Genomic DNA, 84741 nt, shown 5'->3' on the forward strand with positions numbered 1-84741 from the left:
ATGGTGTAGACGACACTACGAATTCCGACGGCCTATGTCGCCGGTCCCGATCAACGTGAATTCAATTGCATGACAGTCGTTTTCCGGAATTCCGGTGGAAACGGGGAAATCAGCCCGCGGCCTCGTCGCGCTCGGGGGCCCGGTCGTAGAGGGCGCGGAAACCGCTGCGGTGGAAGACCAGCGGCTCGGAATCGGGGTGCGTGCCGAGCCGGTGCACCCGCAGCAGCACCACCGCGTGATCACCGGCCGGAACCTGTTCGTGCACCGAGGTTTCCAGCCATGCCGTGGCCCCGGCGACGAACGCCGCGTTCCCGTTCCCGAGGTGCAGGTCAATATTGCGGAAGCGGTCTCCCCGCTGCGAGCTCAGCCCGCGCGCCGCCGGCTCCTGCTCGCTGCTGAGCAGGCTCAGGCCCAAACGGCTCGCCTGCTCCAGCCGCGGCCAGGTCTCCGACGAATACTGAATGCAGATCGACACCAGCGGCGGGTCCAGAGAGACCGGCACGAAGGTGCTCGCCACCAAGCCGTACGGTGTCCCGCCGAGGCGTGCGCACACGGCCACCACCCCGCTGGGAAAGTGCGAAAAGGTCCGCCGCAGATCGGTCCCGTCGACCGGAGTGAGCGCGGCAGCCGCGCCGTGAATCGAGGTCAGCTCGCCCATTGCCCCACTTCAGCACCGCCGTACGCGCCAGGACAGGATTGCATTCACCTCGATTGCAAGTCGGCGGCCGCGATCCCGTTGCGGGACAATGCGAAACCCCCGCCTGGCAGGCGCCGGACGGGGGTCGGAGATCCTCGCGATGATTACTTCGGCGCCTCGATGTGCGGCTGGTTGATGGTGACGAAGTAGTTGTAGGCGGCAGCGATGGCGATCGGCGCGGTCGCGAACAGCTGACCGGCGATGGTGCCCAGGAAGCCGACGGTGGCGGCGCCCAGGATGCAGCCGCCGAGCGGGCCGAGGCCGAACAGGGTGGCGAGGGCGCCGGTGGCAACCAGACCCACGCCGATGCCGGCGATGCAGCCGATGGCCGCGCCACCCAGCGCGCCGACCGTGGTGCCGATGGTGGCGCCGGTGGAGATGGTGTCCTTCAGGCGGTTCCAGGCGGCCTGTTCACGGTCGTAGTCCGACTTCCACGGAGCCTGGTCCTCGTAGGGCAGGTTGATCGGCTTGTAGACCGCGTGATCCGTGTCGTACTGCGGGGTCAGGGTCGCGGTGTGGTCGGCGATCTCCGCGGCGATCGGGAACTCGAAGTCGTCGACCCGGAAGTTCAGCGGCAGGCCGGCCAGCACGGTGCCATTGGCGGCCTTGATCTTGAAGGTGCCGTCCTCGACCACCATCGAGCCACCATCGGTGTGGATGATGGTGTTGGTGTCGGAAGTCGTTGCCGCGTAATCGATCACGCCATTGTCGGCGGCCGGGGCCGCATTGACGGTGCCGGCGGTGACACCCATGGCGGCGATGACCAGCGCCGCGGTCGCGGCGAAATTCTTGAAGCGCATTTCCCTTTGTTTCCTCATCAGACAGTCCGCAGGTGTGGACCGAATGATCGAAACGGGCCGACCCGAACGAGATATGGATCCGGGGTGCTGGCGCGGTGAACAGTTGAAATGGGAAACCCGCCCGGCCATACGGCCGAGCGGGCTGTCCCGATGAGGTATTTGCTGATGCCTATAGAGCCCCTCGCTCTTATAGAACCACGCTCTTACTTGGCCGGAGCCGGAGCGGAGATGTGCGGCCCGTTGATGGTGGAGAAGTACTGGATCGCGGCGGCGATGGCGACCGGCGCGGTCACGAACAGCTGACCCGCGAGGGTGCCCAGGAAGCCGACGGTCGAAGCGCCGACGAGGCAGCCGATGATCGGGCCCGCGCCGAACAGGGTGGCCAGCGGAATCGAGGTCAGACCGGCGACACCGAAGCCCAGGGCGCAGCCGACGGCCGCGCCGCCGAGGCCACCGACCAGGGTGCCGATGGTGGCACCGGTGGAGATGGTGTCCTTCATGCGGTTCCAGGCGGCCTGCTCACGGTCGTAGTCCGACTTCCACGGAGCCTGGTCCTCGTACGGCAGCGCGACGTCCTTGACGTTGCCCGGCGTGTAGACCGCGTGGTCCATGTCGTACTGCGGGGTCAGGGTCGCGGTGTGGTCCGAGATGTCCGCGGCGATCGGGAAGGTGAAGTCGTCCACCTGCACCTTCAGCGGCATGCCGGCGACGACGTTGCCGTTGGCGGCCTTGATCTCGAAGTTGCCGTTCTCGACGACCATGGAACCGGCATCCGTGTGGATGACGGTGTTGGTCTCGGAGTTGGTGGCCGTGTAGTTGATCGGCGCGTTGTCGTCGGCGGCCGGCGCGGCGTTCACGGTACCGGCGGTGACACCCAGTGCAGCGACCACGAGCGCAGACGCTGCGGTGAAATTCTTGAGACGCATGTGTATTCGGGATTCCTCTTGTGATGAGCGGATGCGTCCCAGGGCAACAAGGTCAGGTGTAGCCCTGGGACGCTGTGATGGAAACTCGGCTTTTCAAACACAACGTGGCACGTTGGTTCCTTGCCGGTGAACCTTTGCCCATCGGTTGCCGAAATTGCCTACTTAGCGGGCGTGAACGGCTGATTGATAGTCGTGAAGTATTGCAACGCAGCGGCAATCGCGACCGGAGCCGTGACGAACAATTGACCGCCGATGGTACCCAGGAAGCCGACGGTGGCCGCACCCACCACGCAGCCCGCGAGCGGACCCGCGCCGAAGAGGGTGGCCAGCGCACCGGTGGCTACCAGGCCGACGCCGATGCCCGCGATGCAGCCCAGCGCCGCGCCGCCGAGGCCGCCGACCAGCGTGCCCACGGTCGCGCCCAGGCTGATGGTGTCGCGCAGGCGGTTCCAGGCGGCCTGCTCACGGTCGTACTGGGTCTTCCAGGGGGCCTGGTCCTCGTAGGGCAGCGCGACCGGCTTGTAGATCGCGTGGTCCACGTCGAGCTGCGGTGTCAGGGTGGCCGTGCGGTCGCTGACCTGCGCCGCGATCGGGAACTCGAATTCGTCGACGCGGAACTTCAATTCCGTGCCCGCGACGGTGGTGCCATTGGCGGCCTTGATCTTCAGCGCGCCGTCCTCGACCACGATCGAACCGGCGTCGGTCCGGATGACCGTGCCGGCATCGGTGGTCTGGGCCGTGTAGTTGATCGCGCCATCGTCGGCCTTGGCCGGACCGGCATAGGCGGTTCCGGCGGTCACGCCGGTCGCCGCGATCGTCAATGCCGCGATTCCGGCGAATTTCCTCATCTTCATGCTGGTACTGCTTCCCACTGCCGCGAACTGAACTGTCGGCGGCAAGCATTAAGCAACCTCCCAGGTTTCTGGAGGTTAAAAACCAGCTTGATTCGATCCGGGCGAACCGGACACCGGTTACTTTGCCTTGGCGGCGGCCTTCGCTTGCTTCTTGAATTCCCGCACCTGAGTGAGGGATTCGGCATCGGTGACGTCGGCGACCGAGCGGCGGGAACCGTCCTCGCCGTACGCGCCCGCGGCCTCGCGCCAGCCGTTGGCGGTCAGCCCGCGCTGTTTACCCAGGAGCGCCAGGAAGATCCGCGCCTTCTGATCGCCGAAACCCGGCAGCTTCTTCAGCCGCTTCAGGATTTCCTTGCCGTCCGGATCACCCTCGGTCCAGAGCGCCGCGGTCGTGCCGTCGTAGTTCTCCACGATGAATCGAGCCAGCTCCTGGACGCGCCGGCCCATGGAACGCCCGTAGCGGTGGATGGCCGGCGGAGTCGCGGCCAGCTCCTCGAATTCCTCGGGATCGACAGCGGCGATCTTGTGGATATCGAACCCGCCCATGCGTTCGGCCAGTTTCCACGGGCCGCGGAACGCGTGCTCCATCGGAAACTGCTGATCCAGCATCATTCCGACCAACAGGGCGAAATCATCGGTCGAAAGCAGCTCGTCGGCATCGGATTCCTGCGCAATACACAGCGTGCGGCTCACCATGCATCGATCATCCCATTCATCCCCGGTCGCGGTGACGCGGGTCACGCCGTGCCCGCAGAAGGACTAGGCTGCGGCCATGCCCGACACCATGGCAAATTCTTCAGTGCGAGCCGCGGCGCACCCTGCCGCTGAGTCCGGACTGCGACCGGACCGTTTCGACCGCGATGGACAAGACCAGCTCGTCGACGTTCACGATCTCCAGGCAGCGCTGCCGGGCATCCGGAGCCTGCGCGCCTGGGCCCACGAGGCCCTGGCCACCCGGCCCGGCGAGAGCGCCGTCGACATCGGGTCCGGCTCCGGGTCGGAGGTGCTGACCTTCGCCGACCTGGTCGGCCCCACCGGCACCGCGCTCGGCGTCGAACCCGACCCGCACCTGCTGAGCGCCGCCGAACGCCGCGCCGCCCAGGCCGGATCCGCCGCCAAATTCGTCAGCGGTGACGCCTACGGTCTGCCCGTCGGCAGCGAGAGCTTCGACGTGGCGCTGTGCGAGCGCGTCTTCCAGCACCTCACCGCACCCGCCCGGGCCGCCGGGGAGATCGCCCGGGTGCTGCGCCCCGGCGGGCGCGTGGTGGTCATGGACAGCGACTGGGGCACGGCCATCGTGCATCCGGGCGACCGGCACGTGGTGCACGAGGTCATCGAGACCATGATCGCGGGCACCACCAATCCCTACGCGGGCCGCCGGCTGGCGGGTCAGCTCACCAAGGCCGGGCTGGTCGTCGACGACATCGGCTCGCACGCGCTGGTGCAGGACGGCCGCGTCGGTGCGGGCCCGCTCCTCGCCCGGGTAGCGGATCGGGCCGTCGCGCGCAGCGCCATAACCGAGCGCCAGCGCGACCAGCTGCTCGCCGACCTGGAGGCCGGCGCCGCCAGCGGCGACATCCACCTGTCGGTGACCATCTTCGCGGTGCTGGCCCACAAGCCGCACTGAGAAACAGCCCGGGCGCGCACCGGTTTCGGTGCGCGCCCGACGCGCGAAAAATGTTTCGCAACAACTGATTTCGGAGCTCGAGGGTAACTCATCGGGGACCCCGAAATGCTAGCGGCACCCAACCGCCGGCACGGGTTGCCGACCGGTCACAGCACCCGAGCCGCCCGCTAAAGGCTCGGGGAGGCGGAGGAGTTCATGAGCTTCTCGGACGCGGCCAGCAGCACGCAGGTGGCCAGGCCGTCCATCGCCTGCTCCAGCTCACCCTCGGACGGGAAGCTGGGCGCGATGCGAATGTTCTTGTCCTCCGGGTCCTTTCCGTACGGGTAGGACGATCCGGCAGGGGTCAGCGCGATGCCCGCGTCCTTGGCCAGCGCCACCACCTTGCTCGCGGTGCCCTCCAGCACGTCCAGGCTGATGAAGTAGCCGCCCTTGGGCTCGGTCCAGGACGCCACCTTCGAGGCGCCCAGCCGATCCTCCAGAATCCGCAGCACCAGTTTGAATTTCGGCTCCAGGATGGCGCGGTGCTTCTGCATGTGCTCCCGCACGCCCTCGGCGTCCCCGAAGAAGCGCAGGTGCCGCAGCTGGTTCACCTTGTCCGGGCCGATGGTCTTCTTGCCCAGGTGCTTCAGGTACCACTCCAGGTTGGCGGTCGACGAGCCGAAGAAGCTCACGCCCGCACCCGCGAAGGTGATCTTCGAGGTGGAGGCCAGCACGAACGGGCGGTTCGGGTGCCCCGCCGCCGCGGCCAGGCCCAGCACGTCCAGCACCGGCTCCGCGGTGTCGGTGAGCGGGTGCACCGCGTAGGCGTTGTCCCAGAACAGGCGGAAGTCCGGCGCGGCCGTCGGCATCGAAACCAGTTCGCGGGTAACGGCTTCGGAGAAGGTGACGCCGGTCGGGTTGGAGTAGTTCGGCACCGCCCACAGACCCTTGATGCTGGGGTCGGACGCCACCAGCTCCGCGATCAGGTGGGTGTCCGGGCCGTCACCCTTCATCGGGATCGGGATCATCTCGAAGCCCAGCGACTCGGTGATGGCGAAGTGCCGGTCGTACCCCGGCACCGGGCACAGGAACTTGAGCACCGGCTCGTCGGCCCAGCGGCGCACCGAATCGGCGGTGCCGTGCAGCATCGAGAACACCAGCAGGTCGTGCATGATCTCCAGGCTGGCGTTGTTGCCGGCGAGCAGATTCGACACCGGAATGCCGAGCAGCTCACCGAAGATCGCGCGCAGCTCCGGCAGGCCGTGCAGACCACCGTAGTTGCGCACATCGGTGCCGTTGGCGTCGCGGTAGTCGGCGGTGCCCGGCAGCTCGAGGAGTTCCTGCGAGAGGTCCAGCTGCTCGGGCGAGGGCTTTCCCCTCGTAATGTCCAGCGTCAGCTTCTCGGTCTTGAGCTTCGCGTAGTTCGCGGTCTGCGTCTCGTGTTCCGTCACGAGTTCCGCATGGCTCATCAAACCGAATTGCGTCTGCCGAGGCATCTGACAGCCTTTCCAATGGCGTGGGATGTTTGTCCAGGGTTGCGCGCACCGCGAACCCAACCGACCACGTTACTAGGCGGCCGCGCCGATTCGGCAGGGATATATACAGTTCCGCCGCCACCCGATCGGGCCCCGAAAATGAAAGGGGACCCAGCGCACCCGGCAGAGCCCGTTGACCCTTGCTGCCTTCCGGCCCTGGGGGAGTTCACAGGATGCGCGCCGCGCTGGATCCGTCGGCCAGTGTAGCGGCTCACCGCACCCCGTGCGCCATCGGGTCGATACGATGCCTGCGATAAGCGGGGTCACCCGCGAAATTCCGGAGGGGAAAGACGAGATGACGAGTTCCGATCCAGGATCGGGTGGGCCGCACGACCCGGCGAAAGCCCAGGAAACCGCGCAGTGGTGGGCCACACCGCCCAGCGGAACCGACGCCGGCCAACCGGTCCAGGGCGCGGACCCGACCATGCTGAACTACAACGCCGGCGGCATCCCGCCATACACGCCGCCCGCCCAGCCGCTTTCGACCGGTCAGCCCTCCGGCGGCTACCCGGCGGTGTCGGGTGGATTCCCGCAGCAGGCGATGTCGGCGGGATTCCCGCAGCAGGCGATGCCGGGCGGTTACCCGCAGCAACCGGCCTCCGGGGGCTATGCGCAGCAACCGATGTCCGGCGGCTTCCCCCAGCAGCAGTACGCCCCGCCGCCTCCGACCCCGCCGATCGCGCCCGCCTACGGCTACCCGGCGCAGCCGCCCCGCTCGGGCGGCAGCAAGACCGGCTGGATTGTCGGCGGTGTCATCGGCCTGGTGGTGATCGTCGGCGTCATCATCGGCGCGGTCGCCCTCTCCGGCGGCGACGGCCCCTCGCCGCTGAGCGACGACAAGAAGAAGAACGCCGGCAAGTACACGATGGACGGTGTCACCAACGGCTGCAGCGTGATCGACACCTCGGTACTCAGCAAGTGGGTGTCCACCTCCAAGGGCACCCCCGAGCACTCCGAGACCAAGCCCACCGACTACTCGGGCGGGCGCTTCGACTGCCGCGCCGGCAACGAAGAGGCCAGCAAGACCGACAAGTACACCACCAACACCGCCGACCTCACCCTCGACGTGTCCTTCCTGAGCGGCGCGTCGACGGCCTACAACAAGCCCGAATACGACACCTGGAAGACGTCCGACACCGGCACCACCGGCAGCGGCCGCACCGCCGGCGACGTGAACGGCATCGGCGAGGCGGGCTACTGGTCGGCCAAGGTCGACGACTGGACCTACTGGACCACCACCGACTACACGGTCGCGGTCAAGGACGACAACGCCTCCGTCAAGGTCAACATCCGCCTGCGCATGGCCAAGGGCCAGGACGTCAGCAAGGACGAGATCGCCCAGGTCTGCAAGGACCAGGCCCAGAAAGCCCTCACCAATCTGAAGAAGAAGTAGCCCCCGACCACGGCATTTGCTTCCACCAGGGGGGCACCCGGTATATTGCTCGACGGAGGATTCGCCTAGTGGCCTATGGCGCTCGCCTGGAACGCGGGTTGGGTTAACAGCCCTCAGGGGTTCAAATCCCCTATCCTCCGCCAGGGAAACGCCCTGGTCAGGACCGGTTTTTATGGTCCTGACCAGGGGCCCACGGCAACAGCTACGGCAACAGCCGCCTGTGAACGTGGTACCAGCGGGAAGTCGGACGCTCCGTGCAACGACGACCGAAGGACCACACTGATGGCGAGCATCCGCACACGGACAGATAGCCGTGGCAACACCACTCACCAGCTGCAATATCGCCACAACGGCAAGCAGCCCAGCATCGAATTCACCGATTACTCCGACGCCGTGAGATGGCGCACAATATTCAACGAGCGCGGCCCGGCGATGGCGTTGGAAATGCTGCGCGCCGAGGACCGCGACAGCACGTGCCCCGCGCTGGAACAGGCCGGCGCCGACTACATCACCAGCCGCACGAAAATCGGTGTCGGTTCCCGCCAGCGCTACGAGCGGTTCATGCGCAACGACATCGAAACTTTCTTCACCCCGGACCTTCCGGTGGATGCGATCACCGCCGAGATGGTGAGCAAGTGGATCAACCACCTCGCCGCCAAGGGCAACAGCGCGAAAACCATTGCGAACAAGCATGGCTTCTTGTGCGGGCTGATGAAGTGGCTGTGCAAGAAGGGCCTGATCGCGACGAACCCATGCGGCGAATCCGAGCTGCCCGAGATCGACCAGGCCGAGATGTGCTTCCTCGAAGCAGACGAGTTCGCCGCGCTGCACAACGCAATCCCGCGGGAATGGCAGCTGCTGGTGCGGTTCCTGGTGGCCTCAGGTATGCGGTGGGGTGAGGCGACCGCGCTGCGGGTCGGTGACGTGAGTCGCGCCAAGGGGACCGTGCGGATCCGGCAGGCATGGAAGTACACCGGAGGCAAACGGGTACTCGGGCCGCCGAAGACGAAAAAATCGAAGCGCACGATCAACGTCGACCGCGGCCTGCTCGATGCGCTGCCGCTGACCGGACGCGCCTACAGCGATTGGCTTTTCACCAACTCCCAGGGCGGCCCGGTCCAGATCAGCAGTTTCTACAAGTCGGTGTGGGTGCCCACCCTCGAGCTGCTCGCGAACGACCCCGCCGATCCGCTGCGCGGGAAATCGCCACGGATACATGACCTTCGGCACACCTGCGCGTCGTGGATGATCGTCGCGCGGATCCCGCTGCCGGTGATCCAGGCGCACCTCGGCCACGAATCCATCACCACGACCGTCGACCGGTACGGCCACCTCGACCGCGACGCCGGCCAGGCTGCAGCCGAGGCGATCGGTGCTCTGCTGAATGCGCATGTGCCCGCGATCCCTACGGCGCCGGCACGCGTGGTCGCGCTGCGTCCTGGGGTAGCGGCATGACCCGGCGGTAGCGGCGGGCGTGCTGCTGCCGATGGTGGCGAAACAGTTGGGCTGGACTGCGCCCGCCGCGCGCTGCATAAGACGGTATGTGCCATAGGGATGACGTCTTATGCCTACTCGGCGGCGACTACTCAGTTACCGCTAACGCACCGAAAGTGCCCCAGGATCTATCAGTGTCGCCCTGACAGGGAACCGGGGCGACACTACTTCCGGGGTGCGCGGACCCCGCTGACTTACAAGGAAAACGATGACCACACCTCCGAATCAGTCTTGGCCCAGCCAGCATCAGCAGCCCTACGGTCAGCCGCAGTACGCGCCGCCGCCGAAGAAGCGCAAGGTCTGGCCGTGGGTCGTGCTGGGCTTGGTTGTGCTGCTGTTCGGCGGATGCTTCGCCGCGGTCGGCACTGCCAGTAAGAAAGTAAGCCAAGCTGTCGACGCAGCCACCACCTCGATCCAGTCTGCAGCCAACGCCCCGGCCCCGCTAGGAGGCAAGGGCAAGACGAAAACTGTTCTGTATGAGGTGACTTCGCCGTCGGGTTCGGCTAACTCGATCACCTACTTCGGTAGCGACAACGGCCAGCAGCAGGAAACCCAGGCCGATCTTCCCTGGTCCAAACAGGTGGTCAACGACTCGACATTCGCGATCGTGGGCGTCACCGCGCAGAACGGTGGCACCGGGGACATCACGTGCCGAATCACGGTGGACGGCACGGTGAAGACCGAGCAGACCTCTAAGGGGAAGTACGCGGTGGTGAGCTGCACTGCAACCGGGTAGCTCCCGATTTGATCTGACCTGGACGGCCCCGACGAATGTTGGGGCCGTCCGCATTAGCGCGACCGCTTCATAGGTTCGAAGGTCCGCCAATGGATTTCGAGGCGATCCGCGCCGCGCACCTGCCGCCCCTCCGACGACCTCACCACCACGTGGTCGAGCAGCAGCGCCACGATCGCGTGACGGCGCTCGATACTCGCGTCTTCCCACCAAGCCAGCACGTCATCGACCGACGGGCCCGGCAGATCCCCAGCGGTCGACAGCGCGGTGATCAGCCGCTCTGCCGCCGCGGTGGTGGCGCGGGCGCGGTCGGTACCGGCCAGCAGAGTGGCCCGGTCGATCAGCCCCTCGGCGTAGTCCTGGCCGAGCTGCGCCAGGCGCTCGCCGACCTCGGCGATGACGCGCTGCTGATCCTCGACCGTGCCCGCAGCAGCCAGGGCGCGGCCGAGCTGGCGGCGATAGGTCGCATCGGTGAGCCGCGCCAGCACGCGTTCGGTGATGTCGGCCTCGATCAGCCCCGCTTTGATCGCGACGGTGTTGCAGCTGCTGCAGGTGTAGCCCGGATCGCGGTCACCGTTCGGGGCGTAGGTCAGGTGATAGCCGCAGACATCGCAGCGTGCGAGCTTGTCCTGCAGCAGGTAGGGCGTGCTCCGGTAGGCCGCGAACTTCCGGCGGGCCGGATCCAACAGCAGCGCGCGCAGCCGATCCCACGTATCGCGGTCCAGGATCGGTTCCATCCCGGCGTCGACCAGCTGCCCGTCGCCATCGAAGCGGCAGCCGATCATGCGGGGCGCGACCAGGGCGCGGCGCAGCACCGTCGGCGACCACGGCCCACCCGCGACCGTCGACACCCCGCGGGTTTGCAGGTCGGCCGCTAGCCCGCGCAGACTCGGCTGCGGATCGGCATCCTGGTCGAGCAGATACGTGGCCCACCGCTCGCGGACCTCGGCCGCCTCGGCGGGCTCGATGGTCTTGCCGTCGGCCTGCCAGCCATACGCACGCGACACTGTCACCCTTCCCGACCGCCAACTGTCACCCGTAGTAGGCACATTACTAGTGGCCGGCGCCGGCCCCGCTTGCCTGCTTCGCAGACTTGGGTGGACGGACAATTCGCGCGACGAACACACCGCCGTTTTCGGTTCTCCGTTCCAAAGGATCACCCAGTACTGTTCCTGCCATGCGCGATGTCGATGTCCGTACGGCGGTACGGGAACAGCTGGAGGTCGAGCACTCTGCACATATCGATGACACTCTGATCCTTGACGAACTCGGACTGTGCGGAGAAGTACGCGTAGATATAGCGGTGGTCAACGGTTCGCTGTCTGGGTTCGAGCTCAAGAGTGCCCGCGACAACCTGCGCCGTCTCCCACGACAGGTCGAGGTGTACTCGAAGGTCTTGGACTTCGCAGTGTTGGTTGTCGCTGGGAATCACGCCCACGCGTCGGCGTCGATCATCAAGCCGTGGTGGGGATTGACTATAGCCACGATGGCAGGGGATTCGGTGAGGCTAGAGGTTGACCGTGAGCCCCGGCTTAACCGGGATGTTGAGCCGATGGCGCTGGCCCAGCTGCTGTGGCGCGAAGAGGCGCTCGAAGAGCTGGCAGCGCGTGATGCAGATCGTGGGGTTAGGTCGAAGCCTCGATGGGCGGTTTGGACCCGCCTCACCGAGGTTATCGATCGTGAAGAGTTGCGCGACCTAGTTCGGCAGCGGCTTAAGGAGCGCCAGTGTTGGCGAGATTCTCAATAACCACCGTGAGGTGATGCGAGGTCGCCCATGCCTTCCAGCTCGTCGCATTACCCGGACCTCCGATGGAGCCGGCGCTACGATGAATCTGGCTGTCACCCCAGCTGAACGTATCCGACCGGAGAACGACGGGCGTCTCGTCCCGCAGCTGCTGACAAATCCTGTAATAGGTCTGGTTGGCCAGCACTTTGTCCAAATCCGAACGCAGGCAATACCACTCGCTTCCTGTGGCGTACCGCAGGTTGGGCGCCGAGCGCCGGGCGACCGGTGCGCCAGAGATCGGGTGGGTCGTCGCATAATCACCGAACTGAGACACCCGGGAAGCCGCGGTAGCAGCAGCGACACGGCGCCACAATTCCGCGTCGTACCGTAGGAACCGTTGGGGGACATAGGCGCTCAGGTTGGACAGGCTGGCCGGGAATGCTCCTGACAGCAAGACCAGATTCCGCCACTGCGGCAAGTGCGGCAAGTGCGGGATGGTCGAGGAGATCAACGCCGAGCTGATCGCAATCGAGCTAGCGTCAACGTAACCGACGTCGATGACGAGATCGACCGCGCTGGGGGGCAAGTTCAATGCGCTCAGAACCCGGGTCAGCTCGATTGGTAGCTGCGCGATGTTCGCAATGTCCTCGGCGCTGAGACGAATACATGCCCCGTTGCCTTCGCTGTCGGCGATAGTGGAAACACTGGCAAGGAACTCCGGCGACGATGACGTCGTGACGACAGGAACAGCGGCGAGGTCGTCGGCCATGTGGCGGTGAAGATGTACCACCCGTTCCGTTCCATCCGCACCTGACCGATCTGTCATGGTCGCATCGATGATTACGTAGTTCGTCGCGTCGTAATGCTGGCCGAGCTTGCTCGCGAACTTGTCAACGGCCGCTGCGGCCTCCGAGCTATCAGCGGTGTCATCGATGGGAAGGTCCAAGATCGGGATCGTCGCCGCGCGCTGCACTGGTGTCAGGTTTTTTAGCGCCTGCATTTCGCCGAGCTTGCCCTTGAGCGCGGGGAAGTAGGTAGTGGTTGCCGTCGTCTTCAATTGGGGTATGTCCCTTGTTTGTTGCATGGCTCACCGGAGGCGATGCAACTCGCGGAACCCCAAAACCCCTACCTGCTGAGACAGCCAGGATCGATGGCGCTAGGATCGAGAAGTCTGGCAGGACAATCCCGAGTCCCTGCTGGAGTCCGCTCCGGCAGGGCCTCGGCGTTCCAAGCCGAGGCAAATCCTCGGCCGCCCTTAGTGTAGACGTCCCCACCGAGGTGTTGGTGTGCACGCGTGCCCCGCCCCATGCCGCGGTTCCACGACGTGATGCCGCAGGGCTTAGATATGTTCATCCAACTCAGTTGGAATCATGGTGCGCATAATTGGAGGCTCCGCGCCCGGTATGTGCAGGCTGATGAAGTTCAGCAGGGCATCGCGGTCAGCGAGCAAGGACCGAATCACCCTGCTCGCCGACCGAATCAGCTTGTGGTCTGTCTTGGCCTGAGCCTCGAGAACCTCGACACGACCGCGGAGTTTCTTCACCTCACGCGCCTGCCAGGCGGTGACCGCGCCGATGACCGAGCCGACGGCCAGCCCGGATGCCTGCACGAGTTCCGCGCTGGGCCACTCCATTACGTCTCCCGTGCCATGTGGCGCCCGACATATTCGGGGGTGGGACGCACCACGCGGCGAGTGAGGTAGGCGGCCATCATCGGCGCGACTACGAGCGAGTAGATCGTGGTGACGGTCTCGACCCACTGCGTGTTCACCTGGTGACCAAGAACATAGGCGGCGACAGCGGTGATCGTCATGAGCGTGGTGCGGACCAGCGCGGGTTCCGGTACGCGCGTAGGCAATCGCAGTTTCACGACTTACCGCCCGGGCGGGTGGTGAATCCTTCGATGCCGAGGTGCTCGCCGATCGCGGCCAGGGCGTCGGGCACCGAGCGGCCACCGAGCTGCTCGAACCCGGTCACCGAGCCGTCGCGGCGATCCTTGCTGCCGAGCCCGCCGAGCTGGTCGACCGCGCCACCAGAGTGCAGGTCTCCCCAGCTGAGCATGTTGCCGGCGGTCTCGTTGTCCACACCATCGACGTTCTGACCGTCTCGGGCACCGGGCTTGCGGATCCGTTGCGACCATACGGCTTTGGCGATGTCATCTGCACTGGGCATGTCGTCTCCTTCAGCGAAAGCGCGTGCGCGCCTGATCAATTCGTCCCACGGGAAGTTGGGCCCGGGGTCTGTGTGCCCGCCGCCCCACGCCCCGAAGTCGACGTGGCCGCATACGCCTCGGCGGGCGGGCGGGGTCTGGCCGGTGCCGCCGACGTACTCGATCGGGATGCCGCGCTCGAGGCAGCGCCACGCGACCAGAGCGGCTGTGCGGGTGAGCATTTCGTCCTCATTGACGCCGTCGGATGCGTCGGTTTCGAGCCACTTGCCGCGCGACCACGACACGAAACTGCCTGCCATCAGAATGTGATCGGCGCGCGGGTTGGCGTTCATCGCCGCCCACGGGTTCATGTCCCAGGGCACGACCAGCACCGATTCGTGGTCGTCGACCACCGCGTTGTAGGACACCGCGCGGTCGGGGTCGCCACCCGGTGCCGGGTTCTGCAGGTACGGGATGATGCTGCGGGCGTTGCCGCCGCCTTCCTGGGTGTGGATCGCGATCCACGACACCGACCTACCGCCGGAATGGCAGTTGTCGGACAGGTCTTCGCGAGTAATGGGGCTATCCATGGTGGGCCTTTCCGGCGCGGCGGTACGGGGATCGAGGGCGCCCGCGAACCACGGCGCGGGGTCGACGGTGGTGCCGCCGAGCCGGCCGGGCGGGGTCCAGATCTCGACGTGCGCGTGCGGGCCGGTGGATTCGCCGTGGGTGTTGACGTAGCCGAGCAGCTGGCCGGCGCGCACGCGGTCGCCGCCGCGCACAGCGGGATCCCCGTGGCCGATGATGATGTCGACACCGGCCGCGGTCTGGGCGTCGAGCCACACCCATTTCCCGAAGCCCTGCACGCCATCGCGTTCGGCGCCTTCGACGATCACCCCGGCGACCGGGGCATAGAACGGGGTGCCTATCGGGGCGGCGAAGTCGAGGCCGGCATGAAATGCGCCGTCGCGCGGCCCATATGGTGAGCTGATGGTGTAGCTGCCCGGCGCCAGCGGCAGATACCGGATCGGCATGCGGGCCCCCTCGGATCGAGAATGGGTGCCCGGCCCGCAGCCAGCAGCGTTCTACCGCAGAGGATACGGGCCACACCCTCATCCGTTCAGTAGCGCGCCCTCGAAATATGTTCTGTACCCGGTGCCGGCGGGCCCGTTGCCGGTCAGGTTGCCGCCCTGATTGGAGAACACCGCGGGCGAAACCTGGTCGCCTGCACGCAGGTACATCACATTCGATGTGGACGCGTTGAAAGTGCCGGTGTTGTCCCCGGACCCGCCGCCGTCGACGTAGTGGAAAGAGCGGGCCACGCTCTTGCTGCTGCTACCAGCAGGTTTGAAGTAGATGCCTAACTGCAGGGCGACCTGATACACGCTGACCTGCACCGAACCGGCGACGTGGTACCAGCCGGGTTTGCGGATCTGCACCACGCCGCGCCCGAAATCGATGATGTCGCAGTTGACCAACTGCCCGTCGCGTACCACGTCGAAGGTGCCCGCGCCTACGGTTGTCCAGCCACCACCCGAGGGCAGCGCCACACTCGAGGTCGATTGGTAAATCGACCAGCCGGTGCCGGTGACCGCGGGGCTGGACACGTCGGCGGCGCTGAAACTCTTGACGTTCCAGCCGGTGTAAGGGGTGCCGAAAATGTCGGTCCACTGGCTCGACATCATGCCGACAGATCGATAGGCCGCCCCGACCGCGGCCTGCCCGCTGGCATCGGTGTGCGCCAGCAGCGTCACGCCGTTGAGGGTGGCGGTGTAGGTGTTGCCCTCCGCCTTGAGGGTGAAGGTCTTCCCGGCCGCCACGGTGAAGTCGTCGGTGTCGGCCCAGTCGTGGTAGGCGTACGCGGTGCCGTTCCAGGTGGCCCACCCCAAATAGGCGCGGGCGTTGTAGACGTTGAGGTAGACGAACTTGCTCATGTCGGCGGCGGCGCGCACGATCAGCGAGGTCATCGACTGGGTCGTTCCGGCGTTGCCCGCGACCATGATCACGTGGTGGTCGTCGGTCTGCATCACCGTGTTGTGCAGCGCCCACCGGGTGCCGTTGGCGTAGCCGTTGTCCGGCTGCAGTCCGGCCACCCCGCCGCCGGTGGCCCACAGCGCGGTCGGCATCCCGCCGAGTGTCCAGCCCGGGCCGAGGTTGCCCAGGATCGTGTCAGGGAAGGTGACCGTATAAGACGCGCCGCCGGTGCTGCCGCCGGTCTGGTTGTTCTGCAGCTCGGCGATCGCCGCGGAGTTGGCGGCGAGGCTGTCCTGAATGCTGCCCACGGTGCTGGCCACCTGGCTGGGGTCGCTGCTGCCGCCGGTGATGCCCTGCACGGTGGTGGTCGCGGTGGCGTGCACGGTGTTCATGCCGTCGGCGATGCCGTCGATGATCGACGCCAGGTCGTCGCCGACGAACGGGATCCATTCGCACAGATCGGCCAGGGCGTGCAGGGCGGCGGCGATGAAGTTGTTGACGAAATTGCCCAGGTTGTGGATCCAGGTGCCGAGGTCGTTGAGGTCGCCGTCTTCGACGCCGGTGATGATCTCGATGATGTCGCCGATCAGCCCGCCGACGATCGGGATCTGCTGCACCTGCTGATAGATCACACTGAAGAACTGGCCGCGCACAGCTTCGGCGAGATCGTAGGTGCCCTGGTTGTCCTCGATCGCCAGCTGCTCGCGGTCAGCGTGCTGCAGCGAGGCCACCGTGCTGGCGGTGTAGGTCTTGGCCGGTGCCGGATCGGCCGGGAAATTCGGGGATGTCATGGGGCACCGTGGATGTCGGGCTGGTCGGCCTGAGCGATCAGCTTGCGGGTCAGCTCGACCTCACGGATCTGAGCCTTCAGGGCGGCGATCTGCGTGTCGTCGTAGCCGGAGATGTCGGCCACGACCGCCGGTACTTCGCTCGCGTCCTCGGTCTCGGCTTCCTCGGGGTCACCGATCGGCACCCACTTCACACCCTCCACCCCGATGTCGCGGCGCGCGTTCGGGTCTCGCCGCGGCCGGTACAGCGGCTGCGAGGGCGCCGGCAGGCGCAGGTTGTCGAATACGTGGATCGCGAACAGATGGCATGCCTCGGACGGGACCTGCATGCCCGGCAGCCCTTGACCCATCGGCACCGACTGGAACCACATGCTGAGCGGGTGCTGATGTTCGCGGGCGAAGACAATGCCGGTCTTGGGGTCGCGGCGGATGCCATCGAGACGGTCGGAGCGCTCCGACCAGCTAAGCCGCGTCTTCGGTTTGCCGCTCTGCTTGCCCATCTACCAATCTCCATTCATAGGTGACAGTGGCACTGTATCCACGCTCAGGCGGTCAGCTGGACACGCCGACCATCTGGATCAGCGACTTGATCTGCGCGACGTGCCGCGACAGCATCGCGCTCGGGTCGTCGCTGGCACGGTCGTCGCCGATGCTGATTTCCCACCGCGCTGCCTGCGAGCGTGTGATCACGTACTTCAGCGCGTACACGTGGTCGACGTACCAGCGGCCGTTGCGCCCGACCTCGGCGGCGACCCTATCCCCGACATCGAAATGCCTTCCCACCCAGAACGGTTGGCCATTGACGACGGAAATTTTGTACGACCGGAAAGCCTTTGTGCGGTCGAAGCCGACCCGGATCGCCTGCAGCGCAGAGAGACTGAATCCGGTGCCACCGGTCGATTCCCAATACTCGCCGAAAGGCGGCCCGTTCACGCCCATCTCGGCCATTCGGACCGGGTTGCCGACGCGGTGGAAGGCCAGCACCACGTCCTCGAGTTGGCTGTCGAAGATGCCCAGCGTCAGCCCGGGGTTGCCGAAGATCGCGCCGATGTACCCCAATAGCGAGTTGGCCAGGAGTTTCAGGCCGGTGTTCACCCAGTCGGGTGAGTGACCGCCTGTGACGATCGCGCCCGCCAACGCTTTGTGCACGGTGGCCTGCCACTCGCCGATGCCCGAGACCCCGGTGCGGCGCGCGTTGCGCCAGGCCACCCACGGGCGGGTCGTGCCCATGTAGCCGGGCTCGCCGTACTCCGGCGCGTCCGGGATGCCGACCACCTCGACGACCTGGTTGATCAGGTCGGTGGCCACCGAGGTGACGTAGTGGATCAGGCCGTCGAGGGCGGTGCCGGTGATGCCGGCGTAGCCGGATTTGTCGAGCACGTCGACCAGCAGCGTGGGCTTGGTCAGGTGCATGTGATCCGGTGCCGGCTGAGGGTCACCGGGCAGCCAGCGGCGCACGGTCAGGTGCAGCCCGGCATCGGACAGCGTGGGGCTGAGCACGTCGAACGCATTGCCGAACCTGGTGCTGATCACCGACCAGGTCGAGGTGTCGAACAGCAGACCCGCGCTCGGCATGACCACGATGGGCCAGTTGTTGGGGTCGAGATTCGCCAACCACGACCCCGGATTGAATATGTCCTCCGGCAGCGCCCACAATGGCGCAAATCGGCGCAAAAAATTCAAGAACAATAAAGTCTTTGCACCGAAAATACTCGGGCCCAGGAATGCGTACATTTTTGGGTACTGCAGTTCCGGGGGTAAGAGCGGGTTACTATAGCAGATTATTTTCTTAATATGCTCAAATTCGTGCAAAAATTTCAGCTCGATTTTGCCGATCTCGCCGAACTTTTCACCATCAGTAATCGCGGAACACTTCCCCGACCACCGCTTTCCGGACATGTCAGCGGTAATGTGCAGGTCTTCGTATTCGCCGAGATCTTCGATCACCAGGCGGTAGATTTTGTTCGATGCCTGGACGACCAGCGCGCCCTCGCCGGTCTCGTTGAATCGTTCCTCAAAGGACGCGGTGACGACACCGAACAGCGGCACGGGATTCTGCCAGTTCTTATCCCAGAGAGTAATGCGCGGAGGGCGGCGCATTTCCTCAATCCGCTGCGCGGATTGCTGCAGGATCGTCGACCGCACTTCGTCGGCACTGAGCAGCGGCGGCATCAGCGATCACCCCAGCGATCCATGGATACAGTCGTACTGTTTCCGAGATAGTGCACTCAGACCGCCTCCCCGCCCATGAATCGGGTGTAGCGCTGCGGGTACCAGACGCGGATCTCGGTGTCGGGGCTGCCGCCCTGGATCCGGATCGGCACCTGGACCGGTGACCCCGTTCCTTTCGGGATCGCGCTCTCGAATGCTTGCCCGTTCAGGTCGGCCCACGGCTGTGAGTCGTCGAGCGCCAGTAGGGTTTCGTCGAGGGGGAAGGTCCGGATCAGCCATTCCTTGCCGGGCCCGAGCGCCCCGACCGCCGGCACCTGCACCGTGTTGCCCGAGAGTCCATCCGGCAGCCACACCACGGTGTTCGCGGCCAGGGTGCTGGTCGCGAACTGCGGCCAGCACTCGACATCGGCGGGGTTGAGCATCGGCAGCGTCCCCTGCCACACCCCGGTGCCGGTCTGCGGTGCCCCGGTGGTGGGGTTGATCTCGGTCATCTGGCTGCGCTTGATCGAGTAGCTGAGTTCCGGTGCGTACCAGTAGGGATCGACACTGAGGGTGTAGACCTCCCACGCCAGCGCCTTGGTCCGGCCGGGGTCGCGCTGGGTCAACGGCTTGGGTTTCTTCTCCCACCGCAGCCGCAGCTCGCGCGGCGGCGAGATCTCCGAGAACACCCGCAGGTAGCAGTCCCAGGACGGGCCGAGCACCCGCCACAGCAGATCGTCGATCTGCTCCCACAGCAGCGTCGTACGCCCGATGGTGCCGATGCGCAGGGTGCACAGCCGCTCATTGACGCGCGGCACGTCGTCGAGCGTGCTGCCTTCCTGGTAGGCGTAGGACTCGCGCACTTGGGTGATCGGGGCGTGCCACAGGTCTTCCCACGACCCATCGAGCAGGTGGATCCCCTGCTCGCCGCCGTTCGGGCCGAGGATGTCCAGGGTGATCCTGTCCTGGCCGTAGGTCGGGCTCCCCGGTTTCATGTCGCGCAGGATCAGCTGCATGATCCTGCCGGGGTTGGTCAGACAGATAGCCACGGCTCACCCGTTCCTGTACGTGTCAGAGATCGCGGTGGTGCGGCCCAGCATCTTCTCGGTCTCATCGGCCACCTTCTGCGGATCCATGCCGTAGTAGTTGATGGTGTCGGCCAGCTTGAAGTTCTTGGCCGCGGTCACCGCCTGGTCGATTCCCTTGTCCGTCAGGCTCTTCAGGCCGAAGTTGTCCGAGAACTCCCCGACAATCGATTTCAGGGCGTCGATGCCGACGGTCTGGAACTTGCCCGCGAAATCCTGTTTCGATGCCCACTCGTTCGCGGCGGCAATGCCGGTGGCGGGCGGGCCGGTGTTCACGTTCAGATCCGGGGTGTCGGGTATGCCGGTCGCGCCCAGCACGGTCGGGCCGCCGCCGGTGGTCGTGCTGGTGTTCGGCCTCGACCCGCCACCGCCCCCGCCGGTGGTCGTGGTGGTGGTCGCCGGGGTGGTGGATCCGCCGGCGGTCTTCGGGTCTCCGCCCAGGAAGAACTCCGGGGGGAAGTGGGCGTGATCGGTGTAGAGCGCGGAGTTCGCGCCCTCGGCGGCGCCGCCGTATTGGCCGTCGCCGCGGGCCCCGCCCATCTCGACCTTCGTGCCGTTGGGCAGGGTCATGCTGGTGTGCCCGCCGTATGGGCCGCCGTTGTACCAGCCGAACGACAGCGACCCGGACGGGCCGATGCCGGGCTGCGCGCCCATCGCCGCGAGCGCCTGGCCCTCGGTGGCGGTGGTGAACCGTGACCCCCACGGCGACGCACCGGTGGCGTAGTTCGCCAGCGCGCTGGCGGCGCCCGAGCAGTCGCCCCAGTGCACCCCGCCCCAGTTGTAGGCCGCGCCCTCGATGCCCTTGGCGAAGTCGTCGAGCTGGTCGGCGGTGACCAGACCGCCGCCTGCGAACCCGGGCACCCCGCCGACCATCGTGCGCAGGAACTCCGGCGAGGGCACCCAGCCGGCATTGAGGGCGTGCAGCAGTGGCGCGCCCGCGCCGTATGCCGCTGCGGTGGACACGAATTCGCCATCGGACAGGCGCAGCGGTTTGACTCCGTCGAGCAGGGCTGGGATCGAATCACTGGTGGCGGTGCCGGGCCCGCGGACCAGCCGCCCGCCGGTGGCTTTGCCCTCGGAGCCAGCCCAGTCGATCATCGATTGGCCGACTCCGCGGAATCCGATCTTCTCGCCCCCGCCAGGGATTCCGGGAATATTGGGGATTTTCACTTCAGGCAGCCCGACCAGGAATTTTCCGATCTCGCGGGCCGCAGACTTGATGCCCTTCACGATCGTGTCCCACACGCTGGTCACCGTGTCGCCCAGCCCAGTGAAGAATCCGGCGATCCCGCGCAGCGTGACATCGGCGTGGTCACTGAATGCTTTGATCACCGTCGCCGCGTTGCCGAGCTGTTCACCGATCGTGGTGGCCATCTTCTCGAAGGTGGGGATCACGTACGGCTCGATCACGTTGAGCACCAACCACGTCCACAACTTGGCCTGGTCCTCGAGCAGCGGCAGGATCGCGATCAGCACATCGAGCAGCGGCGGCAGCATCTTCACGGCCAGGTCGACCAGCTGCGGCAGGATCGGCGCGACCGCCATGATCAGGTCTCCGAAAGCCTTCGCCAGCTCGGGCAGGTGCGGCGCGAGCTGGTTCATCGCATCAGCGAGGGAGCCGCCGATCTTCTGCGCCACGTCGGCGAGGATCGGCTGCAGCTGCTCGAAGATCGGCATCAGCAGGTCGGCGATCTGCTGGATCAGCGGACCGGCCGCGTTGAAGATCGTGGTCAGGGCGGGCGCGAGCGCGGTGATCAGCCCGGCCACCACATTGGCGATGACCGGGATGATCGGCGAGAGCGCGGTGATCAACGCCGCGAACGCGTCGCCCATCGGTTTCATGGCGGGGGCGAGCGCTGTAATCGCTTGCGACAGTGCGATTCCCACGACCTGCGCGATCTGGCTGAGTGGGCCGATCAGTGGGGTCAGGGCGGTCATCAGCGACTGCAGCAGGTCCCCGATCACCGGCAGCACCGGCTGCAGCCCGGTCGCCAGGGCGGAGATGAAATTCGCCAGGTCGGGCATGATCGCGGTCAGCGTGGTGGCGAAGGTCGCACCGATCTGGCCGAGTGCCGGCGCGATCGTCTGGACCGCTTGGCCGATCGAAGTGAACAGCGGGCCGAGGGTCGGGCCGACGATGTTGCCCATCTGGATCAGCCCGTCGATCAACGGATTCAGCCCAGCGCCGAGGCCCTGCAGCATGTCGCCAAAGGTGCTGATCAGCTGGGTCAGCGAACCGTTGTTGAACGCGTCGGTGAACGCTTGCCCGACCTGGCCGAGCATCCCGCCCAGCTGCTCACCGATCTTGCCCGCGACCGGTTCGAATGCTTGCCCGAGGGACAGGACTCCGGTGGTGGCCTGCTTCAGGCCCGGCCCCAGCCCGCCGATGAACGAGGCGGCACCGTTGAAGATCGACTCGAGCGCACCCATGTTCTCGGGTGCCTTCCAGAAGTTCGCGAAATCGGTGGTGAGCCCGTTGATTTGGGTTGCAACCGCGGTCATGCCGCGCCCGAGGACCGGGAAGGCGACCTCGGCGAGCTGCTTGATCCCGGTATCGGCACCGGCGAACAGCGCATCCTGCACCGGCAGCTTGACTAGGTCTTTCCAGCTGTCCTTCAGGCTGCGCGTCGCCAGCACGAACGACTGCGTGTTGGGCGATAGTTTCGCCATGGCCTGGGCTGCTTTGTCTTGCGCCCCAGAGGATTTCGTCTGGGCGTCGTTCAATGCTTCCTGTGCGTCGGCCAGGGCCTTGGTCGTGTCGTCGACCCGTTCGTTCGCTGCGGCAAGCTTGTCCTTGGCTGCCACGACGGTGTCGCTGCCCTCGGCTCCCTTGGCGAGGGCTTCCTGCTGTTTCTCCGCCAAATCCGAGTTGCGGGTGCGGGTTTCGAGTAGCGATTGCTCTGCCTTGGCGACGCGCAGTTGCGCGCGCTCGTAGTCGTCACCGGGCTTGATGTTGGCGAGGTCTTTGCGTGCGTCGGCGAGGTCGAGCTGTGCTTCCTTCTCCGAGAGCACCCCGCCGCGGACCTCCAGATTGAGGTCGCGCATCTGTTTCATGGCGTCTTTGCGGGCGGTGGTCAGGTCTTTTTCGGCCTGCTCGGAGTCCTTTTTCGCGTTGCGCACGGACTTCTCAGCCGAGGTCACCTGGTCGGTGGCCGTCTTGATCGCCGAGGCTTTGGCGGCGGCGTCGCTACCGGCGGAATCCTCGGCGCTCGACAGCGCAGAGAACGCATCCTTGACGCCACCCAACCCGACCGCGATCGTGGCAATCCCCGCCATCGCAACCGGCCCCAGCGAAGCCAGCCCGACACCGAGCACCGCGACCGCGCCGGCGGCCGCGCCGATCGCACCGGTCAGTCCGGTTACCGCCGCGGTGATCAGCCCGACTTTCCCGGCCCCGCCCACCAGACCCGACACGTCGGGCAACGACGATCTCGCCGTCTTCGCGCCGGCACCGCCACGGCGGTCGATGTCGACATTCACCGTCTGGTTACGGGTCAGCGCAGCGAGTTCCGCGCGGAAGGCTGCGCCGTTGGTGATGTTCAACCTGACGTTGACATGCGGCGCGAGCCGGTCGAGTCGGGCCTGCAGGGCCGCGGCGAAGGCCTGCAGCTCGGCGGTGGTCACCTGTAGGCGCACGTTCGCGCGGGCGTCGAGAGTCCGGGTGTTAAGTACGGTCTGCGCCTCGCGGCGGAAGGCTGCCACGTTGGCCGACAAGGAGACCTTGCTGCGCAAGACAATCGCATCGAGTGCGGTCTGGGTGTCGCGGCGGAACTGGGAAACGTTGGCCGACAGCGCGATGTTGATCGGGAACCGAGCGTTTTTCAGCTCGGCTTTGAGGACCTGTTCAGCCTTGCGCGCGGCAGCTTTGACTCGCGCTTCCAGCTCGGCGTCGAGGTTGTTCCAATCCAGCTGGGCGGAGACGTGCGCCTCGGCGAATGGCAATGTCACCGGCGGGCCTCCAGAGCAACGAATTCGTTGCCCGGCCCGCAGCCAGCAGCAGATGGATCGGTATCAGCGTATCGGGCTAGGTGAAGGTCAGCTCGCTGTCGACACCCTCGGGCAGCGCGATCATCGGCGGCGTGCCCCCGCCGAACATCGCTGCCGCCGCCAGCCAATCAGCTGCCGCCGCATCGTCATCGGCGCCGGTATCACGCGCGCGGTCGGGCACCTGGTCCAGATCCCCCAGCCAGCGGCTCAGGGCGTCGTCGTTGTGAGAGTGCCGGTGGCGCAGACAGCTGTAGGCCACGGCGGTGGCGCGGTCGGGGGCCAGGGCGAGCAGGTCGACCCCGCGCTGGCCCAGCTCGCCGTCGACCTCGCGCCAGATCTTGAGGGTCTGTTTCCAGATCTTCGTGACGGTCCATCGCGGCTGCCCGAAGATGTTCTCGACCACGGCGTCGGCGATGGCTTCGATCTGCCGGGTGGTGATAGCGCCGGTGAGGATGGATTCGATCAGCCAGGTTGCATCCCCGGTGTCGCGGGTGGTCGCGGTCAGGACCCGAAAGCTGTAGTCGGACAGGGTCACTGCGACCAGGTCGCGGGTGCCGGGCAGCGGGTCGGCCAGGTGCACGACCCGCTCGCCCCACCGCCACGCACCCGCGTGCGGCTTCCATACCGCGGACACTTACCGGTGCAGGTTCCGCGCCACGCGCCGGCGCTCGGTGCGATTGAGCTTGGGTGAGAAATGATCGATGATCGCGGTCAACACCTTGTGGTAGACCTCGGTGCCGAATTCGTCGGTGCGGTCGAGCAACCGACGCTGCACGTAGTGGAAGCTCTCCTCATCGAGGGTGTGTGAGGCGAATTGCTGCATGGCGAATACGCGCTCGGGCATGGTCGAGCTGCCCGAGATCATGCCCATCAGCACGCCCCATTGCTCTTCGGTGGGCTTGATCGCCACGCAGGTGTGACCGTCGATCGAGAACTCGAGGATGTCGTCATCGCTGATCTCGGGGTCGGCGCTGTCCTCGCCGCTGCCGGTGGTGAACTGCAGCGCGGCGGGGATCGGGCGCTCGGCGTCGTCGAGGACCGGCGGGATCACCAGCTCGGGTTCGTTGATTACGGTCAGTGCGTCCTCGACGCCCTCGGCGGGCAGCGGGTTCGCGGGCTTAACGGGCTTGCGGGTGCGAGGCGGCATGTGTGCTGTCCTGTCTAGGTGGTGGGGTTGCGGGAGATGCCGGGGCCGAACACTTCTTCGAGCGCTTGGGTCAGGTATGGCGAGCCGGGGGTGCCCTTCACCGACTTGGCGAACATCCACGCGCGCTGCGTCTTGGCGGGGCGGCGGACACCAGGCGGTAGCGGCCCGATCGTGCGGCCGGCCCGGAACTTCAAGGCGCGGGCGGTGACCGGCACGATGCGGGCATGGTGCGGGCCGAATAGGCCGGTGCCCTCGTGGCGCCAGCGGGCGTAGGCGAGCGGGGATCCCACACGCACGATCGCGCCGCTCGCGGTGGCGGTGACCAGATGGGTGATGCTCGACCGCAGCCTGCCCTCATCCACGGGGCAATTGGCTTTCGCGCGGTTGGCGATCTCGCGGCCGACACGGTCACCCCAGCGCACGGCGGCGCTCTGCATCGCAGCCTGGATGCGGTCGCGGTGGATCTGGCCCGAGGTCACTGCACTACGCCTTGTCGGCGCGCGGGCGGCGCGCCCGCGGCGCTGGCGACTCGGGCTCGGCGATCAGCGCGGCCACGTCGGCGCGGCTGCTGATCAGGTCGGCCTGCGCTTCGTTTGCTGCGTCGCTGGCCTGCTGCACCGCCTCGGCGCGGGCCTCGACCTGCGCCTCGGTCGAGTCCTCGGCGGGCGGGGTCGGGTCAGCGAGCACGGTCACGCGCCCATCGGCGATCAGCGTGCCGATCCGCGGGGTGTGGGCCACCGTGCGGACCTCGCCCGCCGCCCAGTCCTCGAAGGCTTGCTCGGCTCGCACAGTCACATCGGTCATGCGAGCGAGGATACAGTCACACTGTCTCTATGTATTCCAGCGTCGAAGGTGGTCAGCCGTGCCTTTCTTGACATTCCTGCTCTGCCTCGGCGCCGCCGCGCGCCTGACCCGGCTGGTGACAGACGACTACATCACCCGGCATCTGCGGACCGCGGTGATCACCCGCACCGGCCACGCCAGCGACCTGTCCTGGCTGGTCACCTGTGCGTGGTGCTTCGGAATGTGGTGCGCGGCAGCTGTTTTCACCGCCGGATATCTCTACGGTGACCAGCCGTGGTTCATCTGGCCGGCCGCCGCGCTGAGCGCATCGCACCTGATCGGGCTGGGCGCGACCCACCTCGACGGGGACCGCTCATGAAGCGCCGCCCGGAATCGACCGCGGCGCGCATCGCCGAGCAGCTGGCCGCCACGGCGGGCACGCGGCGCGGGGCGCGGGCCCGCGTGCCGAGGGCGGTGTTCACGCAGTTTCATCTCGACCAGGCCACCCGCACCAATCCGGGCCGGCCGCCGCGCACGATCACCGCTGCCGCGCAGATCCTCGCGGGCCCGACCGTGGCACGCACCACGGCCAAGAACACGAAACAGCGGTGGCAGGATGAGATCTGGGATCTGCGCGATGAGATCGGCGAGCTGCGGTTCAGCGGTGACCGCACCGCGCGCTCGGTGTCGCAGATGCGGCCGATGATCGCCAAGGTCGAGCGGCTCGGCGACGAACCGGTGGAAGTGACCGAGGGGCTGCCCGCTGAGCTGGGCGGTCGAATGTTTTCCAACCCGGCCGCCAACAGCCAGGCACTGTTTCGGGCGGGTCAGCATTTCGGGTTCAACGGCGAGTCACTGATGCTGCTCGGTGACGGGGAAGACGACACGTTCACCTGGCAGCCGTGCTCGGTGCAGGAACTCACTCCGGCCGGCAAGTCCTGGACCTACAACAACGGCCTGGATACTCGGCCGCTGACCCCTACAGAGCATGTGGTGCGCGGCTGGATTCCGCACCCGAGGCAGTCCGCGTGGGCCGACTGTGGGGCGCGCGCGATCATGCCGGTCGCCCGGGAGCTGCGCGGGCTGACTGAACATGTCAGCGCGCAGATCGATTCGCGGCTGGCCGGTGCGGGCCTGCTGCTGGTGCCCCAAGAGATCGAGGTGCTGAGCGGGCAGGGCAGCCCGAGCGGCGACGATGACGACGACATCGACCCCTTCGTGCGCGACCTGATGGAAATGATGCTGGCCCCGATCAAGGACCGGGGCAGCGCCGCGGCGCTGGTGCCGCTGGTCGCCAAGGCACCCGGCGAGCTGATCGACAAGGTCAAGCACATCAAGTTCGCCGAGCCGCTCGATCCCAAGGCGGTCGAGCTGCGCAACGAAGCGATCCGCCGGATCGCGCTCGGCATGGACTCCCCGCCCGAAGCGCTGCTCGGGCTCGGCTCGGGATCCAACCACTGGAGTGCGTGGGCGATCTCGGAAGAGGACGTGAAACTGGCGGTCACACCGCAGATGGTGTTCATCGCCCACACTCTCACCATCGGCTGGCTGCATCCGCTGCTGCGTGCCGAAGGCGTCCCGGACTGGAACAAATACCTGGTCTGGTACGACGCTTCGGCGCTGCGGCTGCGCCCGGATCGCAGTGCCGACAGCCGTGAGCTGTTCGATCGTGCTGCGCTGTCGCTGGACGCGACGCTGCGCGAGAACGGTTTCGGTGACGCCGACAAGCCCACCGACGACGAGAAGAAACGGATCCTGCTGACCAAGCTGCTGATCGGTGCTCCCTCGCTCGCACCACTGCTGCTGCCGCTGCTGGGCATCAACGTCGACACGAGCGTGCTCAATCAGACCTCCGACATCGCGGCGGCGACCGGCGGCAACACCCCGCCCGCCGACACCGCACCCGCGGACACCGCGGGCGACAGCGGCGCAGACAGCGAGCAGCGGTCCCTGCCTGAGCAGCCCGCCCCGTCCGGCACCCCGGATGGGAGCGCGCCGTGACCACGGCGGCCGAGGCACCCGAGTGCGTGGCGCTGGCGGTCGAGGTGGCGGTGCTGCGCGCGCTCGAGCTGGCCGGCAAACGCGCCCACCACAGCAGCGGGCGCAGCGGGCGCGGCCAGCTCTACAAGCTCCCGGCGTGGCAGGTCCACACCGCGCGCCGTCTGGCCGCCGCACCTGAGCAGTGCGATCGGCTGCTGGTGGGGGTGTGGGATCTGCTGGCCCAGGTGGTGCCCGATCAGCCGCGCATCATCACGGCCGCGGATTGGTATGTGCGGCAGCTGATCGTGTCCGGGCGCGCTCACCAGGCGTCCGAGCTGCGGCAGGTGCTGGCGGTGGCGTGTGAGCCCGCGTGATCCGTGGCTGGCGCAGCGGCTGCACGCGGTAGACCGGCAGCGCCGCGCCGAAGCGCGCGTGTTCGCCGGTGTCATCGAGGCGATGACGGTGTGGCTCGATACCGCGCGCGCCCTGGTGCTCGGGCAGCCGCTGCCGCCCGCCGCCCTGCGACTGCTCGACAGCCCGCCCGCGCTGACCGCCGCTGCCGAACCCGACATCGATGCCGTGCGCGGTGCGGCGCAGGTGTGGGCGCGCGGGGTCGCCGAGCACGTCGACCCGGCCCTGTCCGAAGCGTTCGGCGAAGGGTTCCTCGACGCCGCACGCCGCGCCGACATCTCCCCGCTTCCGTTCCAGCTCGACTACCTCGAGCAGGTGCACGATCGGCTGCGGATCTGGCCCGAGGGTGCCTTCGAGGAACTGCGGCCCGAGCTGCTCGAAATGCTCAGCGAGGGCATGGATTACGACCAGATGACCGAGCGCATCGGCCGCATCCTCAACATCGACGCACCGACCCGGCGGATCCGCGGCGAGATCTCCGAGATCGATCGCCAGCTGGCCGACCCCGAACTGTCGCGCGCGGACAAGGCAGCGTTGCGGGCCCGCAAGCGCGAGCTGTGGGGACAGCACGACGAATCGCTGCAGCAGTGGCAATGGTTGGCGCGGCGCATCGCTCGCACCGAGACTCACGGCGCGATCGAGGGCGGCGCGCTCGCTGCCGCCCAGGCGGTCGCCGCCGCCGGTGGCACGGCCACCTATAAGCGCTGGCTGGCTACCACCGACGAACGCACCCGCGGCACCCACGTCATCGCCGACGGGCAGATGGTCAAGCTGCACGAGGCTTTCCAGGTCGGGCGCGCGCACCTGCAGCATCCCGGCGAGGCCGGTGGGCCCCCGGGCGAGGTCATCCAATGCCGGTGCACCACTCTCTATTTGCGCGAGGACGAGGTGCAGGACGCGCTGCAGGGTGCGTGGGGTGGGCGCGGTGTCGGGCCCGGCCACGCACGCATCGGGCCCGATGACCCCGACGACGCTGATGCCGCGCTGCAGCGGTGGAAGCGTGAGCAGCGCGGCGAGAACCTCGACGACCAGCCCGGCGACGGTCAGGGCGAGGATCACCCCGACGAAACGACCCCGCCGGCACCGAGCCGGATCACGGCGGCGAGGACCAGGCCGAGCCCGAACCCGCGCCGATCCTGTCCGACCCGGTGCGCGAGCGGCTCGACCGCGCCCGCGAAGCGCTCCCGGCCGACGCCGACGCATGGGACCAGGCCGCCGAGGCGTACCGGCAGGACGCGGACGGCAATCTGATCCCCGGCAAAGACCTCGATCGCCACCTCGATCAGGTGCTCGACGCGGGGGCGGCGGTGTGGTCCGACATCGCGGCGGCGATGGACAGCGACGCCGAGCTGGTGCAGGCACGCCACGACCGCGACGCCGCCAACGCGTTCGACCGCCCCGACGCGCACCAGCAAGTCGCGCGCCGCGAGGCTGAGATCATCCGGAAGGCGATGGGCGAATACCGGGAATTCGGCGGGCACCAGCAGCGCGTCAGCACCGACCGTGGAACCGGCGCCTATCAGCGCCCTCAGGATCCGGTGCGGCAGGCCAGCAGCGAGATAGTCGACGACTTGCGTGACGCCGAGCAGGTGTTCCCCCGCGAATGGCTCGAAGCCGCCGACGATCGAGGCGAACTCGTCCTCGGTGCGGTGGACCGCGCGTTCCACATCGTGGGTGGCGGCGGTGGCGGGCGGGACATGATTGCGGGCCGTCGCACGCCGGTGCCCGGCTATGACGGTGCGTTCTCCTCCGAGTCCCGTGAGGTGATGGCCCACGAACTCGGCCACCGTATGGAGGCTGCGGTGCCGGGGTTGAAGGCGCTGGAATTCGCGCTGGTGCGCCGCCGCGCGATGGAGGGCAAGCGGCTGGAGAAGCGCACCGAGATCTATAAGGGCAGTGGCGAATACGCCCTCGCCGATTGGTGGCGTCACCCCTACACCGGCAAGGTCTACGCGTTCGGCAACCTGCACCCGGCCCGGATCGCTCACGAAGTGTTCCAAGTCGGAGTGCAGGATCTGCTCGGGCGGTCCACCACGGTCTACGGCGACACGGCCGGGGGCGAGTTGACCGCGTTCATGTTGGGGGTGATGCTGCTGCTATGGCCTTCCACGTCCGCAGCCGCGACAACCTCAGCGACGACGACAGCGGCGACGGCGACCGCTGGCTGAGCTGGGACGGCCGCGCATGGACCGCCGACCCCGACACCGATGCGGTGCTGCGCCGGCCGGGGTTCGCGTTCCCGCTGACCCCGACCGGCCCGGTGCAGGTCGGGTACGGGCCCGGTGAGTCCGAGCTGCTGGCCGCTGCCCTGCACGTCATCCCTGCCTCGGTCGCGTCCGGGCAGGTGCCGGACTACCCGCTGCTACCGGTGTTACCGCCGGGCGTGATCGCCTGACGCCGCGATAATCGTGGATACAGTGCATCTGTTCCCCACGATTGGAGACCCGCTATGACCGCGCCCGCGCTCGATTCCCCACCCGCCGATGACACCGGTGTGACCGAGGGCCCGCCGACCGGCTGGCGCGGCCCGATCCTGCCGATCAACGTGCCCTCCGGCGACGGCCGCGAGTTCACGCTGCTCGGCGAGGACGTGCCTGCCCGACCGCTGCCGCTGCCGCTCAATGCGCAGCGCGCCCTCGACGACGCGCACAAGGGATCCGAGGTGGTCGGGCTGATCACCCGCCTGTGGGTCCAAGACGGCGCGGTGTGGGCCGAGGGCACCTTCGATCTGGCCGACCCGACCGCCGCGGACTGGGCGGCGCGGCTCGCGCGCGGGGTCGCGGGCTGGGTGTCGGCGGATCTGTCCGATATCGCCTGGACCGAGGTCCCGATCGATGAGGCCGGTGCCGAGGTGCCCGACGACGTGATGGCCGCGTGGATGACCGAACAGCCCGAACCCGAACCTGGCCAGCCGCCCGCGCCCTGCCCCGTCGCGGGCTGGCTGTATCGGTTCGATCAGTGGAAGGTCATGGGTGCCACGCTCGTATCCAGCCCGGCGTTCGAAGGCGCGCAGATCTCCCCCGCCGACGACGTGGCGGCCCTGACCGCTGCCGCCGCGCCCGATGGCAGCGCACCGGCCGAGGGGGAAACGGCCGGCGCGGACACCGAACCGGATGACGGCGACGACGAGGAAGACGACACCGCGCCCGAGCACACCGGCGCGATGGTCGCGCTGATCCCCGCCGCTGAGGACGCCCAGCGCCTCGCGGTGGCCGGTGGTGACCCGGTCGAGGAACTGCACGTGACCCTCGCCTACCTGGGCCAGGCCGCGGACTGGTCGCCCGAGCAGGCCGACGCGGTGCGCACCGCGATCGCCGACATCGCGCCGACCGGCCCGATGACCGGCGAGGTCTGGGGGTGGGCCCAGTTCAACCCGGATGGAGATCAGCCGTGCGCGGTGTACCTGGTGGGTGCCGACGGGCTCGGCGACTTCCGGCAGGCGGTGCTCGGCGCGCTGCTCGACATCGACGGGCCGATGCCCGCCCAGCACGACCCGTTCGTGCCGCATCTCACGGCTGGTTATGGGCTGCCCGTCGACCAGCTCACCGAGACCGGCGCAGTGCGGTTCGATCGGATCCGGATCGCGTTCGCCGGGCAGAACACCGATATCGCGCTGGAACCGGTGACCGCGGCGCTGACCGCGGCGGCGGTCGTCTACGACCACCGCGACTTCGAGATGCCCGAACCCGATGAGCTGACCGCGCTGACCGTCACCACCGACGGGCGCGTGTTCGGCCACCTCGCCGACAGCGAGGTCTGCCACATCGGATTCACCGACATCTGCGTGACCCCACCGACCAGCGCCAGCGAATACGCCTACTTCCACCAGGGCGAGATCCGCACCGACACAGGCACTCTCGCGGTAGGAAAGATCACCCTCGGCACCGGTCACGCCTCGCTGCACGCGAGCGCGCGGGCCGCGGCCGAGCACTACGACCACACGGGCACCGCGGTCGCGGTGGTCCGCTGCCGCGACGGCGCGGGCGGGCCGTGGCTGTCGGGGCGGATCCTGCCCGGGGTGTCCGAGGATCGGGTCGATGAGCTGCGCCGCAGCGGTGTCTCGGGTGACTGGCGCGGGATCCGGCGTCGCTCCGGCCCGGAAGCCCTCGAGCTGGTCGCGGTGCTGGGTGTGAACGTGCCGGGCTTCCCGGTGCCCAGGACCAGGGCGCTGGCCGCGTCGGGGGTGCGGACCCTGGTCACTGCCGGTGTGCGCCGCCGCCCGCCGCGCGTGCACCGCCCCACCCTCGATGAGCTGCTGCGTGCGCGGCGAGCGGGCCGCGTCGAACGGTTCTTCCGGGCCGAGCGGGCCGCGCTGGCCGCGCGGCGGGTGCTGGTCGCGGCCGGCGCCGACCCGGTCGACGACCACAAGGCCAAGCCGCTGGAGAAGTACTGGACCGAGGGCAAGGGGTTGGCGCGCTGGTCGAGCGACGCCCACCCCTACACCAAGTTGGTCGAGGAACTGACCAAGGAAATCGGCGCTGACGAGATGACCCCCGAGCAGATCAAGGGACTCGCGGCGAACTACTACCACAAGGTCTTCGGCCGGTGGCCCGGCGGTGACCAGGGAAAGGACAACTGATCATGGGTTGCAACTGCGGACCTACCCGGCTGCTGCACCAGGTGGTGCACCCGAACGGGCAAACCATCACCTACGCCAGCGAGGGCGAAGCGCGCGCGGTCGCCGGGCAGGTAGGTGGGACGTACCAGGCGATACAGCGGTGAGCGGCTACTCTAGACGCAGCTAAGCCGCTGGCTCCGGGCCGGGCACCACTTTTGGTTGCCCGCACGGAGGCACGCAGTGAAGATCACTCTCCAGAAGCTCATCGACACCGCCACCGGTGCGGGCGAAGGCCAGACCGGCAAGGATGCCGTGGCCGCCCTGCTCGCCGAAGCCACGGGCGAGGTCGATGTACAGGCTCTGCTCGACGACACCATCAGCAAGTTCGGGGAGCTGCGCGGCGACGACGCCGGCCGCAACTACACCGAAGACGAAGTGGCCGCCCTCGAAGCTCTCACCGAGGTCGCCGAGGGCGTGCGGATCGAACTCGGGCGCCGCGACCAGGCGGTGGCCGACCAGCAGGCGCGCATCGCCGATCTGGCCGCCCGGGTCGCCCCTGCCACCGACACCGCCGACGCTGGTGAGGGCGAGGGCGAAGGCACCGACGACACCGACGCCGGTGAGGGCGAGAGCGAGGGCAGCGGCGGTGACGGCGCGGAAGGTAGCGCCGCCGAGACCACCGAGACCGACAGCGGCACCGGTGAATCCGCCGCGGGCGAGGCCGCGCCCGTGGCCACCGACGCGGCAGCAGCGTCCGCCGCGGAACCGGTGCTGGTCGCCGCCGCGGCACCGCGCCGCCGCCCGGTCCGGCTGGCCGACATTCCCGCGCGCGAGGTGCGCCGCCCGGATCCGACCCCGGCCGGTGTGGTGATCACCGCTGCGGCTGAGGTTCCCGGGTACGCGGCTGGTGCGCCGATGGCGGACCTGGCTGCGGTCGCGCGGGCAGGCACGGCGAAGTTCGACGCGTTCCCCCGCCATATCCAGGAAAACGTCCACATTTCGGCGAACATCGCGAACTTCGCGATCCCGTTCCCTGATGAGCTGAAGGTCACCGGCCGCGCCGATGACGACATGGATGTCATGGACCGCGCGGCGGATCAGTCGCGGCTGCCACAGAAGTCGCTGCTGGCATCGGGTGGCTGGTGCTCGCCGTCCGAACGCCTCTGGGAGCTGTCGCCGATCCTGGCCGACGCCAGCGCCGGCATGATCGACGTTCCGGATGTGCAGTCCGCGCGTGGCGGTCTGACCTGGACCGAGGGCCCGGATTACACCGCGATCTACAGCGGTACCGGGTTCATCCAGACCGAGGCGCAGGCGATCGCGGGCACCGGGTTCACCACCGCGATCGGCGGCACCGTCGCGGGCACCACCAAGCCGATTTTCCGGGTCCCCTGCCCGTCGGTCTGGCAGGAAGGCCGTGCCGAGGCGATCGGGTTCGGTATCAACGGCGGCATCCTGCAGCACAACGCCTACTCCGAGCTGACCGAGGACGTGATCGCGCACTCGCTGATCGCGCACGCCCACCGCGTCAACGCCCGCACGATCACCCGCATGGTGGCCGATGCGGGTGCGGCGGTCACGCTGAGCCTGGGCCCGTCTGCGACCCCGCAGCTGCTCAACAGCATCGGTATCCAGATCGCCGATATTCGATACGCGAATCGCCTCAGCGATAACACCATCCTCGAGGTGGCGCTGCCGCTGTGGGTCAGGGACGTTGTGCGCGCGGATCAGTCGATCCGCACGCACTCCTCGGTCACCGAGGCCTACGAGGTCGAGGACGCGAAGATCGATGCCTGGTTCGCCCGCCGCAACGCGCGCGTCCAGTGGGTCTACGACTGGCAGGACGCGTTCACCGGTGTCTCCGGTGGTTTCGGTGGTGCGTCGCCGATCACCGCCTGGCCCACCACCGTGGACGCGATGGTGTACATCGCGGGCACCTACCTGCGTTCGCGCGGTGAGGTGATCACCATGCAGGCGGTCTACGACACCCAGAACCTGGTGAACAACGATGTGCTGCACCTGTTCACCGAGGAAAAGCTGCTGGTGATCAAGCGCCGGTACAAGCCGCGGCTGGTGCGTATCGCCCTGTCCTCCAACGGGACCACCGCCGCCGGCCAGGTCCTCGACGCCAACGGCAAGATCGTCGTCACCCCGTAACCCGTTGGGCCCGGCCACCGTCCGCGGTGGCCGGGTTCCTGGTCCCCTACCTGATCCAGGAGGTACCCGGTGGCTGTCCCGCCGATCATCGTTGCCGCGCCCGCGGTCAGTCCCGCACGGTTCGGATTGCAGTCGGCGGCCGACCAGGTCGCCGAAAATGGCCGCATCGCATCCGGTATCGCGTGGGAGCCGCTGCCGTGCGGACCCGCGCACACCGACCCCGCCCAGTGCGGGGACACCCCCACCGACCGGGAACTGTCGGACGGGATCGGTCTCGACACCGCCGACCCGATCGTGGTCTACGGCGGATTCACCTGCCACGCAGTCGGAATCAGCGAGCAGCAGATGCGCGACCGCGCGGCCGCCGCCCTGGCGACCGAGTGGGTGGCCGTCGAGAAGACGGTGTGGAGCGAGACCGGGCTGCGGCTGATGAGCAACACCGTCGGCGAGGCAACCGCGGTGCTGTCGGCTACCCCGGTGTCCATCACTCGCGGTGTCGGGCTGCTCGAAGCGTTCCTCGGCGCGAGCTACGGCGGTGTCGGGGTGCTGCATGCCCCGCGCGCGGTGGCCGCGCACGCCGCGACCGCGCAGCTGCTCGGCAGCGAACCCGGCCGCCTCACAACACCTCTCGGGAACCGGTGGGCGTTCGGGTCCGGCTACCCCGGCACCGGCCCCGACGGCACCGGACCCGCCGCGGGCACCACGTGGCTGGTCGTCACCGGCGCGGTCACCTACCGGCGGACCGGGGTCACCTACCGGCCCGACACCATGGCGCAGGCATTCGACCGCGCCGACAACACGATTCGGTCCATGGCCGAACGCACTTATGTCATCGCCTGGGACGACTGCGTGCGCGCAGCCGTTCCGATCACCCTCACCTAGGAGAACCCCCCATGCCCACCATCCTCGCTGTCAACGACAACGCCCAGCAAATCGCGGCCCGACTGCTCGAAGCGGCCGGCGACCAGGGCGACCGCGTCAAGGTTGTCACCGGCGGCAAGTACCTCGGTTTCGAGGTCGACGACGACCTGGCGCGCGCGGCAGGTTTCGTCATCGACGACCAGGCCGACGGCGCCGAGTCGAGTTCTACCCCGGTAGTAAATGCGGGCAGCACCGAAATCCCTGACACGAACACGGATTCGCCCGAGACGACCCCCGCACCGGCGCAGAGCGACGCCAGCGACGGCGAGCTGGTCGTCGACGACGCAGCAGCCGATACCGCGCCGCCGCCGGTCGAGACCGTCGATGATGCCCCGGCCCAGGCGGCACCGGCCAAGCGCGCCACGCGATCGAAGTAGCGTTCGGTGACCGTCATCGCTGACACCATGGTCGACATCGGGCACGGCCCCGATGTCGGCGCGGTGTATTTCCGTGTCCCGGTGCTGCGTGATGCTGCCGCCCACACGCAGATCGTGACGCCGCAGTGGATTTCGGCACCGATCAGCAGTGACGGCACGTTCACCAGCCCGGACCTGGAGCCTGGCCCGGCGCAGGTGCGGATCGGCGGGATTGCCTACGAGATCGTTGTTCCTGTCTCGCCGACCCCGATTCGGTTGTGGCCGTTGATCGATGCGGGTGTCCCCGCTGTGGCCGATCGCGAATTCGTGCGTGACGGTGGTGGCGTGCGTCGGATCCAGGCGCTGCCGCAATCCCAATTCGATGCGATGCCCACCGGGCGCGATGTCGACACCATCTACATCACCTTCCCCGGTTAGGAGCCGATCATGGCGATGACACCGAATTTCTACGGCGGGTTCTTCATGTCCCTCGCCAACAAGGAAGTCGATTTCGACTCCGACGCGATCAAGGCGATGCTGGTCACCTCCGCCTACACCTTCGACAAGGCGCATCGCTACAAGTCGCAGTTGGGCGCGACCGAGATCACCGGCACCGGCTATACCGCCGGCGGGATCACCGTTCCCACACCGGCATTCGCTTTCGACGGCGCGAACTCCCGATTTCAGCTGACCGGCGGCAACCTGTCCTGGCCGGGCGCGACATGGACCAATGCCCGCCAGCTGATCCTCTACGATTCGAGCCCGGCCACCGATGCCACACGGCCCCTGATCGCCCGAATCGATTTCGGTGCGGACACCCCGGTCACCAGCTCAACGTTCCAGGTCACCTGGGACGCACTCGGTATCGCCTACATCACCCTGTAATGGGATTGTCCCGCAACGGTGTCGCACCGCTGAACGTGTTCCTCGGGGACCAGCCCGTCTCGCGGGTGTACCTCGGGGACATCTTGGTGTGGGAGAAGGGCATGCCGGTCCCTGTCTACCTGCCAGCGGCCCGGGCCGTCGCCACTGTTGTAGCGCCATCGCTCGCCGCCGGCCAAAACCTCACGGTCACACCGGCAGTCGCCACCGGCGCACTTCCCGTCCCGGGGTTGGTGGTCGCGGTGACGGTGCCTGCGGCAGTCGCGACAGCGACGGTTCCCGCGCCGGTAGCGAGCAGTAGCGCCACGGTGACCGTGCCCCCGGCAGTCGCGGCCGCCACGGTCCCACCGCCGACCATCGCAATCTTCACCGAGGTACGCGTCCCTGCAGCCGCCGCGGCGGCGGTCGTCGCGGCACCGATGACCGGTGTCGGTGTCACCGTCCCGGCTGCGGTCGCGGTCGCGGTGGCCGCGGCTCCGACGACGGCGGTTCGTGTGCAAGCCGCCGCGGCCACAGCCTCAGCGGTAGTGCCGGCCCCGGTCGTGCTGGCAGACAGGACGATTGCCGCCGTTCCAGCTGTGGCGACAGCGACCGTGCCAGCCCCGACGATCAAGATCTTCCCGCGCGACGACTTCAACCGAGCCGACGCGGCCACGCTGGGGTCTGACTGGCGCGTCGACATCAATGCTCAGCCCCGCATCGCGACGAACCGGGCAGAGATGAAAGCGATGGGGTTCAACGACGCCGAGGCCGGTAACTGGGTGTCCTACCAGGCCGGGGCGAATTCCGGTCGGTTCGCGGGCGACAACTACAGCGTGCGTGCACAACTCATCGCCCCGACCACCACGCTGGCCACCGACAACGTCATGGGCGTGATCCTGGCGGTCGCCGACACATTCGGGTCCGGGGTCATGTGCATGTTCGTGGGCAGCACCGGCAACGGGTGCGCGATCGTCACCCAGTCCGGCAGTCCCCCCACCTCCGGTATCGCCAACGGCGGGCAGACAGGTCAAACCCTGCGTGTCACCACGGGAACGGGTCTGGCCGCCACCGACCTGATCGAGTTCCAGCGCGTCGGCAACGTCTTCACCGCCTACCGAAACGGCACGTCATTCCTGACATGGACCGACACCGGCGCGGTCGTATCCAGCGGCGCTACGAATCGACGGTGGGGCTTCGTTGTCGAGGGCAACAACAAGTTCGCCGGTGACTACCGGTCCATCGCGATCGACTGGATCGAAGCCCGTGATCTGTGACCGGCGACCGACCCGACACCCGACCGCGGTTCGACGCCGCGAGGGTCACGGCTGTCGGGACTATCCTGCTAACAGACGTGCTGCTGGCTGCGGGCCGGGCCACCGATTCACTATCGGCTGGAGAACCCGATGACCACCACTTGCTGGAACCCGGTCCGCGCCAGGACAAGCCGTCTCACCAAGGTGTCCCCGTGCGGCGAAGCCGTCGCGGGCGCCAAGAACTCGCTGGCCTTCGACGGTTTCGTGACCGTCGAGTTCGGTCCCGAATACGAGGACGGCCAGGAGTCGAGCCAGAAGAAAGCCAACGGCGAGCTGGCCTGGATCACCAAGGATGACGACCAGCTCAAGTGGGTCACGGTCGCCATTGAGTTCACGGGCGTGAACCCGGATGCGGTCAACCTGATCCTGGGACAGCCGACCGTGCTCGACCACCTCGGCAACGCCGTGGGTTTCCGGCTCGGCCAGGTGGTGCCGACCGATTGGGCGATCGAGACCTGGACCGATATCCCCGGCGTGGCCTGCGCCGCGGGCAAGCCGTATGGGTACTTCCTCGCGCCGTGGCTGCACGGCGGCAAGCTCACCTCGTGGACGCTGGAGAACGGCGGCGCGAAATTCAAGATTGAAGGCGCACGCACGCAGGCCGGGTCGCTGTGGGGCAAAGGCCCCTACGACGTCGACCTGAATGCCGGTGCGACCGAGGCGGATCCGCCGGTGGCAGGCAAGCTGCTCACCCCGATCGGTGCCACCCAACATGTCGACATGCACATCACCTTTGTGGCACCGCCGCAGGCTGCGTGCGCGGCGACGGCGCTGATTCTCGCCTGATGCCTGCATGCGGATGGCAGATCACGCAGTGGCCGGCCGCCTACGACTCGGCTGATGCCGGGGCGAAGGCGGCGGCCGAAGCCCTGGCAGCGTCCACCCTGTGGGCGCTGTCGGGGCGCGTGTTCGGGGTGTGCGAGGACACCATCAGCCCAGTAGTGGAGCCCGACCGGCCCTCGACCTACGACGGTCCGGGCGGGCCCCTGTCGCGGGTCACCGGGGTGCGGGCGGGCATGGCGTGCGGGTGCGGGACCGGCTGCCGCTGCAAGGGATCCCGGGAGCGGGTCGCGCTGCCGGGCCCGGTGCAGTCGATCACCGAGGTCCGCGTCGACGGCCAGCTGGTCGACGCCGATACCTACGTGGTGCACAACCGGCGCTGGCTGGTCCGCATCGACGGCGAGTTGTGGCCGCTGCACGCACGGCCCGACCAGTTCACGGTGAAATACATGCGGGGGCTGGCGATCCCGGACACGGCGCTGATCGTGCTCGTCGATCTGGCGGTCGAGTTCCTGAAAGCGCGCACCGGCAACGGGAAGTGCTCGATCCCCGCGCGCGCCCAGCAGATCACCCGCCAGGGCGTCGACATCCAATTGATCGACCCCGCAACACTGTTCGACAACGGGCTGACCGGGGTCGAGACAGTGGATCGGTGGCTGGCCGCAGTGAACCCGGGCGGGCGGCGCGCACCGTCGCGGGTCTACTCCCCCGACCGCCGCGATCCGATCCGGGTGCGCTGATGGACACCGGCGTGTACCAGGTGGCGCACACCCTGATCGGCGCGCTCACCGCGGCGCTGGCCTCGACACGTGCAGGGGCACCGTGCATTTCGGTGGTGCACCCGGGCACGATGACCCCCGATTACGGGTGGTGCAAGAGCGATGACGGGGAGGGAATGGCCTGGACGCGGGTCGTGTCCATCACCCCGGTGCTGCACTTCCCCACCCCGGTCGCGCACCCGGTGCCGGCGGGCAACGTCGCCCAGCTGGCCGCGGTGATCGAGCTCGGCGTGGACCGCTGCTATTGGACGACCGAGGACAATTCGATGCCCGAGATAGCGATCCTCGACAGCATGGCGCGCGACGTCCTCGACGACGCCGCGGCCATGCTGCGCGCGGTGCAATGCTGCGGCCTCGGCGCGGATACGGTGCTCGGGCCGTGGGTGCCGCGCGGTCCGCAGGGCGGAATCCACGGCGGCACAATGACGGTCACCGTTCGGGTCGACACCTGTGACTGCACGGGCACGATGCCACCGCTCGACCAGCTGGTGCCGAAACTGCCCGGCGACCCGCGCAGCTAGGTAGCCGTGCCAGATCACGGCCGGCGATCCGCCGCTCTGTCTGCGGCGGATTACCCCCGCCCTCTTCCATCACGTCCTCGATCGTCGCGGTTGCGGGCCTGAGCATCTCGATCCCGGACCTGCTGGTGCGTGCGTTCGTGTGCCTCCCGCTCGGTGCGGCCGCGCTCCTGCGCTGCCCGAGCCTCACGGGCCTGACGAGCTGCCACCTCCGAAGGCGTTTCCCCTGAGCGCGCTAGGGTCTGGATGATGTCGTCGGGCGCGCCAGGCATCATCTTCCGTAGCTCACGCTCTCGATCCTTGAACTCGTGTTGCCGAGCATCGCGAACACGTTCGCGTTCGCGTTCGGCCTCGCGTCGTGCCAGTGATGCCGCGACGGCCTCCTGAGTCTTCAACTTCTCCCGCACCCGATCAGCACGCTCTTTTTCGCGCTGTTGCTTCCGCAGTTGCTCGACATTGTGCAGTTCGAGTTGATCGCCTTTGAGGTGACCTTTGTTGTAGTCGCGGCCGATTCTGTCCGCTTGCCTGGCGCGTTCCCGGCTGACGCGTTCGAGATTGAACCTGGGGCCGTAGACCTCCCGCATCCGCTCGAGCTGCCGTTCGACTATCGGATCGATGCGAGTGTGCTCGCGAATGACATAGTTCTGCTTGAACTCCCGATCCCGGTCCAGACATTCCCGTATCTTCGCCAGTTGCATCAGTTCGTCGGCACGGATTCTCTCCCTGTTCTTGTACTCGGTAGCCTCGCGAACTCGCCCCCTTTCGTCACTCAGGGAGGTGTCGTGCCGCCGCCCGCCAAGAGAGGTTTCCGTGGTCTTCTCGTGCTCCCAGCCGTTCTCGGGTGTCTCGCCCCTGAGTTGGGCCATGCCCTCGTGGAAGTTCCGGCCCTTTTCATTGCTCTTGCGAGCTCGTTCGGTTCGGCGCTCGGCTTCCCTCCTGTCCCGGCGCGCCGCTTCGGCTGCGAGGTGCTCCCGCTGCCGACGTTCCCGCTCTTTGCGGTCGTTCTCGTCGGCGCTCACGACGCACCGGCTTACTGCGCGTCGTGTTGCCGATTCGCTTGGTCGAACTCGTCTGGTATCCCCATCGCTCGCTTGTGATCGACATCGCGGCGATAGATCAGGTCGGCGATCAACTGTGAGTCCGTGTCATCGGACTCCACGGCCTGATAGATCAAGTCGGTGAGATCGTCCCCGGCAGAGTAGGCCCACTCGAGGGTGTTGCCCCATCGGTACCCCACGGTCGGGGTGAACTTCATTTCGAACAGCGTGGAGTAATTGCCTGCGGCGCTGTACCCCGCGAACCACTCACCACCGGCCAAGCAGCACAACGCCTCACCGAAGTAGGTCACGAACTGGCCGGCCGCCTGGGCGTTGTCCGGCGCTTCGAGCGCATCGACATCGCGGAAAATCTCCTCGAAGACTTCCGCGCACAACCAATCGATCATGTCGTGGCTGTACCGCTCCACGTCGGGCGGCTTCTCGTCCGTCCAGGTGGGCACGGTCTCGGCGAACAGCGCTTCGACGCGGGCAGCGATCTGGTCCGGTTGCTTCCAGTCGATCCACGCTGGGTTCTGTTGGGCGGCTTCGTCGAAACTGCCGGGGCTCAGTTCGTGGTCGTCACTCATCTTGGGGGTCCCTCGATAGGGTCGGCGCGGCGATACTACCGCGATTGAGATGTGCTCCGCCGGATCTGGCGGTCTGCTGGCCCGCAGGGCGAGCCGGGTGGTCCGGCCTCCTTTCGAATCGCCGTGCTCGACATCGACGACCGCGAGCGGCTCAACGTCGATGACCTCACCTATGAATCCGGCCGCCTCGAGCGCAGCCAGGTCATGGCTCGCGACCTCGAGCAGGTCGGCGGCGGTGATCGGCGGCCCGATCCACCCGTCGTGCCCGACCGGGGCCCACGACCCGTCGAGGTACTGCAGCCACCCGGCCGGCCGATCCCCATTCAGCAGTGCGAGAACGCCTTCGACAGACATCGCATGGCCTAGCTCGTCGCGCTCCGGATTCGATGCCGGGTGTTCCCCGGCGATACCGTGATCACGGTCGCCACCGCGAGCACCTCGGCGGGAATCTCATGGTCATCGAAGTGGGCGGCGCTCGGCACGATGACGGCGTCCACTCCGAGACGCGTGATCGCCACGCGCAGGCGGTGCGCTCGGTCCTTGGTGCGCTCGCTGAACACGATGGTCCGGCTCAGGTCATAGCCGGTTCGCTTTGCGGCCCGGCGGATCTTCAACTCGTCCTGAGGCTGGCTCAGCCCCGATACGTCGCTCCGCAGGAAACCTACAGCCGAAGGCAGCAGACCCATGATCACCACCCCCGGCTGACTGGAACGTAGGTGCGTGCCCCCTCGGCCGCCAGGCGCGCCCGGATCTTGTCGACGGTCAGCTGCGACGTATCTCGTTGCGAGCCTTGAACAATTCGGCCGACGATTGCGCCGACGAACAGCGCCAGCGAGGTCAGAGTGAGAGCGAGAATGAATGCCATGTCCGGTGCCTCCGGCTGATGGGTTGCCCTGTTGCCCCTGCTATTCGGTGAACAGGCCGCGCCGCCGGGGAGCTTGGGCGATGGCTTCCAGCCCGGCGGCGTAGCCCTGAAATTCAAAGTAGATCTGCGGGGACGCGGTGACCCCAGTTACGGTGTTCACAAAGCGTTCACAGTCCTCGGGCGAGGGATTCGATGGAACTTGGTGCATTGCTGCGTGGGGCCCGCGAAGCTGCAGGTTTCAGCCTTCGCGAAATGGCGCTGCGCACCAATTACACGGTCGCCTACCTGAGCATGATCGAGAACGGGAAGCGCGCCGCGCTACCCGACATCGTGTCGGCCTACGAGCGCGAAATCGGTGCTGCCGTCACGGATTCCGACAGCGCTGACGGGCAGCTCGCGGCGTTGGAATGGGCCAACCGCGTCTCCACCTCCGACATCAGCGGCGACGCCCTCGACCGCCTCGAGCTGGCAGTCGACGACCTCGCGGCGGGGTACACCACCTCGAAGCCCGACCACCTGCTCGCCGAAGTACAGCGCCACCTGACCTATGCCCGCCTCATGCTGGACGGCAAGACCACACTCACCGAGCATCGGCGCCTACTCGTCGCCGTGGGCTGGCTGTCATTGCTCGCCGGAACATGTCACGTCGACCTGGGCGAATTGAAGGCCGCGCATGCCCGGATTTCGGTGGCGGACAGCATCTCCGAGGAGTCCGAGCATCCTGTCATTTCGGCATGGTGCCTCGAAACCCGAGCATGGCAGCGGTTGATCGACGGCGACTTCGCCCGGGCTGTTGAACTGTCGCGCGCCGCGCAGGATCGCGCGCCCCGCCACTCGTCGGTATACATCCAGGCCACCGCCCAGGAGGGCCGCGCGCTCGCCCGCCTCGGCGATACCGCCGGCACTCACAGCACACTACGGCGAGTCGCTCGCCTGGTCTCGACAATGGAAGCGCCCGAACGGCCAGAACACCACTTTCAATACGACCCGGCCAAGTCCGATGCCTATGTCGCCACCACGCTGGCGTGGCTCGGCGACCCCGCCGCCGAGTCCTACGCCCGCCATGTCCTCGCCGACCAACTTGCGGCTGAGAATCCGCGGCCGCGCCGGATCGCAACCGCTCGGATCGATCTCGGGCTGGCCCTCGTCGCGGCGGACAAACCGGATGAGGCCGCGAGCGTCGCCATCGAGGCAGTCACCTCAGGGCGGCTCGTCCCATCGAACATCTGGCGCGTCACCGAGGTCGTCAAGGAAATCGAGCAGAGCGACGCCCCCGATGCTGCCATCGTGCGCGAAGCAATCCGTGACATGTACCCGAAGGAATTCGTCCGGGCCGCGGATCAGTAATGATCGCCTAGATCGAGCACACCTGCGTGCGGGGGTCAGCGGCGCCGCCCGGCCACGCCACCGGTCGGGTTGACCCCGTCGCGGCGGCGGCCTGCCACGCTGTGGGTCTTGGCGCCCGCGGCGACATCGGGCAGCAGATCCGACGCCAAATGCACTGCGGCGTCGAGCGCGCCGGGCGACCACGTGGATCCGGGTTCCCAGTCGACCCACTCGCTGATCAGTCCCTGCAGCGAGGGGTGTGTGCCGAATCCGATGCGGCCGGTGATGACTGCCTGGGCGACCGGTTCGGCGCGCAGCATCTTGTTACGGCGCGAGTGCACGCTGCGCACGTACGGGCACAGCGCACCGCGAGGAATATCGCCGTCGCGCTGCAGCGCATCCCACGCTTGGGTGATCAACGTGCGCGCCATATCGCCGCCGTAGTTGGATTCGAACACGATCCGGTCCGCGCCGATCTCATGGGCGAGCAAGCATGTCTGCACCGGCCACTCGGCCGAGGACATGCGGGCAGTCCTGTTGTGGGTCCACCAGAATCGGCCGCTGTCGTCGAGGTGCCCGCCGATGATGCCGGCGGTGTCGCGGCCACCACCGGACGGGTCGACCCCGACCCCGACGCGGGCAGGCGGGCCGGGCTGGGCGCGGCGGTCATCGATCAGCTGCTCGGTCAGCAGCGCGCCCTCGGCGGTGATCGGCAGCCCGAGCGACAGCGATGCCCAGTCGCGGGCGGTCATCGATTTACGCAGCCGCGCCCAGTGTTTGGCTTGTGCCTCGACATCGTCGGCGGGGATCTTCGGATGCTGCAGCGGCGCACCGGGTTCGCGGCCGAGCGGGTCGGGGTAGATACCGCGGGCGGGGTCGGGGGCCAGGGCGATGGCGGGCAGGTGTAGCACCCGCCACTCGCCGCCTTCCTCTTGACGCCCTTCGCGTTTGAGCAGGCGCCCGGCCAGGTCGTCGGGGTGCCAGCGGTGCATGACCAGCACCTCACGGCATTCCGGGGCGCGACGCGACGCGAATGCCGATGAGTACCAGTTCCATACGACTTCGCGAATGGTGGGGCTGTCGGCGGCGGCGCGGTCGGCGAACGGGTCATCAATGATGCCCAAGTCCATCGGTTGGCCGACCAGACCGGAGCGGACACCGCGCCCGCGGTAGCCGCCGCCGGTGGTCAGGGTCCAGTCCGATCGGGTGGCTTCGTCACCGCGTAGCCGCAGCCCGTACTCGCGCCCGAACTCCAGGATCAGATCCCGGCAGGCCGCGGAGTGGCCTGCGGCCAGGTGCTTGGCGTAGCTGCCGAGAATGATGCGGTCCGAAGGCTTTTGGGTGAGCCACCAGAACGGGAACCAGCGGCTGACCCGGGTGGACTTGCCCACCTGGCTGGGCGTGAAAATCATCAGCTTCGCGTTGGGTGTGTCACGCATCCACACCAGTTCGCGGTCGATGCGGTCGAGGTAGTCACGCCGGGCGGTGCCGGGCTGATGTTTGGCGGCGAGCATGCCGGGGGTGTCGCTGGTGTCGAGGGGCATGCCCATCCGTGCGCACGCCTCGCGCAGCCGGTCACGCAAATGCTGCTTGTCGCGGGCGGGCAGGGACCGCCAGCCGTCATCCTCGAGAACGCTGGTCACCTCGCCTATTCTCCCGCCCATGTATGTCGCGTCATGCTTGCCGCTCCAACCCACCTTTGCTGTCGTAAATTACTCACACCATGCAGCAACCCAGACACCCGCTCGCGGCACTGATCGATCGGGCAGAAGACTCCAATGGATGGTCAGATGCTGATGTCACCCGGCGAGCAACCGCCGCGGGCCATCGGCTGAGCAAGTCCAACCTGTCGAGAATCCGCAACACCGAGGTTGTTTCGATCACCGGGTCAACCATCCGTGCTTTGGCTGCTGGCCTCGAGGTTCCGGAGTCCGAGGTCGTGCGCGCGGCGTTAGCGAGCATGCAGATCGATATCCCCGAATTGGGCGAGGTGGACCTGGAGGCCGCAATCAAGCGCGAGTCCGCGATCTCTGCGCGAGACAAGGGCATGCTGCTCGACTTAACCCGGGCTATGCGGACGCTGGACACGTTCTAGCCGATCGACCCCGCACCAGCGGCAACTGCTCACGCTGGCGAACGAAAGAGGCCGGTCACGCGTCCAGCGTGACCGGCCTTCTCAGGGGGCAGATCCCAGTTGCGACACCAGACCCATCCCACAACGCCCATTGGCGACCCCCAGCGTCGTCGAGCCTGGCGGAGAAGTCAATTTGCGCAAGGGCACGTCGATCGTGCCTCACCCTTCACCCGAGGCTGCGGCCGTGGGCCTGTGCATCAGGGCCGACCCGTGGCCTCTTGTCTGCCCCTGACGATGCGGGGAGGTCGGTCTGCATGCGGCAGGTTGGCCGTCCAGTGCGTGGCCTGCGCCGCCTCGATGGCGTTACGGAGCTGCTCATCAGTGTGTTCCTCGGGCTTATCGACACATCCCAGCTCGAGTGCTCGGAGGATCAGTTCATCGCGTCTGTTCACGGGTTTGATCCTGCCCCATCGGCAGCCGACACGGGGCGGTAGCGGACTCGCCAGCGGGTGATCGACCCCTGATACGGCGCAAGCCCCGGGCCCTGTCATCCGGCAGGAACTCCCGAGGCTTACTTCCGGACCTCACCGCGATGGATCCAGCTACGCCAATCAATGCACCCCAGCTGGGACGTGACACATGGTCAGCTCCTCGGTGGCCAGTTCCAGCGGCCCGGCCCATCGCCTTCGGATCGCGAGGTCGCCCAGTACTCGTCGGTGCCGTCGAGCTGCACCTTGAGATTCACCAAGTCGCCCCGGGCGCGCACGATGAGGGCCGGGTAGACCTCGCCCGCGCGGGTCGGGTTGCCGTAGTGGGCGACGTATCCGGTGTCGGCGTAGCCCTCGGTTCGGCGGTGCCTGACGAAGTCGCCGCGGCGCTTGTTGATGGCCTCCGCGTCGGACTCATTGAGGGTGTAGTGGACGATGCGCCCAATGGTCGGCTGCATCAGAACAGTTCCTTGATCACTGCGATGATGACGTCTTTCCAGTCCACAGCGTGCAGCGCAGCGGAACCGGCGTTCAGAAGGATGGTGCCCATGATTGTCTCCTCTGGTAGGGGTGAACCTTCCGGCACGCGCCCATCGCGTGCACAGAGTCGGTGGCTGTAGGCGAGATGGTGGCGGTCGTGCAGTCCGACCAAGGCAGCTCAGACTCACCATGACCGCTCACCTGCCGGGCTGGCGGGGTCGCCGTTGGGTGGCCATGCCACATCCAGCTCCCACTCGCTGGCGCCGACGGGCCTGTGGTCTTTGACGATGCCGATGTGCACTTCGCCGGTGCCGTCGACCACGCCCACCCGGTCGCCGGGTTCTAGGAATGGCCAGTTGCGATAGGCATAGGGGGCATCGCCTATCACCTGCTCCCAGTCCGGCGCAGGGGTGCGCGACCAGGCGAGGGCACGGAACGTAACCTGTTCAGCGCGGCGCGGGCCTTCGCTCGACGGGGTCAGGCCGTTCGATGGCGGACCGTAGCACCAGCCGGGCCCGGTGGGGTCGGGATCGCCGGGCAGCCACCGGGCGATGGTCTGGCTGGTGTAGGCGCTATCACCCCACGGCAGGGCGAGCCGGCGCGACGATTCGCCGGCGGGCAGCTGCGGGCGCGACGCGACGTAGTGCGATGGCCGCTCACTCTCCCAGCCCGCCATCATGTACGGGTTCGACCACGCAGGTCTCACTTGCAAGTCGGTCGCGTGGAACCCTGCCTCATCCCGTAGCAGATAGCGCGTCTCGACATCACCGCGCACGACGATGAGATACCGCCCCTCCCGGGTCCACTCCGCACGCACGCCATCGCCTGCTTCTACCCGAGCTTCGGGTGCGCTGTACTTGCGTCCGTCGGGTTCGACGATCACGCACGATCCCGCGGTGAGCATCATCGTGACGAACCCGCGCGGTTCGCTGCTCTTCACGAAGGCGGGCGGCAGCAGTTCCTCGGCCGAGGCGAACTGGGCACAATTACAGTCCGGTGCACCGCTGGCGCTGGCGTTGTCGACCCAGCACCCCGGGCCGTGCACCTCGGCCCGGTGCCCGCAGCGGCATACCCGCATGTCGTCGAGCAGCGGTGAGAGGAACTCCATGCACTGCGCGGTGCAGTCGTCTGGTCCTTCATCGCAGCCCCCGCGCCCGCGGAAGTGCCAGTCGCGACGGTGCCCGCAGGTGAGGCAGCACGCCGAGTCGCGGATCTGCTCGCCTGGCACGCGCAGGTCGCGCACCATGTACGGGTCGCCGTCGGCGATCTCGAATTCGTAATCGCTCATAGCCACGGCCGCTGCACCGTACATAGTCCCGGCCGCTGCACCGGCAGGCTGTCCAGCGTGAAGCTGCTGCCGCCGCCCCACCACCCCGGATCGTGGGATACATCGTTGGGCAGGAACGGGTTCGGCCAGACATACATGGCGGGCAGCAGCTCGGGGTTGGGGTTGGCTGCCCACGCGCACCAGGCGCATCCGTCGCCGGGGCAGACCTGCCAGCCTGGCCTGTCTTTGGCTGGGTGCATGTTGCCGCGCAGGTTGAATTCCCCATCCCACAGGCGCACGCGGACACCGGCGGCGAGGGTGCCGAGGGCGTGGGCCAGGGTCCACTGCTCGGCCGGTGTGAGCATCGGCAGCACCGCCGCGCGCATGGGCGGCGCGATCCAGTCGGGCAGCTGGGGGGCCGGCCGTTTCGGCTGCGCGTTGGCGACTGTCGGCCAGAGCGGTTCATCGGGCGGCAGCATGGGCGACGGCATCCAGTCGGGCAGTCGCGGGGCCAGCCGTAGCGATTCATCGGGCAGCAGCCAGGGCGGGAACACGCGGGCCACGTGTTCGCGCAGCAGCCGTGTGCGGGCAGTCATTTCCCGGCCCGCGTTCACGGCGTAACTCCGGGTGCCGGATCCCACTGCGGCCCGTCCTCGGGATCCTCGGGGTCGGTGTAGTCGGTGAAGTCACCGGAGAACACCCCGCGGCGGGCGCCGTCAACGGTCCAGGCGCTGATCTGCACACGCCGGCCCGGGTCCTGTGTCCAGATAGCGCGGGCCGCGGCGTCGGCGGTGTCCTGCCCGCTGCAAACCTCGTACAGCTCGCAGCCTTCGTAGCTGCGGCATGCCTGGATCGTGTACACCTCGGTCACAGCGCACGCCCCGCTGCGGTCGCGGCGTGGTGGTCGGCCAGGGCGCGTTCGCGTTCAGCGGGCACCCATTCCGAGACCGGCTGTGGCGGTGAGGGTTCGACGATGCGCAGCGCGATCCGCCCGCCCTCGGCCTGCTTGGTCGACATGGCGTGTGTGGACTGGTCGACGCGCAGCAGACCGGCACCACCGTCGGTGATGGAGATGTCCCGGATACGGATGTAGGTGCCGTCCCACAGCGCCCAGCACGTCGGCGTGCCAGGTAGCTGCAGCAGGGTGCGCACCACGTCGGGGTCGACGGTGAGGGTGCCGGCGAGGTAGTCGCGGCTGCCGGTGCGGCGGGTGGTCAGTACGGCGGTGGCGGTGGCGGGCAGTTCACAGATAGTGATCAGTTCGCCGGGCTGGTCACCGGCGCGGTAGATCGCGTTCACAGGGGTGGCTCTCGTGGTCGGAGTGGTCAGGGCGGGCGGGGTGGCCGGGCAGGCGATGGCTTCCTGCCCGGCCGGTTCGTGGTGCGCAGCGTGACCACCCGCGGGGGCGGGCTTGCGCGAGATCTCCTTGGGCCGCTTGCCCGGGGAATCGGCCCGGGTTGAACGCACCACGAACATTCAGGTGGTCAGCCCCGGGTCGGGTTGATGATGGCGTCGATCTGCTCGCGCACGTACGCGGCGGCCTCGCCGACATCGTGGTTACCGACCAGCTCGAGAGCGGTGCTGCTGCCGGTGAGCGCGGCGATCACGTTGCCGAGCTGCAACTGGTCGAGGATCGCGGGGAGCAGGTCGGCGCGGGGGTCGCTGACGTCGTTGATCTGGGTGGCCTGCTCGGCGCTGCCGTCCCCAGCAGCGTTCGCCTTGTACCGCTGGTAAGCGATCTCGTTCGAGAACAGCGCCTCGATCAGCTGCTCGCGCAGGAGCGAGGTCACGTCGACGTCGCCGATCATGAGCTTCACGGGGAGCTGAGTGGGTGTTTCCCCGGCCGGGGCTGGCGCGGGGTTGCCGTGCTCGGCGAGCAGGGCCCGGAACACATCGATGTAGTCCTCGCGGCCCGGGGCGCCGATGCCGCCGCAGTTCTGGATGCGGCGGATCCAGGGGATCAGTTCCGCGTCGGTGGGGGTGGTGGTGGTCATGGAGTCCTTTCGATGTCGCCGGGCTGTAGCTCGGGCGGGCGGGGTGTACGGAGCTGGGTCATCAGCTGTTCGATCTCGGCATCGATCTCGCTGTGCCCGGTGATGGTGGCCTCGATCGTGATCCGGTCCAGGCCGGTGACCCGCACATATCGGTCGATCATGCGCAGGCACAGCTCGGCCGCTTTCGCGTCGCCGGCCATCGCCTTGGCCGACCATGCGCCCCACAGCCGTTGCAGCCGTTCCAGGACGATCGGGCGGGCCTCATCGGCGATAGCCGAGGTACGGGTGGCAGTCTCCGACAGAGCGGTCTGCACCGCCCGGTACGCGGCACCCCGGTCGCAATAGTCCAGAGCATCGGCGATCTGCTGATAGGTGCGGCCCTGCACGAACATCTCCAGCGCGTCCTCGCGGCGGGTGGCGGCCGAGGCGAGGCGCCGCGCGGCCTGCTTACCGGGCTTCACCATCCCCGACCACCACCCTCTCTTATCGACGGCACAGTGCGACTGTCACCTAGATTATCCGGTCACGCACGGGCGACAGGTCCGGCCACTCCAGCTTGCATATCGCCAGCTTGTGGCGTTCCAGCACCCGATACGGGACCGGTAGCCCGAGGTGCTGGGCGCCGATCGAGGCGAGGCACAGCGCGTCGGCCTGGTCGTCGCCGCGGAACTCGGCGTGCGGCCACAGTTTCGAGATCGCCACGGCCACGTCGACCTTGCTGGCGTGGCCGTTGTCGGTGGCCCACTTGGCGCGGCTGGTCGGCGGGCACACCAAGACCGGGATACCGAGCGCAGCGCAGGCGTCGTAGAGCTTGCCGCGGTACCAGGCTGAGTCGTGCTGGCCGGGCCCGCGCACCCCGAGGGCGGGACCTTCGAGCACGACCAGCTCGGCGTCGCGGGGTACGCGGTTCATGGTGCGGTCGCGCAGGCTGCGCAGCCGCTCGGAGCGCTGCGCCCAGGTGTCGCCCTTCTTTCCGGTCGAGGCGATGGTGCGGAACTCGACCGGATCCAGCCCCCACGGGTCACCGGGCGGTGTGGTGCGGATGATGGCGAGTCCGGTGCTGGTGAGGCTGGGGTCGATACCGACGACGGTGGGCATTGGTTGTCTTCCTGTGTGTGGTCCGGGCAGGGCAGGTGGGCGGGGTCAGGCGAGGGCGGCGCGGGTGGCGGCGAACAGCAGCCAGGCGAGGGCGACACCGAGGGCCTGGAACAGGGCGAGCTGGCGCAGCATGGGCAGGCGCAGGTGCCGGCCCGCGACTTCGAGGATGACCGCGATGATCGACATGGTGAGCAGCGCGGCGATGGTCGTGTTCATCGCACCGTCCTCGATCGCGCGGGTGAGGTCTCGGTCAGGCATGGTCCACCTCCGGCTGCCACAGCACGGTCCATTGGTTGGCCGGCAAATGTATGACGAACTCCCACCAACGCGTCACAAAGCCGAGGAAATGGACCTTGGTGTCGCCGCCGAGCCATTCACCGTCGCCTCCGTGGTCCACAGAGGCGACGTCGCCATCTGCGGACCGGAGGAGAGTGCCGGTCGGCATCGCCTCGATCTCGGTGGTGTCGATGACGCGGGCGGGTGGACGCCAGCCCTCGGCCAGAAGCGCGTCTACGGCAGCCGCCTGGTGGTCGTAGCTGATGTGCTGGCGCAGGAGCCTGTGGAGCTGGTCGCGGATGTCGTTGTCAGCCATCGGGATTCATCTCCTCATCGGCGAGTGCCATGTCGTCGGCGATCTCGCGGCAGTCTGGGCACAGGCAGTCCGGCGGGTCCCACGGTTCACCGGAACGGCCGTGGCCCAGCTCGATCTGGCAGATGTTGTTGTCAGGCACGGCGGTTCTCCTGGAGGTAGGCGCGGCGCACGCGTTGCAGCAGATCCTCGAGCGGCGCTTCGTCGGGCTGGTCGGGCAGCACCGTGCGGGCGGTGTCGAACTTGTGCTCGTATTCGATCAGCAGTGCGCGGGCCGCGTCGGATTCGGGGTCTTCGGCGACCTGTCGGCCGAACTCGTGAAATCGGTCGGGATCCTCGACGCGGATGGGCAGGTGCCCGGTGGTGTAGACCTGGTAGCCCTGCCACAGCAGCCGCATCAGGTGCCGCGCGTGTTTCTCGCGGCGGGTTTCGAGGCTGCCAGCGAATCGGCCGCGTTCGATGAGTCGCGTGAATTGGCTTGTCGCGTAACCGAAGTAGGCGCTTCGCACTCGGGGCGCGGACAGGAAATTGCTACGCAGGTGTATCAGTTCGAGGCCGTGGTCGGTGGTGTAGGTCCAGTCGTCGAGCCACAGGATTTCCGAAGCGGTCGGGTTGCACGACAGCATCAGGTACATCGCCTTGCCGATCTCGTGGCGGATCAGGCCGAGCTGTTGCAGCCCGTTGATCGAACGGACGGCTGCCCGTTCGGTTACGTCCATGACCGCGGCCAGTCGCCGCACGCCTGGCGATACTCGTGACCCGTCGAGGTCGGCGTAGGTGGCGAGGACGAGGGCGCAGTACTTCTGCTGGGCGGGCATGTCGATCTGGCGGACATGTTCGGTCCATTCCAGGCGTGCGACTGGCTGAGGTGCGCCGGTCACGATCTCGGGTGTGGGTGTCATTGGATTCCTTCCGCGAGAGATGGGTTTGTCCACAGGCGGCGTCGCTGTAGTGAGTTGCGTTGAGAGCCGGGGACGCATCTAGGGGTTGGTAGTGGTTGGTTATTTATTGGTGGGGGCTCACCGGTGAGCCCTGATACCCCTTCAAATGAGCCCTGATACCCCTCCAAATGAGCTCTGAGGTAGCCCTAACTTCAGATCACTGGAGGGTGGTTATCCACAGATGTGGATGGCAGTTATCCACAATCAGGGCTCACTGGTGAGCTGTGATCCGGGCACAATTCAGGGCTCACCGGTGAGCCCTGTTGTCTTGTCCGTGATCAGGCGGCAGGCCAGGCAACTCGGTCACGTTCGCAGGTACGGTCAGCCGGTATTCGTCGGCCAGCCCTGCGCGGCGGCTGGCACGGCTGACCAGCTCGATCAGCCCCATCTCGCGCAGAGTCGCCATCTGCCGTTTCACCGTGGCCAGGCTCTGGCACGTCACCGCCACCAATTCCTCGACGCCCGGGAAGACCCGAGACCCGTCGGGGTCGGCGTAGGTCGCCAGCGTCAGCGCCATCAGCTTGACCGTCGGCGGCAGGTGCAGGCGTTTGATCCAACGCTCCCAGTCGAACCGGTCGACGGGAACAAGCTCCATTGCCACCACCTCTCACCCAGTCCCACAGTCGAATCCCCCTCACCGGCCCTCCCCCAGCTCGAACAGCGGATCCATCTGCGCCTCGACCGCAGCGCGTTCGGTGGCTGCGCGGGTCTGCGCGTGATGCTCGCGGTCGTAGTGCAGGTGGCAGCCCTGGCAGAACGCGCGCAGGTTGTCCGGATCGCAGTGCTCGGGCGTGTGATCCAGGTGCGCGGTCGTCAGCACCACCGGCGAACCCGTGCCGTAGGCGCGCTGCCCGTGCCTGTTGTGGCAGCGCCCGTCGGCGGCCAGGTGCACGACCGGCCGCCCGCATTCCCCGCGGCATTCGCAGCGACCCTGACCGCGCGAGAACCTCACCCAGTCGGAGATCGCCCGCCAGTTCGGCGGGTAGCGCCGTCGGTTCTCCGGGCGGATCGGCATCAGCCCCACCACCACGCGCCGACGATCGCCAGCAGCCACATAGCGGTTGTGAAGCTGGCGAAGACCAGCAGCAGCGCGACGACCCCGCGCGCAGTCTCACGCATCGGTGCCGCCCTCGGGTCCGGGGCGAAGGTCGGGCAGGGGGCGTCCGATCAGCCGGAAGTAGTCGGCGAGCGCGCGCACGTAGGCGGCGGTCCCCACGGCCGCCAACGACAGCGCCGGCGTGGCCGCCGCAGCGCCACCCCTGGCGGGGTGCGCTGCGGCCCGCACTACCGGATCAGTCGTGACTGTGTGACTGTCTCCGAGATACATGGGTCAGGCGTTGTCGCTGCGGTCGGAGAACGCCACCACGTTGCCGCCCTCGGCCTCGGCCTCGGCGGGCGCGGTGTAGTCGCCGTACTGCTCGCCGGTGCGGGCCTCGCCCGGGGTGGCGCTGTCGTCCTCGTCCTCGTCTTCGAACGGCAGCTCGGGATCGCGCGGGCGCTCGATCGTCTCGCCCAGCGTTGCGTTGGTGACCTTCCATCTGGTTTTGTGGCGGACACCTTCGGAAATCGACTCGTAGCCGGACGCGGTGCATTCGACGGTCACCGACATTCTGCGGATCTCACCGGGCTTGGGGCGGTGCTCGAACTGATCGGTGGGCATACCGGTGAAGTTGTATCGGGTGAATCCCTCTGCGGTGCCCTTGGTCCCGCCCTTGGTCCCGTTGTGCCTGGTGACCTTCGCCATGCTGGCGCCCTTCTCTTGGTGGGGTGGTTGGTTGGAACTGCCGGCGGCTACGGTGCCGTCGGCGGCAGCTGGTCGAGCGCCTGCAGCAGCAGGTCACGCACGAACAGCGGGTCTGTGTCGAGCAGGTGGCCGATCACTTCGCGCTGGTCGTCGCGCTGGCGCAGTGCGGCAAGCGTTTTCGGCAGCGGGTGCGTGGCCGCGGGGCGGGCCTGGCTGTCGTCCTCGGCCTTGCCCGCGTGCGACTGTTCCGCGTCCGCGAGCGATTCAGCCTCGGCGCGCGCCTGGTTGATGTCGTAACCGAGCTTCGCGCGGTCGTTCTCCATCCCTTTGTCGCAGGTGGCGAGGATGAAGCCAGACCCCTTGGGGTCGTGGACGAAACAGCGCATGTCGCAGTACCGGCAGTATGGTCCCATCGCCGCACCGCCTTGGGGGTCATGGTCATCGGTCGATGTCTCCATTTCTCGTCTTGTGCAAGGGATTTGGCGGCGGTTCGTCAGCCGCGCTTTCGGTGGCGAGCTTTGCGTGCGCGGCGGCTGGTTCGCTGACGGTGGGCCTTGCCGAGGTCAGCGGACTGGGCCGCCGCATTCGCGGTGGCGGGCGGTTCGGGTGCCGGCGGGTTGGGCTCGGGGTTGGGGGTGGCGTCGGCGATCACGTCGGCCGCTTCGCGTTCGGCCAGGCGCTGGGCGTACAGCTCGGCACCGTTGCGTTCGTCGGCGTCGAGGGTCGCGGCCAGCTCCGGGGATTTGGGCAGCAGCTTGGCCAGCTGGCGCACTACCACCTTGCGTTCCATCCAGCTTTGCGGGTCGGTGTGCCCGGGGTTGGGTCCTTCCTTGCCGCCGCGCAGCTCCCGCACTTCCTCGGGCCAGAGCACTTCGAACGGCGCGTCGTTTCCCGTGGGCAGTTGCGCGATCGCGTAGTAGGCGATGATCGGGCCGCGGTCTCCGCGCGCCTTCTGGTGCACCAGATAGGGTGTGGTCCCCTTCTGGTGTTTGAACACGTCGTGCTCGCGCACGGCCTGCGCGTCGATCGAGGACACGAGACCGGACTGCAGTACCTGCTTGACGTAGCCCTGATACCCGATCCACAGCTGGCATTCCCACCATGGCTGTTGGCTGGCTTCGTCGATCTGCATCTCTGGCATCAGCCAGCACTGCCCGTTCACCGATGGCTCGAGGCCGAGCACGGCGGCGGTGAGCACCGCGCCGGAGATGCTGCGTACCGAGCAGCGCGCCAGCTTCGGATTCAGCCGGACCGCGGTGACCGCGACCCGTACCATCCGGTCGGCGTCCATGTGGCGCGGCAGCGCGCGGGCGATCTGATCATGCAGTCCGACAATGACATTGGTCATCGCGAGCTGCAGCTGCTCGTCGCGGTCGGTCTCGGCCGGGGGTGCCGGCGGGGGTGCGTCGGTGCGGGCGGCGACCGCCGCGCGGGTCCGTTCGCGCAGGTTGTGACCCATCGATCAACCTTCCTGTTCGGGTAGGGGGAGCGGGAATGCCGTGAATCGGGTGGCCTGGTGGCGCAGCCACACATCGGGGTGGTCGCGGCGCAACGCCTTGGAATCGATCGCGTCGACCTTGATGCGGTACTCGGACGCCAGCGCAGGTTCGGCGTCCTCGAATTGCTTGCTGGCCCAGGTGGCACCGGTGATCTTGGCCAGCGGGCGACCGCTGAGGGTGAGCGCGGCGGCGTCGCCCATCATCAGCCGCATCTCGTTCTCGGCCTGCCGCTTGGCTTTCGCGCCTGCCTTCTCCGCGTCCGCGGCTGTGCGCCACTGCTGGGCCAGCTGCACCGCCCGCGCGATGTCCACACCACAGTCGACTTCGTCGAGTTCGATGGTGCCGCTGTGGCGCGGGAACCTGCGGAGCAGCCGGGCCCGGGTCGCCGCCGAGGGATCCAGCGGCGGCGGGATATCGGTCAGGACGTGCGCATTCCAGAGCCTGGCTTCCTCATGGCAGATCATTTCGATGATCTCGTCATCGCGTTCGATGCGCGCGATCTTCAACCTGTTGCCGCCGACCAGGCCGGCCACCCACGCATGACTCGCGCCGGACACCGCCATGTTGTGCTGGCACTGCAGCTCGGCCCGGTCGGGCACCTGCCCGTCCCACTGGTGCGCCGCTCGCTCGCCGGTCGCCTTGCCTTCGTAGATGCCGCCATCGGACACCGCGCCGTCGAGGTTGGTCTGCATCCACGGATAGCTCAGCGACCGCAGGGTGCCCGGCAGTTCGACCGCCAGGCCGAGGCGCTCCATCGCGACCGCGCGCACGATCGGCTCGAAAGCCGTGCCCCAGAACATCGACTCGGTCTCGGGCTTGTGCGGTGCGCGCCCGGTCTTGTCCTCCCACACGGTGTACGGGCTGTCATATTGGCCGCCCATACCCATGACCGCCGCACAGTCCGACCCGCCGATTCCCTGGCCGCGCACGCGCAGCCACTCGGCGCGGTCGGCCCCGTACTCCAGCACCTCCACGCAGTGCTCTGCCAGTGCGCTACTCATCGTCGCCTCGAGACTGCGCGTCCGGGAGAGGCAGACCGAGGAACTCGTGCAACGCCAGCCACTCGCTCTTGGCGCGCACACAGAACCCGCCATGGATCCCGCGCCGCTCGCCCAGAGTGATCGCGTTGAGCCCGCATGCCTTGCGGACAGGGCATGTGTCGCAAACCTTCATCGCGTTCTTGGCGTCCGGGCTGGTGCGCGCGTTGCTGCTCCACCAGTGCAGGCAGGGGTGCTGACCGCACGCGGCCAGCTCCTGCCAGCTGATCAGGATTCCGGTCATCGCATGTCCCATCCGGTCGGGCCGTCCGGGTCGTCGAGACTGCCGGGGCGGGCCAGTGGTCGGTAGGTGCAATCGGCTTCGGTGCTGCGCCGCTCGTCGTGCTCCCAGCGCGGATCGCACCGCGCTCGCAACTGGGCCGGGCTCACCAGACCGATCCGATCTGCAAACCGATCGCGCCGCCGAAGAACGCGCCGATCGCCATGCCCCAGAACCACACCGCGGACTCGATCCGGATGCGGTCGATCAGCTCACGCACCCGGTCGGAGAACCGGCCGGCGGGGCGGGCGTGGCGCGGGATGTGCACGGGGGCCATCTGCAGGGTCGGCTGCTCGTCGGCCGGGATGCGCGACTCGAACCGGGTATAGGTCGGAATCGGTCCGGTCGGGTCGTCGAAGTGGCCGTGGTGATGGGGGCCGTGGTGCCGCCTCATGCGTCCGCGTCCTCGGTCATGACGGACGCCCGCTCGCTCAGTTTCACCGTCAGCACCCGCATCACCACGTGGTGCTGCCGGATCTTGTCGTTGCCGGAACCGACCTCGCTGATCATGGGGGCGCTGTGCTGCACAGTGGCGAAACGACGGATCGCCTCCTGGACGGCGGCACGCCGCCCCGCCTCATCGTCGAACAGGTGGTTTGCGGCATGAGCAGGCCACACGCCCGCCCCGGCGAAGAACCGCGCGAGGACCCCGGCAACGAACCCATCGGAATCGGCTTCGGCCAGGTCGGCCAGAGCACGCAGGTCAGCGGCAACATCGCTGGGCGACGGGCTACCGGTCGTCGGTTGAATGAACATGGTTACACCCTCACTGTCTCGTAGATGATCGGCTGCGGGGTTCACTGACCGGACTTCTCGGCGTGCGCGAGGATCGGTTCGCACCGCCACTCGACCTGCTCGACCTCGCGGGTGACGCTCACCATCGGTGCGGCAGCAAGGTATTCGGGGTCCGGCACTTCCTCGGTGACCTGGGTGACACCGGTCACGATCCGCTCGCACACGTCGTTGCGCCGGGCCGTCAGCCGCAGGGCCAACGCGCGCAACCCGATCCGCGACTCGTGGAATCCGTCGCTGTATGTCTTGGCGACCGGGCCCGTGGCCAACGGCTTGATCCGTCGGATCGTCTCGGCCAGGATCGCGGGCACTTCGCGCACGATCATCCCGCCCTCGATCGAGTACGCCGCGGAATGCTCGGGGAAGATCGAACGCTCGAACACACCGTGCAGCACAGCCGCAATGAATCCGTCGCCCTCGGCGAGGTCGGCCAGGGCCCGCAGGTCGGCAGCAACATCGCTGGCCGCAGGGCTGCCCGCCTTCAGCTGGATATCCATGGTTACACTCCTACTGTCTCGTTGATAGGTGGCCGGTGGGGCGTGGTCCCCCCACCGGGTCGGGGCTGGTTTAGTAGCTGGTCACTTGGCCCGCGATCCGATGCAAGGCAGTGACTGCATCGGGTCGCGGGACCTTGCCCGGTCCGAGATCGATACTCGCGACCACTCCATGGAGCTGCCCGCGCATCAATGCATCTGCCGCACATGCGGACTGCACCGGGCACTGCTCGGCGCAGCGCTGACGCAGCGGCGCGGTGAGTTCGTCGCGGTCGTCACCGATGGGCAGGGTCGGAAAGAACTGCTCCATCGGAACACCCGAGCGTCGGCAGTGGGCCCAGGCCAGGAACATGCGCTCGGTCATGAGATCTGCTCGCGCATCGCGGCCCGCAGTGCGGAGTCCAAACCACCGACAACCGCAGGCGGAGAGCTGATCACCGCGACCTCGGGCCGCGCGTCGGTGCGGCCGTGCAGCCAGCCGAGCACGACGGCCTGCGCGGCGTAGGTGTCACCGTGCGGGGTGACCCCGAGCCGCTCGGGCATCGGCGCGCCGCCGCCGGACAGGGTCGCGGCGAAAAGATCGCCGTCAGTGGTCCAGAGCACGGTCAGCAGCGCGCCGCGCCGCGCGTACCCGGTGGCGGCGGTGTTCTCGTAGGCCATGACCCACCCGGCGCGCACGGCGTCGGCGGTGATCATGCTGCGGGCGGTGATGCGTGGTGCGCTCACAGGCCGGGCCCCCAGGTCCAGATGTCGATGACCAGCATCGGCGTTTCGAATCGCCACGGATTGATCCACAGGGCAAAAGATTTCAGCATCGGTGTGTCTCCTTGGTGAACAGCCCCGCCAGGGTGGCGGCGGCGGTGTCGGTCAGCGGCGGGTAAGTGATCCCCGCCGCGCGGTCCAGTACGGCCCGGGCGGCGACGCGCTCACGCAAGCTCATGTGGTCGCGGCGCTGCTCCAGTTCGGTCTCGGTGATCACTGGTCGGATCCTTCGGCGGGCCGCCGGCTGAGGCGGGCGGTCTCGTCTCGGCTGGGGGTGCTCTCTCCCGGGGCGGGAGTCGGACGCCGACCCAGGCGAGCGAACCCCGCGGCGATCTGGTTGCGGGCCTCGGCGACCTGCCGCGCGGTGGCGGCGTCGATTTCCTCGCGCACGATCTCGCGGATCCGATTCTCGGTCAGCTCGGTCATCGTGGGATTCCTCTCGTGGGTTGTGCCGCCCTTCGGCGAGCAGGTGGCGCGGGAACGACCGCCTGGTGGCCCTCGCCGAGGGGGCGGCGATCCGGGCGCGGTGTCGGTGTGCCGCGCACGGAAGCGTGTTATGCGCTGCGCTGCAAGTTGCGGCGGGCGCGTGCGGTCAGCCCCACCCCGCCGCCAGGGCGGATGGGCGCGGGCTGAGGTTCGGGGTCGGGCGCGGCGGGCAGGTACGCGCCGGTGCTGCCTCCGTTGCGGGCGACCGAGTCGCGGGCGAGCTTGGCCATGTAGTCGACCAGCGCGGCTATGTCGGATTCGCTCATGCGCCACTTGCGCCCCGACTTTTTGCCGGGGATGACACCGGCGCGCAACAGGTCCTGGATCCAGCGCACCGACGGCGCGCCGGTCTTCGCGGCCACGTACGCCAGGTCGTAGGTCTCGATTTCCAGACTGGTCACTGTTGCCCCTTAGGAGGAATGGGAAGGCGGTTCGCACTGGCGAGTTCGTGGCGCAACTGGTCGTCGAGCACAAGGTCGAGATGCATCTGCGATTGCAGATCGCCGAGCGCGCGGCGCACGTCGACGAGCTTGCGCGCCAGCTCGGGAAGCACATGGGGGTGCACAGTCCACGCCGACCCGGTGAACCAGAACCACGCTCGGAATTCCTTCTTGGGACGGCAGCAGTCCTGCATCAACACCCCCGCATCACGCAGTCCACGAGTGAGGTCGGCAACCTCGAATTCAAGGCCGTACCGCTGCCGGATCAGCGCTGCCAGCTCATGCCAGGTGACCGTGTTCGGGCTCGTGGGTCGTGGGCTGGTTCGCGTGAAATGCGTTTCGATGACCTCGGCGACTTCACACTGGTAGTCGACCAGCTTCGGCCGCACGTGTTCGGCCACCCGCGAGACTGGGATCGTCGCCAGGTGCATCAGGAACGAACGCACATCCGCAGCAATCATGTTGTACGTCTTGCCATCTGAGCCAGTTGCTCGTGTTACGCGAGTGGTTGCCCACGGCTGTTCCTGCAGATTCGCGATCTGCTGGTGCGGCTGCAATCCGATCGCCTCGAAGGCGGGTTTGAGGATCACGAACGGCTTGCCGTCGACCGCCGCAACCATCAGTTGATCGCCGTGGAACTCGATCGTCGCCAACGATTCGGATACGACGCTCATACGATCAGCCCAGCTGCCGTTGAGAGATCGAGTGCTGTAGCTTCAGGCATCGAAGACTCCTTTCTTCATTCGCGGCCCTCCCCTGTTCGCCCAGGTGGGGGCCGTTTTCACGCGAACACTAGACCGTCATCCGACTTGCGCATCGATTGACACCAGCGACGCGACTTCTTGGGCATCGAACAGCTCAGCCCAGGGGACATCGAGCCTGGCCGCTATCGCGATTGCCAGATCCTCGGAAACCGTTCGGAGCTTTCCCGATTCCAACGCCCAGATAGTTGTGTGACTGCGCCGCACCAGCATTGCCAGCTCCCGCTGGGTATACCGACGTTGCTTTCGCCAGCGCCGCAGGGTTGCGGGGTCCCGCAATCGCATCCAGTGACTCCTTGACTGTCGCGGCTTTCGCCGGGTTTGCTGTGCCACCTCATCCTGCTTTCCACTTGCCGGGTTGTCAATCGATGGCCATGACACTAAGCGCTGCATTGCCAAGCTGTCAACCGTCAATCACGCCGCTAGATATGCGAAACTGAGCAAGAGAGTTGCCAGCCGCGTTGGGCGTCTTGGCTTACGCAACAAAGCAGCCAGCGAGGAGGCTCAGCACATGACAACCTTGCGTGACTTACTCCAGGCAGCCTCCGACAAGGGCATGTCCACCCGCGCAATGGAGAAGGCGGTGGATATGGCGGCCAAAAGTTCCGGCATCGACATGCGCCTCAACCGTGGGACCGCCTCCCTGATCCTGAGCGGGAAGTACAAATCGAAGCCGTCCGACTCGACAATCCGAGCCATCGCGTATCTGGCCGGCACACCCGAGTCAGTCGCCTTCGCCGCGGCCGGCCAGCTCATGCCAACCATCTCGTTCCGCGACGAAGTTCCAGCCGAAGCAGACAAGCTCTCACCTCGGCGGCGCCGCATCGCCCTAGAGGTCATCCGCAATCTCTTGGAAGCCGAAGAACTCGAACACGCCCAGCAAGGCATCCGCCTGACCGCCGGCATGACACGGGCCGAATTCGACGAAGCCATGAGGAAGGCCGAGGAACTACTGCCAGGGATGGTCGAGGCAGTGAGAGTCCGACCCGAGGACGACCACTCGGCCACTGCTCACCCATTGCCCTCAGACGAGATGCCGCCGTGGAACCCTGACCGTCAACTGGCCGCATTCGCCCCCGAAGACGGCGATATCGACAAAGACCGCGAGGACTGGGACAACATCTCGTAGCACCCAGTTGGCATCCCATGGCATCTGGTTGACACGATCCGTCATAGCTAGCGGGGCGCTAAACCCTAGCAACCCATATCGAACGTGTGTTTGAATCCCGTTTCATGGGGACTTCTTTACGAATACAAAACGATCGGTGGGATCCCTGGCGACACCTCAGCCGCCACCACCCCCACATCCGTGTCAACTGCAAAGCCGCCCTACCAGGCACTCAACGCGCAGCCTGGACCACTGACGGGATCTACCTCGACCGCTCCCTCGGCCAGGCCGCCCGCCGATGCGCGCTCGGGCACGAAATCGTCCACCTCGAACGCGGGCCCCTACCAACCGATCTCAGGCTGGCAATCCGCGAAGAGCGAACCGTAGGCACTATCGCAGCGACACGATTGATCCCGCTGGCGGGCCTCACCGAAGCGGTGATGTGGGCCGAGCCGTCGAATCACTACGAACTCGCCGAAGAACTATTCGTGGATATCCCCACCCTCAGGATCCGACTACACCACCTCACCTCCAAAGAGGTGCAGCACATCGATTCCGAGCTGGTGCGACGGATGCCCTGGCACATGTAGACCAACCAGTAGTCGATCAACTTTCGGCCGCACGTGTTCGGCCATCCGCGAGACTGGCATCGTCGCCAGGCGCATAAGAAGCGGACACATATCCGCGGCAATCATGTTGTACGTCTTGCCATCTGAGCCAATTGCTCGCGTTACCCCCAATAAAACTCGGCCGCTCTCTCGCGCTCTCCTGGGCGCGGATCCCCTGATCATCAAGGGGTCCAACGGATGCCAATGGCAGCGGTCAGAGCCCCTGCGACCTGCCGAAAACCTCGCGGGCAGTACCCGTTGCCGCGGCAACACAGCCCCCGTAACCTGCAGGTCGCGAGACGTACAGAGCTTCACGCTGGCGTCACGTTCGCGCACGTTGGGCATGTTTTGCCTGGTCAGAGGTGGGGTTCAAATCCCCTATCCTCCGCTTCGAAGGCCCCGGCCGGACCCAGTCCGGCCGGGGCCTTCCGCATATCCCGGCCCGGCGGTCGTGGGCGAGGTCGCCATCGCCCCCCGGCGCTCTGGTGCCCGATCTGGTGGACGTGGACCAGCGGCGCACTGGTCGCGGCCATGGATCTCAATAGCCGGATCGCACGGATCGCGCGCCCGGCGCTGGCCGGTGTCCTGGGGCTGGTCGTGCCCACATCAGCGCTGTTCATCGCGGGCACAATGACTTTCGTGGTGTCGGTGGCGGCACGGTCCGCTCGAGGGCACGCCGGTGGAGATCATGTGATGGGCTTTGGCCAAGTTGCAGTTGGGTTCTCGTCAGGGTGCGACGAGATGACCGACCAAAACGGATGATTGGCACGAAACACCTATTGGTTGGGTCCTTGCGTTGGCCCGATCGGTGCAGTCGGGCGTGATGTGTTGCAGCCCTGGGGATTCGAGTTAATCGATGGCTAACTTTCGAGAGCGCGATTGCGCGCGTCCGCACAGCACCGAATCTGAAACTGGCGCGGTGCACAATCCGGGGACCGGCCGCACAGTACCCTCGCCGCCATGATGGAGATCACATCCGCGAGATCCACAGATGGCGACGTGCAAGCGCCCGCGCTGCACAGGGCGGGGGGCGTCATGGGGCGACTGAGTTCGTTCAGACCCCGGTTGGCACATGCTTCGCTAATTGTCGCGGGCGTAGTAGCAGTCAAGTCATTTCAAATGTCTTTTTCCGCTCTGCACCAACTCTCGATACGCAATCTGGTACCGCCCGACCTGGCCTCGAATGTGCCGATCGCCGTCGACGGCCTGGTAATCGGTTCGATCATCGCCACCGCCTCGTTCCGGCAATGGAGCGTCGGCTGGTGGTATTCGACCGTGCTGTTCGTTCTGTCGACCATGCTCTCGATTGCCGGGAATATCCAGTACGCCCACGAGATCGGTGGCGGTGTCGTGGCCATGTTCATTTACGCCGGCATGCCGCTGACCATGCTTTTCGCGGTGCACCTCACGTTGATGCTCTGGCAACGCGGCAAGCAGGTCGCGGCCGAGCTGGCAGCCGAGCTCGAAGCCGCCGGGCTCGGCGCCGCCGAGCCCGAGCCCGACCTCGAGACCGCCGAGCTCGAAGCCGACCTCGAGGCCACCGAGCTCGAGGCCGAGTCGTTCACCTCACCGGATCCGGAGCACTCCGCGGAAGCCTTGGCAGCGCGTCAGCCCAGGCTCTACCCGCTCGAATCCATCGGGCCCGGGTATTCCCGCGGGCAGACCGCAGGCATCGGTGCACAGCACAGGTCAGCTGCGCCGGACGGCGTCGAACGACCCCAGGTCTCGATGACCGCCGCGCAAATGTAATGGCGGATGCAGCTCGATCGACCCCTCAGTCACCTCTGAAACCCTCTCTGGAGCGAAAAATGGCGATGAACATGTGGCAGGACCAAGGAGTAGATCAGTTCCGGGAAATCGCGAGCCGGCTGGCTTCGATCATCCAGAACAGTCTGGATCGATCGGGTGCGATGACACAGTTCACCGACGCAGTCGGCAACGTCGAAGCATTCACCGATCTGATGATCGAATACTCCGGTCGGTGGTTCAGTGAGACGGGCGGACGCTCGACACTGATGGGGCCGGAACTGTTCTGGATGTTGTCCGAGCCCGGCCCGCGGCGCGGCCCGGTGGTCAGCATGCGCAGCCAGGAATCCGGTGTCGAATCCGAAGTCAATGCCGGGCATCGCGCCCGAAAATTGTTGTTGATCTGCGTTTTCGAAGCACTCGCACATAGTCAATGGGGCGTCCCCGAGGGCGTCTCGGAGCATCCGCTGGTCAACGGTATGGTCTGATCCCGCTGTTGAACTCGACGATCCATTCGCTTGATCGAAAGCATCAGAGGTGATTCGGGCAAACAGGCAACATTGCTGGGCCCGCAAGGCTTCGGCCGGACTCGGTCCGGCCGGAGCCTTCCGCATATCCAGCCCCGCAACACATCCGGCCCCGGTCAGCCCGTGCCGCCGGATTCCCGCAATGCGCAGGTGATCTCGTCGATCGCCGAATCCAGCAGGGCGCTGTAGCGGTCCACGTCGGGGATTACCGCGGGATCGGCGTGGATGGAGACGGTGACCGTGTCGCCGAGGCCGTGGATGCCGTGAGTCAGGTGCATGACCGTGCCGAGCGCTGGAAAGCCGGCCGTGAATCGGGCTGCGCCGCCGCCGAATCGGAGGTCCGCCGGACCGCGGTCGACGCTGGAGACGACGGTATGACCCGAAACTCGTTCGGGGAGCACATCTATCGGGGCGTGCGTCACATCATGGTGCAGCAGCGGGGCGGGAAGGACGGCGGTCACCGAATCCTGCGCGTCCTGGAGCGGATGTGCGGCGCGAGTGCGGCGCGCGGCGAGGTCGGCGGCGATGCGGTCGGCGCGGGTGCGCGGCAGGGGTGCGGCGACGGCCAGATCCACCGACAGGTCGCGGTAGCCGTTGCGGCCGGCTGCCGCGGTGGCGATCGCCATGGGGACCTGGGCGCGCAGGTCGGCGACCGCGGCGCCGCGCTCCGAGAGATAGGTCTCCAACGCGATGGAAATGGCGGTGAGCGCCACCACCGTTACCGAGTGGTCCGGTACCCGCAGCCGATCCTGGTCGCACACCAGCATGCGCACGATATGCGCGGCAGGCGGTGCGCCGGTGCCGTTCAGGGCCGTCGGTTCGGTATCGGGTGCGGGCGGCGGCAGTTCCCCGGCCGCCGTGAGCTCGGCCAGCCGGCGCTGGGCCCGGGCGGCGGCCAGACCGCGAACGACGGTGCGCGCCATGCCGATCGGGATGCCGGGCAGCGCAACAGTAGCGGCGAGGGCGCTCGTCACGACATCACGAAGGCTGCGCGGGAGGTACCGACCGACGAGTCGGCGCGAGGGGACCCCGGTGGCAGATGCCGGAAATTCACTGCTGCTGAACAACGCTCGCGCGATGGCAGCGGCGCGGCGGCCGTCGGCCAGGGCGTGGGATAGCTGGAGCACCACTACCAGCGCACACTCACCGGTAGCGAATCCCGGGACGTCCCGGACACTTCGGAACACGTGCAGCCGCCAGGGGCGGTCGTTCGCATTCAGGCCCGCGCCGAGCAGATCGCCCACCGCGGCGGTGACATTCACCCACGTGGCGTCCGAGAGTCGATGGTCGACGAACTGCTCGTTCGTGAATTCGCAAGTCGCCCAAATCGGATACGCAATATTTGCAGGAGTATCCAGCACATGGATCAGCAAATCCGGAATGTGGACCACCCGGCCGGCGACGGCCGCCCGCAGCTCGCCGGCCTCGCGTCCGGTGTTGGCGAAGCAGTAGAGCAGGAACAGGTCGTTGCGGGTACGCGCGGACAGCCAGTACATGGTGGCGTCCCGGGCGGCCAGGGATTTCACCCGATGACCATAACGAAACCCCGTACGGCGCAGCGCCTCCGGGTGCTACCGTTTGTAGTAGAAGCCTTACCATTCTCCCGGGGGCGGGGTGACCGCGATGGCAACCACCAGCAGGCTCGCCGGTCGACTTGCGCAACAAGCCGATGGCATGGACGAGCGCTACAAAGGCGCCGCATTCCTCAAAAGATCGATCAACAAGGTATTTCCGACACACTGGTCGTTCCTGCTCGGTGAAATAGCGCTGTACAGCTTCATCATTCTGCTGCTGTCCGGCGTCTATTTGACCTTGTATTTCGACCCGTCCATGCAGGACGTCACCTACAACGGCGCCTATCAGCCGCTGCGCGGGGTCACCATGTCGCGCGCCTACGAGAGCGCGCTGAACATCTCCTTCGACGTCCGCGGCGGACTCTTCGTCCGGCAGGTGCACCACTGGGCCGCACTGCTGTTCACCGCGGCCATGATCATCCACATGTGCCGGGTCTTCTTCACCGGCGCGTTCCGCAAGCCCCGCGAGGCCAACTGGGTGATCGGCGCACTGCTGTTCATCATGGCCATGTTCGAGGGCTTCTTCGGCTACTCGCTGCCCGACGACCTGCTCTCCGGCACCGGCCTGCGCGCCGCCTTCGCCGGAATCACCCTGGGCAGTCCGGTGATCGGCACCTGGCTGCACTGGCTCATGTTCGGCGGGGACTTCCCCGGCAGCATCATCATCCCGCGCCTCTACATCGCGCACGTGCTGCTGCTGCCCGGAATCATGCTGGCGCTCATCGGAGTTCACATCGCGCTGGTCTGGTACCAGAAGCACACCCAGTACCCGGGCCCGGGCCGCACCGAGAAGAACGTCATCGGCACCCGCATCGTGCCGGTCTTCTCGCTGGACCAGGGCGCGTACTTCGCCTTCACCCTCGGCGTGCTGGCGCTCATGGGCGGGCTGCTGCAGATCAATCCGATCTGGAACCTGGGGCCCTACAACCCCTCTCAGGTCTCCGCCGGCACCCAGCCCGACTTCTACATGATGTGGACCGACGGCTTCCTGCGCCTGTTCCCGGCCTGGGAGGCCTATCCCTTCGGGCACACCGTCCCGGGCGCGTTCTCGGTGGCGCTGTTCATGCCGCTCATCTTCACGCTGATCATCACCTACCCGTGGATCGAGAAGCGGCTCAGCGGCGATCGGGCCCGGCACAACCTGCTGCAGCGGCCGCGCGACGTGCCGGTGCGAACCGCCATCGGGGCCATGTCGCTGAGCTCCTACCTGATCCTCACCCTGGCCTGCGTCAACGACATCATCGCCTTCAAGTTCGACATCTCGCTCAATGCCACCACCTGGGCCTTCCGCATCGCGCTGCTGACCGTCCCGCCGCTGGCCTACACCATCGCCTATCGGCTGTGCGTGGGTCTGCAACGCGCCGACCGCAGCGTGCTCGAGCACGGCATCGAAACCGGTGTGGTGCGGCGACTTCCGCACGGCGAGTACATCGAGGTGCACCAGCCGCTCGGGCCGGTGGACGAGCAGGGCCATCCGATTCCCCTGGCGTATCAGGGCGCCCGGGTACCCCGGAAGATGAACGAACTCGGGATCGCCGGCCGCCCCGGCACCGGCGCGTTCTTCTGGTCCGATCCGCCCGAGGAGCGCGAACTCAACGCCGCCAACGATCATGCGGCCGAGCACGCGCAACTGACGGTGCTGCGCAAGGTCCAAGACCGCGCCCACTGAAACCGCACCTACAGGTTCGCGGCCGTCTCGATTCTGGACTGACGTAGTGGGGGAGCGAAGCGGAGGAGCGGAGGAGGGAAGAATCGAGACCTCGGGGCCGCGAACCCGCCCGGAGCGAAGCGGAGGGCAAATTGACACAGAGCGAAGCCCCCGAGTCTCCGGGACTCGGGGGCTTCAATTGTTCCCGGTGGCGCAGCGGTCAGGCCCGCTTGAACTCGCCATCGGAGACGCCCGCCACGAAGGCATCCCATTCGCCGGGGGTGAAGGCCAGGATCGGCCCGGCACCGTGGTCCTTGCTGTCGCGGAGCGCGACATTGCCGTCTCCGAGGAAAGCGACCTCCACGCAGTTGCCGTTGGGCCCGCTGTGTTTGCTCTTGCGCCACACGGCGCCGGTGAAATCCACCTTCACGGTACTAGCTCCTTTTCTGCGTCAAGCTTGGAATCTTGCTGGCATCGATCTTGGCGACCTCGGGATCCATCCTTAATCACGAATCCCAGGTGTGCTTCGGGTCGCACGCAAACGCTCCGTACAACCCGTTCTCTGCACTTCGCGATGGGAATGCACCCCCGATGGCCGTTCCCGCGCTAAACCCTAGCAGGGTTCGTCATAGGGAGATCGCATTCTTTCGTTTTCAACCAGCAAATTTGTGGCAAGGTTAGCCAGCTAATTATTTGCACAGAATTAGCTTTAATTTGAGGCTATTCGATTTCAGAAGTCCGAATTCCGTTACCCAGCCATTCGCGCACCCGCAGGCGAACTCCGCGCGGGCCGCCGGCACCGGCCATGGGGAATCATGGAGGGCATGCCCCAGCCGACCCACGACGACACCGGACGGGACCGCGACGAGAACGGACGCGCCCGGAATGCCCGACCTCGTGACCGTTTTGGGCGACCCCTCCCCTTCGGCAGCGCCGGCATCCCCCGCATACCCGATGATCTCGACCTGCCGCCCCTCGAAACCCTCGACTACGCCCAGCGGCTGCTCGACGACGGCCTGGCCTTCAACGCCCATGAGGTCCTCGAGGCCGCCTGGAAGAGCGGTCCGTTCGCCGAGAAATCGCTGTGGCAGGGCCTCGCGCAATTTGCCGTTGGACTGACCCACATTCAGCGCGGGAATCCGAAGGGCGCGCGCACCCTGCTCGAGCGCGCGGCACAACGGCTCGCCGCATACGGACCCGCGCCCTACGACATCGACACACCCGGCCTGGAGGCCCGCGCGCACGCCCTGCTCACCGCGCTCGACCAGGGAAAACCCATCTCCGACAACGATCTTCGGCCCCGGCTCACAATCCCGCACTGAATTCGCAAGCCCGCTGTCGCACCGCACCCGGCGTGTGCGCCCGCAAGAAGGCGAAGGACCAGCGGCGCTGCGAAGCATGCGAACTACCATCGACAACCGTGCCCACCGACCCCGCCACCGCAACAACCGGCCGCCGGGCTCCCCACCCCGGCCACGGTCCGACCACGCGCGGCGTGGGCCGCTTCGCGCCCAGCCCGTCCGGTGACCTGCACCTGGGCAACCTCCGCACCGGACTGCTGGCCTGGCTGTTCGCCCGCTCCACAGGCCGCGGATTCCGCATGCGGGTGGAAGACCTGGATCGGGTGAAGAAGGGTGCGGCCCAGCGGCAGCTGGAGGATCTGGCGGCCATCGGGCTGGACTGGGATTCGCCGGTGGTGTGGCAGTCACAGCGGCTGCCGCTCTACCCCGCCGCCATCGAGCGCCTGACCACCGCGGGCCATACCTATGAATGCTTCTGCACCCGCAAGGAGATCCAGCAGGCGGTGACCGCACCGCACGGCCCGATGGGCGCCTACCCGGGGACCTGCCGCGACCTCACCGAGCACGAGAAACAGCGCCGGCGCGACGCGGGCCGGCCCGCCGCGCTGCGGCTGCGCGCCGAGGTCGGCGAATTCACCGTCACCGATCGCCTGCTCGGCGAATACCGCGGCGCGGTGGACGATCTGGTGCTGCGGCGCGGTGACGGCACCCCCGCCTACAACCTCGCGGTCGTGGTCGACGACGCCGAACAGGGCATCGACCAGGTGGTGCGCGGTGACGACCTGCTGCCCTCCACGCCACGGCAGGCGTATCTGGCGACCCTGCTCGGGCTGCCCGTGCCCGAATACGCCCATGTCCCCTTGGTACTCAACACTTCCGGGCAACGGCTCGCGAAACGCGACGGCGCCGTCACCCTGCGCGACCGGATGGCCCTCGGCGAATCCCCGCAACACGTGCTGGGATTGCTCGCGGCGTCATTGGGCTACTCGGGCGCAACTACGCCGTCCGCCTTGCTGGCGCAATTCGATCCGGAAAACCTGCCGCGCGAACCGTGGACACTCGACCCCGACGGGTTGTTGCAACCCAGTTCGTATCCGTAACGTACGCACTCGACCAGATCCCGAACGAATTCGACGAGGACGGCGAAACAATGACGAGCGGTGGGTACGACCCCAACCAGTATCCGCAGGGTGGCCAGCCGTACGGGCAGCCGCATCAGCCCCAGCAGCCGTACGGTCAGCAGCCGTACGGACAGCAGTCCGATCCCTACGGCCAGCAGCCGCAGCAGCCCTACGGACAGCAGTCCGACCCCTACGGCCAGCAGCCGCAGCAGCCCTACGGACAGCAGTCCGACCCCTACGGCCAGCAGCCGCAGCAGCCGTACGGCCAGCAGCCCTACGGACAGCAGCCCGACCCGTACGGGCAGCAGCCGCAGTCGTTCGGTCAGTCCGACGCCTATGGCCAGCAGCAGCCCTATGGCCAGCAGCCGTACCAGCCCTACCCGGGCGGCGGCCAGCCCGGTTTCGGCGCCGGCGGTTTCGGTGGCGGGCAGCCGGGTGACCTGTGGATCCGGTTCGCCGCCCGCATCATCGACGGCCTGATCATCGGTATCCCGGGCGGCATCATCGCGGCGCTGCTGCCCAACAGCATCGCCTGGGCCTGGGACGTGCTGCTGCCGATCATCCTGTTCGGCTACTTCATCCTGATGGAGACCCAGCAGGGCGGCCAGACGCTCGGCAAGAAGCTGCTGGGCCTGCGGGTGGTCGGCCCCGGCGGCGGCCCGATCGACCCGGCCACCTCGGCCAAGCGCAACCTGTACGTGGTCGTCCAGCTGATCCCGTGCCTGGGCTGGCTGATCGGTCTCGGCATGGCGATCTACATCGCCATCACCATCGAGCAGGACCCGAACAAGCAGGGCTGGCACGACAAGTTCGCCGGCGGCACCCAGGTGCTGAAGGGCTGAGCCCGGCTCCGCTGAGCGCGAAATGGGGACGCATCCCGACGGATGCGTCCCCATTTTCATTGCTGCGCAAAGCCCGTTTTCATTGCTGCGCAAAGCCTTTCGTCAGGACGATCCGGTCGATCCCGCGATGATCAGGATCAGGAACAGCGCGAGGCCGATCACGATGCTGATGGCGCCCACCCAGACGCCACCCAGCGCCAGCCCGCGGCCCTGCTGCTGCGTGTTCTTGAGCTGGTTCAGCGCCACGATGCCGAGCACCAGGCCGACGATCGAGACGACAGGCAGGAAGGCGCAGAAGAACATGGCCGGCACGCCGATGATCGACACCACCAGCGACGCGATGGCCAGCGAATTGGTCTGCTGCACCGGCGGACCGTAGCCGTAGGGCTGATAACCCGGATACCCGTAGGCCGGGGGTTGCTGCCCGGCGGCCGGATAGGACGGCGTCGGATTCGCCTGCGGCGGTGGATAATTCGGATAGACCGGCTGCGGCGGCGGGGTCAGCGGCGGATTCTGGTACTGCGGAGCGGAGGTGTAGCCGGCCGGGGGCGGGGCCGGCTGCTGTGGCGTTTCGGGCGGGGTCTCGGGCGTCACGCCCTCACCGCCGTACTGCTTCCACCACTCGTCGGAATCGCCGGGATTCGTCATTCGCTCAGCCTAGGGCAACCCATCGGTCCGTACCCATCGGTCGAGGCAGGGATACTTTTCGGCGTGAGTGAAATCGAAAAGAGCGACATCGGCACCGACCGATCTGGACACCCCACGCCCGAGCACGCGGCATTCGCGGACGCGGCGGGGGGATATTTCACGCCGGTGGCGGTGGCCTTCACCGCTGTCCTGCTGATCTCGAACGTCTGTGTCGCCAAAGGCGTCCAATTCTTCACCGGACACCATGTGTCCTTCGGCCCCATCACCGTGCTGCCGCTCACCATGGACGGCGCATTCTTCCTCTTCCCGCTCGCCTACGTCATCGGCGACGTCCTCAGCGAGGTCTACGGGTTCCGCGCGACCCGCCGCATCGTCTACTACGGGTTCGGCGCGCTGCTGCTGATGATCGTCTGCTTCCAGATCGTCATCAAGCTGCCCACCGGAGACCTGGATCAGAACGGTTCGGCGTTCGGGGACGTGCTCGGCCACACCCCGCAGCTGGCGTTCGCCGGCATCGCGGGCTACTTCGTGGGTCAGTTCCTCAACTCCGTCACCCTGGTGCTCATCAAGGAGCGCACCAAGGAGAAGCACCTGTGGGCGCGGCTGCTGGGCTCCACCGTGGCGGGCGAATTCGGCGACACCTTCGTGTTCTGCTCCATCGCCGCCACCGCCATCGGCATCCACACCTGGGGCGACTACATCAACTACACCCTGGTGGGCTTCATCTGGAAGACCCTCGTCGAGATGATGGTGCTGCCGATCAGCTACCGCTGCATCGCCTTCCTGAAGAAGCGCGAGCCCTCGTACCGGCCGCGCGAACGGTCCGCCATCTACGAGTGAGCGTGAGCCCAAGGGCCACCGTCCGGAACACGCGGCGCGGTCGTATCGAATTCCCTTACAGCCCAGGGGCTTTGATCCGACCGCGCCAGCGACCGAGGAACTCGGTCTTGTAATCGTCGAAGTAGCCGCCGTCGATGCTCTCTCGCACCCGATCCACCAGCCGTACCGTGAAGCGCTCGTTGTGGATGGTGCACAGCGTCGACGCGAGCATCTCCTTCGCCTTGAATAGGTGATGAATGTAGGCGCGGGTGTAGTTGGCGCAGGTGTAGCAGTCGCAGGTCTCGTCGACGGGCGTGAAGTCCCGCTTGAACCGGGCCGTATTGATATTGAAGCGGCCCTCGTCGGTGTACAGCGCCGCATTGCGGGCCACGCGGGAGGGATTCACGCAGTCGAAGGTGTCCGCGCCGTTCTCCACCGCGGTGAAGATGTCCTCCGGCTCGCTGATGCCGAGCAGGTGCCGCGGCTTGCCCTCGGGCAGCTCGTCACAGCACCAGCCGACAATGGTGCCCAGATTGTGCTTCTCCAGCGCGCCGCCGATGCCGTAGCCGTCGAATCCCGTTCCGGCCGCGCCGCGCAGGTCCTCCAGATCTCGACATGCCTTGCGGCGCAGGTCCTCGTACTGCGCGCCCTGGATGACGCCGAACAGCGCCTGGTACGGCCGGTGCGAGCGGGCCGCGGTGAGCCGCTCGTGCTCGTCGAGGCAGCGCTGGGCCCACAGCCGCGTACGCTCCAGCGATTCCTCCTGGTAGCCACGGGTGTTCATGAGCGTGGTGAGCTCGTCGAAGGCCATCATGACGTCCGCGCCCAGCTGATGCTGGATGCCCATGGACACCTCGGGCGTGAAGCGGTGCCTGGAGCCGTCCAGGTGCGAGCGGAAGGTGACGCCGTCGTCGTCGACGTGTGCCAGCCGCTCCTTGCCCTTGGCGATCACATCGTCGTTCTGCACGCCGACCGACTCCATGGCCAGCACCTTCTTGAAGCCGACGCCCAGCGACATGACCTGGAAGCCGCCGGAGTCGGTGAAGGTCGGGCCGTGCCAGTTCATGAACTCGGCCACACCGCCGGCCTCGTCCACGATGTCCGCGCCGGGCTGGAGGTAGAGGTGGTAGGCGTTGGCGAGCAGGGCCTGCGAGCCGAGTTCCTTCATGGTCTCGGGCAGCACCGCCTTGACCGTGGCCTTGGTGCCGACCGGGATGAAGGCGGGGGTTGCGATGTCACCGTGCGGAGTGCTGATCACGCCGGTTCGGCCGTGCCGCCCTTCCAGGCGCGCACCGACCTTGAACGAGAACTCCGAAGCAGCAGACACCGAGCCATCTTCTCACTTCGCGAAAAGTGGCCCGGCCCGCACCGGAGGGTGCGGGCCGGGCCGGTTCGGGTCGATCAGGGCAGAGCCCGCCCGGTGCGGGCGGCAGCCGATGCGGCTTGCCGAGGGCTCAGTTCGCGGCCGCTCCGACCGCGTCCGGTTCCGGATCGTCCACATTGTTGCCCTCGCCATCGGTGAGGGCGGCGGCGAACTGCGCGTCGTAGAGCCGGTAGTACGCGCCCCGGGACCGCAGCAGCGTCCCGTGCGTCCCCTGCTCGACGATCTTGCCCTTCTCCATCACCACGATGGTGTCGGCATCGCGGATCGTCGAAAGCCGGTGCGCGATCACGAAACTCGTGCGATCCCGACGCAGCGCCGCCATGGCGTGCTGCACCAGCAGCTCGGTGCGGGTGTCGACCGAGCTGGTGGCCTCGTCCAGGATCAGGATGGACGGCTTGGCCAGGAAGGCGCGGGCAATGGTGATGAGCTGCTTCTCACCGGCGCTGACGCCGGAGCCCTCCTCGTCGATGACGGTGTCGTACCCGTGCGGCAGCGCGTGCACGAACCGATCCACGTAGGCGGCCCGGGCGGCTTCGAGGAGCTCCTCCTCGGTGGCAGCGGGATTGCCGTAGGCGATGTTCTCCCGGATGGTGCCGCCGAACAGCCAGGTGTCCTGCAGCACCATGCCCATGCGCGACCGCAGGTGGTCGCGGGTGATGCGGGTGATGTCGACGCCGTCGATGGTGATGGCGCCGGAATCCACCTCGTAGAACCGCATGAGCAGATTGACCAGCGTGGTCTTGCCCGCGCCGGTCGGGCCGACGATGGCCACCACGTGACCGGGCTCGGCCACCAGCGAGAGATCCTCGATGATCGGCGTCTCCGGCTCGTAGCGGAAGGACACGTCCTCGAACGCCACCCGGCCACGATCCACCGGCCGTGAATCCTCCGGATCCGGATCCGCCGACTGCTCCTCGGCGTCGAGGATCTCGAAGATCCGCTCCGCCGAGGCCACACCCGACTGCAGCAGGTTCATCATCGAGCCGATCTGGGTGAGCGGCTGGGTGAACCCGCGCGAGTACTGGATGAACGCCTGCACCTCACCCAGCGACAGATTGCCCGACGCCACCCGCAGACCACCGACCACGGCGATCAGCACGTAGTTCAGATTCCCGAGGAACATGATGGCGGGCATGATCAGACCGGAGATGAACTGCGACTTGAACGAGGACTGGTAGAGCTTGCCGTTGGTCTCGTCGAACTTCTCGCCGACCTCGCGCACCCGGCCGAAGGCACTGACCACCTCGTGCCCGGTGAACGCCTCCTCGACCTGAGCATTGACCTCGCCGGTGAGCTTCCACTGGTCCACGAAATGCGGCTTGGAGCGCTTGGCGATCTGCGCGGTCACGATGACCGCCAGCGGCACCGTCAGCAGCGCGATCAGGGCCAGCAGCCACGAGATCCAGAACATCATGATCAGGATGCCGATCACCGACAGCACATTGATGATCAGCTGGGACATGGTCTGCTGCAGCGTCTGCGCCACATTGTCGACGTCATTGGTGACGCGGGAGAGCACATCGCCGCGCGGCATCGAGTCGAAGTACCGCAGCGGCAGCCGGTGGATCTTCTCCTCGATCTGCGCGCGCAACCGCTTCACGGTCCGGTTGATCACGATGATCAGCAGTTGGGCTTCGAGCCAGCCGAACACCGAGGCGCCGATATAGAGCGCCAGCACCCAGGCCAGCACATGGCCGACCGCGGTGAAATCGATTCCCGTACCGGGAATCACGTTCATGCTGGCCAGCATGTCCGCGAAGGTGTTGTTGCCGTTCGCGCGCAGCCCCTCGACCAGCTGGTCCTTGCTCTGCCCGGGGGGCAGCTGCTTGCCGACCACACCGTCGAAGATGAGGTTGGTGGCCTTGCCGAGAATCTGCGGGCCCAGGGTGTTGAGCACCACCGAACCCACGGCCAGCGCGAAGACCACGACCAGATAGAACCGGTCGGGCGCGAGCATGCGCAGCAGGCGCTTCAGCGACGGGCCGAAGGACTTCGCCTTGGCATCCGGCGCACCGGGATTGACGGCTCCGGGCCTCATCGCACCTCCTCCGCGCTGAACTGCGACTCCACGATCTCGCGGTACTCGGGACAGTCGCGCAGCAATTGCTCGTGGGTGCCGATGCCGGCCATCGCGCCGTCCTCCAGCACCACGATCTGATCGGCGTCGCGGATCGTCGAGATCCGTTGCGCCACAATGACGACCGACGCGTCCGAGGTCTCCGGCCGCAGCGCCTCGCGCACCCGCATGTCGGTGGCGACGTCGAGGGCGGAGAAGCAGTCGTCGAACAGGTAGATGCGCGGCTTGCGCACCAGCGCGCGGGCAATGGCCAGCCGCTGGCGCTGACCACCGGAGACGGTCGTACCGCCCTGTGCCACCGGCGTTTCCAGGCCCTGCGGCATCTCGCGCACGAAATCGGCGGCCTGCGCGATCTCGAGCGCGTGCCAGAGCTCCGCATCGGTGGCGTCCGGCTTGCCGTAGCGCAGATTGGAGGCCACGGTGCCGGAGAACAGGTACGCCTTCTGCGGCACCAGGCCGATCTCGGAGCGCAATGTCTCCAGGGGCAGGTGCCGGACGTCGGTGCCGCCCACGTAGACCGCGCCGTCGGTGACATCGATCAGCCGCGGAATCAGGTTGATCAGCGTGGTCTTTCCGGCACCGGTCGCACCCACGATGGCGGTGGTGGTGCCCGGCCGGGTCTCGAAGCGGATGGCCCGCAGCACCGGCTTCTCGGCGCCCGGGAACTTGAACTCCGCGAAGGCCAGGTCCACCGTGCCCGGATCACCCTTGAACGGCTGCGGCAGCCGCGGTTCCGACACCGAGGACTCGGTGTCCAGCACCCCGCCGATGCGCTCGGCCGAGACGGCGGCGCGCGGGGCCATCATGGCCAGGAAGGACGCCATCATGACCGCCATCAGGATCTGCATGATGTAGGCCAGCATCGCGGTGAGCGAGCCGATCTGCATCTCCCCGTTGTCGATCGCGTGGCCGCCGAACCAGATGACGCCGACCGTGGTGACGTTCGAGATGAGCATGACGGCCGGGAACATGAGGGCCATGTACTTGCCGACATAGAGCGACTGCTCGGTCAGCTCGGTATTGGCGACCCCGAAGCGCCAGGTCTCCTGCCGCTCCCGCACGAAGGCCCGCACCACGCGAATGCCCGTGATCTGTTCGCGCAGTACCCGGTTCACCGCGTCGATGCGCTCCTGCATGCGCCGGAAGCCGGGCACCATGCGGCTGATGATGAAGGCCATCGACAGGCCCAGCGCCGGCACCGCGATCAGCAGCAGCCACGACAGCTGCAAGCTCTCGCGCAGCGCCATGAAGATGCCGCCGATGCACATGATCGGCGCCATCACCAGGATGGTGGCGCTCATCAGCACGAGCAGCTGCACCTGGCCGACGTCATTGGTATTGCGGGTGATCAGCGACGGCGCGCCGAACACGCCGACCTCCCGCGCGGAGAAGGTGCCGACCCGGTGCAGCAGCGCCGCGCGCATATCGCGGCCCGCGCCCATGGCCGCTTGCGCGCCCAGGTACACCGAGACGGCCTGAGCGGCGATCTGGATGCCCGTCACCAGCAGCATCCACCCGCCGGTGGACCAGATGTAGCCGATATCACCCTTGGTGACGCCCTTGTCGATGATGTCGGCGTTCAGCGTGGGCAGGTACAGCATGGCGATGACCGAGATCAGCTGGAGCACGACGACCCCCGCCAACTGCTTGCGGTAGGGCCAGAGGAAGGTGCGTAGAAGTCGGATCAACATGATGGTGGCAGGCTACCGCCATCCTCCGGAGCCCGCCGCGACGTTTTGCGGCACCGGCGGGCAACGGCCCGGGTCACGGCGCGGATCGGCTGCTCTCGGCAGGTTCGCTCAGATGTCGGGCTGATCCAGATCTCGCCACCCGCCCGCCGCGGGCGCGCTCGGCGATCCGCCATTGGACGCCGATCCGGCCGCGACCGGTCCGCCCGCGGGGCGGGGACGGCGGGTCCAGGCATCCGGATCGTGCAGCAGCTCGTCCAGGAAGGACGGCAGCAGATCGTGGGCGATATCGGCGACGGTGACCCGCTCCAGTACCGAGCGGATGTTCACCCGCAGCCCGATCCACACTCGCTGCAGTGGTTCGGCCGCACCCGGGTAGCTGACATCCTCCGGCCGCTGCCCGCGCACCGAGGCCAGCGGACCCTCCACCGCGCGAATCACATCCGCGATGCTGATCTCGGCGGCCGGGCGGGCCAGGCGATAACCGCCGTCGGGACCGCGGCGGCTGACCACCAGTTCGCCTTTGCGCAGATCCGCCACCACCGATTCCAGCACCTTGGGCGGAATGTCCTGGGCGGCCACGATGGCGTCGGCCTTCACCGAATCCGGTTGCGCCTTCGCGATTTCCACAAGGGTGCGCACCGCGTAATCGACCTTCGCGGTGATGTGCACGAGAACTCCTGAGACAGATCGGTGGTGAGCGAGAACCCTATCGCGCCGGATTCAGCACGCCGAGTGCGGCATTCAACAATGTCGTCTCGACGTGATCGGCATCGGCGCCGGGCACGATCTCCTGGGACATCATCGCCGTGCTGAGCACCTGCATGGCCGCGGCGGCGCGCAGCAGGGTGTCATTGTCGGCATCGGGCCCGGCCATCCAGCGGCACATGCGGTGATGCAGTTCGATCATGTCCGGATAGCGGTTGCCGAGGGCATTCACGATCGCGACGGTGTCCCGCATGCAGAGCACGCCGACCTGACGATTGGCCAGCGTCGACTGCAGACGCCGGCGGATCACCTCGCGCACGTTCTCCGGGGTGTGCGGAATGTCATCGAGACCCTCGACCTGATCACGCACTTCGTCGAACATCGGCTCGATGATCGCTACCAGAAGATCGACCTTCGAGGCGTAGTGATAGTAGAGCGAGGCTTTTGTGATTCCCACCGCATCGGCGACCTCGCGCAGGCTGCTGTGATCGAACCCCTTGGTCGAAAACAGCTGTAGAGCGGCGTCCCGGATCGCGTCCTTGGTGCTTCTAGCTGCGACAATTGTTCCGGAACCGACCTGGCCACCCATGTTCTCATCCTCTCACCCGCGCTCGGTGTGCGATCAACGCCACCTAGAGTCGAGGTTGTTCCTCCGCTTATTCGCTCGGTAGTCTACCTACCGCACGGTAGGCAGATTTTAGTTTCGTGGAGGCGGGGAGCCCGCAGAGCTCCCGGCGGCAGTGCTGTCTACGCGCTCGCACCAGCACCCTGTTTCGCCCGCACAAACCATCGCCCAGGAGAACCCCTCGTGTCCGTATACCTCTATCGGTGGGGAAAGTTCGCCTTCCGCCGGAAATGGATAGTCATCACGGCGTGGATCGCCGCGCTACTCGTCATCGGCGGACTCGGCGGGGCCCTCGCCAAGCCGTTCCAGGACTCCTTCACCATGCCGAACCTGCCTTCGGAGCGGGCCACGGAAATCCTCGACGCGCATTTCCCGGGGGCATCCAAGGAGTTCGACCCCAATGCCGTCAGCGGCACCTACGTGATCGCCGCGCCGGAGGGTCAGAAGCTGACCGATCCCGGGCCGCAGGCCGCGCTCTCGCAGTTCCTGACCAAGCTCGGTGACCTGCCCATCGTGGACAAGTCGTCGCCGCTGATGAATCCCATCGACACCACCAAGAAGATCGGTCAGCCAGCCGGCATCGACTGCCTGGGCGGCGACCGTTCCAACCCGAACTTCTCCGCGATCTGCTCCAGCGCGCCCCTGAACGTGCTGAACAAGACCAACCCGGATTCGGTGGCGACGGTCCAGGCCAAGTTCACCATCGCGAAGTTCTCCGACATCAAGCAGGCCGACCGCGACGCCGCCTACCAGGTGGGCGACGAGGCGCGCGCGGCCGGGCTGCAGGTCGAGCTCACCGGTTCGATCGCGCAGGATCCGGGCGGCTCGAACGGCTCCTCCGAGCTGATCGGCATCGCGGTGGCGCTGGTGGTCATGGTGATCGCGTTCGGCGCGATCGTGGCGGCCTTCGTGCCGATCCTCACCGCACTCGTCGGTGTCGGCACCGCCATCTCCATCATCATGTTCGGCACCCACTTCCTGACCGTGCCGACCTTCACCCCGATCCTGGCCTCCATGATCGGCCTGGCGCTGTCCATCGACTACGCCATGTTCATCGTCTCGCGCTACAAACACGAACTGGCCGTGTCGAATTCGCCGGAGGAGGCCGCGGGCACCGCGGTCGGCACCGCGGGTTCGGCCGTCATCTTCGCGGGCCTGACCGTCATCATCGCGCTGGCGGGCCTGAGCTTCGTGGGTGTCAGCTTCCTCACTTACATGGGCATCTTCGGCGCGGTCTCGGCCGCGATGGCGGTGCTGGTGGCCGTCACCCTGATGCCGGCGCTGATGGGCGCGTTCGGCCGCTTCCTGTTCAAGCCGAAGCTGCCGCTGGTCGCCAAGCACGATCCCGAGGACGAGAAGTCGGTCACCAACGGCATGCGCTTCGCCCGCCTCATCGGCAAGGCGCCCGCGCTGACGCTGGGCATTTCCATCGTGCTGCTGGGCCTGCTGGCCGCGCCCGCGGTGAACCTGCAGCTGGGTCTGCCCGGCGGCGACTCCATGCCCAAGCACACCACCGTCCGCAAGGCGTACGACCTGCAGACCGCGGGCTTCGGCGAAGGCGCCAACGGCACCCTGCTGGTGGCCGTCGACCTCAGCAAGACGCCGGAGAACCAGCGCACCGAGGCCCTCGACGCGCTGCGCTCCAAGCTGGCCTCCTACCCGGGCATGGACTACCTGACCCTGGCCCGGCCCAGCGAGGACAAGCAGGCCGCCATGTTCATGGGCGTGCCCAAGTCCGGGCCGAACAACCAGGAGACCAAGGACCTGGTCGAGAACGCCCGCAATGCCGAGTCCGAGTTCCATGACCGGTACGGCATGGAGTACGGAATCACCGGTACCACGGCCATCTACGCGGATGTCTCGCAGGCGCTGCTGAACAAGATCATTCCGTACCTGGCGATCGTGGCCGGCGCGGCATTCATCCTGCTGCTCCTGGTGTTCCGCTCCATTCTGGTGCCGCTGACCGCCGCGTTGGGCTTCCTGCTCTCCATGGCGGCCACCTTCGGCGCGACCGTGCTGATCTTCCAGGAGGGCCACTTCGGCCTGGTGGAGGCGCACCCGCTGGTGAGCTTCCTGCCGATCATGCTGATCGGCCTGGTCTTCGGTCTCGCCATGGACTACCAGGTCTTCCTGGTCACGCGCATGCGTGAGGAGTACGTGCACGGCAAGTCCGCCAAGGACGCCATGATCAGCGGCTACCACCACGGCGCCCGCGTCGTGACCTCCGCCGCCATCATCATGATCTCGGTGTTCAGCGCCTTCATGCTCGACGACAACGTGGTGGCCAAGTCCATGGGCTTCGCCATGGCGGCGGGTGTCTTCTTCGACGCCTTCATCGTCCGCATGGTCCTCATCCCGTCCCTGCTCGCCCTGCTGGGCAAGTGGGCCTGGTGGCTCCCGAAGTGGCTGGACCGCATCCTCCCCGACATCGACGTGGAAGGCGCCAAGCTCGCCGAGCTGAAGCAGTCCGCCACCCCCGTCGAGGACAAGCAGCCCGTCACGGTCGGCTGACCTCCGCACGAAATCCACTCGGCCCCCACCCGATTACCCGGGTGGGGGCCGAGTTCTTTTGTGCCACTGCTCGTTTCACCGCATGAAGCGGGTGACAGCGTTGCGGACCACGATGCCCGCGGAGGTGGCGGGCACCATGAGGGCCGACGCGGCGCGCATGCCGCGCTGCCTGGGCTCGACCAGTTTCCGGTGACGCTGTTCGTAGGCGGCGAAGGCGGTGTACGGGCGACCGGGAGTACGGGTCATTTCCTCAGCGAGGGCGTGGGCGCCCGCGATGGCGAGGGTGGAGCCGTCACCGAAGAGGGAGAGGCAGGATCCGGCTTCGCCGAGCAGGGCAACGCGGCCATCGGACCAGCGCGGCAACCGGACTCGGCTCACCGAGTCGAAATAGAGGTCGTCGGCGGCCTTCAGCTGGTCGAGCAGGTCGCCGAAGATACCGATCGGCCCGGAGAAGGTGTCGGCGATGAGCCGCTTGTGTCCGTCGAGATCACGGCGGCCCGGGATCGCGGCATGGCGGAACATGAAGGCCGCCACCGCCCTTCCCTTCGAAGGGTGCACGGTGATGGCCTGTCCCGGGCGATTGAACATGACGACCTCGCGCTCGTCGCCGAAGGCCCGCTCCACCGGCAGGGTCGCCACGTACATGCCCAGATGGCGGAGGAACTCGGCCTCCGCGCCGAAGACGAGCCGACGAACATTCGAGTGCAGGCCATCGGCCCCGATCAGGTAGTCATAACGCCCACCCGCGCCGTTCTCGAAGACGACATCCACGCCGTCCGTGTCCTGCGTGATCCCGGAAATCGAATCGGCCCAGCGGATTTCGGCATGGTCGCGAGCCGCGTCGAGGAGAATGGCGGCCAGATCTGCGCGGGCGAGCTCGATCTCGCGGTCACCCGCACCACCCTGAAAAGCGCTGAGCCGCAACCTCGATCGCTCCCGCCCCGCCGCGTCGACGAAGCTCATTCGCTCCACCCGCGACGCGGCCGCCCGCAGCCGCGGCATCACCCCCATACCCTCGGTCACATCGACAGCCGGTCCTTTCACGTCGATCGGGTTGCCGCTGGACCGCTGCGCCCCCGCCCGCTCCACCACGGTCACGTCGAAGCCGTTGCGCCCCAGCCAGTACGCCAGGGTCGATCCCGCAATGCCCGCCCCGGAGATCAGCACTGTCCTGCTCATCGTCATCACCCTCGATTCAAGTGGACGATTTTCGTCCACTTTCAAGAAGGTACGCTAACCGGAAGATTTTCGTCCAGTTTTATCGGAGGTGAGGACAACGGCCGAGCTCAGAGCCGATGCCCGTAGCAATCGCGACCAGATCCTGACCGCGGCCCAACAGGTCTTCCGCGAACAGGGCGTCAGCGTCTCCATGAAGGACATCGCCGACGCCGCCGGTGTGGGCGTGGGCACCCTCTACCGCCGTTTCCCCGACCGCGGCGCCCTCATCACCGCCGCCGCCCACTCCTACCTCTCGGCCCTCGCCGACCTGGCCGCCACCGCCGACCGCGAATCCCCCACCGCCTGGCAAGCCCTCACCCGCATCCTCCGCGAATGCGCCGAACTCCGCCTGGGCGCCCTGGCCGCCGCCGTCGAACCCACCCTCCACTCCGACATCAAATCCGACCCCGCCCTCACCGAAGTCCGCGCCACCATCACGGACCGCATCGCGGACCTGACCGCGAGGGCCCACACCGAAGGCGCCCTCCGCCCCGACGTCACCCCCGAAGACATCGCCCGCCTGATGACCCTGCAGATCTACGCCGCCCCCACCGAGCCCTACCCCACCGCGATCAACCGCGTCCTCGACCTACTCCTCGACGGCCTTCGCCCCTGAAAGAGAAAGCCCCGAACCGGTTTCCAGGTGCGGGCGTTTCTGCCGGATCCCGAGCGATCGGGATCAGCAGCGACTCACGCGGAAAGCCCCGCGCTGCAAAGAATCCTGGGCGGCCGACACCAACCGAGTTTGGTCGTTCGAATAGCGGGTGATCGCGCGCATGGAGGACATGGAACGCGCATGGAGGACATGGAAAGAGCCCCTCACCTGTCGGAACAGGTGAGGGGCTCCTCAGCGGTGGCGGAGGGATTTGAACCCTCGGAGGGGGGTTACCCCTCACACGCTTTCGAGGCGTGCTCCTTAGGCCGCTCGGACACGCCACCGCTGGTGACTTTACCTGAGCACCCGCCGGATTCTGAAATCGCCTGGAGAGAGGGCTAGGTTGTGTCTCGAAGTGAGTGATGGGGTGGCACCGCGCAGCGGTGCCCCCCCCACCGCAGGTTTGTTGTAATTTTGTGGTGTCGGTG

The 84741-nt window shown here is 67.1% G+C and carries 99 protein-coding genes, 2 tRNA genes, 1 other RNA gene and 1 pseudogene; 36 read left to right on the plus strand and 67 right to left on the minus strand.

Annotated features, from left to right (window positions below; all coding sequences use genetic code 11):
- Positions 1–109 precede the first annotated feature (109 nt).
- The 5 genes from ACWEKS_RS33995 to ACWEKS_RS34015 form a co-directional block, all read right to left on the minus strand.
- Positions 110–658 carry a flavin reductase family protein gene (locus ACWEKS_RS33995; protein WP_452343896.1) on the minus strand — a complete coding sequence of 183 codons (549 nt, stop codon included), beginning with the start codon at positions 656–658 and terminating at the stop codon, positions 110–112.
- A gap of 143 nt (positions 659–801) precedes the next feature.
- Positions 802–1497: a hypothetical protein gene (locus ACWEKS_RS34000; RefSeq protein ID WP_452343897.1), complete on the minus strand. Its 696-nt coding sequence runs from the start codon at positions 1495–1497 to the stop codon at positions 802–804.
- A 203-nt stretch (positions 1498–1700) separates the two neighbouring features.
- Positions 1701–2423, minus strand: coding sequence for a hypothetical protein (locus tag ACWEKS_RS34005; protein ID WP_452343898.1), 723 nt, complete (start codon positions 2421–2423; stop codon positions 1701–1703).
- A gap of 158 nt (positions 2424–2581) precedes the next feature.
- A complete protein-coding gene (locus tag ACWEKS_RS34010; protein ID WP_452343899.1) occupies positions 2582–3277 on the minus strand; it encodes a hypothetical protein in 696 nt (231 codons plus the stop codon).
- 117 nt (positions 3278–3394) lie between these two features.
- Entirely contained in the window at positions 3395–3973 is a 579-nt protein-coding gene (locus ACWEKS_RS34015) for an HhH-GPD-type base excision DNA repair protein (RefSeq protein WP_452343900.1), read from the minus strand.
- An 88-nt stretch (positions 3974–4061) separates the two neighbouring features.
- On the opposite strand from ACWEKS_RS34015, the gene ACWEKS_RS34020 reads away from it, so the two are divergent.
- Entirely contained in the window at positions 4062–4904 is an 843-nt protein-coding gene (locus tag ACWEKS_RS34020) for a methyltransferase domain-containing protein (protein WP_452343901.1), read from the plus strand.
- Between the two features lie 167 nt (positions 4905–5071).
- Here the strand turns inward: ACWEKS_RS34020 and ACWEKS_RS34025 are convergent, their stop codons facing one another.
- Together ACWEKS_RS34025 and ffs are read right to left on the minus strand one after the other, a co-directional pair.
- A complete protein-coding gene (locus ACWEKS_RS34025; protein WP_452343902.1) occupies positions 5072–6379 on the minus strand; it encodes an aminotransferase class I/II-fold pyridoxal phosphate-dependent enzyme in 1308 nt (435 codons plus the stop codon).
- A gap of 140 nt (positions 6380–6519) precedes the next feature.
- An RNA gene (gene ffs, locus ACWEKS_RS34030) (signal recognition particle sRNA small type) lies at positions 6520–6614 on the minus strand.
- 99 nt (positions 6615–6713) lie between these two features.
- Between ffs and ACWEKS_RS34035 the strand changes: the two genes are divergently transcribed.
- The 4 genes from ACWEKS_RS34035 (at position 6714) to ACWEKS_RS34050 (ending at position 10041) form a co-directional block, all read left to right on the plus strand.
- Positions 6714–7811: a hypothetical protein gene (locus ACWEKS_RS34035; RefSeq protein WP_452343903.1), complete on the plus strand. Its 1098-nt coding sequence runs from the start codon at positions 6714–6716 to the stop codon at positions 7809–7811.
- A 54-nt stretch (positions 7812–7865) separates the two neighbouring features.
- Positions 7866–7954 (plus strand) — tRNA-Ser (locus ACWEKS_RS34040).
- 139 nt (positions 7955–8093) lie between these two features.
- The gene (locus ACWEKS_RS34045; RefSeq protein ID WP_452343904.1) at positions 8094–9266 is read left to right on the plus strand and encodes a tyrosine-type recombinase/integrase; all 1173 of its coding nucleotides are present in this window, start codon (positions 8094–8096) and stop codon (positions 9264–9266) included.
- 247 nt (positions 9267–9513) lie between these two features.
- Complete coding sequence (locus ACWEKS_RS34050) at positions 9514–10041, plus strand: MmpS family transport accessory protein (RefSeq protein WP_452343905.1); 528 nt, start codon at positions 9514–9516, stop codon at positions 10039–10041.
- Between the two features lie 53 nt (positions 10042–10094).
- Here the strand turns inward: ACWEKS_RS34050 and ACWEKS_RS34055 are convergent, their stop codons facing one another.
- Positions 10095–11045, minus strand: coding sequence for a recombinase family protein (locus ACWEKS_RS34055; protein WP_452343906.1), 951 nt, complete (start codon positions 11043–11045; stop codon positions 10095–10097).
- 170 nt (positions 11046–11215) lie between these two features.
- On the opposite strand from ACWEKS_RS34055, the gene ACWEKS_RS34060 reads away from it, so the two are divergent.
- Positions 11216–11785 (plus strand): sce7726 family protein, encoded by a 570-nt coding sequence (locus ACWEKS_RS34060; RefSeq protein WP_452343907.1) that lies wholly within the window; start codon positions 11216–11218, stop codon positions 11783–11785.
- Here the strand turns inward: ACWEKS_RS34060 and ACWEKS_RS34065 are convergent.
- From ACWEKS_RS34065 to ACWEKS_RS34125, 13 genes are all read right to left on the minus strand, one after another.
- Positions 11751–12821 (minus strand): beta family protein, encoded by a 1071-nt coding sequence (locus ACWEKS_RS34065; RefSeq protein ID WP_452343908.1) that lies wholly within the window; start codon positions 12819–12821, stop codon positions 11751–11753. The two genes, ACWEKS_RS34060 and ACWEKS_RS34065, sit on opposite strands and share 35 nt — an antisense overlap.
- A 282-nt stretch (positions 12822–13103) precedes the next feature.
- Complete coding sequence (locus tag ACWEKS_RS34070) at positions 13104–13397, minus strand: hypothetical protein (RefSeq protein ID WP_452343909.1); 294 nt, start codon at positions 13395–13397, stop codon at positions 13104–13106.
- Positions 13397–13633: a hypothetical protein gene (locus ACWEKS_RS34075; RefSeq protein ID WP_452343910.1), complete on the minus strand. Its 237-nt coding sequence runs from the start codon at positions 13631–13633 to the stop codon at positions 13397–13399. The genes ACWEKS_RS34070 and ACWEKS_RS34075 overlap by 1 nt, the downstream gene beginning before the upstream one ends.
- Positions 13630–14946, minus strand: coding sequence for a peptidoglycan DD-metalloendopeptidase family protein (locus tag ACWEKS_RS34080; protein WP_452343911.1), 1317 nt, complete (start codon positions 14944–14946; stop codon positions 13630–13632). Before ACWEKS_RS34080 ends, ACWEKS_RS34075 begins: the two co-directional genes overlap by 4 nt.
- 78 nt (positions 14947–15024) lie before the next feature.
- A complete protein-coding gene (locus tag ACWEKS_RS34085) occupies positions 15025–16677 on the minus strand; it encodes a hypothetical protein (protein WP_452343912.1) in 1653 nt (550 codons plus the stop codon).
- Positions 16674–17174, minus strand: coding sequence for a hypothetical protein (locus ACWEKS_RS34090; protein WP_452343913.1), 501 nt, complete (start codon positions 17172–17174; stop codon positions 16674–16676). The genes ACWEKS_RS34085 and ACWEKS_RS34090 overlap by 4 nt, the downstream gene beginning before the upstream one ends.
- Positions 17175–17226: 52 nt before the next feature.
- Positions 17227–18846, minus strand: a complete 1620-nt coding sequence (locus ACWEKS_RS34095) for a Gp37-like protein (protein ID WP_452343914.1) — start codon at positions 18844–18846, stop codon at positions 17227–17229.
- A 56-nt stretch (positions 18847–18902) separates the two neighbouring features.
- Positions 18903–19874 (minus strand): hypothetical protein, encoded by a 972-nt coding sequence (locus ACWEKS_RS34100; protein ID WP_452343915.1) that lies wholly within the window; start codon positions 19872–19874, stop codon positions 18903–18905.
- Positions 19875–19877: 3 nt separating this feature from the next.
- Positions 19878–23858: a phage tail protein gene (locus tag ACWEKS_RS34105; protein WP_452343916.1), complete on the minus strand. Its 3981-nt coding sequence runs from the start codon at positions 23856–23858 to the stop codon at positions 19878–19880.
- Between the two features lie 76 nt (positions 23859–23934).
- The gene (locus tag ACWEKS_RS34110; protein WP_452343917.1) at positions 23935–24531 is read right to left on the minus strand and encodes a hypothetical protein; all 597 of its coding nucleotides are present in this window, start codon (positions 24529–24531) and stop codon (positions 23935–23937) included.
- The gene (locus tag ACWEKS_RS34115; RefSeq protein ID WP_452343918.1) at positions 24532–25044 is read right to left on the minus strand and encodes a hypothetical protein; all 513 of its coding nucleotides are present in this window, start codon (positions 25042–25044) and stop codon (positions 24532–24534) included.
- A 14-nt stretch (positions 25045–25058) separates the two neighbouring features.
- Entirely contained in the window at positions 25059–25523 is a 465-nt protein-coding gene (locus ACWEKS_RS34120) for an HK97 gp10 family phage protein (protein WP_452343919.1), read from the minus strand.
- A 4-nt stretch (positions 25524–25527) separates the two neighbouring features.
- Positions 25528–25848, minus strand: a complete 321-nt coding sequence (locus tag ACWEKS_RS34125; RefSeq protein ID WP_452343920.1) for a hypothetical protein — start codon at positions 25846–25848, stop codon at positions 25528–25530.
- A gap of 58 nt (positions 25849–25906) precedes the next feature.
- Between ACWEKS_RS34125 and ACWEKS_RS34130 the strand changes: the two genes are divergently transcribed.
- The 16 genes from ACWEKS_RS34130 to ACWEKS_RS34205 all read left to right on the plus strand — a co-directional run bounded on the left by ACWEKS_RS34130 (position 25907) and on the right by ACWEKS_RS34205 (position 40467).
- Positions 25907–26206, plus strand: coding sequence for a hypothetical protein (locus ACWEKS_RS34130; protein WP_452343921.1), 300 nt, complete (start codon positions 25907–25909; stop codon positions 26204–26206).
- Entirely contained in the window at positions 26203–27828 is a 1626-nt protein-coding gene (locus ACWEKS_RS34135) for a hypothetical protein (protein ID WP_452343922.1), read from the plus strand. Before ACWEKS_RS34130 ends, ACWEKS_RS34135 begins: the two co-directional genes overlap by 4 nt.
- Complete coding sequence (locus ACWEKS_RS34140) at positions 27825–28181, plus strand: hypothetical protein (protein WP_452343923.1); 357 nt, start codon at positions 27825–27827, stop codon at positions 28179–28181. The genes ACWEKS_RS34135 and ACWEKS_RS34140 overlap by 4 nt, the downstream gene beginning before the upstream one ends.
- Positions 28168–29469, plus strand: a complete 1302-nt coding sequence (locus ACWEKS_RS34145) for a phage minor head protein (protein WP_452343924.1) — start codon at positions 28168–28170, stop codon at positions 29467–29469. Before ACWEKS_RS34140 ends, ACWEKS_RS34145 begins: the two co-directional genes overlap by 14 nt.
- Positions 29367–30386: a hypothetical protein gene (locus tag ACWEKS_RS34150; protein ID WP_452343925.1), complete on the plus strand. Its 1020-nt coding sequence runs from the start codon at positions 29367–29369 to the stop codon at positions 30384–30386. The genes ACWEKS_RS34145 and ACWEKS_RS34150 overlap by 103 nt, the downstream gene beginning before the upstream one ends.
- Positions 30317–30613, plus strand: coding sequence for a hypothetical protein (locus ACWEKS_RS34155; RefSeq protein ID WP_452343926.1), 297 nt, complete (start codon positions 30317–30319; stop codon positions 30611–30613). The genes ACWEKS_RS34150 and ACWEKS_RS34155 overlap by 70 nt, the downstream gene beginning before the upstream one ends.
- A gap of 54 nt (positions 30614–30667) precedes the next feature.
- Positions 30668–32797 carry a 2'-5' RNA ligase family protein gene (locus tag ACWEKS_RS34160; RefSeq protein ID WP_452343927.1) on the plus strand — a complete coding sequence of 710 codons (2130 nt, stop codon included), beginning with the start codon at positions 30668–30670 and terminating at the stop codon, positions 32795–32797.
- Between the two features lie 219 nt (positions 32798–33016).
- Entirely contained in the window at positions 33017–34933 is a 1917-nt protein-coding gene (locus ACWEKS_RS34165) for a major capsid protein (RefSeq protein ID WP_452343928.1), read from the plus strand.
- Positions 34934–35002: 69 nt separating this feature from the next.
- Positions 35003–35815 carry a hypothetical protein gene (locus ACWEKS_RS34170; protein WP_452343929.1) on the plus strand — a complete coding sequence of 271 codons (813 nt, stop codon included), beginning with the start codon at positions 35003–35005 and terminating at the stop codon, positions 35813–35815.
- A gap of 11 nt (positions 35816–35826) precedes the next feature.
- Positions 35827–36231 (plus strand): hypothetical protein, encoded by a 405-nt coding sequence (locus tag ACWEKS_RS34175; RefSeq protein ID WP_452343930.1) that lies wholly within the window; start codon positions 35827–35829, stop codon positions 36229–36231.
- 6 nt (positions 36232–36237) lie between these two features.
- Positions 36238–36648, plus strand: coding sequence for a hypothetical protein (locus tag ACWEKS_RS34180; RefSeq protein WP_452343931.1), 411 nt, complete (start codon positions 36238–36240; stop codon positions 36646–36648).
- Positions 36649–36657: 9 nt separating this feature from the next.
- On the plus strand, positions 36658–37095 hold the full coding sequence (locus ACWEKS_RS34185) for a hypothetical protein (protein ID WP_452343932.1): 438 nt from the start codon (positions 36658–36660) through the stop codon (positions 37093–37095).
- Positions 37095–38348 (plus strand): DUF7257 domain-containing protein, encoded by a 1254-nt coding sequence (locus ACWEKS_RS34190; protein WP_452343933.1) that lies wholly within the window; start codon positions 37095–37097, stop codon positions 38346–38348. Before ACWEKS_RS34185 ends, ACWEKS_RS34190 begins: the two co-directional genes overlap by 1 nt.
- 243 nt (positions 38349–38591) lie before the next feature.
- Positions 38592–39173 carry a hypothetical protein gene (locus tag ACWEKS_RS34195; protein ID WP_452343934.1) on the plus strand — a complete coding sequence of 194 codons (582 nt, stop codon included), beginning with the start codon at positions 38592–38594 and terminating at the stop codon, positions 39171–39173.
- Positions 39173–39907, plus strand: a complete 735-nt coding sequence (locus tag ACWEKS_RS34200; RefSeq protein WP_452343935.1) for a hypothetical protein — start codon at positions 39173–39175, stop codon at positions 39905–39907. Before ACWEKS_RS34195 ends, ACWEKS_RS34200 begins: the two co-directional genes overlap by 1 nt.
- A complete protein-coding gene (locus ACWEKS_RS34205) occupies positions 39907–40467 on the plus strand; it encodes a hypothetical protein (protein WP_452343936.1) in 561 nt (186 codons plus the stop codon). The genes ACWEKS_RS34200 and ACWEKS_RS34205 overlap by 1 nt, the downstream gene beginning before the upstream one ends.
- A 50-nt stretch (positions 40468–40517) precedes the next feature.
- Here ACWEKS_RS34205 and ACWEKS_RS34210 read toward each other — a convergent pair whose 3' ends face one another.
- From ACWEKS_RS34210 to ACWEKS_RS34225, 4 genes are read right to left on the minus strand one after another with little or no spacing between them, the layout of a single operon-like run.
- Positions 40518–41483 carry a hypothetical protein gene (locus tag ACWEKS_RS34210; RefSeq protein WP_452343937.1) on the minus strand — a complete coding sequence of 322 codons (966 nt, stop codon included), beginning with the start codon at positions 41481–41483 and terminating at the stop codon, positions 40518–40520.
- 11 nt (positions 41484–41494) lie between these two features.
- On the minus strand, positions 41495–42442 hold the full coding sequence (locus ACWEKS_RS34215; RefSeq protein ID WP_452343938.1) for a hypothetical protein: 948 nt from the start codon (positions 42440–42442) through the stop codon (positions 41495–41497).
- Positions 42443–42450: 8 nt separating this feature from the next.
- On the minus strand, positions 42451–42774 hold the full coding sequence (locus ACWEKS_RS34220; RefSeq protein ID WP_452343939.1) for a hypothetical protein: 324 nt from the start codon (positions 42772–42774) through the stop codon (positions 42451–42453).
- A 2-nt stretch (positions 42775–42776) separates the two neighbouring features.
- A complete protein-coding gene (locus ACWEKS_RS34225; protein ID WP_452343940.1) occupies positions 42777–42953 on the minus strand; it encodes a hypothetical protein in 177 nt (58 codons plus the stop codon).
- A 192-nt stretch (positions 42954–43145) separates the two neighbouring features.
- On the opposite strand from ACWEKS_RS34225, the gene ACWEKS_RS34230 reads away from it, so the two are divergent.
- Positions 43146–44300, plus strand: coding sequence for a helix-turn-helix domain-containing protein (locus ACWEKS_RS34230; RefSeq protein WP_452343941.1), 1155 nt, complete (start codon positions 43146–43148; stop codon positions 44298–44300).
- 35 nt (positions 44301–44335) lie between these two features.
- Here the strand turns inward: ACWEKS_RS34230 and ACWEKS_RS34235 are convergent, their stop codons facing one another.
- Positions 44336–45922 carry a terminase large subunit domain-containing protein gene (locus ACWEKS_RS34235; RefSeq protein WP_452343942.1) on the minus strand — a complete coding sequence of 529 codons (1587 nt, stop codon included), beginning with the start codon at positions 45920–45922 and terminating at the stop codon, positions 44336–44338.
- Positions 45923–46002: 80 nt separating this feature from the next.
- Between ACWEKS_RS34235 and ACWEKS_RS34240 the strand changes: the two genes are divergently transcribed.
- Positions 46003–46374 carry a hypothetical protein gene (locus tag ACWEKS_RS34240; protein ID WP_452343943.1) on the plus strand — a complete coding sequence of 124 codons (372 nt, stop codon included), beginning with the start codon at positions 46003–46005 and terminating at the stop codon, positions 46372–46374.
- A 622-nt stretch (positions 46375–46996) separates the two neighbouring features.
- Here ACWEKS_RS34240 and ACWEKS_RS34245 read toward each other — a convergent pair.
- The 31 genes from ACWEKS_RS34245 to ACWEKS_RS34395 form a co-directional block, all read right to left on the minus strand.
- Entirely contained in the window at positions 46997–47299 is a 303-nt protein-coding gene (locus ACWEKS_RS34245; RefSeq protein WP_452343944.1) for a hypothetical protein, read from the minus strand.
- 206 nt (positions 47300–47505) lie between these two features.
- Positions 47506–48609 (minus strand): hypothetical protein, encoded by a 1104-nt coding sequence (locus ACWEKS_RS34250; protein ID WP_452343945.1) that lies wholly within the window; start codon positions 48607–48609, stop codon positions 47506–47508.
- On the minus strand, positions 48606–49184 hold the full coding sequence (locus ACWEKS_RS34255) for a hypothetical protein (RefSeq protein ID WP_452343946.1): 579 nt from the start codon (positions 49182–49184) through the stop codon (positions 48606–48608). The genes ACWEKS_RS34250 and ACWEKS_RS34255 overlap by 4 nt, the downstream gene beginning before the upstream one ends.
- A 14-nt stretch (positions 49185–49198) precedes the next feature.
- Positions 49199–49459, minus strand: coding sequence for a hypothetical protein (locus tag ACWEKS_RS34260; protein WP_452343947.1), 261 nt, complete (start codon positions 49457–49459; stop codon positions 49199–49201).
- The gene (locus ACWEKS_RS34265) at positions 49456–50055 is read right to left on the minus strand and encodes a hypothetical protein (RefSeq protein WP_452343948.1); all 600 of its coding nucleotides are present in this window, start codon (positions 50053–50055) and stop codon (positions 49456–49458) included. Before ACWEKS_RS34265 ends, ACWEKS_RS34260 begins: the two co-directional genes overlap by 4 nt.
- Positions 50056–50072: 17 nt before the next feature.
- The gene (locus ACWEKS_RS34270) at positions 50073–50582 is read right to left on the minus strand and encodes a hypothetical protein (RefSeq protein ID WP_452343949.1); all 510 of its coding nucleotides are present in this window, start codon (positions 50580–50582) and stop codon (positions 50073–50075) included.
- Positions 50579–51046 (minus strand): hypothetical protein, encoded by a 468-nt coding sequence (locus ACWEKS_RS34275; protein ID WP_452343950.1) that lies wholly within the window; start codon positions 51044–51046, stop codon positions 50579–50581. Before ACWEKS_RS34275 ends, ACWEKS_RS34270 begins: the two co-directional genes overlap by 4 nt.
- A gap of 46 nt (positions 51047–51092) precedes the next feature.
- Positions 51093–51680, minus strand: a complete 588-nt coding sequence (locus ACWEKS_RS34280; protein WP_452343951.1) for a hypothetical protein — start codon at positions 51678–51680, stop codon at positions 51093–51095.
- Positions 51681–51725: 45 nt separating this feature from the next.
- Positions 51726–51938, minus strand: coding sequence for a hypothetical protein (locus ACWEKS_RS34285; RefSeq protein WP_452343952.1), 213 nt, complete (start codon positions 51936–51938; stop codon positions 51726–51728).
- The gene (locus tag ACWEKS_RS34290; protein WP_452343953.1) at positions 51931–52272 is read right to left on the minus strand and encodes a hypothetical protein; all 342 of its coding nucleotides are present in this window, start codon (positions 52270–52272) and stop codon (positions 51931–51933) included. Before ACWEKS_RS34290 ends, ACWEKS_RS34285 begins: the two co-directional genes overlap by 8 nt.
- Positions 52265–52411: a hypothetical protein gene (locus ACWEKS_RS34295; protein WP_452343954.1), complete on the minus strand. Its 147-nt coding sequence runs from the start codon at positions 52409–52411 to the stop codon at positions 52265–52267. Before ACWEKS_RS34295 ends, ACWEKS_RS34290 begins: the two co-directional genes overlap by 8 nt.
- Positions 52404–53171: a DNA polymerase beta superfamily protein gene (locus tag ACWEKS_RS34300; RefSeq protein WP_452343955.1), complete on the minus strand. Its 768-nt coding sequence runs from the start codon at positions 53169–53171 to the stop codon at positions 52404–52406. The genes ACWEKS_RS34295 and ACWEKS_RS34300 overlap by 8 nt, the downstream gene beginning before the upstream one ends.
- A 286-nt stretch (positions 53172–53457) precedes the next feature.
- Entirely contained in the window at positions 53458–53805 is a 348-nt protein-coding gene (locus ACWEKS_RS34305) for a helix-turn-helix domain-containing protein (protein WP_452343956.1), read from the minus strand.
- 39 nt (positions 53806–53844) lie between these two features.
- Positions 53845–54225, minus strand: coding sequence for a hypothetical protein (locus tag ACWEKS_RS34310; RefSeq protein WP_379437172.1), 381 nt, complete (start codon positions 54223–54225; stop codon positions 53845–53847).
- Between the two features lie 96 nt (positions 54226–54321).
- Positions 54322–54495: a hypothetical protein gene (locus ACWEKS_RS34315; RefSeq protein ID WP_452343957.1), complete on the minus strand. Its 174-nt coding sequence runs from the start codon at positions 54493–54495 to the stop codon at positions 54322–54324.
- 45 nt (positions 54496–54540) lie between these two features.
- Positions 54541–54954, minus strand: a complete 414-nt coding sequence (locus ACWEKS_RS34320; RefSeq protein ID WP_452343958.1) for a DUF7171 family protein — start codon at positions 54952–54954, stop codon at positions 54541–54543.
- 47 nt (positions 54955–55001) lie between these two features.
- Complete coding sequence (locus ACWEKS_RS34325; RefSeq protein WP_452343959.1) at positions 55002–55412, minus strand: hypothetical protein; 411 nt, start codon at positions 55410–55412, stop codon at positions 55002–55004.
- A gap of 35 nt (positions 55413–55447) precedes the next feature.
- Positions 55448–56413 carry a recombinase RecT gene (locus ACWEKS_RS34330; RefSeq protein WP_452343960.1) on the minus strand — a complete coding sequence of 322 codons (966 nt, stop codon included), beginning with the start codon at positions 56411–56413 and terminating at the stop codon, positions 55448–55450.
- Positions 56414–56416: 3 nt separating this feature from the next.
- Positions 56417–57454 (minus strand): YqaJ viral recombinase family nuclease, encoded by a 1038-nt coding sequence (locus ACWEKS_RS34335; RefSeq protein ID WP_452343961.1) that lies wholly within the window; start codon positions 57452–57454, stop codon positions 56417–56419.
- Complete coding sequence (locus tag ACWEKS_RS34340) at positions 57447–57734, minus strand: WhiB family transcriptional regulator (protein WP_452343962.1); 288 nt, start codon at positions 57732–57734, stop codon at positions 57447–57449. Before ACWEKS_RS34340 ends, ACWEKS_RS34335 begins: the two co-directional genes overlap by 8 nt.
- On the minus strand, positions 57731–57880 hold the full coding sequence (locus ACWEKS_RS34345) for a hypothetical protein (protein WP_452343963.1): 150 nt from the start codon (positions 57878–57880) through the stop codon (positions 57731–57733). The genes ACWEKS_RS34340 and ACWEKS_RS34345 overlap by 4 nt, the downstream gene beginning before the upstream one ends.
- Positions 57877–58164 carry a hypothetical protein gene (locus tag ACWEKS_RS34350; RefSeq protein WP_452343964.1) on the minus strand — a complete coding sequence of 96 codons (288 nt, stop codon included), beginning with the start codon at positions 58162–58164 and terminating at the stop codon, positions 57877–57879. Before ACWEKS_RS34350 ends, ACWEKS_RS34345 begins: the two co-directional genes overlap by 4 nt.
- Positions 58161–58526, minus strand: a complete 366-nt coding sequence (locus ACWEKS_RS34355; RefSeq protein WP_452343965.1) for a hypothetical protein — start codon at positions 58524–58526, stop codon at positions 58161–58163. Before ACWEKS_RS34355 ends, ACWEKS_RS34350 begins: the two co-directional genes overlap by 4 nt.
- A 41-nt stretch (positions 58527–58567) precedes the next feature.
- Positions 58568–59059, minus strand: coding sequence for a hypothetical protein (locus ACWEKS_RS34360; protein WP_452343966.1), 492 nt, complete (start codon positions 59057–59059; stop codon positions 58568–58570).
- Between the two features lie 70 nt (positions 59060–59129).
- Positions 59130–59420 (minus strand): WhiB family transcriptional regulator, encoded by a 291-nt coding sequence (locus tag ACWEKS_RS34365; protein WP_452343967.1) that lies wholly within the window; start codon positions 59418–59420, stop codon positions 59130–59132.
- A complete protein-coding gene (locus ACWEKS_RS34370) occupies positions 59417–59782 on the minus strand; it encodes a hypothetical protein (protein WP_452343968.1) in 366 nt (121 codons plus the stop codon). The genes ACWEKS_RS34365 and ACWEKS_RS34370 overlap by 4 nt, the downstream gene beginning before the upstream one ends.
- Positions 59783–59864: 82 nt before the next feature.
- Positions 59865–60035 carry a hypothetical protein gene (locus tag ACWEKS_RS34375; protein WP_452343969.1) on the minus strand — a complete coding sequence of 57 codons (171 nt, stop codon included), beginning with the start codon at positions 60033–60035 and terminating at the stop codon, positions 59865–59867.
- Complete coding sequence (locus ACWEKS_RS34380; RefSeq protein WP_452343970.1) at positions 60032–60244, minus strand: hypothetical protein; 213 nt, start codon at positions 60242–60244, stop codon at positions 60032–60034. Before ACWEKS_RS34380 ends, ACWEKS_RS34375 begins: the two co-directional genes overlap by 4 nt.
- Before the next feature lie 128 nt (positions 60245–60372).
- Positions 60373–60705, minus strand: a complete 333-nt coding sequence (locus ACWEKS_RS34385; RefSeq protein WP_452343971.1) for a helix-turn-helix domain-containing protein — start codon at positions 60703–60705, stop codon at positions 60373–60375.
- Positions 60702–61418: a phage antirepressor N-terminal domain-containing protein gene (locus ACWEKS_RS34390; RefSeq protein WP_452343972.1), complete on the minus strand. Its 717-nt coding sequence runs from the start codon at positions 61416–61418 to the stop codon at positions 60702–60704. Before ACWEKS_RS34390 ends, ACWEKS_RS34385 begins: the two co-directional genes overlap by 4 nt.
- Positions 61419–61544: 126 nt before the next feature.
- Entirely contained in the window at positions 61545–61790 is a 246-nt protein-coding gene (locus ACWEKS_RS34395; protein ID WP_452343973.1) for a helix-turn-helix transcriptional regulator, read from the minus strand.
- Positions 61791–62016: 226 nt separating this feature from the next.
- Between ACWEKS_RS34395 and ACWEKS_RS34400 the strand changes: the two genes are divergently transcribed.
- From ACWEKS_RS34400 to ACWEKS_RS34420, 5 genes are all read left to right on the plus strand, one after another.
- On the plus strand, positions 62017–62634 hold the full coding sequence (locus ACWEKS_RS34400; protein ID WP_452343974.1) for a hypothetical protein: 618 nt from the start codon (positions 62017–62019) through the stop codon (positions 62632–62634).
- A gap of 386 nt (positions 62635–63020) precedes the next feature.
- On the plus strand, positions 63021–63203 hold the full coding sequence (locus ACWEKS_RS34405; RefSeq protein ID WP_452343975.1) for a hypothetical protein: 183 nt from the start codon (positions 63021–63023) through the stop codon (positions 63201–63203).
- Positions 63204–63752: 549 nt separating this feature from the next.
- Positions 63753–63983: a hypothetical protein gene (locus ACWEKS_RS34410; RefSeq protein ID WP_452343976.1), complete on the plus strand. Its 231-nt coding sequence runs from the start codon at positions 63753–63755 to the stop codon at positions 63981–63983.
- 273 nt (positions 63984–64256) lie between these two features.
- A complete protein-coding gene (locus ACWEKS_RS34415; protein WP_452343991.1) occupies positions 64257–64970 on the plus strand; it encodes a DUF2637 domain-containing protein in 714 nt (237 codons plus the stop codon).
- On the plus strand, positions 64970–65455 hold the full coding sequence (locus ACWEKS_RS34420; protein ID WP_452343977.1) for a hypothetical protein: 486 nt from the start codon (positions 64970–64972) through the stop codon (positions 65453–65455). The genes ACWEKS_RS34415 and ACWEKS_RS34420 overlap by 1 nt, the downstream gene beginning before the upstream one ends.
- Positions 65456–65610: 155 nt before the next feature.
- On the opposite strand, the gene ACWEKS_RS34425 is transcribed toward ACWEKS_RS34420, so the two are convergent.
- Entirely contained in the window at positions 65611–67020 is a 1410-nt protein-coding gene (locus ACWEKS_RS34425) for a wax ester/triacylglycerol synthase domain-containing protein (RefSeq protein ID WP_452343978.1), read from the minus strand.
- Positions 67021–67117: 97 nt separating this feature from the next.
- On the opposite strand from ACWEKS_RS34425, the gene qcrB reads away from it, so the two are divergent.
- A complete protein-coding gene (gene qcrB, locus ACWEKS_RS34430; protein ID WP_452343979.1) occupies positions 67118–68737 on the plus strand; it encodes a cytochrome bc1 complex cytochrome b subunit in 1620 nt (539 codons plus the stop codon).
- A 199-nt stretch (positions 68738–68936) separates the two neighbouring features.
- On the opposite strand, the gene ACWEKS_RS34435 is transcribed toward qcrB, so the two are convergent.
- Complete coding sequence (locus tag ACWEKS_RS34435) at positions 68937–69146, minus strand: DUF397 domain-containing protein (RefSeq protein ID WP_452343980.1); 210 nt, start codon at positions 69144–69146, stop codon at positions 68937–68939.
- Between the two features lie 394 nt (positions 69147–69540).
- Here ACWEKS_RS34435 and ACWEKS_RS34440 point away from each other — a divergent pair, with 394 nt between their 5' ends.
- The 3 genes from ACWEKS_RS34440 (at position 69541) to ACWEKS_RS34450 (ending at position 71980) form a co-directional block, all read left to right on the plus strand.
- Positions 69541–70038: a DUF309 domain-containing protein gene (locus ACWEKS_RS34440; protein ID WP_452343981.1), complete on the plus strand. Its 498-nt coding sequence runs from the start codon at positions 69541–69543 to the stop codon at positions 70036–70038.
- A 173-nt stretch (positions 70039–70211) separates the two neighbouring features.
- Complete coding sequence (gluQRS, locus tag ACWEKS_RS34445) at positions 70212–71117, plus strand: tRNA glutamyl-Q(34) synthetase GluQRS (protein ID WP_452343992.1); 906 nt, start codon at positions 70212–70214, stop codon at positions 71115–71117.
- A gap of 50 nt (positions 71118–71167) precedes the next feature.
- Positions 71168–71980: an RDD family protein gene (locus tag ACWEKS_RS34450; RefSeq protein WP_452343982.1), complete on the plus strand. Its 813-nt coding sequence runs from the start codon at positions 71168–71170 to the stop codon at positions 71978–71980.
- 102 nt (positions 71981–72082) lie between these two features.
- Here ACWEKS_RS34450 and ACWEKS_RS34455 read toward each other — a convergent pair whose 3' ends face one another.
- On the minus strand, positions 72083–72628 hold the full coding sequence (locus tag ACWEKS_RS34455) for a DUF4190 domain-containing protein (protein WP_452343983.1): 546 nt from the start codon (positions 72626–72628) through the stop codon (positions 72083–72085).
- A 72-nt stretch (positions 72629–72700) separates the two neighbouring features.
- Here ACWEKS_RS34455 and ACWEKS_RS34460 point away from each other — a divergent pair, with 72 nt between their 5' ends.
- A complete protein-coding gene (locus ACWEKS_RS34460) occupies positions 72701–73468 on the plus strand; it encodes a queuosine precursor transporter (RefSeq protein WP_452343993.1) in 768 nt (255 codons plus the stop codon).
- A gap of 55 nt (positions 73469–73523) precedes the next feature.
- Here the strand turns inward: ACWEKS_RS34460 and tgt are convergent, their stop codons facing one another.
- The 5 genes and pseudogenes from tgt to ACWEKS_RS34485 all read right to left on the minus strand — a co-directional run bounded on the left by tgt (position 73524) and on the right by ACWEKS_RS34485 (position 79893).
- Positions 73524–74774, minus strand: coding sequence for a tRNA guanosine(34) transglycosylase Tgt (gene tgt, locus ACWEKS_RS34465; protein WP_452343984.1), 1251 nt, complete (start codon positions 74772–74774; stop codon positions 73524–73526).
- 127 nt (positions 74775–74901) lie between these two features.
- On the minus strand, positions 74902–76869 hold the full coding sequence (locus ACWEKS_RS34470) for an ABC transporter ATP-binding protein (protein WP_452343985.1): 1968 nt from the start codon (positions 76867–76869) through the stop codon (positions 74902–74904).
- A complete protein-coding gene (locus ACWEKS_RS34475; RefSeq protein ID WP_452343986.1) occupies positions 76866–78599 on the minus strand; it encodes an ABC transporter ATP-binding protein in 1734 nt (577 codons plus the stop codon). Before ACWEKS_RS34475 ends, ACWEKS_RS34470 begins: the two co-directional genes overlap by 4 nt.
- A 207-nt stretch (positions 78600–78806) precedes the next feature.
- Positions 78807–79268: pseudogene (locus tag ACWEKS_RS34480) on the minus strand (RrF2 family transcriptional regulator); the annotation flags it as partial.
- Between the two features lie 37 nt (positions 79269–79305).
- Positions 79306–79893, minus strand: coding sequence for a TetR/AcrR family transcriptional regulator (locus ACWEKS_RS34485; RefSeq protein ID WP_452343987.1), 588 nt, complete (start codon positions 79891–79893; stop codon positions 79306–79308).
- Positions 79894–80112: 219 nt separating this feature from the next.
- On the opposite strand from ACWEKS_RS34485, the gene ACWEKS_RS34490 reads away from it, so the two are divergent.
- Positions 80113–82440: an MMPL family transporter gene (locus ACWEKS_RS34490; protein WP_452343988.1), complete on the plus strand. Its 2328-nt coding sequence runs from the start codon at positions 80113–80115 to the stop codon at positions 82438–82440.
- A 75-nt stretch (positions 82441–82515) separates the two neighbouring features.
- Here the strand turns inward: ACWEKS_RS34490 and ACWEKS_RS34495 are convergent, their stop codons facing one another.
- The gene (locus tag ACWEKS_RS34495) at positions 82516–83619 is read right to left on the minus strand and encodes an FAD-dependent monooxygenase (RefSeq protein ID WP_452343989.1); all 1104 of its coding nucleotides are present in this window, start codon (positions 83617–83619) and stop codon (positions 82516–82518) included.
- Positions 83620–83707: 88 nt separating this feature from the next.
- On the opposite strand from ACWEKS_RS34495, the gene ACWEKS_RS34500 reads away from it, so the two are divergent.
- Complete coding sequence (locus ACWEKS_RS34500; protein WP_452343990.1) at positions 83708–84274, plus strand: TetR/AcrR family transcriptional regulator; 567 nt, start codon at positions 83708–83710, stop codon at positions 84272–84274.
- Between the two features lie 235 nt (positions 84275–84509).
- On the opposite strand, the gene ACWEKS_RS34505 is transcribed toward ACWEKS_RS34500, so the two are convergent.
- Positions 84510–84597: transfer RNA gene (locus tag ACWEKS_RS34505), tRNA-Ser, on the minus strand.
- Between the last annotated feature and the right edge of the window lie 144 nt (positions 84598–84741).

This window comes from Nocardia sp. NPDC004711 (assembly GCF_053601595.1).

What these genes read in the sequence shown, in the direction of transcription:
- ACWEKS_RS34360 (WP_452343966.1), bottom strand. Translation starts at nt 59,059, where the DNA reads ATGGATATCCAGCTGAAGGCGGGCAGCCCTGCGGCCAGCGATGTTGCT.
- ACWEKS_RS34310 (WP_379437172.1), bottom strand. Translation starts at nt 54,225, where the DNA reads ATGCCGATCCGCCCGGAGAACCGACGGCGCTACCCGCCGAACTGGCGG.
- ACWEKS_RS34155 (WP_452343926.1), top strand. Translation starts at nt 30,317, where the DNA reads ATGGCCTTCCACGTCCGCAGCCGCGACAACCTCAGCGACGACGACAGC.
- ACWEKS_RS34350 (WP_452343964.1), bottom strand. Translation starts at nt 58,164, where the DNA reads ATGAGGCGGCACCACGGCCCCCATCACCACGGCCACTTCGACGACCCG.
- ACWEKS_RS34380 (WP_452343970.1), bottom strand. Translation starts at nt 60,244, where the DNA reads ATGACCGAGCTGACCGAGAATCGGATCCGCGAGATCGTGCGCGAGGAA.
- ACWEKS_RS34230 (WP_452343941.1), top strand. Translation starts at nt 43,146, where the DNA reads ATGGAACTTGGTGCATTGCTGCGTGGGGCCCGCGAAGCTGCAGGTTTC.
- ACWEKS_RS34090 (WP_452343913.1), bottom strand. Translation starts at nt 17,174, where the DNA reads ATGGGCAAGCAGAGCGGCAAACCGAAGACGCGGCTTAGCTGGTCGGAG.
- ACWEKS_RS34285 (WP_452343952.1), bottom strand. Translation starts at nt 51,938, where the DNA reads ATGCCTGACCGAGACCTCACCCGCGCGATCGAGGACGGTGCGATGAAC.
- ACWEKS_RS34005 (WP_452343898.1), bottom strand. Translation starts at nt 2,423, where the DNA reads ATGCGTCTCAAGAATTTCACCGCAGCGTCTGCGCTCGTGGTCGCTGCA.
- ACWEKS_RS34135 (WP_452343922.1), top strand. Translation starts at nt 26,203, where the DNA reads ATGAAGCGCCGCCCGGAATCGACCGCGGCGCGCATCGCCGAGCAGCTG.
- ACWEKS_RS34255 (WP_452343946.1), bottom strand. Translation starts at nt 49,184, where the DNA reads ATGACTGCCCGCACACGGCTGCTGCGCGAACACGTGGCCCGCGTGTTC.
- ACWEKS_RS34390 (WP_452343972.1), bottom strand. Translation starts at nt 61,418, where the DNA reads ATGAGCGTCGTATCCGAATCGTTGGCGACGATCGAGTTCCACGGCGAT.
- ACWEKS_RS34475 (WP_452343986.1), bottom strand. Translation starts at nt 78,599, where the DNA reads ATGTTGATCCGACTTCTACGCACCTTCCTCTGGCCCTACCGCAAGCAG.
- ACWEKS_RS34300 (WP_452343955.1), bottom strand. Translation starts at nt 53,171, where the DNA reads ATGACACCCACACCCGAGATCGTGACCGGCGCACCTCAGCCAGTCGCA.
- ACWEKS_RS34470 (WP_452343985.1), bottom strand. Translation starts at nt 76,869, where the DNA reads ATGAGGCCCGGAGCCGTCAATCCCGGTGCGCCGGATGCCAAGGCGAAG.
- ACWEKS_RS34160 (WP_452343927.1), top strand. Translation starts at nt 30,668, where the DNA reads ATGACCGCGCCCGCGCTCGATTCCCCACCCGCCGATGACACCGGTGTG.
- ACWEKS_RS34270 (WP_452343949.1), bottom strand. Translation starts at nt 50,582, where the DNA reads ATGACCACCACCACCCCCACCGACGCGGAACTGATCCCCTGGATCCGC.
- ACWEKS_RS34400 (WP_452343974.1), top strand. Translation starts at nt 62,017, where the DNA reads ATGACAACCTTGCGTGACTTACTCCAGGCAGCCTCCGACAAGGGCATG.
- ACWEKS_RS34410 (WP_452343976.1), top strand. Translation starts at nt 63,753, where the DNA reads ATGGATCTCAATAGCCGGATCGCACGGATCGCGCGCCCGGCGCTGGCC.
- ACWEKS_RS34000 (WP_452343897.1), bottom strand. Translation starts at nt 1,497, where the DNA reads ATGCGCTTCAAGAATTTCGCCGCGACCGCGGCGCTGGTCATCGCCGCC.
- ACWEKS_RS34440 (WP_452343981.1), top strand. Translation starts at nt 69,541, where the DNA reads ATGCCCCAGCCGACCCACGACGACACCGGACGGGACCGCGACGAGAAC.
- ACWEKS_RS34190 (WP_452343933.1), top strand. Translation starts at nt 37,095, where the DNA reads ATGGGATTGTCCCGCAACGGTGTCGCACCGCTGAACGTGTTCCTCGGG.
- ACWEKS_RS34495 (WP_452343989.1), bottom strand. Translation starts at nt 83,619, where the DNA reads ATGAGCAGGACAGTGCTGATCTCCGGGGCGGGCATTGCGGGATCGACC.
- ACWEKS_RS34225 (WP_452343940.1), bottom strand. Translation starts at nt 42,953, where the DNA reads ATGGCATTCATTCTCGCTCTCACTCTGACCTCGCTGGCGCTGTTCGTC.
- ACWEKS_RS34010 (WP_452343899.1), bottom strand. Translation starts at nt 3,277, where the DNA reads ATGAAGATGAGGAAATTCGCCGGAATCGCGGCATTGACGATCGCGGCG.
- ACWEKS_RS34080 (WP_452343911.1), bottom strand. Translation starts at nt 14,946, where the DNA reads ATGCCGATCCGGTATCTGCCGCTGGCGCCGGGCAGCTACACCATCAGC.
- ACWEKS_RS34450 (WP_452343982.1), top strand. Translation starts at nt 71,168, where the DNA reads ATGACGAGCGGTGGGTACGACCCCAACCAGTATCCGCAGGGTGGCCAG.
- ACWEKS_RS34205 (WP_452343936.1), top strand. Translation starts at nt 39,907, where the DNA reads ATGGACACCGGCGTGTACCAGGTGGCGCACACCCTGATCGGCGCGCTC.
- ACWEKS_RS34420 (WP_452343977.1), top strand. Translation starts at nt 64,970, where the DNA reads ATGGCGGATGCAGCTCGATCGACCCCTCAGTCACCTCTGAAACCCTCT.
- ACWEKS_RS34245 (WP_452343944.1), bottom strand. Translation starts at nt 47,299, where the DNA reads ATGCAGCCGACCATTGGGCGCATCGTCCACTACACCCTCAATGAGTCC.
- ACWEKS_RS34415 (WP_452343991.1), top strand. Translation starts at nt 64,257, where the DNA reads ATGGGGCGACTGAGTTCGTTCAGACCCCGGTTGGCACATGCTTCGCTA.
- ACWEKS_RS34325 (WP_452343959.1), bottom strand. Translation starts at nt 55,412, where the DNA reads ATGGAGACATCGACCGATGACCATGACCCCCAAGGCGGTGCGGCGATG.
- ACWEKS_RS34020 (WP_452343901.1), top strand. Translation starts at nt 4,062, where the DNA reads ATGGCAAATTCTTCAGTGCGAGCCGCGGCGCACCCTGCCGCTGAGTCC.
- ACWEKS_RS34045 (WP_452343904.1), top strand. Translation starts at nt 8,094, where the DNA reads ATGGCGAGCATCCGCACACGGACAGATAGCCGTGGCAACACCACTCAC.
- ACWEKS_RS34395 (WP_452343973.1), bottom strand. Translation starts at nt 61,790, where the DNA reads ATGCGATTGCGGGACCCCGCAACCCTGCGGCGCTGGCGAAAGCAACGT.
- ACWEKS_RS34070 (WP_452343909.1), bottom strand. Translation starts at nt 13,397, where the DNA reads ATGGAGTGGCCCAGCGCGGAACTCGTGCAGGCATCCGGGCTGGCCGTC.
- qcrB (WP_452343979.1), top strand. Translation starts at nt 67,118, where the DNA reads ATGGCAACCACCAGCAGGCTCGCCGGTCGACTTGCGCAACAAGCCGAT.
- ACWEKS_RS34220 (WP_452343939.1), bottom strand. Translation starts at nt 42,774, where the DNA reads ATGGGTCTGCTGCCTTCGGCTGTAGGTTTCCTGCGGAGCGACGTATCG.
- ACWEKS_RS34335 (WP_452343961.1), bottom strand. Translation starts at nt 57,454, where the DNA reads ATGAGTAGCGCACTGGCAGAGCACTGCGTGGAGGTGCTGGAGTACGGG.
- ACWEKS_RS34115 (WP_452343918.1), bottom strand. Translation starts at nt 25,044, where the DNA reads ATGCCGCCTCGCACCCGCAAGCCCGTTAAGCCCGCGAACCCGCTGCCC.
- ACWEKS_RS34215 (WP_452343938.1), bottom strand. Translation starts at nt 42,442, where the DNA reads ATGTCTGTCGAAGGCGTTCTCGCACTGCTGAATGGGGATCGGCCGGCC.
- ACWEKS_RS34060 (WP_452343907.1), top strand. Translation starts at nt 11,216, where the DNA reads ATGCGCGATGTCGATGTCCGTACGGCGGTACGGGAACAGCTGGAGGTC.
- ACWEKS_RS34305 (WP_452343956.1), bottom strand. Translation starts at nt 53,805, where the DNA reads ATGGAGCTTGTTCCCGTCGACCGGTTCGACTGGGAGCGTTGGATCAAA.
- ACWEKS_RS34280 (WP_452343951.1), bottom strand. Translation starts at nt 51,680, where the DNA reads ATGCCCACCGTCGTCGGTATCGACCCCAGCCTCACCAGCACCGGACTC.
- ACWEKS_RS34240 (WP_452343943.1), top strand. Translation starts at nt 46,003, where the DNA reads ATGCAGCAACCCAGACACCCGCTCGCGGCACTGATCGATCGGGCAGAA.
- ACWEKS_RS34185 (WP_452343932.1), top strand. Translation starts at nt 36,658, where the DNA reads ATGGCGATGACACCGAATTTCTACGGCGGGTTCTTCATGTCCCTCGCC.
- ACWEKS_RS34330 (WP_452343960.1), bottom strand. Translation starts at nt 56,413, where the DNA reads ATGGGTCACAACCTGCGCGAACGGACCCGCGCGGCGGTCGCCGCCCGC.
- ACWEKS_RS34250 (WP_452343945.1), bottom strand. Translation starts at nt 48,609, where the DNA reads ATGAGCGATTACGAATTCGAGATCGCCGACGGCGACCCGTACATGGTG.
- ACWEKS_RS34050 (WP_452343905.1), top strand. Translation starts at nt 9,514, where the DNA reads ATGACCACACCTCCGAATCAGTCTTGGCCCAGCCAGCATCAGCAGCCC.
- ACWEKS_RS34175 (WP_452343930.1), top strand. Translation starts at nt 35,827, where the DNA reads ATGCCCACCATCCTCGCTGTCAACGACAACGCCCAGCAAATCGCGGCC.
- ACWEKS_RS34320 (WP_452343958.1), bottom strand. Translation starts at nt 54,954, where the DNA reads ATGGCGAAGGTCACCAGGCACAACGGGACCAAGGGCGGGACCAAGGGC.
- ACWEKS_RS34015 (WP_452343900.1), bottom strand. Translation starts at nt 3,973, where the DNA reads ATGGTGAGCCGCACGCTGTGTATTGCGCAGGAATCCGATGCCGACGAG.
- ACWEKS_RS34365 (WP_452343967.1), bottom strand. Translation starts at nt 59,420, where the DNA reads ATGACCGAGCGCATGTTCCTGGCCTGGGCCCACTGCCGACGCTCGGGT.
- ACWEKS_RS34035 (WP_452343903.1), top strand. Translation starts at nt 6,714, where the DNA reads ATGACGAGTTCCGATCCAGGATCGGGTGGGCCGCACGACCCGGCGAAA.
- ACWEKS_RS34485 (WP_452343987.1), bottom strand. Translation starts at nt 79,893, where the DNA reads ATGGGTGGCCAGGTCGGTTCCGGAACAATTGTCGCAGCTAGAAGCACC.
- ACWEKS_RS34085 (WP_452343912.1), bottom strand. Translation starts at nt 16,677, where the DNA reads ATGACATCCCCGAATTTCCCGGCCGATCCGGCACCGGCCAAGACCTAC.
- ACWEKS_RS34200 (WP_452343935.1), top strand. Translation starts at nt 39,173, where the DNA reads ATGCCTGCATGCGGATGGCAGATCACGCAGTGGCCGGCCGCCTACGAC.
- ACWEKS_RS34340 (WP_452343962.1), bottom strand. Translation starts at nt 57,734, where the DNA reads ATGACCGGAATCCTGATCAGCTGGCAGGAGCTGGCCGCGTGCGGTCAG.
- ACWEKS_RS33995 (WP_452343896.1), bottom strand. Translation starts at nt 658, where the DNA reads ATGGGCGAGCTGACCTCGATTCACGGCGCGGCTGCCGCGCTCACTCCG.
- ACWEKS_RS34275 (WP_452343950.1), bottom strand. Translation starts at nt 51,046, where the DNA reads ATGGTGAAGCCCGGTAAGCAGGCCGCGCGGCGCCTCGCCTCGGCCGCC.
- ACWEKS_RS34455 (WP_452343983.1), bottom strand. Translation starts at nt 72,628, where the DNA reads ATGACGAATCCCGGCGATTCCGACGAGTGGTGGAAGCAGTACGGCGGT.
- ACWEKS_RS34095 (WP_452343914.1), bottom strand. Translation starts at nt 18,846, where the DNA reads ATGCCGCCGCTGCTCAGTGCCGACGAAGTGCGGTCGACGATCCTGCAG.
- ACWEKS_RS34290 (WP_452343953.1), bottom strand. Translation starts at nt 52,272, where the DNA reads ATGGCTGACAACGACATCCGCGACCAGCTCCACAGGCTCCTGCGCCAG.
- ACWEKS_RS34125 (WP_452343920.1), bottom strand. Translation starts at nt 25,848, where the DNA reads ATGACCGATGTGACTGTGCGAGCCGAGCAAGCCTTCGAGGACTGGGCG.
- ACWEKS_RS34355 (WP_452343965.1), bottom strand. Translation starts at nt 58,526, where the DNA reads ATGTTCATTCAACCGACGACCGGTAGCCCGTCGCCCAGCGATGTTGCC.
- ACWEKS_RS34025 (WP_452343902.1), bottom strand. Translation starts at nt 6,379, where the DNA reads ATGCCTCGGCAGACGCAATTCGGTTTGATGAGCCATGCGGAACTCGTG.